The 115,343-nt window shown below is 49.9% G+C and carries 103 protein-coding genes, 2 tRNA genes, 7 pseudogenes and 1 other annotated feature (1 of these 113 running past the window's edge); of the genes and pseudogenes, 51 read left to right on the top strand and 61 right to left on the bottom strand.

Translation table 11 applies throughout. The features are described 5' to 3' along the window. Both A1WG_RS09170 and yaaA read left to right on the top strand, forming a co-directional pair. Positions 1-769, top strand: partial view of an alanine/glycine:cation symporter family protein gene (locus A1WG_RS09170; protein ID WP_001517715.1) — the 3' portion only. 662 nt of this gene lie to the left of the window's left edge; only the last 769 of its 1,431 coding nucleotides appear in the window; its start codon lies beyond the left edge, outside the window; the stop codon is at positions 767-769. 69 nt (positions 770-838) lie between these two features. Beyond that, positions 839-1,618, top strand: a complete 780-nt coding sequence (gene yaaA / locus A1WG_RS09175) for a peroxide stress protein YaaA (protein ID WP_001517714.1) — start codon at positions 839-841, stop codon at positions 1,616-1,618. A 164-nt stretch (positions 1,619-1,782) separates the two neighbouring features. Here the strand turns inward: yaaA and A1WG_RS0121995 are convergent, their stop codons facing one another. The 7 genes from A1WG_RS0121995 to yjjY all read right to left on the bottom strand — a co-directional run bounded on the left by A1WG_RS0121995 (position 1,783) and on the right by yjjY (position 8,592). Beyond that, complete coding sequence (locus A1WG_RS0121995) at positions 1,783-2,109, bottom strand: DUF2502 domain-containing protein (protein WP_032159450.1); 327 nt, start codon at positions 2,107-2,109, stop codon at positions 1,783-1,785. A gap of 213 nt (positions 2,110-2,322) precedes the next feature. Next, complete coding sequence (thrC, locus tag A1WG_RS09180; RefSeq protein ID WP_000781035.1) at positions 2,323-3,609, bottom strand: threonine synthase; 1,287 nt, start codon at positions 3,607-3,609, stop codon at positions 2,323-2,325. Continuing rightward, the gene (gene thrB / locus A1WG_RS09185; RefSeq protein ID WP_001517712.1) at positions 3,610-4,542 is read right to left on the bottom strand and encodes a homoserine kinase; all 933 of its coding nucleotides are present in this window, start codon (positions 4,540-4,542) and stop codon (positions 3,610-3,612) included. Position 4,543: 1 nt separating this feature from the next. Beyond that, positions 4,544-7,006 carry a bifunctional aspartate kinase/homoserine dehydrogenase I gene (thrA, locus tag A1WG_RS09190; protein WP_001517711.1) on the bottom strand — a complete coding sequence of 821 codons (2,463 nt, stop codon included), beginning with the start codon at positions 7,004-7,006 and terminating at the stop codon, positions 4,544-4,546. Between the two features lie 25 nt (positions 7,007-7,031). After that, positions 7,032-7,151 (bottom strand) — a sequence feature (Thr leader region). Further along, positions 7,087-7,152, bottom strand: a complete 66-nt coding sequence (gene thrL, locus A1WG_RS0121985) for a thr operon leader peptide (protein ID WP_001386572.1) — start codon at positions 7,150-7,152, stop codon at positions 7,087-7,089. It overlaps the preceding feature by 65 nt. A 213-nt stretch (positions 7,153-7,365) precedes the next feature. Continuing rightward, on the bottom strand, positions 7,366-8,052 hold the full coding sequence (locus tag A1WG_RS09195) for a tRNA/rRNA methyltransferase (RefSeq protein WP_001517710.1): 687 nt from the start codon (positions 8,050-8,052) through the stop codon (positions 7,366-7,368). A gap of 399 nt (positions 8,053-8,451) precedes the next feature. After that, positions 8,452-8,592 carry a YjjY family protein gene (gene yjjY, locus A1WG_RS0121980; protein WP_001303782.1) on the bottom strand — a complete coding sequence of 47 codons (141 nt, stop codon included), beginning with the start codon at positions 8,590-8,592 and terminating at the stop codon, positions 8,452-8,454. Positions 8,593-8,687: 95 nt separating this feature from the next. Between yjjY and arcA the strand changes: the two genes are divergently transcribed. After that, positions 8,688-9,404 (top strand): two-component system response regulator ArcA, encoded by a 717-nt coding sequence (gene arcA / locus A1WG_RS09200; protein WP_001194358.1) that lies wholly within the window; start codon positions 8,688-8,690, stop codon positions 9,402-9,404. Positions 9,405-9,462: 58 nt separating this feature from the next. Here arcA and creD read toward each other — a convergent pair whose 3' ends face one another. The 4 genes from creD to creA are packed head-to-tail and all read right to left on the bottom strand — an operon-like array spanning position 9,463 to position 13,472. Continuing rightward, entirely contained in the window at positions 9,463-10,815 is a 1,353-nt protein-coding gene (gene creD, locus A1WG_RS09205; protein ID WP_000920292.1) for a cell envelope integrity protein CreD, read from the bottom strand. Positions 10,816-10,872: 57 nt separating this feature from the next. Continuing rightward, positions 10,873-12,297, bottom strand: a complete 1,425-nt coding sequence (gene creC, locus A1WG_RS09210) for a two-component system sensor histidine kinase CreC (protein ID WP_016242575.1) — start codon at positions 12,295-12,297, stop codon at positions 10,873-10,875. Then, a complete protein-coding gene (creB, locus tag A1WG_RS09215) occupies positions 12,297-12,986 on the bottom strand; it encodes a two-component system response regulator CreB (RefSeq protein ID WP_001188652.1) in 690 nt (229 codons plus the stop codon). Before creB ends, creC begins: the two co-directional genes overlap by 1 nt. A gap of 12 nt (positions 12,987-12,998) precedes the next feature. Continuing rightward, complete coding sequence (gene creA, locus A1WG_RS09220) at positions 12,999-13,472, bottom strand: protein CreA (RefSeq protein WP_001517708.1); 474 nt, start codon at positions 13,470-13,472, stop codon at positions 12,999-13,001. Positions 13,473-13,683: 211 nt separating this feature from the next. Between creA and robA the strand changes: the two genes are divergently transcribed. After that, a complete protein-coding gene (gene robA / locus A1WG_RS09225; protein WP_000371670.1) occupies positions 13,684-14,553 on the top strand; it encodes an MDR efflux pump AcrAB transcriptional activator RobA in 870 nt (289 codons plus the stop codon). On the opposite strand, the gene gpmB is transcribed toward robA, so the two are convergent. Beyond that, on the bottom strand, positions 14,550-15,197 hold the full coding sequence (gpmB, locus tag A1WG_RS09230) for a 2,3-diphosphoglycerate-dependent phosphoglycerate mutase GpmB (protein WP_000942336.1): 648 nt from the start codon (positions 15,195-15,197) through the stop codon (positions 14,550-14,552). The two genes, robA and gpmB, sit on opposite strands and share 4 nt — an antisense overlap. 51 nt (positions 15,198-15,248) lie before the next feature. Between gpmB and yjjX the strand changes: the two genes are divergently transcribed. Continuing rightward, positions 15,249-15,779, top strand: coding sequence for an inosine/xanthosine triphosphatase (gene yjjX, locus A1WG_RS09235; RefSeq protein ID WP_000546619.1), 531 nt, complete (start codon positions 15,249-15,251; stop codon positions 15,777-15,779). Between the two features lie 75 nt (positions 15,780-15,854). On the opposite strand, the gene trpR is transcribed toward yjjX, so the two are convergent. After that, the gene (trpR, locus tag A1WG_RS09240; protein ID WP_000068671.1) at positions 15,855-16,181 is read right to left on the bottom strand and encodes a trp operon repressor; all 327 of its coding nucleotides are present in this window, start codon (positions 16,179-16,181) and stop codon (positions 15,855-15,857) included. A gap of 94 nt (positions 16,182-16,275) precedes the next feature. Continuing rightward, on the bottom strand, positions 16,276-18,213 hold the full coding sequence (sltY, locus tag A1WG_RS09245; RefSeq protein ID WP_000409422.1) for a murein transglycosylase: 1,938 nt from the start codon (positions 18,211-18,213) through the stop codon (positions 16,276-16,278). Between the two features lie 210 nt (positions 18,214-18,423). Here sltY and ettA point away from each other — a divergent pair, with 210 nt between their 5' ends. Then, positions 18,424-20,091 carry an energy-dependent translational throttle protein EttA gene (gene ettA / locus A1WG_RS09250; protein ID WP_000046765.1) on the top strand — a complete coding sequence of 556 codons (1,668 nt, stop codon included), beginning with the start codon at positions 18,424-18,426 and terminating at the stop codon, positions 20,089-20,091. A 120-nt stretch (positions 20,092-20,211) separates the two neighbouring features. On the opposite strand, the gene nadR is transcribed toward ettA, so the two are convergent. Genes nadR through serB form a run of 3 tightly spaced genes read right to left on the bottom strand, consistent with a single transcriptional unit; the run spans position 20,212 to position 23,864 of the window. Beyond that, the gene (gene nadR / locus A1WG_RS09255; protein ID WP_000093824.1) at positions 20,212-21,444 is read right to left on the bottom strand and encodes a multifunctional transcriptional regulator/nicotinamide-nucleotide adenylyltransferase/ribosylnicotinamide kinase NadR; all 1,233 of its coding nucleotides are present in this window, start codon (positions 21,442-21,444) and stop codon (positions 20,212-20,214) included. A 20-nt stretch (positions 21,445-21,464) separates the two neighbouring features. Beyond that, a complete protein-coding gene (radA, locus tag A1WG_RS09260) occupies positions 21,465-22,847 on the bottom strand; it encodes a DNA repair protein RadA (protein ID WP_001029699.1) in 1,383 nt (460 codons plus the stop codon). 48 nt (positions 22,848-22,895) lie between these two features. Continuing rightward, positions 22,896-23,864: a phosphoserine phosphatase gene (gene serB / locus A1WG_RS09265; protein ID WP_001132950.1), complete on the bottom strand. Its 969-nt coding sequence runs from the start codon at positions 23,862-23,864 to the stop codon at positions 22,896-22,898. 105 nt (positions 23,865-23,969) lie between these two features. Here serB and A1WG_RS24575 point away from each other — a divergent pair, with 105 nt between their 5' ends. Genes A1WG_RS24575 through A1WG_RS09280 form a run of 3 tightly spaced genes read left to right on the top strand, consistent with a single transcriptional unit; the run spans position 23,970 to position 25,953 of the window. Continuing rightward, positions 23,970-24,614: a YtjB family periplasmic protein gene (locus A1WG_RS24575; RefSeq protein ID WP_000124620.1), complete on the top strand. Its 645-nt coding sequence runs from the start codon at positions 23,970-23,972 to the stop codon at positions 24,612-24,614. Positions 24,615-24,641: 27 nt separating this feature from the next. Beyond that, positions 24,642-25,658 carry a lipoate--protein ligase gene (gene lplA, locus A1WG_RS24570; RefSeq protein WP_001094692.1) on the top strand — a complete coding sequence of 339 codons (1,017 nt, stop codon included), beginning with the start codon at positions 24,642-24,644 and terminating at the stop codon, positions 25,656-25,658. A gap of 31 nt (positions 25,659-25,689) precedes the next feature. After that, entirely contained in the window at positions 25,690-25,953 is a 264-nt protein-coding gene (locus A1WG_RS09280) for a helix-turn-helix domain-containing protein (RefSeq protein WP_000566145.1), read from the top strand. 161 nt (positions 25,954-26,114) lie between these two features. On the opposite strand, the gene deoD is transcribed toward A1WG_RS09280, so the two are convergent. From deoD to deoC, 4 genes are all read right to left on the bottom strand, one after another. Further along, entirely contained in the window at positions 26,115-26,834 is a 720-nt protein-coding gene (gene deoD, locus A1WG_RS09285) for a purine-nucleoside phosphorylase (protein ID WP_000224873.1), read from the bottom strand. Between the two features lie 57 nt (positions 26,835-26,891). Then, entirely contained in the window at positions 26,892-28,115 is a 1,224-nt protein-coding gene (deoB, locus tag A1WG_RS09290; protein WP_000816460.1) for a phosphopentomutase, read from the bottom strand. Between the two features lie 51 nt (positions 28,116-28,166). Continuing rightward, the gene (gene deoA, locus A1WG_RS09295) at positions 28,167-29,489 is read right to left on the bottom strand and encodes a thymidine phosphorylase (RefSeq protein WP_000477830.1); all 1,323 of its coding nucleotides are present in this window, start codon (positions 29,487-29,489) and stop codon (positions 28,167-28,169) included. Positions 29,490-29,714: 225 nt separating this feature from the next. Beyond that, a complete protein-coding gene (gene deoC, locus A1WG_RS09300) occupies positions 29,715-30,494 on the bottom strand; it encodes a deoxyribose-phosphate aldolase (protein WP_001295412.1) in 780 nt (259 codons plus the stop codon). Between the two features lie 257 nt (positions 30,495-30,751). On the opposite strand from deoC, the gene A1WG_RS09305 reads away from it, so the two are divergent. Continuing rightward, positions 30,752-32,302 (top strand): YjjI family glycine radical enzyme, encoded by a 1,551-nt coding sequence (locus tag A1WG_RS09305; protein ID WP_001517706.1) that lies wholly within the window; start codon positions 30,752-30,754, stop codon positions 32,300-32,302. Beyond that, the gene (locus tag A1WG_RS09310; protein ID WP_001517705.1) at positions 32,274-33,137 is read left to right on the top strand and encodes a YjjW family glycine radical enzyme activase; all 864 of its coding nucleotides are present in this window, start codon (positions 32,274-32,276) and stop codon (positions 33,135-33,137) included. The genes A1WG_RS09305 and A1WG_RS09310 overlap by 29 nt, the downstream gene beginning before the upstream one ends. Before the next feature lie 100 nt (positions 33,138-33,237). On the opposite strand, the gene A1WG_RS09315 is transcribed toward A1WG_RS09310, so the two are convergent. The 8 genes from A1WG_RS09315 to holD form a co-directional block, all read right to left on the bottom strand. Then, a complete protein-coding gene (locus A1WG_RS09315) occupies positions 33,238-34,017 on the bottom strand; it encodes a metal-dependent hydrolase (RefSeq protein ID WP_000563020.1) in 780 nt (259 codons plus the stop codon). Next, positions 34,014-35,087 carry a patatin-like phospholipase family protein gene (locus A1WG_RS09320; RefSeq protein ID WP_000531526.1) on the bottom strand — a complete coding sequence of 358 codons (1,074 nt, stop codon included), beginning with the start codon at positions 35,085-35,087 and terminating at the stop codon, positions 34,014-34,016. Before A1WG_RS09320 ends, A1WG_RS09315 begins: the two co-directional genes overlap by 4 nt. 123 nt (positions 35,088-35,210) lie before the next feature. Beyond that, positions 35,211-35,372, bottom strand: a complete 162-nt coding sequence (locus tag A1WG_RS09325) for a DUF1328 domain-containing protein (RefSeq protein ID WP_000490275.1) — start codon at positions 35,370-35,372, stop codon at positions 35,211-35,213. Between the two features lie 126 nt (positions 35,373-35,498). After that, on the bottom strand, positions 35,499-36,104 hold the full coding sequence (gene osmY / locus A1WG_RS09330) for a molecular chaperone OsmY (RefSeq protein WP_000178899.1): 606 nt from the start codon (positions 36,102-36,104) through the stop codon (positions 35,499-35,501). A gap of 401 nt (positions 36,105-36,505) precedes the next feature. After that, positions 36,506-38,095 carry a peptide chain release factor 3 gene (gene prfC / locus A1WG_RS09335; RefSeq protein ID WP_000175960.1) on the bottom strand — a complete coding sequence of 530 codons (1,590 nt, stop codon included), beginning with the start codon at positions 38,093-38,095 and terminating at the stop codon, positions 36,506-36,508. A 90-nt stretch (positions 38,096-38,185) separates the two neighbouring features. Then, the gene (gene yjjG / locus A1WG_RS09340) at positions 38,186-38,863 is read right to left on the bottom strand and encodes a pyrimidine 5'-nucleotidase (protein ID WP_001517704.1); all 678 of its coding nucleotides are present in this window, start codon (positions 38,861-38,863) and stop codon (positions 38,186-38,188) included. 14 nt (positions 38,864-38,877) lie between these two features. After that, positions 38,878-39,324 carry a ribosomal protein S18-alanine N-acetyltransferase gene (rimI, locus tag A1WG_RS09345; protein WP_001092453.1) on the bottom strand — a complete coding sequence of 149 codons (447 nt, stop codon included), beginning with the start codon at positions 39,322-39,324 and terminating at the stop codon, positions 38,878-38,880. Continuing rightward, complete coding sequence (gene holD / locus A1WG_RS09350) at positions 39,293-39,706, bottom strand: DNA polymerase III subunit psi (protein ID WP_001517703.1); 414 nt, start codon at positions 39,704-39,706, stop codon at positions 39,293-39,295. The genes rimI and holD overlap by 32 nt, the downstream gene beginning before the upstream one ends. Positions 39,707-39,808: 102 nt before the next feature. On the opposite strand from holD, the gene rsmC reads away from it, so the two are divergent. Further along, positions 39,809-40,840, top strand: a complete 1,032-nt coding sequence (rsmC, locus tag A1WG_RS09355; protein ID WP_001272304.1) for a 16S rRNA (guanine(1207)-N(2))-methyltransferase RsmC — start codon at positions 39,809-39,811, stop codon at positions 40,838-40,840. Between the two features lie 311 nt (positions 40,841-41,151). Beyond that, a tRNA-Leu gene (locus tag A1WG_RS09360) sits at positions 41,152-41,238 on the top strand. Between the two features lie 38 nt (positions 41,239-41,276). On the opposite strand, the gene A1WG_RS09365 is transcribed toward A1WG_RS09360, so the two are convergent. After that, positions 41,277-41,513 (bottom strand): DUF1435 domain-containing protein, encoded by a 237-nt coding sequence (locus tag A1WG_RS09365; protein WP_001468488.1) that lies wholly within the window; start codon positions 41,511-41,513, stop codon positions 41,277-41,279. Positions 41,514-41,653: 140 nt separating this feature from the next. Between A1WG_RS09365 and fhuF the strand changes: the two genes are divergently transcribed. Then, positions 41,654-42,439, top strand: a complete 786-nt coding sequence (gene fhuF / locus A1WG_RS09370) for a siderophore-iron reductase FhuF (RefSeq protein WP_000331548.1) — start codon at positions 41,654-41,656, stop codon at positions 42,437-42,439. A 36-nt stretch (positions 42,440-42,475) separates the two neighbouring features. Here fhuF and bglJ read toward each other — a convergent pair whose 3' ends face one another. Together bglJ and A1WG_RS09380 are read right to left on the bottom strand one after the other, a co-directional pair. Beyond that, a complete protein-coding gene (gene bglJ / locus A1WG_RS09375; protein ID WP_001517702.1) occupies positions 42,476-43,153 on the bottom strand; it encodes a DNA-binding transcriptional activator BglJ in 678 nt (225 codons plus the stop codon). Then, positions 43,111-43,836 carry a helix-turn-helix domain-containing protein gene (locus A1WG_RS09380; protein ID WP_000936620.1) on the bottom strand — a complete coding sequence of 242 codons (726 nt, stop codon included), beginning with the start codon at positions 43,834-43,836 and terminating at the stop codon, positions 43,111-43,113. Before A1WG_RS09380 ends, bglJ begins: the two co-directional genes overlap by 43 nt. 627 nt (positions 43,837-44,463) lie before the next feature. On the opposite strand from A1WG_RS09380, the gene A1WG_RS09385 reads away from it, so the two are divergent. The 6 genes from A1WG_RS09385 to opgB all read left to right on the top strand — a co-directional run bounded on the left by A1WG_RS09385 (position 44,464) and on the right by opgB (position 50,178). After that, on the top strand, positions 44,464-45,234 hold the full coding sequence (locus A1WG_RS09385) for a threonine/serine exporter family protein (RefSeq protein WP_001468486.1): 771 nt from the start codon (positions 44,464-44,466) through the stop codon (positions 45,232-45,234). Beyond that, the gene (locus tag A1WG_RS09390; protein ID WP_000538195.1) at positions 45,225-45,698 is read left to right on the top strand and encodes a threonine/serine exporter; all 474 of its coding nucleotides are present in this window, start codon (positions 45,225-45,227) and stop codon (positions 45,696-45,698) included. Before A1WG_RS09385 ends, A1WG_RS09390 begins: the two co-directional genes overlap by 10 nt. A gap of 106 nt (positions 45,699-45,804) precedes the next feature. After that, entirely contained in the window at positions 45,805-46,344 is a 540-nt protein-coding gene (dnaT, locus tag A1WG_RS09395; RefSeq protein WP_001468485.1) for a primosomal protein DnaT, read from the top strand. 2 nt (positions 46,345-46,346) lie between these two features. Continuing rightward, positions 46,347-47,084, top strand: coding sequence for a replicative helicase loader DnaC (gene dnaC / locus A1WG_RS09400; RefSeq protein WP_001468484.1), 738 nt, complete (start codon positions 46,347-46,349; stop codon positions 47,082-47,084). A gap of 48 nt (positions 47,085-47,132) precedes the next feature. Beyond that, positions 47,133-47,627, top strand: coding sequence for a DUF2501 domain-containing protein YjjA (gene yjjA / locus A1WG_RS09405; protein ID WP_001517700.1), 495 nt, complete (start codon positions 47,133-47,135; stop codon positions 47,625-47,627). 259 nt (positions 47,628-47,886) lie between these two features. After that, complete coding sequence (opgB, locus tag A1WG_RS09410; protein ID WP_024191939.1) at positions 47,887-50,178, top strand: phosphatidylglycerol--membrane-oligosaccharide glycerophosphotransferase; 2,292 nt, start codon at positions 47,887-47,889, stop codon at positions 50,176-50,178. Between the two features lie 178 nt (positions 50,179-50,356). Here opgB and A1WG_RS09415 read toward each other — a convergent pair whose 3' ends face one another. Then, positions 50,357-51,379: a zinc-binding alcohol dehydrogenase family protein gene (locus A1WG_RS09415; protein ID WP_000106014.1), complete on the bottom strand. Its 1,023-nt coding sequence runs from the start codon at positions 51,377-51,379 to the stop codon at positions 50,357-50,359. Positions 51,380-51,517: 138 nt separating this feature from the next. On the opposite strand from A1WG_RS09415, the gene A1WG_RS09420 reads away from it, so the two are divergent. Beyond that, positions 51,518-52,423, top strand: a complete 906-nt coding sequence (locus A1WG_RS09420; RefSeq protein WP_000091590.1) for a GntR family transcriptional regulator — start codon at positions 51,518-51,520, stop codon at positions 52,421-52,423. Between the two features lie 122 nt (positions 52,424-52,545). On the opposite strand, the gene A1WG_RS09425 is transcribed toward A1WG_RS09420, so the two are convergent. Next, positions 52,546-54,198, bottom strand: a complete 1,653-nt coding sequence (locus A1WG_RS09425) for a Na+/H+ antiporter (protein WP_001517697.1) — start codon at positions 54,196-54,198, stop codon at positions 52,546-52,548. Between the two features lie 730 nt (positions 54,199-54,928). On the opposite strand from A1WG_RS09425, the gene A1WG_RS09430 reads away from it, so the two are divergent. The 3 genes from A1WG_RS09430 to A1WG_RS09440 all read left to right on the top strand — a co-directional run bounded on the left by A1WG_RS09430 (position 54,929) and on the right by A1WG_RS09440 (position 57,704). Continuing rightward, a complete protein-coding gene (locus A1WG_RS09430) occupies positions 54,929-55,900 on the top strand; it encodes a C4-dicarboxylate TRAP transporter substrate-binding protein (protein WP_001468480.1) in 972 nt (323 codons plus the stop codon). 62 nt (positions 55,901-55,962) lie between these two features. Then, positions 55,963-56,436 (top strand): TRAP transporter small permease, encoded by a 474-nt coding sequence (locus A1WG_RS09435; protein WP_001210260.1) that lies wholly within the window; start codon positions 55,963-55,965, stop codon positions 56,434-56,436. Further along, on the top strand, positions 56,433-57,704 hold the full coding sequence (locus A1WG_RS09440; protein WP_000118645.1) for a TRAP transporter large permease: 1,272 nt from the start codon (positions 56,433-56,435) through the stop codon (positions 57,702-57,704). Before A1WG_RS09435 ends, A1WG_RS09440 begins: the two co-directional genes overlap by 4 nt. A gap of 42 nt (positions 57,705-57,746) precedes the next feature. Here the strand turns inward: A1WG_RS09440 and tsr are convergent, their stop codons facing one another. Further along, the gene (gene tsr, locus A1WG_RS09445) at positions 57,747-59,408 is read right to left on the bottom strand and encodes a methyl-accepting chemotaxis protein (RefSeq protein WP_001468479.1); all 1,662 of its coding nucleotides are present in this window, start codon (positions 59,406-59,408) and stop codon (positions 57,747-57,749) included. 560 nt (positions 59,409-59,968) lie between these two features. Here tsr and btsT point away from each other — a divergent pair. From btsT to yjiA, 3 genes are all read left to right on the top strand, one after another. Next, on the top strand, positions 59,969-62,119 hold the full coding sequence (gene btsT, locus A1WG_RS09450) for a pyruvate/proton symporter BtsT (RefSeq protein ID WP_001517696.1): 2,151 nt from the start codon (positions 59,969-59,971) through the stop codon (positions 62,117-62,119). A 131-nt stretch (positions 62,120-62,250) separates the two neighbouring features. After that, entirely contained in the window at positions 62,251-62,454 is a 204-nt protein-coding gene (locus tag A1WG_RS09455) for a YbdD/YjiX family protein (RefSeq protein ID WP_000467859.1), read from the top strand. 10 nt (positions 62,455-62,464) lie between these two features. Continuing rightward, the gene (gene yjiA / locus A1WG_RS09460) at positions 62,465-63,421 is read left to right on the top strand and encodes a GTPase (RefSeq protein WP_001297640.1); all 957 of its coding nucleotides are present in this window, start codon (positions 62,465-62,467) and stop codon (positions 63,419-63,421) included. Between the two features lie 43 nt (positions 63,422-63,464). Here the strand turns inward: yjiA and mrr are convergent, their stop codons facing one another. Continuing rightward, entirely contained in the window at positions 63,465-64,379 is a 915-nt protein-coding gene (gene mrr, locus A1WG_RS09465; protein WP_001517695.1) for an adenine/cytosine-specific restriction endonuclease Mrr, read from the bottom strand. A gap of 187 nt (positions 64,380-64,566) precedes the next feature. Here mrr and hsdR point away from each other — a divergent pair, with 187 nt between their 5' ends. The 4 genes from hsdR to symE all read left to right on the top strand — a co-directional run bounded on the left by hsdR (position 64,567) and on the right by symE (position 71,808). Further along, entirely contained in the window at positions 64,567-68,079 is a 3,513-nt protein-coding gene (hsdR, locus tag A1WG_RS09470; protein ID WP_001517694.1) for a type I restriction-modification system endonuclease, read from the top strand. Positions 68,080-68,279: 200 nt separating this feature from the next. Beyond that, a complete protein-coding gene (hsdM, locus tag A1WG_RS09475) occupies positions 68,280-69,869 on the top strand; it encodes a type I restriction-modification system methyltransferase (protein ID WP_001517693.1) in 1,590 nt (529 codons plus the stop codon). Beyond that, entirely contained in the window at positions 69,866-71,239 is a 1,374-nt protein-coding gene (locus A1WG_RS09480) for a restriction endonuclease subunit S (RefSeq protein ID WP_001517692.1), read from the top strand. Before hsdM ends, A1WG_RS09480 begins: the two co-directional genes overlap by 4 nt. 227 nt (positions 71,240-71,466) lie before the next feature. After that, positions 71,467-71,808, top strand: coding sequence for an endoribonuclease SymE (symE, locus tag A1WG_RS09485; protein ID WP_001517691.1), 342 nt, complete (start codon positions 71,467-71,469; stop codon positions 71,806-71,808). A gap of 46 nt (positions 71,809-71,854) precedes the next feature. Here symE and A1WG_RS24240 read toward each other — a convergent pair whose 3' ends face one another. From A1WG_RS24240 to A1WG_RS09495, 4 genes and pseudogenes are all read right to left on the bottom strand, one after another. Continuing rightward, on the bottom strand, positions 71,855-73,018 hold the full coding sequence (locus A1WG_RS24240; RefSeq protein WP_077633377.1) for a GmrSD restriction endonuclease domain-containing protein: 1,164 nt from the start codon (positions 73,016-73,018) through the stop codon (positions 71,855-71,857). A 276-nt stretch (positions 73,019-73,294) separates the two neighbouring features. Further along, a pseudogene (locus A1WG_RS24235) lies at positions 73,295-73,948 on the bottom strand (DUF262 domain-containing protein); the annotation flags it as partial. A 95-nt stretch (positions 73,949-74,043) separates the two neighbouring features. Further along, on the bottom strand, positions 74,044-74,172 hold the full coding sequence (locus A1WG_RS0121955) for a DUF1127 domain-containing protein (protein ID WP_228995449.1): 129 nt from the start codon (positions 74,170-74,172) through the stop codon (positions 74,044-74,046). A 235-nt stretch (positions 74,173-74,407) separates the two neighbouring features. Continuing rightward, the gene (locus tag A1WG_RS09495; protein ID WP_001517688.1) at positions 74,408-75,352 is read right to left on the bottom strand and encodes an Rpn family recombination-promoting nuclease/putative transposase; all 945 of its coding nucleotides are present in this window, start codon (positions 75,350-75,352) and stop codon (positions 74,408-74,410) included. A gap of 184 nt (positions 75,353-75,536) precedes the next feature. Here A1WG_RS09495 and A1WG_RS09500 point away from each other — a divergent pair, with 184 nt between their 5' ends. The 6 genes from A1WG_RS09500 (at position 75,537) to A1WG_RS09525 (ending at position 81,290) form a co-directional block, all read left to right on the top strand. Continuing rightward, positions 75,537-76,817: a DUF445 domain-containing protein gene (locus A1WG_RS09500; protein ID WP_010378299.1), complete on the top strand. Its 1,281-nt coding sequence runs from the start codon at positions 75,537-75,539 to the stop codon at positions 76,815-76,817. Positions 76,818-76,935: 118 nt separating this feature from the next. Beyond that, positions 76,936-78,087 (top strand): double-cubane-cluster-containing anaerobic reductase, encoded by a 1,152-nt coding sequence (locus A1WG_RS09505; protein WP_001517687.1) that lies wholly within the window; start codon positions 76,936-76,938, stop codon positions 78,085-78,087. A 9-nt stretch (positions 78,088-78,096) separates the two neighbouring features. Continuing rightward, positions 78,097-78,864 carry a putative 2-hydroxyacyl-CoA dehydratase activator YjiL gene (yjiL, locus tag A1WG_RS09510; protein WP_001517686.1) on the top strand — a complete coding sequence of 256 codons (768 nt, stop codon included), beginning with the start codon at positions 78,097-78,099 and terminating at the stop codon, positions 78,862-78,864. Next, positions 78,861-79,118 carry a putative Se/S carrier protein gene (locus A1WG_RS09515; protein ID WP_001517685.1) on the top strand — a complete coding sequence of 86 codons (258 nt, stop codon included), beginning with the start codon at positions 78,861-78,863 and terminating at the stop codon, positions 79,116-79,118. Before yjiL ends, A1WG_RS09515 begins: the two co-directional genes overlap by 4 nt. Before the next feature lie 64 nt (positions 79,119-79,182). Then, positions 79,183-80,043, top strand: coding sequence for an SdiA-regulated domain-containing protein (locus A1WG_RS09520; protein WP_001517684.1), 861 nt, complete (start codon positions 79,183-79,185; stop codon positions 80,041-80,043). A gap of 68 nt (positions 80,044-80,111) precedes the next feature. Continuing rightward, positions 80,112-81,290 (top strand): MFS transporter, encoded by a 1,179-nt coding sequence (locus A1WG_RS09525; RefSeq protein ID WP_001517683.1) that lies wholly within the window; start codon positions 80,112-80,114, stop codon positions 81,288-81,290. Here A1WG_RS09525 and kptA read toward each other — a convergent pair. Continuing rightward, positions 81,285-81,857 (bottom strand): RNA 2'-phosphotransferase, encoded by a 573-nt coding sequence (kptA, locus tag A1WG_RS09530; RefSeq protein WP_001151954.1) that lies wholly within the window; start codon positions 81,855-81,857, stop codon positions 81,285-81,287. The two genes, A1WG_RS09525 and kptA, sit on opposite strands and share 6 nt — an antisense overlap. Positions 81,858-81,994: 137 nt before the next feature. Between kptA and A1WG_RS24230 the strand changes: the two are divergent. Continuing rightward, a pseudogene (locus A1WG_RS24230) lies at positions 81,995-82,269 on the top strand (hypothetical protein); the annotation flags it as partial. Between the two features lie 12 nt (positions 82,270-82,281). After that, complete coding sequence (gene iadA / locus A1WG_RS09535) at positions 82,282-83,454, top strand: beta-aspartyl-peptidase (RefSeq protein ID WP_001517681.1); 1,173 nt, start codon at positions 82,282-82,284, stop codon at positions 83,452-83,454. A gap of 75 nt (positions 83,455-83,529) precedes the next feature. Here iadA and iraD read toward each other — a convergent pair whose 3' ends face one another. The 4 genes from iraD to uxuA all read right to left on the bottom strand — a co-directional run bounded on the left by iraD (position 83,530) and on the right by uxuA (position 88,045). Beyond that, the gene (gene iraD / locus A1WG_RS09540; protein ID WP_001517680.1) at positions 83,530-83,922 is read right to left on the bottom strand and encodes an anti-adapter protein IraD; all 393 of its coding nucleotides are present in this window, start codon (positions 83,920-83,922) and stop codon (positions 83,530-83,532) included. A 409-nt stretch (positions 83,923-84,331) separates the two neighbouring features. Then, complete coding sequence (gene uxuR / locus A1WG_RS09545) at positions 84,332-85,105, bottom strand: Uxu operon transcriptional regulator (RefSeq protein WP_000833695.1); 774 nt, start codon at positions 85,103-85,105, stop codon at positions 84,332-84,334. Positions 85,106-85,319: 214 nt separating this feature from the next. Further along, on the bottom strand, positions 85,320-86,780 hold the full coding sequence (locus A1WG_RS09550) for a fructuronate reductase (protein ID WP_001517677.1): 1,461 nt from the start codon (positions 86,778-86,780) through the stop codon (positions 85,320-85,322). Positions 86,781-86,860: 80 nt separating this feature from the next. Next, positions 86,861-88,045 carry a mannonate dehydratase gene (uxuA, locus tag A1WG_RS09555; protein ID WP_001517676.1) on the bottom strand — a complete coding sequence of 395 codons (1,185 nt, stop codon included), beginning with the start codon at positions 88,043-88,045 and terminating at the stop codon, positions 86,861-86,863. Between the two features lie 339 nt (positions 88,046-88,384). Between uxuA and gntP the strand changes: the two genes are divergently transcribed. Then, on the top strand, positions 88,385-89,728 hold the full coding sequence (gene gntP / locus A1WG_RS09560; RefSeq protein ID WP_001517675.1) for a gluconate permease GntP: 1,344 nt from the start codon (positions 88,385-88,387) through the stop codon (positions 89,726-89,728). 184 nt (positions 89,729-89,912) lie between these two features. On the opposite strand, the gene fimH is transcribed toward gntP, so the two are convergent. From fimH to fimB, 9 genes are all read right to left on the bottom strand, one after another. Beyond that, positions 89,913-90,815: a type 1 fimbria D-mannose specific adhesin FimH gene (fimH, locus tag A1WG_RS09565; protein WP_001517674.1), complete on the bottom strand. Its 903-nt coding sequence runs from the start codon at positions 90,813-90,815 to the stop codon at positions 89,913-89,915. Between the two features lie 18 nt (positions 90,816-90,833). Continuing rightward, positions 90,834-91,337, bottom strand: coding sequence for a type 1 fimbria minor subunit FimG (fimG, locus tag A1WG_RS09570; protein WP_000872022.1), 504 nt, complete (start codon positions 91,335-91,337; stop codon positions 90,834-90,836). Between the two features lie 12 nt (positions 91,338-91,349). After that, the gene (gene fimF, locus A1WG_RS09575) at positions 91,350-91,880 is read right to left on the bottom strand and encodes a type 1 fimbria minor subunit FimF (RefSeq protein ID WP_000837649.1); all 531 of its coding nucleotides are present in this window, start codon (positions 91,878-91,880) and stop codon (positions 91,350-91,352) included. A gap of 9 nt (positions 91,881-91,889) precedes the next feature. Continuing rightward, positions 91,890-94,526: a fimbrial usher FimD gene (gene fimD, locus A1WG_RS09580; RefSeq protein ID WP_000120906.1), complete on the bottom strand. Its 2,637-nt coding sequence runs from the start codon at positions 94,524-94,526 to the stop codon at positions 91,890-91,892. Positions 94,527-94,592: 66 nt separating this feature from the next. Then, positions 94,593-95,318: a type 1 fimbria chaperone FimC gene (gene fimC / locus A1WG_RS09585; RefSeq protein ID WP_001517673.1), complete on the bottom strand. Its 726-nt coding sequence runs from the start codon at positions 95,316-95,318 to the stop codon at positions 94,593-94,595. A gap of 36 nt (positions 95,319-95,354) precedes the next feature. Further along, a complete protein-coding gene (locus A1WG_RS09590) occupies positions 95,355-95,894 on the bottom strand; it encodes a type 1 fimbrial minor subunit FimI (RefSeq protein ID WP_000831509.1) in 540 nt (179 codons plus the stop codon). 66 nt (positions 95,895-95,960) lie between these two features. After that, positions 95,961-96,515: a type 1 fimbrial major subunit FimA gene (gene fimA, locus A1WG_RS09595; RefSeq protein ID WP_001517669.1), complete on the bottom strand. Its 555-nt coding sequence runs from the start codon at positions 96,513-96,515 to the stop codon at positions 95,961-95,963. 471 nt (positions 96,516-96,986) lie between these two features. Further along, positions 96,987-97,583, bottom strand: a complete 597-nt coding sequence (gene fimE / locus A1WG_RS09600) for a type 1 fimbria switch DNA invertase FimE (RefSeq protein ID WP_000044701.1) — start codon at positions 97,581-97,583, stop codon at positions 96,987-96,989. A 479-nt stretch (positions 97,584-98,062) separates the two neighbouring features. Next, positions 98,063-98,665, bottom strand: a complete 603-nt coding sequence (gene fimB / locus A1WG_RS09605) for a type 1 fimbria switch DNA invertase FimB (protein WP_000790567.1) — start codon at positions 98,663-98,665, stop codon at positions 98,063-98,065. Between the two features lie 1,466 nt (positions 98,666-100,131). Between fimB and nanC the strand changes: the two genes are divergently transcribed. The 7 genes and pseudogenes from nanC to A1WG_RS0121915 all read left to right on the top strand — a co-directional run bounded on the left by nanC (position 100,132) and on the right by A1WG_RS0121915 (position 105,431). Further along, complete coding sequence (gene nanC, locus A1WG_RS09610; protein ID WP_000709387.1) at positions 100,132-100,848, top strand: N-acetylneuraminic acid outer membrane channel NanC; 717 nt, start codon at positions 100,132-100,134, stop codon at positions 100,846-100,848. A gap of 19 nt (positions 100,849-100,867) precedes the next feature. After that, the gene (locus A1WG_RS09615) at positions 100,868-101,974 is read left to right on the top strand and encodes an N-acetylneuraminate epimerase (protein ID WP_001517668.1); all 1,107 of its coding nucleotides are present in this window, start codon (positions 100,868-100,870) and stop codon (positions 101,972-101,974) included. A 64-nt stretch (positions 101,975-102,038) separates the two neighbouring features. Further along, positions 102,039-103,025: a sialate O-acetylesterase gene (locus A1WG_RS09620; RefSeq protein WP_001517667.1), complete on the top strand. Its 987-nt coding sequence runs from the start codon at positions 102,039-102,041 to the stop codon at positions 103,023-103,025. Then, a pseudogene (locus A1WG_RS09625) lies at positions 103,009-103,335 on the top strand (HNH endonuclease); the annotation flags it as partial. The gene A1WG_RS09620 and the pseudogene A1WG_RS09625, both read left to right, overlap by 17 nt. A gap of 65 nt (positions 103,336-103,400) precedes the next feature. Next, positions 103,401-103,694 (top strand): annotated as a pseudogene (locus A1WG_RS09630) (autotransporter outer membrane beta-barrel domain-containing protein); the annotation flags it as partial. Positions 103,695-103,800: 106 nt separating this feature from the next. Further along, positions 103,801-104,394, top strand: coding sequence for a hypothetical protein (locus A1WG_RS09635; RefSeq protein ID WP_001517666.1), 594 nt, complete (start codon positions 103,801-103,803; stop codon positions 104,392-104,394). 464 nt (positions 104,395-104,858) lie between these two features. Continuing rightward, positions 104,859-105,431, top strand: a pseudogene (locus tag A1WG_RS0121915) (phage polarity suppression protein). Positions 105,432-105,641: 210 nt separating this feature from the next. On the opposite strand, the gene A1WG_RS09640 reads toward A1WG_RS0121915, so the two are convergent. Continuing rightward, the gene (locus tag A1WG_RS09640; protein ID WP_001517663.1) at positions 105,642-106,205 is read right to left on the bottom strand and encodes a PDDEXK family nuclease; all 564 of its coding nucleotides are present in this window, start codon (positions 106,203-106,205) and stop codon (positions 105,642-105,644) included. Beyond that, on the bottom strand, positions 106,202-106,438 hold the full coding sequence (locus A1WG_RS23405) for a helix-turn-helix domain-containing protein (protein WP_010376679.1): 237 nt from the start codon (positions 106,436-106,438) through the stop codon (positions 106,202-106,204). The genes A1WG_RS09640 and A1WG_RS23405 overlap by 4 nt, the downstream gene beginning before the upstream one ends. Before the next feature lie 55 nt (positions 106,439-106,493). Here A1WG_RS23405 and A1WG_RS09645 point away from each other — a divergent pair, with 55 nt between their 5' ends. Beyond that, positions 106,494-107,468, top strand: a complete 975-nt coding sequence (locus A1WG_RS09645; RefSeq protein WP_000141850.1) for a DNA-methyltransferase — start codon at positions 106,494-106,496, stop codon at positions 107,466-107,468. Positions 107,469-107,543: 75 nt separating this feature from the next. On the opposite strand, the pseudogene A1WG_RS0121905 reads toward A1WG_RS09645, so the two are convergent. Continuing rightward, a pseudogene (locus A1WG_RS0121905) lies at positions 107,544-108,802 on the bottom strand (tyrosine-type recombinase/integrase). 152 nt (positions 108,803-108,954) lie between these two features. Continuing rightward, positions 108,955-109,039: transfer RNA gene (locus A1WG_RS09650), tRNA-Leu, on the bottom strand. A gap of 195 nt (positions 109,040-109,234) precedes the next feature. On the opposite strand from A1WG_RS09650, the pseudogene A1WG_RS09655 reads away from it, so the two are divergent. Continuing rightward, positions 109,235-109,462 (top strand): annotated as a pseudogene (locus tag A1WG_RS09655) (alcohol dehydrogenase catalytic domain-containing protein); the annotation flags it as partial. A gap of 157 nt (positions 109,463-109,619) precedes the next feature. Next, positions 109,620-111,122: a helicase HerA-like C-terminal domain-containing protein gene (locus A1WG_RS09660; RefSeq protein ID WP_001294846.1), complete on the top strand. Its 1,503-nt coding sequence runs from the start codon at positions 109,620-109,622 to the stop codon at positions 111,120-111,122. 150 nt (positions 111,123-111,272) lie between these two features. Here the strand turns inward: A1WG_RS09660 and lptG are convergent, their stop codons facing one another. From lptG to ytgA, 3 genes are all read right to left on the bottom strand, one after another. Further along, the gene (gene lptG / locus A1WG_RS09665; protein WP_001182249.1) at positions 111,273-112,355 is read right to left on the bottom strand and encodes an LPS export ABC transporter permease LptG; all 1,083 of its coding nucleotides are present in this window, start codon (positions 112,353-112,355) and stop codon (positions 111,273-111,275) included. Next, on the bottom strand, positions 112,355-113,455 hold the full coding sequence (gene lptF, locus A1WG_RS09670; RefSeq protein ID WP_000584138.1) for an LPS export ABC transporter permease LptF: 1,101 nt from the start codon (positions 113,453-113,455) through the stop codon (positions 112,355-112,357). The genes lptG and lptF overlap by 1 nt, the downstream gene beginning before the upstream one ends. Before the next feature lie 62 nt (positions 113,456-113,517). Further along, on the bottom strand, positions 113,518-113,568 hold the full coding sequence (ytgA, locus tag A1WG_RS24980) for a protein YtgA (protein ID WP_211180521.1): 51 nt from the start codon (positions 113,566-113,568) through the stop codon (positions 113,518-113,520). A 153-nt stretch (positions 113,569-113,721) separates the two neighbouring features. Between ytgA and pepA the strand changes: the two genes are divergently transcribed. After that, entirely contained in the window at positions 113,722-115,233 is a 1,512-nt protein-coding gene (pepA, locus tag A1WG_RS09675) for a leucyl aminopeptidase (protein WP_000397162.1), read from the top strand. Positions 115,234-115,343 lie beyond the last annotated feature (110 nt).

The raw sequence follows: 115,343 nt of genomic DNA, 5'->3' as shown, positions 1-115,343 counted from the left end.
CATTTGTGCGATGAATATCGAGCAACTTCCTCACATCATTTGGTCTATTTTTGACAGCGCCTTTGGCTGGCAGGAAGCGGCAGGCGGCACCGCGGGTTACACCCTGAGCCAGGCAGTTACGAACGGCTTTCAGCGCAGTATGTTTTCTAATGAGGCGGGAATGGGGTCGACACCAAATGCAGCGGCGGCGGCAGCATCCTGGCCGCCGCATCCGGCAGCACAAGGTATTGTTCAGATGATCGGCATTTTTATCGACACCCTGGTCATCTGCACGGCAAGCGCCATGCTAATATTGCTGGCCGGAAACGGTACAACCTATATGCCGCTGGAGGGTATTCAGCTTCTCCAGAAAGCGATGCGAGCACTAATGGGTTCCTGGGGGGCAGAGTTTGTCACAATAGTGGTGATTCTGTTTGCCTTCAGCTCTATCGTCGCCAATTACATTTATGCGGAAAATAACCTTTTCTTTTTACGTATGAACAACACTAAAGCGATCTGGTGTCTGCGTATCTGCATCTTTGCCACCGTGATTGGTGGCACGCTACTTAGCCTCCCCATGATGTGGCAACTGGCTGATATTATTATGGCGTGTATGGCGATCACTAATCTGACCGCTATTTTGCTGCTCTCTCCGGTAGTGCATACCATTGCCAGTGATTATCTGCGCCAGCGTAAACTCGGCATACGCCCGATGTTTGATCCGCTGCGCTACCCGGACATCGGCCAGCAACTCGCACCTGATACGTGGGATGATGTTTCGCAGGACTAATCACAACTATCGATCAATTCATCCGCATTTTTTGCTACAGTCGCTGTAAATTTCCTGCAAGGACTGGATATGCTGATTCTGATTTCACCTGCGAAAACGCTTGATTATCAAAGCCCGTTGGCTACCACGCGCTATACGTTGCCGGAGCTGTTAGATCACTCACAGCAGCTTATTCACGAAGCGCGGAAGCTGACCCCCCCGCAGATTAGCACGCTGATGCATATCAGCGACAAACTGGCGGGTATCAACGCCGCTCGCTTTCATGACTGGCAGCCAGATTTCACGCCGGAGAATGCCCGGCAGGCGATTCTGGCGTTCAAAGGCGATGTCTATACCGGTTTGCAGGCCGAAACCTTCAGCGAAGAAGATTTCGCTTTTGCCCAGCAGCATCTGCGTATGCTTTCCGGTTTGTATGGCGTACTGCGTCCACTCGATTTAATGCAGCCATACCGTCTGGAAATGGGGATCCGTCTTGAGAACGCCCGGGGCAAAGATCTGTACCAATTCTGGGGTGATGTGATCACCAACAAGCTGAACGAGGCGCTCGAAGCGCAAGGCGATCAGGTAGTAATTAACCTGGCGTCAGATGAGTATTTTAAATCAGTGAAACCGAAGAAACTGAATGCTGAGATTATCAAGCCGGTGTTCCTCGATGAGAAGAACGGCAAGTTTAAGGTTATTAGTTTCTACGCTAAGAAAGCGCGCGGCCTGATGAGTCGTTTTATTATTGAGAATCGCCTGACCAAACCAGAACAACTGACTGGCTTTAATCGTGAAGGTTACTTCTTTGATGAAGCCACCACCTCCAGCAATAGCGAACTGGTGTTTAAACGCTACGAGCTGCGTTAAGTTTGCGGTAAATGCCGGATACGGCGTAAACGCCTTATCCGGCCTACAAAAGCATGCAGATTCAATATATTGTAGAGATCACGTAGGCCTGATAAGTGTAGCGCATCAGGCAATTTTGCGTTTGCCATCAGGCTCAAATGCCGGAGGTCATCCGGCAGTTATGTTTACCGATGGTGTCTGTCCGGACCTGGACGATGATCGCCGCCGTGATCGTTTCGATGATCTCCGCGGTGATCATTTCGATGATCATTATACCAATTATGGTGCGGCTGCGATCCGTGTGGGTGCCAGCGATTATCTCGCCATTCGTAATTTCTATACCACCAGTTATGGTCACGCCAGTAACCGCCATCCCAGTAGTAACCGCGATGATCGCGATCGCCAATCTGTAATTTCACTGATGGTACTAGCATTATTTCCTCTGCCTGCGCTGCCATAGGAGCGACCAGAATCAGGGAAAGTGCGAGCAGGATAGATTGCATCTTTTTCACAGGTGACTCCTTTTATCATTGCCAGTTATGGGCCGATATCCGGAGCTTACGGTAAAAGAATCCCCGTTGTCATTCTCTACAATTAAAAGAGCTAAGTTACCGCATTTATTGAAAATTTCTCCTTTTTTTCTGTCGATTTTTCTCATATTTTCTCCACAAAAAAGCCGAACTGCATAAACGCAAGCCCGGCCATTTTCAGGAAATTAATGGATACTACTTATGATTCATCATCAGCTTGCGCAGCGCGGCAAAATCAGCGGGCAGATTATGAGAAAGCAGCGGTAAATCAGCACGTTCTGCCAGCTCTTTTGGCAGCTCCAGCGTTTCACCAAGAATTACCTCCACGCTCTCTTTAAATTTCGCCGGATGCGCGGTGCCGAGGAACAGACCATATTCGCCTGGGTGAAGCTGGTCACGCAGCGCACGGTAAGCCACGGCAGCATGCGGTTCTGAGGTATATCCCAGATCTTTTAATTCGCGCATCGTCTGCCGGGTCGATTCATCATCCACCGCCGCATAGCCCAACTCCTTCAATTGCCAAATTTTGCGGCGGAACAACTCTTCTACACGCGGCCAGTTATTCGGCTGGCTAACATCCATCGCATTGGATAATGTCGCCTGGGTGGCTTTTGGCGACCACTGCCCGTCGTGCAGGAAACGCGGCACTGTATCGTTAACGTTAGTGGCAGCGATAAAACGCTTCACCGGCAGACCGAGAGATTTTGCCAGCAGGCCTGCAGTTAAATCACCGAAGTTACCGCTTGGCACCGAGACAACCAACTGGTTCCGCGCCTCCTGCGGCAACTGCGCCACAGCCTCAAAGTAGTAGCAAATCTGCGCCAGCAACCGGCTGATATTAATGGAGTTAGCTGAGTTCAGCCCAAGCGCCACTTTCAGCTCTTCATCATCAAACGCCTGCTTCACCAGTGCCTGACAGGCATCGAAATCGCCGTCGATAGCGACAGTTTCAATGTTGCCGCCTAATGTACAGAACAGTTTTTCTTGCAGTGGACTGATTTTGCCGCGCGGATAGAGGATAACCACTTTTACATTCGGTAAACCATAGAACGCGTGAGCCACTGCCGCCCCGGTATCGCCGGAGGTCGCGGTCAGAATAGTCACCGGTTTATCGCCCGCAATATGAGTCAGCATTTGCGCCATAAAGCGGCCGCCGAAATCTTTAAATGCCAGCGTTGGCCCGTGGAACAGTTCCAGGCAACCGACATCGCTTGTAACTTTGGCAACCGGAGCCGGGAATGCAAACGCTGCACGCACGCGCTCTTCCAGTGCGTCCTGCGGGATCTCATCACCAATAAACGCTGAGAGGATCTTCGCGCTGCGGGTAACGAAATCCAGCTTCAGCATCTCATCAATTTCGGTCAGACTAAATTCCGGTAGATCGTGCGGAAAAAATAGCCCCTGATTTTTACCCAACCCCTGCGTTACGGCTTGCGCAAAGCTGACCTGTTCGTTGTGATCTTTCAGATTGTAGAGTTTCATTTAGTTTTCCAGTACTCGTGCGCCCGCCGTATCCAGCCGGCAAATATGAACAAAACCTTCCTGATTTTGCAGGTAGTTCTTACCCAACCAGTCAGCAACGCGTTGGGCGGTATCCAGCTTGTCACACAGAGCGAACAAGGTCGGGCCAGAGCCGGAGATACCGCTCGCTACTGCGCCGATTTCCGCTACCGCCTGCCGTGCCTGCCTGAAGCCCGGCAGTAAACGTTCACGGTAGGGTTCAGCGATAACATCTTTCATCAGCTTCGCGGCAAGCTCAGGCTGACGGGAATAGCAGGCGTGAATGAAGCCCGCCAGATGCCGCCCGTGAGCAATGCAATCCTGACGGCGGTACTGCGCCGGTAAAATAGCCCGAGCTTCTGCCGTCGAGACTTTAATCCCCGGATACGCCAGCACCCACAACCACTCATCAAACCCCGGCACCTGCTGGCTGATGATGCCGTTTTCTTCGATCATCAACTGCATACCGCCAAGAAAGCACGGAGCCACATTGTCGTAATGAATGCTGCCAGAAATACGCCCTTCCAGCTCGCCCATCAAGGCCAACAGGCGGGTATCGTTGAGCGGCTTGCCACAGTGCTCATTCATCGCGACCAGTGCCGCGACCACTGAACAGGCGCTGGAACCTAAGCCAGAACCGATCGGCATATTCTTTTCCAGGGTCATCGCCACTGGAATTTGCTTGCCCAGTTCCTGGCAAAAACGCTCCCAGCACTGATAAACGATATTTTCTCGCGGTTCTGACGGTAGTTTGTCGGCAAACTGTCCGAGGTTGTTGAGACTGAATGCCTCTGCCGCCTCAACCGTCACCACATCCCCAAGCAATTCGCCATCAACAGGCGTTACCGCCGCGCCGAGCACATCAAACCCGACGCTCATATTGGCACTGGAAGCCGGAGCATAAACTTTAACCATTTCAGACTCCTAACTTCCATGAGAGGGTGCGTAGCAGATCGGCAAAGACACCGGCAGCCGTAACATCATTGCCCGCGCCGTAACCGCGCAAAACCAGCGGCAGCGGCTGATAATAGTGGCTATAGAAGGCTAATGCGTTTTCGCCGTTTTTCACTTTGAACAGCGGATCGTTACCATCCACTTCAGCAATCTTCACGCGGCAGACACCATCTTCATCAATGTTGCCAACATAGCGCAAAACTTTGCCTTCATCACGAGCCTTCGCCACGCGTGCGGCAAAGAGATCGTCAAGCTGTGACAGGTTCGCCATAAAAGCCGCAACATCTCCCTCAGCCTTAAACCCGGCTGGCAGCACAGGTTCGATTTCAATATCCGCCAGTTCCAGTTCACGCCCGGTTTCACGGGCGAGAATCAACAGCTTACGCGCCACATCCATACCGGACAGGTCATCTCGCGGATCCGGTTCGGTATAACCCATTTCCCGCGCCAGCGTGGTCGCTTCAGAGAAGCTCATACCTTCATCTAACTTGCCGAAGATAAACGAGAGCGAGCCAGAAAGAATGCCGGAGAATTTCATCAATTCATCGCCAGCGCTGAGCAAGTTTTGCAGGTTCTCAATAACCGGCAATCCCGCACCGACATTGGTGTCGTAGAGGAATTTACGCCGTGATTTTTCCGCCGCGTAACGCAACTGATGGTAGTAATCCATCGACGAGGTGTTGGCCTTTTTATTCGGCGTCACCACGTGGAAACCTTCACGCAGGAAGTCGGCATATTGATCCGCCACCGCCTGGCTGGAGGTGCAGTCGACAATCACCGGGTTCAACAGATGATATTCTTTCACCAGGCGAATTAAACGCCCGAGATTAAACGGCTCTTTGGCTTGCGCCAGTTCTTCCTGCCAGTTTTCCAGGTTAAGGCCATGCACATTGGTCAGCAACGCCTTCGAGTTGGCAACGCCGCAGACACGTAAGTCGATATGTTTGTTCTTCAGCCAGCTTTGCTGACGCTTCAGTTGCTCCAGCAGCGCACCGCCAACGCCACCGACGCCAATCACAAAGACTTCGATAACCTGATCGGTATTGAACAGCATCTGGTGGGTTACACGCACACCCGTCGTCGCGTCATCGTTATTTACCACCACGGAGATTGAGCGTTCAGAAGACCCCTGGGCAATGGCGACAATATTGATATTGGCGCGAGCCAGCGCGGCAAAGAATTTCGCTGAGATCCCGCGCAAGGTGCGCATACCATCACCCACCACCGAAATTATTGCCAGTCGTTCAGTGACCGCCAGCGGCTCCAGTAAACCTTCTTTTAGTTCAAGGTAGAACTCTTCCTGCATCGCCCGTTCGGCGCGTGCACAGTCGCTTTGTGGAACGCAGAAACTGATACTGTATTCGGAAGACGATTGGGTAATCAGCACCACCGAAATTCTGGCACGTGACATTGCAGCAAACACACGCGCCGCCATGCCAACCATCCCCTTCATTCCTGGACCGGAAACGCTGAACATCGCCATATTATTCAGATTGGAAATCCCTTTTACCGGTAGTTCGTCTTCGTCACGGCTGGCGCCAATAAGCGTACCGGGCGCTTGTGGGTTTCCGGTGTTTTTAATCAGGCAAGGGATCTGGAACTGGGCGATAGGGGTAATGGTGCGAGGATGAAGAACTTTAGCGCCGAAGTAAGAAAGCTCCATCGCTTCCTGATAGGACATCGACTTCAACAACCTCGCATCGGGCACCTGACGCGGGTCGCAGGTATAAACACCGTCAACGTCCGTCCAGATCTCGCAGCAATCGGCGCGTAAACAAGCAGCCAGTACCGCAGCGGAGTAGTCGGAACCATTGCGCCCCAGCACCACCAGTTCGCCTTTTTCATTACCGGCGGTGAAACCAGCCATCAGCACCATGTGGTCAGCCGGAATGCGGCTTGCAGCAATACGGCGGGTAGATTCGGCAATATCGACGGTAGATTCGAGGTAATGACCGACTGCCAGCAGTTTTTCGACCGGATCGATAACGGTAACGTTGTGACCGCGCGCTTCCAGTACACCGGCCATAATAGCGATCGACATTTTTTCACCACGGCAGATAAGCGCAGCGTTGATGCTGTCCGGACATTGTCCCAGCAGGCTAATACCGTGCAGGACATGCTTAATTTGGGCAAATTCTTGATCGACAAACGTTTTCAGTTGCGCCAGCGGGAATCCCGGCTGGGCGGCGGCGAGTCCAGTCAGAAGTTCGGCAAAAATACGTTCGGCATCGCTGATATTGGGTAAAGCATCCTGGCCGCTAATGGTTTTTTCAATCATCGCCACCAGATGGTTGGTAATTTTGGCGGGGGCAGAGAGGACGGTAGCCACCTGCCCCTGCCTGGCATTGCTCTCCAGAATATCGGCAACCCGCAGAAAACGTTCTGCATTTGCCACTGATGTACCGCCGAACTTCAACACTCGCATGGTTGTTACCTCGTTACCTTTGGTCGAAAAAAAAGCCCGCACTGTCAGGTGCGGGCTTTTTTCTGTGTTTCCTGTACGCGTCAGCCCGCACCGTTACCTGTGGTAATGGTGATGGTGGTGGTAATGGTGGTGCTGATGCGTTTCATGGATGTTGTGTACTCTGTAATTTTTATCTGTCTGTGCGCTATGCCTATATTGGTTAAAGTATTTAGTGACCTAAGTCAATAAAATTTTAATTTACTCACGGAAGGCTACCCGTCCATAAGCTGCTGGCAAGTGCTCTTTTTTTAATCCACACTGAGACATATTTCCCGTTGCAGTCAGAATTAAAACCTAAAGATAACATTCCCTACAGTTTTTTATTTGGTGATATTTTTTTCAATATCATGCAGCAAACGGTGCAACATTGCGGTGTCTCGTTGCTCTAAAAGTCCCAGGCGTTGTTGTAACCAGTCGATCAGTTTTGTGTCATCTGCCACCGCTAACGTCGTTAACAACGACATGACTCGTTCGCGTAAAGCACGCAGTTGATGTTGGTCTGCCGTTGCGTCACTTTTCGTCGGTTGTTGTATTAATGTTGCTAATTGATAGCAATAAACCATCACCGCCTGCCCCAGATTAAGCGAAGGGTAATCTGCCACCATCGGCACGCCAGTAAGAATATCAGCCAGCGCCAGTTCTTCGTTTGTCAGACCGGAATCTTCCCGGCCAAATACCAACGCCACATGATTCATCCACGTCGATTTTTCCTCCAACAACGGCACCAGTTCCACCGGCGTCGCATAGTAATGATATTTCGCCCGGCTACGCGCAGTGGTGGCGACAGTAAAGTCGACATCGTGTAAAGATTCAGCCAGTGTTGGAAAAACTTTAATATTATCAATAACATCACCGGAGCCATGTGCAACCCAGCGGGTGGCGGGCTCCAGATGGGCCTGGCTATCGACAATGCGCAGTTCGCTAAATCCCATTGTTTTCATTGCCCGCGCCGCTGCACCTATATTTTCTGCTCTGGCGGGTGCGACCAGAATAATCGTTATACGCATGTTGCTACTCTTCTTGACCAAATAACCGCGAACAGGGTGATGAATGTCAACTTACTGCGCGGAGAGAATTTACAAAATATTAACGCAAGTCGCAGAAAAAGCCCTTTACTTAGCTTAAAAAAAGCTAAACTATTTCCTGACTGTACTAACCGTTTAATTGTTAAAAAATGCTACATATCTTTCTGTTTACTTAGGATAATTTTATAAAAAATAAATCTCGACAATTGGATTCACCACGTTTATTAGTTGTATGATGCAACTAGTTGGATTATTAAAATAATGTGACGAAAGCTAGCATTTGGATACGATGATTTCATCAAACTGTTAACGTGCTACAATTGAACTTGATATATGTCAACGAAGCGTAGTTTTATTGGGTGTCCGGCACGTCTTAGCCTGTTATGTCGCTGTTAAAATGGTTAGGATGACAGCCGTTTTTGACACTGTCGGGTCCTGAGGGAAAGTACCCACGACCAAGCTAATGATGTTGTTGACGTTGATGGAAAGTGCATCAAGAACGCAATTACGTACTTTAGTCATGTTACGCCGATCATGTTAATTTGCAGCATGTATCAGGCAGGTCAGGGACTTTTGTACTTCCTGTTTCGATTTAGTTGGCAATTTAGGTAGCAAACATGCAGACCCCGCACATTCTTATCGTTGAAGACGAGTTGGTAACACGCAACACGTTGAAAAGTATTTTCGAAGCGGAAGGCTATGATGTTTTCGAAGCGACAGATGGCGCGGAAATGCATCAGATCCTCTCTGAATATGACATCAACCTGGTGATCATGGATATCAATCTGCCGGGTAAGAACGGTCTTCTGTTAGCGCGTGAACTGCGCGAGCAGGCGAATGTTGCGTTGATGTTCCTGACTGGCCGTGACAACGAAGTCGATAAAATTCTCGGCCTCGAAATCGGTGCAGATGACTACATCACCAAACCGTTTAACCCGCGTGAACTGACTATCCGTGCACGCAACCTGCTGTCTCGTACCATGAATCTGGGTACTGTCAGCGAAGAACGCCGTAGCGTTGAAAGCTACAAGTTCAATGGTTGGGAACTGGACATCAACAGCCGTTCGTTGATCGGCCCTGATGGCGAGCAGTACAAACTGCCGCGCAGCGAGTTCCGCGCCATGCTTCACTTCTGTGAAAACCCTGGCAAAATTCAGTCCCGTGCTGAACTGCTGAAGAAAATGACCGGCCGTGAGCTGAAACCACACGACCGTACTGTAGACGTGACGATCCGTCGTATTCGTAAACATTTCGAATCTACGCCGGATACGCCGGAAATCATCGCCACCATTCACGGTGAAGGTTATCGCTTCTGCGGTGATCTGGAAGATTAATCGGCTTTACCACCGTCAAAAAAACGGCGCTTTTTAGCGCCGTTTTTATTAGCCAACATTATTTCCAGATACGTAACTCATCGTCCGTTGTGACTTCTTTACTGATTTTCATTTTCGGCATTGAAAACGCATACCAGTCGATATTGCGAGTCACAAACATCATACCTGCCAGCGCCACCACCAGCACACTCGTCCCCAACAACAGCGCGCTATCGGCAGAATTCAGCAGTCCCCACATCACGCCATCCAGCAACAACAAAGCCAGGGTAAACAACATGCTGTTGCGCCAACCTTTTAATACCGCCTGCAAGTAAACACCGTTCATTAACGCCCCTATCAGGCTGGCGATTATCCAGGCCACGGTAAAACCGGTATGTTCAGAAAACGCCAGCAAGAGTAAATAAAACATCACCAATGACAACCCCACCAGCAAATATTGCATTGGGTGTAAACGTTGTGCGGTTAGCATTTCAAAAACAAAGAAGGCCATAAAAGTCAGCGCAATGAGCAAAATGGCGTATTTGGTCGCCCGGTCCGTTAATTGATACTGATCGGCTGGCGTAGTGACTGCGACGCTAAACGCCGGGAAATTGTCCCAACGGGTATTATTGCCTGAAGCAAAACGCTCACCGAGGTTATTGGCAAACCAACTACTTTGCCATTGCGCCTGAAAACCGGTCTCGCTGACCTCCCGTTTTGCGGGCAAAAAATCACCTAAAAAACTGGGGTGCGGCCAGTTACTGGTTAAGGTCAATTCGCTATTACGCCCCGTCGGCACCACGGAAAGGCTCCTTGTTCCGCTTAAATTCAGCGCCATATTCAGCTTCAGGTTCTGCTTCAGCCAGTTCCCTTCGGTTAAAGGAATATGCACGCCCTGCCCGCCTTGCTCTAACCCTGTTCCGGGTTCAATGGTCAGCGTCGTTCCGTTAAGTTCAGGTGCTTTCACCACCCCAATACCACGCGCATCACCTACACTAATCACAATAAACGGCTTGCCTAAGGTGATATTGGGCGCGTTGAGTTCGCTAAGACGCGAAACGTCAAAATCGGCTTTTAGCGTTAAATCACTGTGCCAGACCTGACCGGTATAAATGCCTATCTTCCGTTCTTCCACGTTCTGATTGCCATCAACCATCAACGACTCAGGTAACCAGAAATGGATAAAACTTCGTTTCCGCTCCACGGTTTTTTCTTCTTCCTGCACCGTATAAAGCTCAGTTACAGGGATAGCGATGAGCGGCCCGACCAACTTTTGCGACCCACTGGTGCTTTGACGAATTGCATCCTCAACATCACTACGGTAATCGGCACGTTCGACAATCACCTGCCGAATCAACATTAATGGAATTAACAGCAGCAACACGGCACCAAACAAAGTGGCCATTTTCCAGAACAGGGGGGATTTCAACATAGTCTTCTCCTTTGCGATGGCTGCAGTGTATGAAGACTATGTGGGAAGAATTTGAAGTTATGTGAAGTGACGGTGAAGTCGGAGCGAGGCCAGCACGCCGCCTTGCGGCACGTTGCGCAGTGTGACTTCACCATTAAGCAAACGGGCAACTTCGCTGACAAACGCCAGTCCCAACCCACTGCTTTTTTGTCCATTCTCGCGCGGCAAAGAGTAAAAGCGTTCAAAAATACGCGACAGCGCGTAGTCAGGAATGCCGCTACCGGTATCCTGCACGTTAAGCGTAACTTGCTCCTGATCCACCTCAGCACTAAGCGTTATACAGCCATGCTCGGGGGTAAAATCGATGGCGTTATCCAGTAAATTCCCCAGCGCCTGTTCCAGCAACGCCGGTTCAGCAACAACGTTAACCTCGATGGGCATAACATTCAGAGTGATATTTTTTTCTGCCAACTGTACGGTGCGCGCTTCGCTGACGCGGAGAAATAATGCCGCCACATCAACCGCAGAAAGAACGACCTCCTGACGATTTTCCAGTCTTGCCTGGCGTAGTAGCGTTTCAACCAGCGCCTGCATTCTCGCGTTTTGTGTCAAAATATTGTCGGTAAAACGGGCTACCACTTCCGGTGGCGGTCCTTCGCGTAAGATTTCCGCCGCGCCACGAATTGCTGCCAACGGACTTTTCAGCTCATGGGTTAACGCGTAGACATACTGCTCAATATAGTTTTTCCCTTCCAGCTTCACGCGCATACTTTCCAACGCCTGCGCTAACTTACGCAACTCGCTGCTGCCAAGATCAGGGAGCGGAACGGGTTTATTATCGGTAACGGAATCAGCATAACGGGTGAGTCGGGCAATGGAGCGGTTGATCCACCAAACCATTCCGGTACCAATCACCAGTGCAATTCCCAGCAAAATGCCGCTCGCCCATAATATTCGCCGCTCGCTGCGTTTAATCACCGGTGCCATCGCCGCGTTCGGTTTGCCTACGCTCAAAACACCAATAAGCCGCGAGCCGTCCATAATGGGGGCAGCAACATACATCACAGAACTTTCGGGATCGGCGGGATTTTGCAACGTACTGCGCGCGCCATACTGACCGCGCAACGTTAGCCAGACATCATTCCAGCGTGAGTAATCCTGCCCAACGGCTTTATTTGCCGAGTCGAACAAAACTTTGCCCTGTGCATCAGTCATATAAACATGGTATTCGTTGCGCACTTTGTGAATGCCGCCGATATTGGCGCGAAACGGGCGATTTTGTAGTTGGTCAAACGCCTGTGCCAATTGCCCATGCGCAGGATCGCCAGAGAGCAAATCAGGGCGCGCCAGCTCCGCCAGCAACGTTGCGGTGTCGATCAACGTCCCTTCCGTCGCCCTTCGCACGCCCGGTTTAACTTCTTTGACAAAAATAGCCAGCACGAACCAGGCAGCCACTGCTACCAGTAAAAAATAGCCCAGCAACAGTCGCATGCCGATGCGCATTACAGACTCCTCAGGCTGTATCCCATGCCGCGGTGGGTATTAATCGGTGAAAGCTCGGGATTGATGCAGCGCAGCTTGGCACGCAGCGTTTTAATGTGGGTATCGACGGTGCGATCGTAAGTGTCCTGCGCGTCTTCCCAGACACTATCCATCAATTGCTGGCGTGACCAGACGCGGCCTGGCGACTTGAGTAACGTTTTCAGCAATAAAAACTCGTATCGCGTCAGCGTTAATGGCGTGTCAAACCAGCTTATCTGCGCCGCAGGTTCATTCAGTTCAAAATGACCAATACGGATGACGGGAGGCGGCGTAGAAAATTTCTTCACCCGACGCAGCAAGGTGCGCACTCTGGCGCACACTTCGCGAGGTGAAAACGGTTTAGCCACGTAGTCGTCAGCACCAATTTCCAGCCCAAGCAGACGATCGACCTCTTCACTACGGGCCGTCAGGAACAGCACAGGCAACGCCGGATGGATCGCCAGCAACTGGCGGCATAATTCAAAGCCGCTGATATCAGGCAGACCAACATCGAGAATAATAACGTCGGGAACCCGCTGGCGCGCTTTATCGAGCACCGGCAAGCCCCGCTCAAAAACGTCGACGGCAAAACCTTCCTGCTGCAACATGTAGACCAGCGTGTCGGCTATCCCTTGCTCGTCTTCTACTAACCAGACCGTTTCCCGTTGCATAAATCGCCTCTGTTATTGTCGCCACGGCATGACAGGGACGGCGCTGATGGCATTTTTCGGTGAACCATCGACAACTTTGTCGGAGTAAGCCAGATAGGCGAGCGCATTGCGTTTGGCATCATAGAAGCGCACGACCTGTAACGACTTAAAGACCAGCGATGTACGTTTCTTGAATACCACTTCGCCCTGGGCTTTGCCGTTTTTAATGCGTTCTGACAGTTCAATCGGTCCGACTTGCTGGCAGGAAATAGCCGCGTCGGAAGTATCTTCCGCCAGCCCCAATCCGCCTTTAATACCGCCCGTTTTCGCCCGGCTCACATAGCAGGTGACATTTTTTACATCGGGATCGTCGAAGGCTTCTACGACAATTTTGTGATCCGGGCCGATCATTTTAAATACGGTATCAACCGAACCAATTTCTTCCGCATGTGCCAACGGCCCCAGCATTATCAGGCTTAAAGATAGGATCAAATACTTGTATTTCATATTGTTACCATTTTTATAAGTTACATTAAGCAATTAGTTCGTCACGGTAAATAACATATTGATTAAGAACAAAATCTCAATACTTTTATTCCCGTAAAGACCTGAAACATACTCTACTAAGAAAAAAACACTGAATGCTAAAACAACAAAAAATGCTATTATCCAATTACCTGATGTCAGGTGCTCGTTGTTGAAAGGATGAGGAAATTTTATGGATCAGGCCGGCATTATTCGCGACCTTTTAATCTGGCTGGAAGGTCATCTGGATCAGCCCCTGTCGCTCGACAATGTAGCGGCGAAAGCAGGTTATTCCAAGTGGCACTTACAGAGAATGTTTAAAGATGTCACTGGCCATGCTATTGGCGCGTATATTCGTGCTCGTCGTTTGTCGAAATCAGCGGTAGCACTACGCCTGACCGCGCGCCCGATTCTGGATATTGCGCTGCAGTACCGCTTCGACTCTCAACAGACATTTACCCGCGCATTTAAAAAGCAATTTGCTCAAACACCTGCGCTGTACCGTCGCTCCCCGGAATGGAGTGCTTTTGGCATTCGCCCACCGCTACGTCTGGGTGAATTCACTATGCCAGAACACAAATTTGTCACCCTGGAAGATACGCCGCTGATTGGTGTTACCCAGAGCTACTCCTGCTCGCTGGAGCAAATCTCTGATTTCCGCCACGAAATGCGCTACCAGTTCTGGCATGATTTTCTCGGCAACTCGCCTTCTATTCCGCCAGTACTTTACGGTCTGAATGAAACGCGCCCAAGCCAGGATAAAGACGACGAACAAGAGGTGTTCTACACCACTGCGTTAGCCCAGGATCAGGCTGACGGCTATGTATTAACCGGGCATCCAGTGATGTTGCAAGGCGGCGAATATGTGATGTTTACCTACGAAGGTCTGGGAACAGGCGTGCAGGAGTTTATCCTGACGGTATACGGAACATGCATGCCAATGCTCAACCTGACACGCCGTAAAGGTCAGGATATTGAGCGATACTACCCGGCAGAAGATGCCAAAGCGGGAGATCGCCCAATTAATCTGCGCTGCGAACTGCTGATTCCAGTGCGTCGTTAACGCTGTAACTCATCTAATGCAGGGGCGTCCAGATGCGAGATGTCCCCTGCAGTTTCAACAACCCAGCCAGACGCCAGCCACAGGCTTTCCTGATAATCCACGCGCGAAATAGAACAGTTACGCAGGCGTAAACGGCGTTCTGCCCACGCCGGTAAGCCCAGAATGGTACTCACCAGACACCCCAGCGCGATACCGTGACTCACCAGCAGCGGTCGACTTCCCTGCGGTAAATCCCGACAAGATTCCAATGCGGCATTGACGCGATCGCTCAGTTCCTGCATTGACTCGCCTTCAGGAATACGCCCGTCAACGGTGCCATTCACTAACTGGCGACGCCAGTTCTCTTCTTCTTCGGTCAGAGAATCAATATGTCTTTTTTCCAGCACCCCCATATTTAACTCACGCAGGCGGGGATCAAGGATGATGTCACAACCGCAAGCCTGGGCGATGATTTCCGCTGTACGCCGGGTGCGACCTAAATCGCTACTGATAATGTGGGTGATGCCAAGTTCTTTGGCACGGCTCGCCACCTGCATTGCCTGTTGCTCACCTTTTGCGGTTAGCGGGCTGTCAGACTGGCCCTGAATACGCCGCTCGGCGTTCCACTGCGTTTCGCCGTGGCGGACAAGGTATACCTGTAACATGCTTTTTTTCCGTATACTGCTTTAACGTTAATTTTTTGAGTAATCCTGATTATGCACCATGTTGTCTGTGCGACCACTAACCCCGCTAAGATTCAGGCCATTCTGCAGGCATTTCACGAGATCTTCGACGAAGGATCCTGCCATATTGAATCCGTTGTCGTCGAGAGCGGCGTACCGGAACAGCCTTTTGGTAGTGAGGAAACGCGCGCTGGCGCACGAAATCGGGTAGCAAATGCCCGCCGTTTACGTCCAGAGGCTGATTTTTGGGTGGCCATTGAAGCGGGTATAGATGGTGACAGCACCTTCAGTTGGGTGGTAATTGAAAACGCCAGCCAGCGTGGTGAAGCACGTTCGGCAACCTTGCCGTTGCCTGAGGTGATTCTGGAAAAAGTGCGTGAGGGCGAGGCGCTTGGGCCAGTAATGTCGCGCTATACCGGCATTGATGAGATTGGTCGTAAAGAAGGGGCGATCGGCGTGTTTACCGCCGGGAAACTCACCCGCGCCAGTGTCTATCACCAGGCGGTGATCCTGGCGCTAAGTCCGTTTCATAATGCCGTGTATCAGCCATTGCAGGACGGATAAGGCGTTCACGCCGCATCCGGCATTCGGTGCACGATGCCTGATGCGACGCTGATGCGTCTTATCAGGCCTACAAAATCAATCGCTTTTCAGCAACACGCCTTCCAGCCACTGACGTAGCTCGACGGGTGCCGCTTTCAGGCTGTTAGATCCACGCGTAATCGTCGCGATGCCCGCACCGAGTTCATTTTTTAACTCGCGCTGACTCATTTCACCGCGCAATAACTCTTCGACAATACGCACACGAGTCCCTAACGCTTCGCGCTCATCCGGCGTCAGCATCAGGTTTAACAACGGTAAATGGAGATCGTTTTCGTAGGCATTCTTAAGCAGGTCGACAAAACGTAACCACTCCTGGTGACGCTGTTCTGCCATCGCTGCTGAATAGGGTGATTGTTGGGCCATAGTGTGTCGCCATTGTTAGCGGGGGAAGCCTGATGCCTCCCCCGGTTGTACTCGCTAAAGAGTACGATAGCATATCATAAACGTGCAGATCAGTTCAGTAACGACGCCCCCATTCCGTGGCGCTCATCAACGTCGGTTTATCGCCCATGAAATAGCGATAGTACGCGTCATAAGCCAATACGTTCTTCACATAACCACGCGTCTCGGAGAATGGGATACTCTCGACAAATGCCACCGCATCGATACGCCCGGCGCTGTTACCAAGCCAGGTGCGCACCCGCCCCGGCCCGGCGTTGTATGCTGCGGATGAGAAAATACGGTTATTGCCGAACTGTTGATAAACATATTGCAGATAGCTGGTGCCAATGTTGATGTTCGTTTCCGGATCAAGCAATTGTGCCGGGCTGCTGTAACCAGGAATAGAGAACATCTTCACCGTATGAGTCGCCGTACCAGGCATAATCTGCATCAGCCCGCTGGCCCCTACCGGTGATTTCACTTTCGGATTCCAGGCGCTCTCCTGACGGGCAATCGCCATTGCATAGCTTTGCGGGATATCTTTGTCGTTAGTGTAACGTGCGAAGAGATCGTTATAGGCCAGTGGGAATCGTTCTTCCAGATGATCCCAAAGTTTCCCGGCAATCGTCGCCTGAACGCTGAGATCCCACCAGTGGTTGTTAAAAGCATAACGCGCCAGTTGCGCTTGCTCTGCTTTCGACTTGCTCTTCACCAGATTGGCCCACTCGCTACGGGCGGTATTATCGAGGTTCCAGTACATCAACTCGCGCACGCGCGCCATTTCCGCCCCCTGAGTCAGGGCGCTATCGACGTTCTGTGGTACTTTATCAATCTTCAGTTGATACTCTTCGCCTATGCGCTGCGCAGCAACCATTGGGTAGAAGCCACGCTGTTGCATGAGTTGATGCAAAATCTCTTTTGCTTCAGCTTCACGCCCACGTTCCAGCAGTAAATCCGCCTGCCAGTAGCGCCATTCATCTTTCTCTTTCGCTTCCATCGGCAAGCGCGCCAGCCATGTATTCAGCCCCGAACGGTCGCCGGTGCCAAGCGCCATCCTTATACGGCGTTCAATCAACGACGTGGATTGCGAACGCATAATTGCATCATCACGCCACTTCGCCTGTTCGTCGGTGACATCGTTGCCCATCAAACGCCAGGCAACGATATCACGTAGCTCCTGAATCTGATCTTCATTAAGCTGTTGTGCCTGGGCAAGTGAAGGGATCATCAGTCGTGCGTTTTCTACATCCTGCCGCGCCACACTGGCAAACGCCACCGCGGCCATCTGACGGGTAAAATCAGTCGCGCCGGTCGTTCGTGCAAAAGTCAGCACCGTATTGGGATTGTTTGCCAGTGAAATAATTGCCGTAGAAATAGTCTGGTAATCGGCGGGCATCTGCCCTGCCAGCACCGTCACCAGGCCGGTATTACCCGCCTTCATCGCCAGGCGGATACGCTCTAAATACGCCCGCGGATCTTGTTTGCCGGACGCGCGCCAGACGCTAAATAACTTGTCACAAGCGTTAGGCTGGCTCTTTCCTGTCAGCCACAGCTCTTTCGCCCCCTGCCAGGCTTCTTCGCTCTGCCCGGTATTCCATTTTGCATAGTAGTAATTACATTGCGCTTCGGTTGTGCCTGGCTTTTCCGGACTAAAAGCTAACAGGCCGCGCCAGTCTTCACGTCGCGCCAGTTCATTGACGAAACGAGATTGCAGCGTGCGAGCCGGAGGAAGCGTGGGGTTAGCGCGAACAAAGTTAGTGACCGTGACCGCCGGTTGATTCATCAGGTCATCGGTAATCTGGCGGTATTCCAGGTAGGGATAAAGAGGATAATCCTTCAGGGATGGCATCATCTGCTCAACCACATCCATTTGTCGATTATCCCAGGCCTGCTTGATTTGCGCGTAGCGGCTACGCTGCTCATCCAGTGAGTCGGCTCGCGCCACGCTGCTGACCGTCAGCAGACAGACACCGGCAGCCAACAGCCGCCAGGTAACGTGTTTGGCTTTTTCCACAAGCGCTTCCTCTAAGTGTAAATACATCAATGCAGCGTCATGCCGCGTAATAGATTTATGCTAACCAGTCATTGCCGTTTCCGCCACGTTATGGACACTTTTTTACTTTTACTGCGAGGGTGAGCGACCGGCTGGGATTAGGCAGGGAAACAGGCTACACTTCGCCTTTGAAAACTCATCATCACGATAAACATAGAGGCGAAGTCCAACGTGGCTCAATTCGTTTATACCATGCATCGTGTCGGCAAAGTTGTTCCGCCGAAACGTCATATTTTGAAAAACATCTCTCTGAGTTTCTTCCCCGGGGCAAAAATCGGCGTTCTGGGTCTGAACGGCGCGGGTAAGTCTACCCTGCTACGCATTATGGCGGGCATTGATAAAGACATCGAAGGTGAAGCGCGTCCACAACCAGATATCAAGATTGGCTATCTGCCGCAGGAACCGCAGCTAAACCCGGAACACACTGTACGTGAGTCCGTTGAAGAAGCGGTTTCCGAAGTAGTTAATGCCCTGAAACGTCTGGACGAAGTGTATGCGCTGTACGCCGATCCAGATGCAGACTTTGACAAGCTGGCCGCAGAGCAAGGCCGTCTGGAAGAGATCATCCAGGCTCACGACGGTCACAACCTGAATGTTCAGTTGGAGCGTGCGGCGGATGCGCTGCGTCTGCCGGACTGGGACGCGAAAATTGCTAACCTCTCCGGTGGTGAGCGTCGTCGCGTAGCGTTGTGCCGCCTGCTGCTGGAAAAACCAGACATGCTGCTGCTCGACGAACCGACCAACCACCTGGATGCGGAATCCGTAGCGTGGCTGGAACGCTTCCTGCATGACTTCGAAGGGACCGTTGTGGCGATTACCCACGACCGTTACTTCCTCGATAACGTCGCGGGCTGGATCCTCGAACTTGACCGCGGTGAAGGTATTCCGTGGGAAGGTAACTACTCCTCCTGGCTGGAGCAAAAAGATCAGCGTCTGGCGCAGGAAGCTTCGCAAGAAGCGGCGCGTCGTAAGTCGATTGAAAAAGAGCTGGAGTGGGTACGTCAGGGCACGAAAGGCCGTCAGTCGAAAGGTAAAGCACGTCTGGCACGCTTTGAAGAGCTGAACAGCACCGAATACCAGAAACGTAACGAAACCAACGAACTGTTTATTCCACCTGGACCACGTCTGGGCGATAAAGTGTTGGAAGTCAGCAATCTGCGTAAATCCTACGGCGATCGCCTGCTGATTGATGATCTGACCTTCTCGATCCCGAAAGGGGCGATCGTCGGGATCATCGGGCCGAACGGCGCGGGTAAATCGACCCTGTTCCGCATGATCTCCGGTCAGGAACAGCCGGACAGCGGCACCATCACTTTAGGTGAAACGGTGAAACTGGCGTCGGTTGATCAGTTCCGTGACTCAATGGATAACAGCAAAACCGTTTGGGAAGAAGTTTCCGGCGGGCTGGATATCATGAAGATCGGTAACACCGAGATGCCAAGCCGCGCCTACGTTGGCCGCTTTAACTTTAAAGGGGTTGATCAGGGTAAACGTGTTGGCGAACTCTCCGGCGGTGAGCGTGGTCGTCTGCATCTGGCGAAGCTGCTGCAGGTTGGCGGCAACATGTTGCTGCTCGACGAACCGACCAACGATCTGGATATCGAAACCCTGCGCGCGCTGGAAAACGCCCTGCTGGAGTTCCCTGGCTGCGCGATGGTTATCTCGCACGACCGTTGGTTCCTCGACCGTATTGCCACGCACATTCTGGATTACCAGGATGAAGGTAAGGTTGAGTTCTTCGAAGGTAACTTTACCGAGTACGAAGAGTACAAGAAACGCACGCTGGGCGCAGACGCGCTGGAGCCGAAGCGTATCAAGTACAAGCGTATTGCGAAGTAATGCGTAAAATGCCGGGTGCGGCGTGAACGCCTTATCCGGCCTACAAACACAGCTATTTCAATACGTTGTGAAACTCCAGGCCTGATAAGACGCGGTAAGCGTCTCATCAGGCATTGGGTCTTATCCCTGCTCCCCCATCATCTCCCGCACCAGCTCCACACAGCGCAGGAAACGGCTGTCGTAATCGTCCTCTTCGACCCGCACGAATTCGATATTGTTCTCTTCGAGCATCTCCACCAGCAGGTTCTGGAACTCTTTGCGATCCACCGAACTGCCAAGGCTACGTAAACCATCCGCCACCCACGGGGTGTTATTCTCAAGCAGGATCACCAGATCAAAACGGTATTCATCAATCAGCGCCTGCACGAACGGATGCTCACGCCCTTCGTACTTTTTGCAGAACGCCTGAGTAGTGACAAAATCGGTGTCGATAAACGCCACTTTATTGGCGTATTTTACTGCAAAATCAATATATTGTGCGTGTCCCAGCGCGATTTTATCGTAGTCAGAATACTGTAACGCAATCTCGTCACCGCCAAGATGCGAAAAAACATAATCACGACCAAACTCCCACGCACTGGTGGTGTTGAAAATGTTAGCGAGTTTATTTACCAGAGTGGATTTACCGCTCGACTCGCCACCGAGGATCGCTACAGTACGCACAAAGAACGGCTTCACTTCGGTAGGAATATATTCCCAGTAGCGGAACGGGTTTTCGCGGATCTGCGCACCACTGATACTCATAAAGGTGCGTTTCGGATCGATCAGCACCGTTTCGATCCCCAGATGTTCCATATACTGCGGCGCGTCGGCTTCTTCCGAGGTGTAGATCAGATCCGGCTGAATGCCCTTTTCGGCCATAAACTTTTTGATGCCGTTGCTCCACACATCCCATCCGTGCGGATACGGTTCCATGCCCTCTTCATTGAAGGAATGAATGCGGATATTTTTCTGATATTTAAAAGTCTGCAATAACCAGCGCAGACGATCCGGCACCGTTGGTTGCTGCGACATGGCGCTATCTTCAAACAACGCGCGGTCACGGGTGTCGTCAAACCCCATAATGATATGCAGCTCATCAACCTGACTACAGGCACGCTGGATAAGATAGATATGTCCGGTATGTAGCGGATAAAATTTACCGAATACGACACCGATGGTTTTCTTCTGCCGGGGAAATTCCAGCCCGAGGAAACGGTGCAACGCCTCCAGCTTTTGCGCGCTGGGGCTTTTAATTTTGGCATTCAGTAACTGGCTTAAATACCCTTTGGTCATACCGCTGGCATCAGCCACCTGCTGTAGCGTGCAGCCCTGTTGCTTGATGGCAGTTTTCAGGTAATCAAATGACGACATATCTCCCTCCGTATCTCTCATTATAAGTCGTCGAACACGCTAAGCGCGTCGGAGAGTTTTTTAACGCCAAAAATCTGCATCCCTTCCGGCACTTTTTTCGGTACGTTGGCCGCCGGTACAATCGCCCGCCGAAAGCCGTGTTTCGCCGCTTCTGAAATTCGCTCCTGACCGCTGGGCACCGGGCGGATCTCTCCTGCCAGCCCAACTTCACCAAACACAACCAGATCCTGCGGCAGCGGTCTGTCACGCAGGCTGGAAACCATCGCCAGCAGTAACGCTAAGTCGGCGCTGGTTTCAGTCACCTTCACGCCGCCGACCACGTTTACAAACACATCCTGATCGGCCATTTGCAGACCACCGTGACGGTGCAGCACCGCCAGCAGGATTGCCAGACGGTTTTGTTCCAGCCCCACCGCCACGCGGCGTGGATTCGCCATCATCGAGTGATCGACCAGCGCCTGAATCTCCACCAGCAGCGGACGCGTTCCTTCCCACACAACCATCACTGAACTGCCGGACGTCACTTCATCGCCACGACTTAAGAAGATTGCTGAAGGGTTGCTGACTTCGCGTAGCCCCTGTTCAGTCATCGCGAATACGCCCAGCTCATTTACCGCGCCAAAGCGGTTTTTATGGCTGCGTAAGGTGCGAAAACGGGAATCAGCATCGCCGTCCAGCAGCACCGAACAGTCAATACAGTGTTCCAGCACTTTAGGGCCAGCCAGCGAACCATCTTTGGTTACGTGACCAACCATGACGATTGCCACCCCGCGCGTTTTGGCGAAGCGCGTCAGGTAAGCTGCCGTTTCACGCACCTGCGCCACGCTGCCAGGCGATGACTGTACATCCGCCATATGCATCACCTGGATGGAGTCAATTACCATCAGCTTCGGTTGCTCTTCTTCGGCAATCAGGCAGATCTGCTCGATGCTGGTTTCCGACAACATATTGAGATTGTCAGTCGGCAGGCCAAGGCGATGAGCGCGCATTGCCACCTGTTGCAGCGACTCTTCGCCGGTGACATACAGCGTTTTCATCTGCTGGGCCAGTTTGCACAGCGTTTGCAGCAACAGCGTGGATTTCCCGGCACCTGGGTTACCGCCAATCAGAATGGCGCTTCCCGGCACCACGCCGCCGCCTAATACGCGGTCAAACTCTTTAAATCCGGTTGAAAAACGCGGCAGCTCTTCAAGGCTGATATCGGAGAGTTTCTGGACTTTTGCCACCCCGGCGCTACCGGCATAGCCACTGAGACGCTCGTTACGCGCCACCGTTGGCGACGCAGCAAGACGCACCTCGGTGATGGTGTTCCAGGCATGACAGGCACTGCACTGCCCCTGCCAGCGCGGATAATCGGCCCCGCATTCATTACAAACAAAGGCGCGTTTTGGAGCTTTTGCCACGGTGTACCTCGTTAATGCTGTGCCGCCCGCAGGATGACGGGCGGGCAATTACTTCTGATTCAGGCTGCCAGAGAGGATGCAGAACACTCCCATCAGATCAGCGTGACGGATGGTGACTTCCGTCTTTTCATTCACTTTTGGTTTGGCATGGTAGGCAATCCCCAGCCCTGCCGCTTTGATCATCGGCAGGTCGTTGGCACCATCGCCAATCGCCACGGTCTGCGCCAGTGGGATTTCATACTCCTGCGCCAGACGGGTCAGGGTTTTCGCTTTGTACTGTGCATCGACGATGTCACCGATCACATTGCCGGTAAATTTACCGTCCATGATCTCCAGTTCATTGGCTACCACGGCAGTGAGTCGCAGTTTGTCACGCAGATATTCGGCAAAGAAGGTAAAGCCACCGGAGGCAATTGCCACTTTCCAGCCCAGCGTTTCCAGCTTCAGCACCAGTTGCGTTAAGCCTGGCATCAACGGCAGATTTTCCCGTACCTGAAGCAAAATGTTCGCATCAGCGCCTTTCAGCGTCGCCACGCGGCTACGCAGGCTGGCGGTAAAATCGAGTTCTCCGCGCATCGCCCGTTCGGTCACTTCCGCCACCATCTCACCTGTCCCGGCCAGTTTGGCGATCTCATCAATACATTCAATCTGGATGGCTGTAGAGTCCATGTCCATTACCAGCAGCCCCGGCGTACGCAAATGTGGAATTTTCCCCAGTGGCGCGACATCCAGTTGTGCTTCATGGGCCAGGCGCGTAGCACGCGCGGTGAGCGAACCTGCCAGACGAATCACCTGATAATCTTCCACGCACCAGGCGGCAACAATCACCATCGCCGCGCCCAGTTTGCTCTGATACTGGGTCAGTCGTTGTTTATCCAGCCCACGACCATACAGCAGCCAGCCGCTACGACCTGCGTGGTAATCCAGTGGCATCACTTCATCACCACTTAATGAAAGAGGCAGACCTGGCCATAAAGAGACATCTTCAGGCAGGTCGCACCAGGTAATGTTAGGCATTAAGGCTCCTGTAAAATCGTTCGAAGCAGGGAAAATAACGCATGAGGCTACCTTGTATCCATTGCTTCTGGCAACATTAAGTCTCAAATTTTCAACGGGTGGAATATGGCTCGCACAAAACTAAAATTCCGGCTGCATCGGGCAGTGATTGTCCTGTTCTGTCTCGCTTTGTTGGTCGCGTTGATGCAAGGTGCTTCCTGGTTCAGTCAAAACCACCAGCGCCAGCGTAATCCGCAGCTTGAAGAGCTGGCCCGCACCCTGGCACGTCAGGTGACGCTGAACGTTGCGCCGCTGATGCGTACCGACTCGCCGGATGAAAAGCGCATTCAGTCAATACTCAACCAGTTAACAGATGAAAGCCGCATCCTTGACGCAGGCGTATATGACGAACAAGGCGATCTTATTGCCCGCGCAGGCGAAAGCGTAGAAGTACGCGACCGTCTGGCACTCGACGGTAAAAAAGCAGGTGGCTATTTTAACCAGCAAATTGTCGAACCCATTGCGGGGAAAAATGGTCCGCTCGGCTATCTGCGCCTGACGCTCGACACCCACACACTCGCCACCGAAGCCAAACAGGTGGATAACACCACCAACATTTTACGCCTGATGCTGCTGCTCTCGCTGGCAATCGGCGTGGTGCTGACCCGCACGCTATTACAGGGTAAACGCACCCGCTGGCAACAATCGCCCTTCCTGCTAACCGCCAGCAAACCGGTGCCGGAAGAGGAAGAAGGCGAGAAAAAAGAGTGACCCATTACAACAAGAAAGGAAATCGTTATGAATACATTACGCCTGCTTATCTCTGACTCTTACGACCCGTGGTTTAACCTGGCGGTGGAAGAGTGTATTTTTCGCCAGATGCCCGCCACGCAGCGCGTTCTGTTTCTCTGGCGTAACGCCGACACGGTAGTGATTGGCCGCGCACAAAACCCGTGGAAAGAGTGTAATACCCGGCGGATGGAAGAAGATAATGTCCGCCTGGCGCGGCGCAGTAGTGGCGGCGGCGCGGTGTTCCACGATCTCGGTAATACCTGCTTTACCTTTATGGCTGGCAAGCCGGAGTACGATAAAACCATCTCTACGTCAATTGTACTCAATGCACTGAACGCGCTCGGCGTCAGCGCCGAAGCCTCCGGACGTAACGATCTGGTGGTGAAAACAACCGAGGGAGACCGTAAAGTCTCTGGCTCGGCCTATCGCGAAACCAAAGATCGCGGCTTCCACCACGGCACTTTGCTGCTCAATGCCGACCTGAGTCGCCTGGCAAACTACCTCAACCCGGATAAAAAGAAACTGGCGGCGAAAGGCATCACATCGGTACGTTCCCGCGTGACCAATCTGACCGAATTGCTACCGGGAATTACCCATGAGCATGTTTGCGAGGCCATAACCGAGGCCTTTTTCGCCCATTATGGCGAGCGCGTAGCAGCGGAAATCATCTCCCCGGACAAAACGCCAGACTTGCCAAACTTCATCGAAACCTTTGCCCGCCAGAGTAGCTGGGAGTGGAACTTCGGTCAGGCTCCGGCATTCTCGCATCTGCTGGATGAACGCTTTACCTGGGGCGGCGTGGAACTGCATTTCGACGTTGAAAAAGGCCATATCACCCGCGCCCAGGTGTTTACCGACAGCCTCAACCCCGCGCCGCTGGAAGCCCTCGCCGGGCGACTGCAAGGCTGTCTGTACCGCGCGGATATGCTGCAACAGGAGTGCGAAGCGCTGCTGGTTGACTTCCCGGAACAGGAAAAAGAGCTACGGGAGTTGTCAGCGTGGATGGCAGGGGCGGTAAGGTAACTCGCTGATTAAAATATCCAGGGAAGGAAATATGATCGATCTGGAAAACCAGGAACGGGAGATTATCAATTTAATGTTCAGCCAGGGTATATCCTGGCTAACCGCCGTGCGTATCAGGCATAAACTATCACTTGCTGAAGTAAGTAAAATGTTAGGTATCTCCATTAATTCTCTAAAACAGATCGAAAAGACGGAACGGCTTAGTTCAAACATCAAAAGCAAAATGGCAGGAATTTATGGTTGTCCACCAGAGTTGCTGATATGCCCTTCCTGGATGACGGCTGAACATAAATGAATAGATTCGTGAATAGATACTTGAATGGATTTTATTTTCTATCCATATGAAAAATAATAGTAAATCTATAAATCAGTTGCTATTGATGAATAGATACTAAAAAACCGGAGCGGTCTCCCGTTCCGGCTTAACATGACAATCGCCTTTCAGGCGAAACACAATTACTCTTTATCGCCCAGAAGAACAGATTCCAGTGCGATTTTGATCATGTCGTTGAAGGTGGTCTGACGCTCTTCGGCAGTGGTCTGCTCGTGAGTGCGGATGTGGTCAGACACGGTGCAGATAGCCAGTGCTTTCGCACCAAATTCTGCAGCCACACCGTAGATACCTGCCGCTTCCATTTCCACGCCGAGGATGCCGTATTTTTCCATCACATCGAACATTTCGCCGTCCGGAGAGTAGAACAGGTCAGCGGAGAACAGGTTACCAACACGTGCATCAACGCCCAGTGCTTTAGCTGCGTCTACTGCGTTACGCACCATGTCGAAATCAGCGATAGCTGCAAAATCATGGTCTTTAAAACGGATGCGGTTAACTTTGGAATCGGTGCAGGCACCCATACCGATAACTACATCACGCAGTTTTACGTGCGGCAGAACTGCACCACAGGAACCTACGCGGATAATTTTCTTCACGCCGAAATCGGTGATCAGTTCTTTGGTGTAGATGGAGCAGGACGGGATACCCATACCATGACCCATTACGGAAATTTTGCGGCCTTTGTAAGTACCGGTGAAGCCCAGCATGCCGCGAACGTTGTTCACTTCACGGACATCTTCAAGGAAATTTTCAGCAATATACTTCGCACGCAGTGGGTCGCCTGGCATCAAAACTACGTCAGCGAAATCGCCCATTTCTGCATTAATGTGTGGGGTAGCCATTGTTTTATCCTTTTTGTGACAATATCAAGGGCGGAGCCGCTGCTCCGCCCAAATCCATCAGAACATGGCTTTGCCATATTCCATATCAGAAGTACCAAAATATTTTGCCAGAGTCTGACCGATATCTGCGAAGGTTTCGCGGTGCCCCAGCGAACCCGGTTTCACTTTCGGGCCGTAAACCAGTACCGGAATGTGTTCACGCGTGTGGTCAGTACCAGTCCAGGTCGGGTCACAACCGTGGTCGGCGGTGAGGATCAGGATGTCGTCGTCGCGCAGCAGAGACATCAGTTCCGGCAGACGGCGGTCGAACAGTTCCAGACCCGCGGCATAGCCTGCGACGTCGCGACGGTGGCCCCAGGAAGAGTCAAAGTCAACAAAGTTGGTGAAGACGATGGTGTTATCACCCGCTTCCTTCATCTCTTTGATGGTGGCGTCAAACAGCGCATCCAGGCCGGTCGCTTTCACTTTCTTGGTGATACCGCAGTTAGCGTAGATGTCAGCAATTTTACCCACAGAAACAACCTGGCCGTGTTTTTCATCAACCAGTTTTTGCAGCACGGTCGGTGCTGGCGGTTCAACTGCCAGGTCGTGGCGGTTGCCAGTACGCTGGAAGTTACCGGCTTTGTCACCGATAAACGGACGGGCAATAACGCGACCGATGTTGTAGCCGCCGTTGGTCAGCTCTTCACGGGCGATTTCGCACAGTTCGTAGAGTTTATCCAGACCAAACGTTTCTTCGTGGCAGGCAATCTGGAACACTGAGTCAGCGGAGGTATAGAAAATCGGCTTGCCGGTTTTCATGTGCTCTTCGCCCAGTTGATCCAGAATGACCGTACCAGAAGAGTGGCAGTTACCGAGGTAACCCGGCAGGTTAGCGCGTTCAACCAGTTTATCCAGCAGTTCTTGCGGGAAGCTGTTTTCGTGATCGGAGAAGTATCCCCACTCAAACAGAACCGGTACACCGGCGATTTCCCAGTGCCCCGACGGGGTATCTTTACCGGATGACATTTCGTGCGCCCATGCATACGCGCCAATAACTTCAGCGTTGCCGTCCATTCCTGCCGGAATGAAACCGGTAGAACCTTCGTGTGCTTTCGCCAGCCCCAGACGGGTCAGATTTGGCAGATTGAGCGGACCTTTACGACCGTGGTCAGCTTCGCCTTTGGCACAAGCTTCTGCGATATGACCCAGGGTGTCAGCCCCGACGTCACCAAAGCGTTCTGCATCTTCTGTAGCGCCGATGCCGAATGAGTCCAGCACCATAATAAATGCACGTTTCATATGTTCTCCGTACTCAGTGCTTCAAATTTAAATGATCAGATCAGTATACCGTTATTCACTGATACGACGATAGACAGTTGGGGTGCTTTCCGGGGCTTTATCGGCAAGTTTAATTGCCGCTTTCACCGCTTTCGCCGCTTCCTGCCAGGTGGTTTCGTCTTTCGCGTGGATCACCGCCAGTGGGCGCTGACCGTCAACCTGGTCGCCCAGACGCGCCATATCAGTAAAGCCGACGCTGTAATCAATGGTGTCAGATGCCTGACGGCGACCACCGCCCATCGCAACCACTGCCATCCCCAGCGCACGGGTATCCATTTCACTGACAAAACCTTCGGTATCAGCATAGACTGCTTTCGTCAGCATCGCTGTCGGCAGATACTTCGCGTAGTTCTCAACGAAGTCGGTCGGGCCTTTTTGTGCCGCTACCATACGTCCGAAGACTTCTGCCGCTTTACCGTTGTCCAGCACAGCCTGCAATTTCGCGCGCGCTTCGGCATCATCTTTCGCCAGTTTGCCGGAGGTAAGCATCTCCACGCACAGCGCCATTGTGACGTCAAACAGTCGCGGGTTACGGTATTCACCTGTCAGGAACTGTACCGCTTCACGCACTTCGACCGCGTTACCAGCGCTGGATGCCAGCACCTGGTTCATGTCGGTCAGCAGCGCGGTGGTGCGTACGCCTGCGCCATTTGCCACGCCAACAATCGCTTCGGCAAGGGCTTCAGAGAGTTCATAGGTCGGCATAAACGCGCCGCTACCCACTTTCACGTCCATCACCAGTGCGTCCAGACCTTCCGCCAGTTTCTTCGCCAGGATCGAGGCAGTGATCAGCGGGATTGAGTCAACAGTAGCGGTAATGTCGCGGGTCGCGTAGAAACGTTTATCCGCCGGAGCCAGTGAGCTGGTCTGGCCGATAATTGCTACGCCAACATCTTTAATGATTTCGCGGAAACGGTTGTCATCCGGGAAGATATCAAAGCCAGGGATTGACTCCAGTTTGTCGAGCGTGCCGCCAGTATGACCGAGGCCACGACCGGAGATCATCGGAATGTAGCCGCCGCAGGCAGCGACCATTGGCCCAAGCATCAGCGAAGTGACATCACCGACGCCACCGGTGGAGTGTTTATCAACAATCGGGCCATTCAGATGCAGGCTTTTCCAGTCGAGAACGGTTCCTGAATCTCGCATCGCCATGGTCAGCGAGACACGCTCCGGCATTGTCATATCGTGGAAGAAAATGGTCATCGCGAGGGCGGCAATCTGCCCTTCGGAGATAGTGTTGTCGCGAATGCCGTTGATAAAGAAACGAATTTCTTCATCGCTCAGCGCATGACCATCACGTTTTTTACGAATAATTTCTTGTGCGAGAAACAAGGTAACCTCCCGTGGAATAAGTTTGAAGGCGTTGTTGCCAGATGGCGGATGTTGTTATTGCCTGATGCTGGCAGCTTCTTATCAAGCCTGCATGGCACTCGCCCCGTAGGCCGGATAAGGCGCTCACGCCGCATCCGGCATCACTGCTGACAGCCTGATGCGACGCTGACGCGTCTTATCAGGCCTACAGGGGCATCCGGCATCCACCCTCTGGCACAAGGCAGCTTAGTAGCTGCTGGCGCTCTTACCGTCGCCGTGACCCAGCGCTTTCAGCAGGCTTGCCAGCAGGCTGGAAGCGCCAAAGCGATAGTGACGCGCATCTGCCCAGTCAGCACCGAACAGTTCATCGGCAATCGCGAGATATTTCTGCGCATCTTCCGCAGTACGCACGCCGCCCGCCGGTTTGAAACCAACGGTTTTCTCTACGCCCATATCACGGATCACTTCCATCATGATGCGCGCGCTTTCCGGCGTCGCGTTCACTGCCACTTTACCGGTAGAGGTTTTGATGAAGTCAGCACCCGCTTTAATGGAGATTTCAGACGCTTTGCGGATCAGCGCTTCGTCTTTCAGTTCACCGGTTTCGATGATCACTTTCAGCAGCACATTCGCCGCTGCGCAAGCCTCTTTACAGGCTTTCACCAGGTCAAAACCAACCTGCTCGTTACCCGCCATCAGCGCGCGGTACGGGAACACCACGTCAACTTCATCGGCACCGTAAGCAATTGCCGCACGGGTTTCTGCCAGTGCGATTTCGATGTCGTCGTTACCGTGTGGGAAGTTGGTTACCGTAGCAATACGGATTTCCGGGGTACCCTGCTCTTTCAGCGTTTTGCGAGCAATTGGGATAAAGCGAGGATAGATACAGATAGCGGCGGTATTGCCGACCGGAGTTTTGGCCTGATGACACAGGGCGATCACTTTCTCGTCGGTGTCGTCGTCATTCAGGGTAGTCAGGTCCATCAATTTCAGTGCACGCAGGCTGCTTGCTTTCAGATCAGTCATTTCATTCTCCTGGCTTGTCGCCAATAAAATTCACCTTGCGAGTTTGTTAGTATTCTAACATCGACTTCGCAACGCACTTCGATATACATCACAATTAAGAAAATCTACTTACAAATTTGCATTACGGTAATGCGACCTGGTTCAAATAATTCACTTTCAAATGAATGCGTCAGTGGCGGCAAACGCATCAGGATCAAAGTGAACATCACGAAACTTCTTACAATGGCGCATCACCTTCGGCATAAAAGGAAAAGAAGATGCCCACTTCTCATGAAATTGCACTGCAACAACGTTGCCAGCAAATTGTCACCAGCCCGGTACTTAGCCCGGAGCAGAAGCGCCATTTTCTGGCGCTGGAAGCAGAAAACAATCTGCCTTACCCGGAGCTGCCTGCCGAAGCCTGCCGTGCGCTGGATGAAGGTATAATCTGCGATATGTTTGAAGGTCATGCGCCGTACAAACCGCGCTATGTCTTACCCGATTACGCCCGTTTTCTGGCCAACGGTTCTGAATGGCTGGAGCTGGAAGGCGCCAAAGATCTTGATGATGCGCTCTCCCTGCTGACCATTCTTTATCACCATGTCCCGTCAGTCACATCGATGCCGGTCTACCTTGGGCAATTGGATGCGTTGTTGCAACCATATGTGAAAATTCTAACACAGGACGAGATTGATATTCGAATAAAACGTTTCTGGCGTTATCTCGACAGAACCCTGCCAGACGCCTTTATGCACGCCAATATCGGCCCGTTCGATTCCCCCATCACTCGTGCAATACTGCGCGCAGATGCCGAGTTGAAGCAGGTTTCACCGAATCTGACCTTTATCTACGATCCCGAAATCACTCCTGATGACCTGCTGCTGGAAGTGGCGAAGAACATCTGTGAATGTAGCAAACCGCACATCGCCAATGGTCCGGTACATGATAAAATTTTCACAAAAGGGGGCTACGGGATTGTGAGCTGCTACAACTCACTGCCGCTGGCCGGTGGTGGCAGCACGCTGGTGCGCCTTAACCTGAAGGCCATTGCTGAACGTAGTGAGTCGCTGGATGACTTTTTTACGCGCACTCTACCGCACTACTGCCAGCAGCAGATCGCCATCATCGATGCGCGGTGTGAATTCCTCTATCAACAATCACACTTCTTTGAGAATAGCTTCCTGGTGAAAGAAGGGTTGATTGATCCTGAACGTTTTGTGCCGATGTTTGGCATGTACGGGCTGGCAGAAGCGGTTAACTTGCTGTGCGAGAAAGAAGGGATTGCCGCGCGCTACGGTAAAGAAGCCGCCGCAAATGAAGTGGGTTATCGCATCAGCGCGCAACTGGCGGAGTTTGTCGCCAATACTCCCGTAAAATATGGCTGGCAAAAACGCGCCATGTTACACGCACAGTCGGGGATCAGTTCTGATGTTGGCACCACACCGGGGGCGCGCTTGCCGTATGGCGATGAGCCAGATCCGATCACCCATCTGCAAACCGTCGCTCCACATCATGCATATTACTACTCCGGGATCAGCGACATTCTGACGCTCGACGAAACCATCAAGCGTAATCCGCAGGCACTGGTGCAGCTTTGCCTCGGTGCCTTTAAAGCCGGAATGCGCGAATTTACTGCCAACGTCAGCGGTAACGATTTGGTTCGTGTTACCGGTTATATGGTGCGTTTGTCAGATTTAGAAAAATATCGCGCCGAAGGCTCACGTACCAACACCACATGGCTGGGCGAAGAAGCTGCACGTAACACTCGTATTCTGGAACGCCAACCGCGCGTGATAAGCCATGAACAGCAGATGCGCTTTAGTCAGTAAGATCATCCCCTTCTCCTGCGTTGACGGGCCAGGCAGTCGTCTGGCTCTGTTTTTACAGGGCTGTAATCTGCGCTGCAAAAATTGCCACAATCCGTGGACGATGGGGCGCTGTAATGATTGCGGGGAGTGCGTGCCGCAGTGTCCACATCAGGCGTTGCAGATTGTCGACAGCAAAGTGGTGTGGAGCGTTGCGGTCTGTGAGCAGTGCGATACCTGCCTGAAGATGTGCCCACAACACGCCACGCCGATGGCACAATCGATGAGTGTGGACGAAGTGCTTAGTCATATCCGCAAAGTGGTGCTGTTTATCGAAGGGATAACGGTGAGCGGCGGCGAAGCCACGACCCAGCTCCCGTTTATGGTGGCACTGTTTACTGCCATCAAAAGCGATCCACAACTGCACCACCTTACCTGTCTGGTGGACAGCAACGGCATGTTGAGCGAAACCGGCTGGGAAAAATTACTCCCGGTGTGCGACGGCGCGATGCTCGATCTTAAAGCGTGGGATAGCGCCTGCCATCAACAGTTAACCGGACGCGATAATCAACAGATTAAGCACAGCATCTGTTTGCTTGCAGAGCGCGGTAAGCTGGCGGAACTGCGTTTGCTGGTAATCCCCAATCAGGTGGATTATTTGCAGCATATTGATGAATTGGCAGCGTTTATCAGGCAACTTGGTGACGTTCCTGTACGGCTGAACGCGTTTCATGCGCACGGTGTGTATGGAGAAGCGCAAAACTGGCCGAGCGCCACGCCGGAAGATGTTGAGCAGTTGGCTGGCGCGTTAAAGGAGCGTGAGGTGAGTCGATTGATATTTCCGGCGCTGTATTTGTGACATGCCGGTGGCACAGGCCAGTAGGCATGACAAGACGCGTCAGCGTCGCATCCGGCATTGTGCGCCAACTGCCAGATACGGCGTGAACGCCTTACCCGTCCTACGGCACGTTAAACATCGCATATGTGTTATTACGCAACGCTTCAGCAATCTCATCTTCTGCTTCCGGACGTAACTCGCACAGCACGGCAAACACCCGGGCGGCCTGTTCCGGGCGGTTGGGCTGCCCCTGAAAACCGTTGAGCGGCATATCCGGCGCGTCGGTTTCCAGTAACAACGACGCCAGTGGCAGTTTCGCTATTACATCGCGAGTTTTACTGGCGCGTGGATAAGTGATGGTGCCGCCTACACCGATTTTGTAGTTCAATTGTACAAACCGTTCGGCCTGTTGCAGGCTGCCGGAAAAACCGTGGACTACGCCAGTGCGTGGCAAATCGTGGCGTTTAAGGTGCATCGCCAGTTTGTCATGAGTACGGCGCGAATGGAGGATCACCGGCAGATCATAGCGTTTCGCCAGTTTCAGTTGTTCGTCGAGCAACCACTGTTGGTGATCGAATTGTGGATCATCGCCAAAGAGATCCAGACCGATCTCCCCCACTGCCACCACCTTTGCGGGACGTCTTTCCAGCGCCTGCTGTAACTGTTCCAGCGACTCATCGGTGTGTTGATCCAACATCCCTGGGTGTAGCCCTAACGCGGCGTACAGCGGTTGATAATTTTCCGCCAGCGCCAACACGCGGGCAAAGTTTGCCGCCTCGGTTGCCGGAACAATGATCTTGCCTACACCCGCTTGTGCCGCGCGTTGCAGGCTAGACTCTTCATCGCCACGAAACGGCGGAAAATCAAAATGACAGTGGGTATCGATAAAACGGCAAATCAAGCCAGATCCTCATTATTAAATGTCGGGTCATTCGCCTGCGGCGCGTCACTCACCCCGGCAACCAGCGTATCGTTGGCGACTGGCGCAGGCGGAATGACGATCGATTCAGGCGTCGCCGCGGGCACCAGATGGCGGGTAAGCGGCGCTTTTTCGGTTAGCATTTTACCGACGGTTGCCAGAAAATAACGACCGCATAAACGCCCGAGTTTATAGTCATCGCGCAGCGCCGGAAGCCGACTTCCCAGGGCGATACTATGCAGCGGCTTCGGCGGATAAATTTCGAATATCCGCAGCTTGCCCGGTGGTTTTTCAATAAATTGCTGGATGTCACGATAACTGGTTTCATGGTGCTGCACCAAATTCACCAGCGGTTGCAGGCTACTGTCGCCCAGCCAGCGTTCCATGCGTTTAAACCACTGCGGTGTGTAATACATTTGCGACGGCACAGTGCGGATCACCACCAGCGTTTTCGCTCCTTGTCTTGCCGCTTCCTTAACCGGGATCGCATCGCTGACGCCACCATCAAAATAGTTAATTCCATCAAGTGAAACTCCGGTGCGATAAAAACCAGGAATCGCACTTGAGGCGCGAATCAAATCCAGCCAGTTTTGTTTGGTCGGCAAAAAGTAGTTCGGCGTGTAATCGTCCTGACGACAGGCACACATATAAAACGATTTGCCGCTCTCAAACAGCCGCGCGGCGGTATCCATCTGCAACGGCATCTGGCTGGCCGTCGCCTCTATCAGCCAGTCCAGATCGATAAGATTTCCGCCACGCACAAAACGCACTGGATCGAAAAATTCGCGTTTTGTGGTATAGCGCATGATGACTTTGCGGGCGTAACCAGGCTGGTTACAAATATACGCCGAAAGGTTCTGCGCCCCGGCAGACGTGCCAAAATAAAGATCGAAAGGATTAAACTGCGCGCGCATAAACTCATCCAGCACGCCAGCCGTGAAGATTCCGCGTTGCCCACCGCCTTCGCACACCAGCGCAATACGCCCGGGCTGGAACGGCCTTAGCGACAACGGCGCAATATTACCAAGCGTTACAGGTATTCGCTGCCCCACCTCTGCCTTCCTGTTTTTTTAATGTGAAAGACTGACAAAGTAACGCAATTTATTATTCGCTAAAACCGTAAAAGCCAGTCCGCTGGACTGGCTTTGTATAAAATTTTCTTAATGGTCTGAAATCTAGGGTCGTTTTCGGCCCATGAACAAACTCACCAGGAACAGAATAATCCCGACGACAAAGACAATTTTTGCTGCACCTGCAGCAGTACCGGCCAGACCACCAAACCCAAGTGCGGCGGCGATTAACGCGATAACCAGAAATATGATGCCCCAACGAAACATAAGCGTCTCCTTTACCATAGTTAATGTCACCGCTTGATATGAGCGTGCAAATCACTCAATGCGATATTTTTAGTGTGGTGCACATCGCGCCTCCCGACAAAGTTCGGGAGGACGAATTACGACGAATTACTTAGTTTTCAGATCATTTTTAACGCTTTTCACACCATCTACCGCTTTAGCGATACTTTCAGCACGGTCGCTTTGTGCCTGAGAATCAACAGTACCGGAGAGCTGAACCACGCCGTCGGTGGTTTCAACTTTCACATGACGGGAAGGGACGATATCGTCTGCCAGCAGTTTGGCTTTGATTTCACTGGTGGTGGCGGTATCACCTGCGTAACCCTTCACAGAGCCTTCTTTAGCGTCGCGAACGTGCAGTTTGTCGCTGACAGAGGTCACACCCTCAACCCCTTTAGCCACTTTCACGGCCTCTTCAGCCTGTGCCTGGCTTTCAACAAATCCGCTCAGAGTCACGACTTTTTGATCGGTTTTAACAGAGATATCGGTGCTTTTGATGTTGTCATGATCCACCAGAGCCGCCTTCACTTTCGCAGTGATGGCGCTGTCATCCATGAAATTACCGACTTTATTCATAGAGCTATCGACTTTTTGCCCTGCGGTTTCGTTGGTGGTCTGCGCGTTGTTTTCCGCAAAAGCAGAGCCTGTCGCCACGGCAGAGGTCAACATTACGGCCAGCAGCGTTTTCGAAATCTTCAGTTTTGTCATAGTCATCGATGTATTCCTGTATGTTTGCTCATAATTTGAGCCTGGCAACACGAGGTTGCATTGCTGAAAGGGAGAGACTTCACCCTGTACAGAAGTCAATGGTCGCCATCACAAAAGCGATGAGTGATGAATAACGACCATCACAGCCTCTGGATCAGTTATTAATATCAATCGAATGACATTTAACGGTTTTAAATACTGATATCCACGAATTGAACGGTATTTAAAGCCGTCACAAATGTCATCACTTTGTTAAATATAGATCACAATTTTGAAACCGCTCGCCGCATCGGCTAAAAAACGCGCAAACATAAGCAAAAGCGAATGTTTTAAGAACATTCCGCAAGCGGCTAATAAGGAAGGGAAAGTGACAGGGCGCAGCGGTTGCCGCGCCCTTGAGGCAAGAATTAATGTTCGCGAGTCTGGTGGAACTGAACATCCGGGTAACGCTCTTGCGCTAAGCGCAAGTTCACCATGCTGGTAGCGATGTAAGCGAGGTTGTCGCCGCCATCAAGCGCCAGTTGGCTTTCGTTCTTACGCTTGAACTCTTCGAATTTCTTCGCGTCCGCACATTCTACCCAACGGGCGGTGGCAACGTTGACCGACTCGTACACGGCTTCAACGTTGTATTCGCTCTTCAGGCGCGATACCACCACATCAAACTGCAGCACACCAACCGCACCTACGATCAGGTCGTTGTTGGAGAGCGGACGGAACACCTGTACCGCGCCCTCTTCGGAAAGCTGTACCAGCCCTTTGAGCAGTTGTTTTTGCTTCAGCGGATCTTTCAGGCGGATACGGCGGAACAGTTCTGGTGCGAAGTTCGGAATACCGGTGAACTTCATCATCTCGCCCTGGGTAAAGGTGTCGCCAATCTGAATAGTGCCGTGGTTGTGCAGACCAAGGATATCGCCCGGATAAGCTTCTTCAACGTGCGAACGGTCGCCCGCCATAAAGGTCAATGCGTCGGAAATCACCACGTCTTTCGCGGTACGCACCTGGCGCAGTTTCATGCCTTTTTCATATTTACCAGACACGACTCGCATAAATGCCACGCGGTCGCGGTGTTTCGGGTCCATGTTGGCCTGAATTTTAAATACGAAGCCGGTAAATTTGTCTTCGCTCGCCTCTACAGTGCGAGTATCTGTCTGACGCGACATCGGCGCAGGCGCCCACTCCACCAGCCCGTCCAGCATATGATCCACGCCGAAGTTACCCAGCGCAGTACCAAAAAATACTGGGGTGATTTCACCTGCAAGGAACAGCTCTTTGTCGAACTCGTTAGATGCGCCTTTCACCAGTTCCAGTTCATCACGCAGTTGTTGCGCCAGATCTTCACCAACAGCAGCATCGAGATCCGGGTTGTTCAGCCCTTTAACAATACGCACTTCCTGAATGGTGTGACCTTTACCGCTCTGATAGAGATACGTTTCATCTTTATAAAGATGGTAAACGCCTTTAAACAGCTTGCCGCAGCCAATCGGCCAGGTGATCGGCGCACAACCGATTTTCAGCTCGTTTTCAACTTCATCGAGCAATTCCATCGGGTCGCGGATATCACGGTCAAGTTTGTTCATAAAGGTGAGGATCGGCGTATCGCGCAGACGGGTAACTTCCATCAGCTTGCGGGTACGATCTTCTACACCTTTTGCGGCGTCGATCACCATCAGGCAGCAGTCCACTGCAGTCAGTGTACGATAGGTATCTTCCGAGAAGTCTTCGTGCCCCGGGGTGTCGAGCAGGTTAACCAGGCAATCCTTATAAGGGAACTGCATCACAGAAGTGGTAATAGAGATACCACGCTGCTTTTCCATCTCCATCCAGTCCGACTTCGCGTGCTGGTTAGAGCCACGGCCTTTTACTGTACCGGCGGTCTGAATGGCCTGTCCGAACAGCAACACCTTCTCGGTAATAGTGGTCTTACCTGCGTCCGGGTGAGAAATAATGGCAAAAGTGCGGCGCTTCGCCACCTCTTGCAAATAAGGAGACAACGTCATAATTCTTTCTTCTTGAGTAAGCGGCATCGCGCCGCGCTTGTTGAAAACGAAAAATTGCGGCTATTTTACCCATCAACGGGGGGGAGGCAATCAGTGTTTACACAGGAGTTGCTCCAGTTCATGCAACGATGAAACGGTCCAGGTGGGTGCGATACCTTCTGGTTGCTCACGGCTGTGCGCATTCAGCCAGCAGGTCGCAAGCCCGGCATTGATACCACCGAGAATATCGGACTCAGCAGTATCACCGACCATCAGCACTCGTGAACGGTCAGGATTACCCGCCTGTTCCAGGGCATAATCGAAAATTTTCTTATTCGGCTTGGCGACACCAACTTCTTCGGAAATCACTAGCAAATCGAAATAATCACGCAGGCCCGTGCGTTCCAGACGCACCTGCTGCAAGGCGCTAAAGCCGTTGGTGATGATGCCGATTTTGGCGTTGCCGCGAATGGCGTTAAGCAGGGAAACCGCGCCCGGCAGCGGCGTGCAGATTTCCGCCATCGCATTTATAAAGGCCTCGTTGAGTTTACCTGGCTCGACGTTCAGTCGTTCGGCCCAGCTTTCAAAACGCCCGTGCTGAAGCTGTAATGAAGTGATCGCGCCGTTTTGATAATCCACCCACAGTGGCTTGTTAACGGCCTGATAGTCCTGAAAATCTTCAGCGGTAAAGGTGACGCTGTAGTCAAGAAACATCCGCTGCAGGCCGGTGAACGAGTCAAAAGTAAACAGCGTTTCATCGGCATCAAAGAAAATCCAGTCCCACTTCATTATTCCACCTTGTCTTACATACTGATTGGCAACGCCATGATGATGGCGTCTTCGCGACCGTCCGTGGTGGGGTAGTAATTGCGGCGAATCGTCGCCTCGTTAAAACCTAAACTTTCATACAGGGCAATGGCGGCAGCGTTTGAGGCGCGGACCTCCAGCCATAGCGTTGCCACGCCGCGTTTTTCCAGTTCGTCGATCAGATGCTCCAGTAGCGCCCTTCCCAATCCCTGACGCTGATAGTCGGGATCGACAGCAATATTGAACAATGTAGCTTCATCCAGCACCACTTGCGTAATCGCAAACGCCGCCATTTTGCCGTTTTGCGTTAACTGAAAGTTGAGATAGCGTTCGCCCTGGTTGCTGGCAAAGGTTTTTTCGCTCCACGGAAAGGCGTGGGCGCGTTGTTCAATGTTAAAAGCCGCTGGTAAATCAGTCGTTTCGAGGGAAGAAATCGTATTCATATGTGCAAATTTGTTGCCATAACGCGGCGCGTGCCGTTGGGTTTGCCCGTAATTCAGTGAGCGTCGGGGATGCTATCTGGGCACCTTCCAGTGACAGCGGTTCATCAGTGCCCAGCCGCCAACTGTTGCAGCGACTACCTTGCGGTAGCATCGCGATCCTTTCGGGCGTCAATTGCAGTACCTGCTCGGGGCTAACGGTTAATGCGCGCAAAACGTCACTCACCAGCGGATCGGTCAGGGCGGGAATATCGTTTGCCACCATCACCAGACGAACGTGTGCCGGGATCGCAATGGCTACCTCTCCCTGCAACGCGCCAGGGCGACGCAGCGACCACTGGGTAATGCCCAGTTGCTGTAACTGCCAGTCTCGTCGGGATGTCATAGCGAATCGCTCCTGTTGTCAGGGGCGCAAATATAGCAAATTCGTCGATACCGCGCCAACATATGGCTATAATCGCCGCCAGTATCAATTGAGGAGCATTCCATGTCTGCATTTACCCCGGCAAGTGAAGTCTTGCTGCGCCACAGTGATGATTTCGAACAAAGCCGTATTCTGTTTGCCGGTGACTTACAGGATGACCTGCCCGCGCGTTTAGATACCGCGGCCAGTCGTGCTCATACCCAGCAATTCCACCATTGGCAGGTGTTAAGTCGCCAGATGGGTGATAACGCCCGTTTTAGCCTGATCGCTACGGCGGACGACGTCGCAGATTGCGATACGCTGATCTACTACTGGCCGAAGAACAAACCAGAAGCGCAATTCCAACTGATGAACCTACTGTCACTGCTGCCGGTAGGGACAGATATTTTCGTCGTGGGCGAAAACCGCAGCGGTGTGCGCAGCGCCGAGCAGATGTTGGCGGACTACGCACCACTGAATAAGGTAGACAGCGCCCGCCGCTGCGGCCTCTATTTTGGTCGTCTGGAAAAGCAGCCGGAGTTTGATGCTGATAAATTCTGGGGCGAATACAACGTTGATGGCCTGACGGTCAAAACGTTGCCGGGCGTGTTTAGTCGTGACGGCCTGGATGTCGGTAGCCAGTTGCTGCTTTCGACATTTACTCCGCACACGAAAGGCAAAGTGCTGGATGTCGGCTGCGGTGCAGGCGTGCTTTCGGTTGCTTTTGCGCACCATTCACCGAAAATTCGCCTCACCTTGTGCGATGTCTCCGCACCGGCAGTAGAAGCCAGTCGCGCGACACTTTCCGCTAACGGTGTTGAAGGTGAAGTCTTTGCCAGCAACGTCTTTTCCGAGGTGAAAGGTCGTTTTGACATGATTATCTCCAACCCACCGTTCCACGATGGAATGCAAACCAGCCTTGATGCTGCGCAAACGTTGATTCGCGGCGCGGTACGTCATCTTAATAGCGGCGGCGAGTTGCGGATTGTAGCGAATGCGTTCCTGCCTTATCCGGATCTGCTGGATGAAACATTTGGCTTCCATGAAGTCATCGCACAAACCGGGCGTTTCAAGGTGTATCGCGCCATTATGACCCGCCAGGCGAAGAAAGGTTAAGTCTCTGGCACCTGTCGCCGCATGCCGTGTCGGATGCGGCGTAAACGCCTTATCCAACCAACAAAACCTGTACGTTAGCCCTCCGTAGGCCAGATAAGACGCGTCAGCGTCGCATCTGGCATATACAGCCACAAGCCATGTCGGATGCGACGTGAACGCCTGATCTGACCGACAAACGAATTATCCACAATCCACTGATGGCCATTTTTCCAGCAATCACACATCAGGCGACAATTAACTATTGACGAAAAACTGAAAACCACTAGAATGCGCCTCCGTGGTAGCAATTCTTTTTTAAGAATTGATGGTATGCGAAGGTGGCGGAATTGGTAGACGCGCTAGCTTCAGGTGTTAGTGTCCTTACGGACGTGGGGGTTCAAGTCCCCCCCCTCGCACCAATTATCTTTACTTCCTTTCTTGTTTTTTCCCTGTTTTATCATCCTTGATCCCAGCTCGTTATCATCAGTATGACGCTCGCAATTAGCGCCAGGCACGATGGCAACAAAACATAATGCCGTAACTGTTTGTGATACAGCATCAGCGGTGTCACCAATAATCCCATCAGCATGACAATCCGCCACAGTTCCGGCGATAAATCCACATACGTCAGTCCTGCAATCAGCAATCCCGGCAGCAACACTCCCCAACCACTGCCCAGTGTACGTTGCAACATGGTTTCATCTCTTTTATTGATAATGATAAGCAATATCATATGATAATTTTTATCGTTTGCAAGCTAGCAAAATCCCTTGCTATCGTTTAAACCTATCGCTAGGATTAGCAATCATTATCATTTAGATTACTATCACGATTATGGCCTATCGTTCCGCACCGCTTCTTGAAGATGTTATCTGGCGAACGCATCTCCAGCCGCAAGATCCAACACTTGCGGAAACAGTACGTGCGACGATCGCAGAACATCGTGAACATTTGCTGGAGTTTATCCGTCTGGATGAACCCGCCCCACTTAGCGCCCTGACGCTGGCGCAATGGTCTTCTCCAACGGCCCTGCGTTCCCTGTTGGCTGTTTATTCCGATCATATCTACCGCAATCAACCATTGATGCTCCGCGAGAATAAGCCGCTGATCTCACTGTGGGCGCAATGGTATATCGGTCTGATGATGCCGCCATTAATGCTGGCGCTGTTAACACAGGAAAAAGCGTTAGATCTTTCCCCGGAACATTTTCACGTTGAGTTTCACGAAACCGGGCGTGCCGCCTGTTTCTGGATCGACGTGTGTGAGGACAAGAACGCTCCGCATTTGCCACAGCAGCGAATGGAAAAGTTAATCAGTCAGGCGATCGCCCCGGTTGTGCAGGCATTAGAAGCCACCGGCGAAATCAATGGCAAACTTATCTGGAGTAATACCGGCTATCTGATCAACTGGTATTTGACTGAGATGAAGCAGTTACTTGGTGATGCGACAGTTGAATCACTTCGCCGTGCTCTCTTTTTTGAGAAAACACTCTCCACGGGTGAAGATAATCCTCTTTGGCGTACGGTGGTGCTGCGCGACGGCCTGTTGGTGCGCCGTACCTGCTGCCAACGTTATCGCTTGCCGGATGTACAGCAATGCGGCGACTGTACGCTGAAATGAAAAACTCTGCCGGGGTGATAACCCGGCATTAGCGTATTAAAAGGAATGCAACACATTGCTTGTTTCTGAAACCCGCATACATAACAGAATGTCTGCAGCCTCCAACAACCCAGCATCGGAACTGACGCCCAGTTTCGACATCACATTAAATTTATGCGCGCGGATCGTTTTAATATTTCGTTTAAGCTGCTCGGCAATTTGTGTCATTGAGTAGCCACGCGACATAAAACGCAATATTTCTCTCTCCGTTGGGCTTAGCGTCCGGCTTTGATTAATGTACCACTGATTGTTCAGGCGATCGGTAGCCTGACGCACGCCATTTAATGACAGAAACAGCTCCTGATAAAAAATGTCCAGCGTCGATGCTTTACTTAATACACCGTCCAACGGTGATGGCGATAATGATCCGATTAATCGTGCTTCAATATCATCATCCGCAATAACTAAACGCCGGGTACGCGGAAATTTAATAGCCAGCTCAGTCAAATAAGATAATCCCTCTCTGCGCTCACTTCTCATGGCAGAAAAAGAAAAAATAACCGCCGCAAATGAGACCCGCGACATCGCATCCTGAAACGCCTCCTGGCTTCTATAGATATGGAGTGTATAAGGGTTACCCGCAAACTTTCTGAATAAGCTTTCAATACCGATACTACTCATGACGCACTTCTCTATGAGTGCGACATTTCTCTTCTTAATTCGGCTGTGTTCCATTCTGCGGCATCTCCATAAACCGAAGGCAAGTTAAGTTCTCTTGCCCCCTGCGCGCTATTTATCCATGCATACATCTCAGCGTTGCTGTGAATTGCCAGCCGACGCATCGCACTGTTTTTTTGTGCGCTGATGGTTTTATTGCTTTTCTTAAGCAATGAAGCTATCTGGTTGATGCCCCATCCTTTGCCTAACAACCGCAGTACCTTGCGCTCTGAAAGTGTCAGAATGACGGTGCGATAGCTAAAATCCTGAGTTTCAGTCATTGCCGGGGAGGTCAGCATGGCGCTGATACGCTCTGCATGCGCATTACCGGAACGAACCGTCTTAACCAGATTCTCAATGGGTTCGATATCGGACAGTAACGTCGCTGCCGGGCACATAAGCAGTTCTACCGCCTGAGAGTACCAGGCACGCGAAACCATGAAAACCCAATGAATTTCCCTGTATTGTGAGATCAATGAATAATAATGTTCACAAACGGAATGTGGATTGTCATTTTCGCCGGTTAAATCGGCAATGACTAATCCGGAGCGACGTAATTGTAATAAGGTAAGATCCTCCGCGGAGGCTCTGGATATTATTTCATATTCAGGGAAGTGAGTCCTCATGACCTCTTTTAACCCTGCTTGCATAACCGGTATTTTACTGATAACAATTCCATTTTTGCAGCATCCTGGCAACATATTTCCTCCACATCCACTGTCTAAAAATCATGATGGTTTATTCAGGATATTCATTCCTTAAATGCTTCCAGCAAATTAATAGATTAAGCGAATAAATTATCCTTAGCATTCACTTTCATATCAGCATACTCCTGCTGCACAATAACTCCACGGCATGTGTCAGAAGGTTAGCATCAAATGATAACCTGGTGAAATAGCCTGGAGACATTTAAAATAACTAAATTAACTTGTTAGAAATACTTAATGGAAACCCTGGAATTCCATTAGTTTAAGATATAATTAAAATACCGCCTTCCCATCGAACAAAAAACATCTCTTCAGCATTTATACAAAAAAAATCAGTAAAATCTGATGATTTTATCTGTTTAAAATTCAAAAGCACGAACGGCCATCCATTACTCTAATCCGTAAGAGACAAATTATAAATTCATTATAATTATAATATTCATATGATAATTTTTTTGCAGCGATAAAAAATTCGCTTTTCGCCACTGAACTTCACCCGTCAACCAGGACTAATCAGCGCAATTTTGATCTTAACCTACCCCAAAACAACCGCTCTTCATGATACAAATGGGGTCTTATTATTTGAACAATACGCAGCACGTCTATGACAAAGGACGAGTTATGCAGACTGAGCAACAGCGGGCCGTAACACGGCTTTGTATCCAGTGTGGATTATTTCTTTTGCAACATGGAGCGGAAAGCGCGTTAGTTGATGAGCTTTCCTCGCGACTGGGTCGGGCGTTGGGAATGGACTGCGTCGAAAGTTCTATCTCTTCGAACGCCATTGTGCTTACTACCATTAAAGATGGGCAATGCCTGACATCTACGCGCAAAAATCACGATCGCGGCATTAATATGCATGTAGTGACGGAAGTTCAGCATATTGTGATTCTGGCGGAGCATCACCTGCTGGATTACAAAGGCGTGGAGAAACGTTTTAGCCAGATTCAACCCTTACGTTACCCGAGATGGCTGGTCGCCTTGATGGTTGGTCTGTCATGCGCCTGTTTCTGTAAGCTCAATAAAGGTGGCTGGGATGGTGCCGTCATCACCTTCTTTGCCAGCACGGTCGCAATGTATATCCGTCAGCTACTGGCGCAACGTCATCTCCACCCTCAGATAAACTTTTGCATCACCGCATTTGCCGCCACCACGATTTCTGGTTTGCTTTTACAACTCCCTGCCTTCAGCAATACGCCAACAATCGCGATGGCTGCCAGCGTTCTGCTGCTGGTGCCGGGCTTTCCGTTGATTAATGCCGTCGCTGATATGTTTAAAGGGCACATCAATACCGGGCTGGCACGCTGGGCGATTGCCAGCCTATTGACGTTGGCTACCTGCGTTGGCGTGGTGATGGCACTCACGATTTGGGGACTACGCGGATGGGTGTGATCGAATTTCTCTTAGCACTAGTGCAGGATATGATCCTCGCGGCAATTCCTGCAGTCGGCTTTGCGATGGTATTCAATGTGCCGGTTCGGGCGTTACGCTGGTGTGCACTGCTTGGCGCGATTGGTCATGGCTCTCGAATGATCTTAATGAATACCGGGCTGAATATTGAATGGTCAACCTTTATGGCATCCATGCTGGTCGGCACCATTGGTATTCAATGGTCACGCTGGTATCTGGCGCATCCGAAAGTCTTTACCGTGGCAGCCGTTATCCCTATGTTTCCCGGTATCTCTGCTTATACAGCAATGATTTCAGCCGTAAAAATCAGCCAGTTAGGTTACAGCGAGCCGTTGATGATTACCCTGTTAACCAACTTTCTTACGGCATCATCAATTGTTGGCGCGTTATCCATCGGCCTTTCCATTCCTGGATTATGGTTGTACCGCAAGCGCCCTCGCGTATAAAATTGCCTCGCTTAAAGCACACGGATGAGAGACAGCCTCCTTTCATCCGTGTGTTACTATAAAAGTAATCTCCCTTCTCGTTCATCGTTCCATATTGAGAAACAGTATGTCTTCCAGAGTTTTGACCCCGGACGTCGTTGGTATTGACGCCCTGGTACACGATCACCAGACCGTTCTGGCAAAAGCTGAAGGCGGTATGGTTGCCGTATTTGCTAACAACGCTCCGGCGTTTTATGCCGTCACGCCCTCACGTCTTGCTGAACTGCTGGCGCTGGAAGAAAAGCTGACACGTCCAGGAAGCGATGTCGCTCTGGACGATCAACTCTATCAGGAACCGCAAACTCCCCCAGTTGCCGTACCGATGGGAAAATTCGCCATGTACCCGGACTGGCGGCCAGATGCTGATTTTACTCGCCTGGCCGCATTATGGGGCGTGGCGCTAAGAGAACCCGCCACCGCCGAAGAACTGGCCTCATTCATTGCCTACTGGCAGGCGGAAGGCAAAGTCTTTCATCATGTGCAATGGCAACAAAAACTGGCGCGCAGTCTGCAAATTGGTCGTGCCAGCAATGGCGGACTGCCGAAACGAGATGTGAACACAGTCAGCGAACCTGACAGCCAAATTCCACCGGGATTCAGAGGGTAACGATGAAAAACGTTGGCGACCTGATGCAACGTCTGCAAAAAATGATGCCTGCCCATATCAAACCCGCCTTCAAAACGGGTGAAGAGCTTCTGGCGTGGCAGAAAGAACAAGGAGCGCTCCGCGCCGCCGCTCTGGAGCGCGAGAACCGGGCAATGAAAATGCAGCGCACCTTTAACCGCTCCGGCATTCGTCCGCTGCATCAGAACTGCTCCTTTGAGAACTATCGTGTTGAATGCGAAGGGCAGATGAATGCGTTGAGCAAAGCGCGCCAGTATGTCGACGAGTTCGACGGCAACATCGCCAGCTTTATCTTTTCTGGCAAGCCTGGAACCGGTAAAAACCACCTGGCGGCAGCGATCTGCAACGAACTACTGCTACGCGGCAAATCGGTATTGATTATTACTGTTGCCGATATTATGTCAGCGATGAAAGATACTTTCAGAAATAGCGGCACCAGCGAAGAGCAACTGCTCAACGATCTGAGCAACGTTGATCTGCTGGTGATCGACGAGATCGGTGTACAGACCGAATCGAAATACGAAAAAGTGATCATCAACCAGATCGTCGATCGTCGTTCTTCTTCCAAACGCCCGACCGGGATGCTGACCAACAGCAATATGGAGGAGATGACGAAATTGCTGGGCGAACGCGTTATGGATCGTATGCGCCTGGGCAACAGCCTGTGGGTGATCTTCAACTGGGACAGTTATCGTAGTCGGGTAACGGGTAAAGAGTATTAATCCCCATTTCCGGCGTTATACTGCGACAAAATTCCATTATGAGTAATGATGATGAAAACTGTTAAACACCTTCTGTGCTGTGCAATTGTCACCACCGCATTCATTTCCGCCGGGACACATGCCGCTTCCTGGAAAGATGCGCTTTCCAGCGCCGCCAGCGAGTTAAGCAACCAGAGCAGCACCACACAGGAAGGTGGTTGGTCGCTCTCTTCATTAACGAGTCTGCTTAGCAGCGGCAACCAGGCGTTAAGCGCAGACAATATGAACAATGCCGCAGGTATTCTGCAATATTGCGCGAAACAAAAGCTGGCTTCAGTGACCGACGCGGAAAACATCAAAAATCAGGTACTGGAGAAGCTGGGCCTGAACAGCGAAGAACAGAAAGAAGACACCAACTATCTGGATGGCATTCAGGGTTTGCTGAAAACCAAAGATGGTCAGCAGCTTAATCTGGATAACATCGGCACCACTCCGCTGGCGGAGAAAGTGAAAACCAAAGCCTGCGATCTGGTATTAAAGCAAGGCCTGAACTTTATCTCCTGATCTGTTCTGTATAATGCCGCGTTTTAACTGTTAATCGGCTGGCGCGGCTCTCCCCTTCTCTTTTTCCCGCTTCTCACGCTTTCATCCCCCGCTATGCGGGACGCGACCTTGAATAAAAAAGCCTGTTTATAAACTAATTCCTAACAACATCGCATTTTTTTGACACTAGAATTGCAGCAATATGGCAGCGCCATTACATTGTGTTTCTCAAAAAATCTTAAACATCGGCTACACGGCCTGGTTTAGTGAGGATCGCCCGTTGTCAGAACTACTCTCTTTCGCCCTGTTTCTCGCCTCTGTGCTGATCTACGCATGGAAAGCGGGACGTAACACCTGGTGGTTTGCAGCCACGTTAACGGTGCTGGGGCTATTTGTCGTTTTAAATATTACCCTGTTTGCCAGCGACTATTTTACTGGCGATGGTATTAACGACGCGGTGCTCTATACCTTAACCAACAGCCTGACCGGTGCAGGCGTCAGCAAATATATCCTGCCAGGCATCGGCATTGTGCTGGCACTGACGGCGGTGTTCGGCGCGCTGGGATGGATCCTTCGCCGCCGCCGACATCATCCTCACCATTTTGGTTACAGCCTTTTGGCACTCTTGCTGGCGCTGGGTTCAGTGGATGCCAGCCCGGCATTTCGTCAGATAACAGAACTGGTGAAATCCCAATCGCGCGACGGCGATCCGGACTTTGCGGCTTATTATAAAGAGCCGTCAAAAACCATCCCCTCCCCCAAACTCAACCTGGTTTATATCTACGGAGAAAGCCTCGAACGAACTTATTTTGACAACGACGCTTTCCCGGATCTCACGCCAGAACTGGGGGCGCTAAAAAATGAAGGGCTGGATTTCAGCCATACGCAGCAACTGCCGGGAACCGATTACACAATTGCTGGCATGGTAGCCTCCCAGTGTGGCATTCCGCTGTTTGCCCCGTTTGAAGGCAACGCCTCTGCATCCGTTTCCAGCTTCTTCCCACAGAACATCTGTCTGGGCGATATCCTGAAAAATTCCGGTTATCAGAACTATTTCGTGCAGGGAGCCAACCTGCGTTTTGCGGGTAAAGATGTGTTCCTGAAATCACACGGCTTCGACCATTTGTACGGTTCGGAAGAACTGAAAAGCGTGGTGGCAGACCCGCATTATCGCAACGACTGGGGATTCTACGACGATACGGTGCTGGACGAAGCATGGAAAAAATTTGAAGAACTGTCTCGCTCCGGCCAACGGTTTTCGCTGTTTACTCTGACGGTCGATACCCATCACCCGGATGGTTTTATCTCACGTACCTGTAACCGCAAAAAATATGATTTTGACGGAAAACCGAACCAGTCATTCAGCGCGGTAAGTTGTAGCCAGGAGAACATCGCGGCGTTTATCAACAAAATCAAAGCCTCTCCGTGGTTTAAAGATACCGTTATAGTGGTCTCTTCCGACCATCTGGCGATGAACAACACCGCGTGGAAATACCTGAACAAACAGGATCGCAACAACCTGTTTTTTGTCATCCGTGGCGACAAACCGCAGCAAGAGACGCTGGCAGTGAAGCGTAACACGATGGATAACGGCGCTACCGTGCTGGATATTCTCGGAGGCGATAACTTCCTCGGTCTCGGACGCAGCAGCCTGTCTGGTCAGTCAATATCAGAAGTGTTCCTCAACATTAAAGAGAAAGTGCTGGCGTGGAAGCCGGATATCATCCGCTTGTGGAAATTCCCTACCGAGATGAAAACGTTCACCATTGATCAGAACAAAAACATGATCGCATTCTCAGGAAGCCACTTCCGCCTGCCACTGCTGTTACGCGTGTCAGATAAACGCGTGGAGCCTCTGCCAGAAAGTGAATACTCCGCACCTCTGCGTTTCCAGTTAGCTGATTTCGCCCCACGAGACAATTTCGTCTGGGTTGACCGCTGTTACAAGATGGCGCAACTGTGGGCACCGGAACTGGCGCTCTCCACCGACTGGTGCGTCTCACAAGGTCAACTTGGCGGACAACAAATTGTGCAGCATGTTGATAATCCTGAATGGAAAGGCAAAACAGCGTTTAAAGACACGGTCATCGACATGAAACGCTACAAAGAGAATGTTGATACGCTGAAAATTGTCGATAACGATATTCGCTACAAAGCAGACAGTTTCATCTTTAACGTCGCTGGTGCGCCGGAAGAGGTGAAACAGTTCAGTGGAATTTCCCGCCCGGAATCCTGGGGACGCTGGTCAAACGCGCAGTTAGGCGATGAAGTGAAAATCGAGTACAAACATCCGCTGCCGAAGAAATTTGACCTGGTGATCACCGCCAAAGCCTATGGTAATAACGCCGACCGCCCCATTCCGGTACGCGTAGGCAATGAAGAACAAACCATCGTGCTGGGTAATGAAGTGACCACCAATACGCTGCATTTCGATAACCCAACCGATGCCGATACGCTGGTGATTGTTCCACCGGAACCTGTCGCAACCAACGAAGGGAACATTCTCGGCCACTCGCCGCGTAAGCTCGGCATTGGTATGGTGGAAATCAAAGTGGTTGAGCGTGAAGGGTAATAATATTGCCTGGTTGTAGTTCGGATAAGACGCGCAAGCGTCGCATCAGGCATCGGCACACAACTGCCGGATGCGGCGTGAACGCCTTATCCGTCCTGCGGTATATTATTGAAACGTAAAAAAACAGCGCCCAACACGTCCCCGAGCGCTGCATGGCAACTTTACCAATATCCGATTATCAGAAAGTAATAACGCCCTTAATCAACTCAGGGTTGTTAATTACATCGCGCTCATAGATTTCCGCCAGCGTGGCGAACGGATAGCGATGGGTTAACATCATGTCAGCCGTGATTTTCCCTTCCGCCATCAATCTCCCGACTTTCGCGAAATCTTCCGGCGTGGCGTTGCGGCTACCCATCATTGTGGTTTCTTTTTTATGGAACTCCGGGTCAGAGAATTGCAACTCGCCTTTAAACAGGCCGACAAATACCACCGTGCCGCCGTGGCGAATCAGATTAACTGTGTTATTCATCGCATGTTGATTACCCGTCGCGTCGATCACTTTCTGCGCCAAAGAACCACCAAATTGCGCCCGCAACTGGTCATCAAAATCCTCTGCTGAAGGATCCAGCACCGGCAGTTCCAGACGCGTTGCTACATGCTCACGGCGAGTCGGACTGGTATCTGCCACTACCACCTGTGCACCATCAGCTTTAGCGATTGCCGCCGCGCCCAGACCGATTGGCCCCGCACCGACCACCAGCACCTGCTCGCCGGGCGCAACTGCCGCACGACGTACCGCATGAGCGCTAATGGCGAAAGGTTCAATCAACGCAGCCGCCTGCGGGTCAATGCCGTCTGCGGGTAGCAAATTAGCCGCAGGCACTGCCAGATACTCACTAAAACCACCATCCTGATGCACACCAATGACTGAAATTCTTTCACAGCAGTTGGTGCGACCACTTTTACACGCAGGACACTGCTGACAAGAGATATACGGAATTACTGCAACTTGCTGCCCAATATTAAAATTGTGAATATTTTTCCCTGCATCAATAATCTCCCCACATATTTCATGACCTAAAACACGTGGGTAGCTAAAAAATGGCTGATTACCCGCCCAGGCATGAATATCTGTACCACAAATTCCGACAGCTTTAATTTTAATTAGTGCTTCATCGTCGCCTGCCACCGGCCTTTCCCGGATTTTCCAGACTAAACTCTTTATTTTCTGACAAATTAAGACTTTCATTGTAGACATGATTCACTGCTCCTTTTATTTTATTACTCCCAGATATCGTCGAATTTATAAGAGCGACTGAATTTGCCCATGAAATATGCGGATGATCACGCATAAAAATGTTTTAAATCGGTTTTTAATGCCGTACTGGAGGGAACAATGAGTCGTTCACAGAATTTACGTCATAACGTCATAAACCAGGTGATTGAAGATATGGCGCGGGGAAATATTCCATCCCCACTCCCTTCACAAAGTGGGCTGGCAGAAATGTATAACATTAGCCGCACCACGGTACGCCACATACTCCAGCATTTAAGCGCATGCGGCGTGCTCACCCAGGTGGGGAAGGATTATGTTGTCGCCCGCAAACCCGAACAGAACGATGGTTTCGATTGCATCACAGTCTCGCTGACAGAGCAAAACTACATTTTCGAGCAGGCATTTTTCACCATGATTAACCAGCGTCAGCTACGCGCCGGAGAGAGTTTTTCCGAGCTGCAACTGGCGCGGACGGCAGGCGTCAGCCCGGTCGTAGTACGAGAATACCTTTTAAAATTTGGCCGCTATGGTCTGATTCAGAGCGAAAAACGCGGGCAGTGGAGCATGAAGCAGTTCGATCAGTCTTATGCCGAACAACTGTTTGAACTGCGGGAGATGCTGGAAACACACGCGTTACAGCACTTTCTGAATTTGCCAGATGATGATTCACGCTGGTTACAGGCAAAAACACTGCTCGAACGCCACCGGACACTGCGTGACAGCATTGGCAGTAATTTTCGTATGTTTTCGCAGTTAGACCGCGATTTTCATGCCATGCTGCTATCTGCGGCTGACAACATCTTTTTTAATCAAACACTTGAAATTATATCGGTGATTTTTCACTGTCATTATCAGTGGGATGAAAGCGATCTGAAACAACGTAATATTATTGCCATTGATGAGCATATGACGATTCTTAGCGCGCTAATTTGCCGCAGTGATTTAGATGCCGTACTCGCGCTGCGTAATCATCTCGATACCGCCAGGCAATCGATGATTCGCTCAGTCAAACAGCATCATCGTTAAATTAAGTACAGATTAAAAACTACTATTCCGAGTTTATATCACGGCATAAAAATCAAGCCAATAATAAACGATGCTGAGTTAACAACACTCAGCCATCATTTATTGATTAAACAACAATAAAATTATTGGCTGTCCATAATTAATGCTTCCAGTACATCTAATTCACTGACAATTTTAGCCAGTGTTTCATCACACACTTCTTGCCTTGCTCGCATTTGATAAATAGCTGCACGTTTGGCATTCAGCGCCGCCAGATTAAATGTTCTTTCCAGTTTTGTCCGTTGCATATGCAACGAATTATCGTTTGCCGACATATCATCATCATTACGCCGCATATAATCGATAATTCTGGCCCCGGTTTCCATAATTAATTCATTATCGAGGTTTTCCGTGCTGGCACCAAGCAAACGTTGCTGAGTTTTTTGCACGCTCAGGATAGCCATTTTAGACATAAACAAATCGGCGGCGATCTCTTCTTTCTGCCGGTTATCGCTAAACAGGCTAACATTTTTCCCCAATAACAGCGGCAGAATGATAATGCCGCACAGCAACGAAAAGAGGATCACCCCGGTAGCGAGAAACACCAGCAAATAGCGCCCAGGGAACGGTTCACCATCGGGCAGTAATAACGGTATAGAAAGCACCCCCGCAAGAGTTATAGCCCCACGAACGCCAGCAAAAGTCGCTAACAACAAGTGGCGTGTTTTGTATCCGGCAAACAGCATTGGATGATTACTTTTCCGCCTGCGGCTGTACAGACGCATCAACCATAGCCAACCAAAGCGCATAACCATCAATGCAAGGTAGATCCACACAATATCCAGCACCAGCGACCAGGTTTGCACTAAGGGATCGTGTTGTGCGCGGGTCAGTGATTCCGAAATGATGGCCGGAAGCTGCAAGCCCAGAATCAAAAATACCATGCCGTTGAAGACATATTCCAGCATTGACCAGGAGCTTTTCGCCTTAATTCTCAGTCGTATAGGCGCATGATGCACGACGCCAATACGGCTGGTCGTTAGCCCTGCGGCAACAGCGGCGAGGATGCCGGATAAACCAAAATGCTCCGCCACCAGATAAACAATAAACGGCAGCAGCAACATCAACACGATCTGGATTGAAGGCTCATCGTGAGCGTAACGGCTGATCAACAACAGTCCTTTACCATATAACCAGGTAACGGCGATCCCAACGGCAATACCGCCCACTGCCACGACAAAAAAGGCGATAGTCGCACCATACACGCTAAATTCCATCGTCCCCATAGTCACTGCGACAGCAAACTTCAACGCCACCAAACCGGAGGCATCATTCATTAATGCTTCGCCTTCAAGCACTTCCTGAATGCTTTTGTTGATTCGTCCTTTACCGACGATCCCCAACAATGCGACAGCATCCGTTGGCGACAACACCGCAGCCAATGCAAACGCCGCAATAAGCGGAACATTCGGTAACAGTAAATGAATAACGTAGCCGACGGCAAAAATAGTGATTAAGACCAGGATCAGCGCCAGACCTACGATTTCCCGACTGTGTTTGATCAACTCTTTAGGTTGTATTTTTGAACTTTCAGCAAACAACAACGGTGGAATAAACAATAACAGGAAAAGTTCAGGATTAAATTCCACATATAAACCAAAAATGGGCTGAGCCAGTAATGCACCGGCAGCAATCTGGATTAAAGGAAGTGGAATCTGGATGGGAGACAGACGTGTCAGCACACTGGTTAATGAAACAACCAGAGTAAGAATTAAAATCGTTAAAAGTATTTCCATATAATTACTCCGCATCCTCATGCATAAATAATGGATATAACTAACCTAACTTCATAAGAATAACATCCAATCTATTACTTACAATTAATCGTTAATCGCAACATTTACTCACGAGAGTATATTAAGAAATGCAACTTATTATTTTTCTTTTGTTTATTCATGGTGTGAATGGTTATGATCTACCCTCCTCATGCATACGCAACAGAAAAACTTTTTTACTCAAACATTTCAACCAGATATGAATAACCTCTCATTTTTAATACCCGGCGATAACATAACTGACAAAAATGAATCAATTCAGCATTTAACAAATTTAAAGGATATCGCTATACACCGTCAACCGAAAATTTATTCTGTTTATATTATCAATTTAAATAATTATCAGCAGATTATAAAATAAAAACAATCACTCCTTATGTGAAATAGCCTGTCGCCGCCTTATAAAATCGCAACAAATACGCTAACTACACGCATACTAAAAAAATGCTTATCTATCTGAAAACAGACCATTACTCATCAGACATTGCATAACTTAAGGATATACAATAAAAATCATATTAAAAACCGATTAAAAGCAGCAAAGTCATACCAGGAGCACGAATTCACGAAACATTTGCAGCAGTCAGTCTATTCGCTGATTATTTTCGCACAGACGACAACTTTTTCATGATGTTTCTCTCCAGATAGTAATGTTGGAGTTATTTATTCTATAACATGGAGTACGTGGAAGATGAGTAAAATAATAGCAATGCTAATTACTGTCAGCACCCTTTTTCTGCCGACAATAATTCAGGCAAAACCGATTTCGATAAAAGTTGCCTATGAAAATAACCCCGGCGAACCACTGGATGTTGTCATGCGCCACTGGGCGGATCTGTTGAATAAAAAAAGTGGTGGTGAAATAACACTGGCGCTTTACCCCAGTTCCCAATTGGGATCAAAACAGGATGTGACTGAACAAGCCATGATGGGGATGAATGTTATTACCCTGAGTGATGTCGCATTCCTCGCTGATTATGAACCAGATTTGGGCATTCTGTTTGGCCCCTATTTAACCGACGATCCGCAAAAACTGTTCAAAATATATGAAAGTGACTGGTTCAAGCAGAAAAATGAAAGCCTGAAGAAAAAAGGTATTCATGTGGTTATGAATAATTATCTTTATGGCACCCGGCAGATCATTTCTAAAAAACCTATCCGCACAGTTGAAGACCTCGCGGGATTAAAAATCCGTGTGCCTAATAATGTCATGCAGATAAAAGCTATTCAGGCGATGGGAGCAACCCCAACGCCAATGCCATTAGGTGAAGTTTATCCTGCGTTAACCCAGGGCGTTATTGACGGAGTGGAAAACCCGATTTCTGTTCTGCAAGGACAAAAACTCTATGAGCAGGCGAAATACCTGACGATGGTGAATTACCTTACCAACACCTCCGTCTGGATTGGTGGCGAAGCTTTCTTTAGCACCCTCTCCCCGGAACAACTGGAAATGATTCACCAGACTGGTTATGAAGCTGGGCTCTATAGCCAGAAGCTCACTCTTGAGCGCGATGCTGAAATGCTGAAAGCCATGCAAGCTGAAGGTGTAGAGGTTATCTATCCTGATACCGAACCATTCCGTAAGAAAGCCCGCGAAGTTTACTCACAGTTCCCGGAGTGGACACCTGGCCTCTATGAAACCATTCAACAACAACTGAAATAAGTATCGATGCTAATCGTCCTGCTTTTTTCACAAAAGCAGGACAAGCCCTTACAGGAGGTTTCATGCGTTTTTTCGGCAAACTGGCAGAGTTTAGCGCTGCCTTTGCGCTGTTTGTTCTGGTTGTGATGACAATTGGAGCAGTATTTATGCGCTATTTCATCGGCCAACCGATTCAGTGGACAGAAGAGATGTCCGGGATGCTGATGATTTGGGTGGTGATGCTAGGTGGTATCGTGGCAGAGCGCGACCGGGCACATCTGACCATCCCTTTTGTAATGGATATGCTGCCAGCCACCATCAGACGAGTGATTGCTGTTCTGGTCGCCCTTCTCTCCCTCTGCGTGTTGCTTTATATGGCCTGGCTGGGCTACCGGCTGGCGGAAATGGCGCAGTTTAAAGTGACACAAATACTGAAAGTTTCCTGGTTCTGGATCGATCTGGCGGTTCCCGTCGGCGCGCTGGCAACTGCTCTCTATACCCTTTACTGGTTAATCACCGATATAAAGCAACCCCATAGCGGAGACGAAAAACAATGAGTTGGTTATTGATTATCCCGCTAATGATCGTCTGTTTATTTCTTAACATTCGGGTCTATCTGGCGATGTTTATTGGCATCATCGCTTACTTTTTATTCTTCTCCAGCGTGCCGATCGAAATTGCCGTCCAGAGGCTAATCGCCCCGACGCAAAGTCCTTCACTACTGGCTATTCCGTTTTTTATTTTGCTGGGTACGCTAATGAGCTACACCGGCATTGCAGAACGCATTTTACAAATTGCCAACGTCCTGGTGGGGAAAATGCGCGGTGGTCTGGGCGTAGCGAATATTCTCGTCAGCACCATGATGGGCGGTGTCAGTGCCTCTAACCTTGCAGATGCAGCAATGTTATCGCGCATGATGGTGCCGGAAATGGAACGCAAAGGTTACAACCGTGCCTTTGCCGCCGCCATTACCGCTGGCGGTTCGTTAGTCACGCCAATCATACCGCCGGGAATTGCCCTGATTATTTACGGTCTGGTTGCGGATGTCTCTATCGGCAAAATGTTTATCGCCGGACTGGTGCCTGGTTTGCTGTGTGCGGTCGTGCTGATGTTTACCGTCTACCTCGTCGCCCGCAGAACAAACGCCAAACCCTCGCGTGAAAGCTGGCCAACGGGCAAAGAAGTGGTGTTCTCTCTCGGTCAGGCGTGGCCAGCGCTATTTCTGATTTTTGCCGTAGTCGGCGGCATTCGGGCGAATATCTTCACCCCGACGGAAGCAGGTGCCGCAGCGGTATTAATCGTTCTGGCGATTGGCTTTTTCATCTACCGTGAAATGAAAGTTTCCCACGTAGTTAAAGCTCTCGGTGAAACCGCACGCGCCACGGCGTCGGTGATGCTGGTGATTATGGCCAGCGCCGCCCTGGGTTGGATTTTCTCAATGGAACATGCTGGCGTCGCGGTGGCGAATTTCGTCACCTCGCTGACTGAAAACAAATATATGTTCCTTTTGATTATCAACGTATTGCTTTTGACGTTGGGGATGTTTCTGGAAGGAAACGCCATTCTGTTGATCCTGGTGCCGCTACTGAAACCGGTGGTCGAACACTTTGGTATCGATCCGGTACATTTCGGTATCATCATGATCTTCAACCTGTCGATTGGCGCGTTCACGCCGCCGGTGGGCACCGTGATGCTGCTGGTGTGTAATATCACGCAAGTTTCTGTAGGTAATTTCTTTAAGCAATCTCTGCCACTGCTGGTAGCCCTGCTGCTGATGCTGTTGCTGGTCACATATATCCCGGCAATTTCGCTGTTCCTGGTATAACGATAAAAACGCCGGATGAAGCACTCATCCGGCGTCATTGTGTTAAAACGTCTCCCAGTTATCCCCGCTATCGGCAACGGCAATTTTGCGCGGCGCAACCGGTGCCACACTGTTTACTGCCAACGCTTCGCGCTGACGTTGTTGCTCTTGCTGAATACGAAATACAGCCACAGCTTCAGTCAGGCGGCTGGCCTGCTCTTCCAGCGCGGCGGCAGCGGCGGCAGACTCTTCCACCAGCGCAGCGTTCTGTTGCGTTACCCGATCCATCTCGACAACCGCTAAACCAACCTGATCGATACCACGACTCTGCTCATCAGAAGCGGAGGCAATTTCACCCATAATATCGGTCACGCGGGTCACGGCGCTGACAATCTCCGCCATCGTTTCCCCGGCACTTTCGACCAGCGTAGAACCAACATCCACTTTGCCAACCGAGTCTTCAATCAGAGTCTTAATTTCACGCGCCGCCTGAGCGCTACGCTGAGCCAGATTACGCACTTCTCCCGCAACTACCGCAAAACCGCGACCTTGTTCACCCGCGCGTGCCGCTTCGACCGCCGCATTCAAGGCCAGAATATTAGTCTGGAAAGCAATGCCGTCGATAACACTGATAATGTCGGCAATTTTCTGCGAACTGGTAGAAATATCACGCATGGTCTGTACCACGCTATCCACCACATTTCCGCCGCGTTGTGCTGTTTCAGAAGCACTTAATGCCAGATGGCTGGCCTGCCGCGCGTTCTCGGCATTTTGTTTCACTGTCGCGGTCAGTTGCTCCATGCTGGCTGCCGTCTCTTCCAGCGAAGCAGCCTGTTGCTCGGTGCGCGAAGAGAGGTCATTGTTGCCGGTGGCGATTTCGCTGGCCCCGCTATAGATAGCATTCGCGCCGTTACGCACATCGCCTACGGTACGTACCAGCTCACTTTGCATATGACGCAAACTCTCTGCCAGTTGACCCACTTCATTGGAACCGTCCACCTCAATCGATTTCACCAGATCACCGCCAGCAATATGGCGAATGCTGTCGATCAGGCGATTCATCGGTGCCACCAGCGACGTTTTAATACCAAACCAGACGGCGAAAATCACCGCCAGTACGACGATCAGCACGCACGCCAGCACCCACATTGCCTGGTTATAGGAAGCATTATTATCGGTGACGGCGATGTCATAGAGACGATCGTTTTGCTGCATATACGCCATATACTGCTTTTCGAACCCGTCCTGATATCCCTGTGTAGGTTGGTCAAAAAACGCATTGATTTTGCCCGCACTTAACAACTGGATCAGCTCCGCCAGTGCATTGTGATAGATATCGTAATTGCGTTTGATCTCAGTAGCAGCCGCTGTGCTCTGACGCGAGTTACGCGGTAGTGCTTCGTAATCTGCCCAGTTTTTTTCCGCTTGTTTCAGTGAAAGAGTGGCACTCTGCATCAGCTCGGCAACAGTTGAACCACTGCCAATATTGTTCTGATCCATCATGTAGCGGATACCCGCGCGGTTGAGGGTGTTACGCGTCTGCAACAACTCAACCCAACTGCTATTCAGCGTAGATTGCTGCTGGCGAATGGTTTGTAAAACGGAGAAGTATTCTTTGTCCTTCTTTAAGGTATTAAAGAACAGACCGCCTGATGTTAGTTGTAAAAGGCCGAAAATGGCCAAAACCAGTAGTACACTGGTCACGATCCTGATACGTTTTAGCATGGTTTCTCTTTTCCTGTTGACCGATAGCAGGATTTTCGGCCTGGAATGAGAAAACTTTATAGGTAGCGGCTTTAAACTGGCTAAATTTACCTCACTTTTTTTATTTTTGTTCAAAAATACAATAGCCACGCATTGGTACATTTTCTTTTCTTATTTTTTTTACACTAATTGTATCTATTTTGAACATGAGAATATTTGCCAATAGTTTAATATTATTGGCCAAAACAATATTACCGGTTGGGAAGTGTGGTTTTATATTGTTATTTAATATATATAGAATAAATATAATTTTTATATGAGTAACACAACCGGGAGATAAAATTCGCCCTGGGTGTGATCATCATCACATAAATAACCTTCGTAAACCTCGCCCAATACCGCTCAACTGCAAAACTGACCGCTTACATCCCTAATATAACCGCTCAGTTATTTACCTTACTTTACGCGCGCGTAACTCTGGCAACATCACTGCAGGATAGCGGTCAATTTACCTCCTCAAACGCAACGCAAACCTAGAACGGCTTCGGCCAACTATTAATCAATACATGCCAGGTTTTACTATGGATACTAAAAAGATATTCAAGCACATACCCTGGGTGATTCTCGGAATCATCGGTGCATTCTGCCTCGCGGTAGTTGCATTACGTCGGGGGGAGCACGTCAGTGCCCTGTGGATCGTGGTCGCCTCTGTGTCGGTGTATCTGGTGGCGTATCGCTACTACAGTCTGTACATCGCCCAGAAGGTGATGAAACTCGACCCCACGCGCGCGACGCCTGCGGTTATTAACAACGACGGTCTGAACTATGTTCCGACCAACCGTTACGTGTTGTTTGGTCACCACTTCGCCGCTATCGCCGGTGCTGGTCCGCTGGTGGGGCCGGTTCTCGCCGCGCAAATGGGCTACCTGCCGGGCACGCTGTGGCTGCTGGCAGGCGTGGTGCTGGCCGGTGCGGTTCAGGACTTTATGGTGCTGTTTATCTCTTCTCGCCGTAACGGCGCATCTCTCGGTGAGATGATCAAAGAAGAGATGGGGCCAGTACCTGGGACTATCGCGCTGTTTGGCTGTTTCTTAATCATGATCATCATCCTGGCGGTACTGGCGCTGATCGTGGTTAAAGCCCTGGCCGAAAGTCCGTGGGGTGTCTTCACCGTTTGCTCAACCGTACCGATTGCGCTGTTTATGGGTATCTACATGCGCTTTATTCGTCCGGGGCGTGTAGGTGAAGTCTCTGTCATTGGTATTGTGCTGCTGGTTGCCTCTATCTACTTCGGCGGCGTGATTGCTCACGACCCTTACTGGGGTCCGGCACTGACCTTTAAAGACACCACCATTACCTTCGCGCTGATTGGCTATGCGTTTGTTTCCGCGCTGCTGCCGGTGTGGTTGATCCTCGCACCGCGCGACTATCTGGCAACCTTCCTGAAAATCGGCGTTATCGTCGGCCTGGCGCTGGGTATCGTGGTGCTGAACCCGGAACTGAAAATGCCTGCGATGACTCAGTACATTGATGGTACTGGCCCGCTGTGGAAAGGCGCTCTGTTCCCGTTCCTGTTCATCACCATCGCCTGTGGTGCGGTATCTGGCTTCCACGCGCTGATCTCTTCCGGTACGACGCCGAAACTGCTGGCTAACGAAACCGACGCGCGTTTCATTGGCTACGGCGCAATGCTGATGGAGTCCTTCGTGGCGATTATGGCGCTGGTTGCTGCGTCCATCATCGAACCGGGTCTTTACTTCGCAATGAACACCCCGCCAGCGGGTCTCGGCATCACCATGCCTAACCTGCATGAAATGGGTGGCGAGAACGTGCCTGTCATCATGGCACAACTGAAAGATGTTACCGCACACGCGGCGGCAACTGTCAGTTCCTGGGGCTTCGTGATTTCGCCGGAACAGATCCTGCAAACTGCGAAAGACATTGGTGAACCTTCTGTCCTGAACCGTGCGGGTGGCGCGCCGACGCTGGCGGTAGGTATCGCTCACGTGTTCCACAAAGTGCTGCCGATGGCTGACATGGGCTTCTGGTATCACTTCGGTATTCTGTTCGAAGCACTGTTCATCCTGACCGCGCTGGATGCCGGTACGCGTTCTGGCCGCTTTATGCTGCAAGACCTGCTGGGCAACTTCATCCCGTTCCTGAAAAAAACCGACTCTCTGGTTGCCGGTATCATCGGTACTGCGGGCTGTGTGGGTCTGTGGGGCTACCTGCTGTATCAGGGTGTGGTCGATCCGCTGGGCGGCGTTAAGAGCCTGTGGCCGCTGTTCGGTATCTCTAACCAGATGCTGGCAGCCGTGGCGCTGGTACTGAGCACTGTGGTGCTGATTAAGATGAAGCGCACTAAATACATCTGGGTTACCGTTATCCCGGCAGTATGGCTGCTTATCTGCACTACCTGGGCGCTGGGTCTGAAGCTGTTCAGCAACAACCCGCAGATGGAAGGCTTCTTCTACATGGCAAACCAGTACAAAGAGAAGATTGCTAACGGTACTGACCTGACGGCACAGCAGATTGCCAACATGAACCACATCGTTGTGAACAACTACACCAACGCAGGCCTGAGTATTCTGTTCCTGATTGTGGTGTACAGCATCATCTTCTACGGTTTCAAAACCTGGCTGAAGGTGCGTAACAGTGACAAACGTACTGACAAAGAAACGCCGTACGTTCCAATCCCGGAAGGCGGCGTGAAGATCTCTTCGCATCACTAACCGGTTGCCGGATGCGCTGCGCGTATCCGGCCTACAAAGTGTCTATCGTAGGCCGGATAAGGCGTTTTACGCCGCATCCGGCAAATCCCCGGCCCGGCTCTTCCGGGCTTTACGCATATCTGGAAGGCAAAATGTTTGGTAACTTAGGACAGGCAAAAAAATATCTCGGCCAGGCGGCGAAGATGTTGATTGGCATTCCAGACTACGACAACTACGTCGAGCATATGAAGACCAACCATCCCGACAAGCCGTACATGAGCTATGAAGAATTCTTCCGCGAACGCCAGAACGCGCGCTACGGCGGCGATGGTAAAGGCGGTATGCGCTGTTGTTAATGGAGAGAGCATGAACCCGATTGCAGTCACCCTACTCACCGGTTTTTTAGGCGCGGGCAAAACCACCCTGCTACGCCATATTCTTAACGAACAGCACGGCTATAAGATTGCCGTAATTGAAAACGAATTTGGCGAAGTCTCCGTCGATGATCAACTGATTGGCGACCGCGCCACGCAGATCAAAACGCTGACCAACGGCTGCATCTGCTGTTCCCGCTCCAACGAACTGGAAGATGCGCTGCTCGACCTGCTGGATAATCTCGACAAGGGCAATATTCAGTTCGACCGTCTGGTGATTGAATGCACCGGCATGGCCGATCCCGGCCCGATTATTCAGACCTTTTTCTCCCATGAGATTTTATGCCAACGTTACCTGCTGGACGGCGTGATTGCGCTGGTGGATGCGGTACATGCCGATGAGCAGATGAACCAGTTCACTATCGCCCAGTCACAGGTTGGCTACGCCGACCGTATTCTGCTGACCAAAACCGACGTCGCAGGCGAAGCAGAAAAACTGCGTGAACGTCTGGCGCGAATCAACGCCCGTGCACCGGTCTACACCGTCACTCACGGCGACATCGACCTGGGTCTGCTGTTCAACACCAACGGTTTTATGCTGGAAGAGAACGTTGTCAGCACCAAACCGCGTTTCCACTTTATCGCGGATAAACAAAACGATATTTCGTCGATTGTGGTGGAACTGGATTACCCGGTAGATATCAGCGAAGTTTCCCGGGTGATGGAAAACCTGCTGCTGGAATCGGCAGATAAGCTGCTGCGTTACAAAGGGATGCTGTGGATTGACGGCGAACCTAACCGCCTGCTGTTCCAGGGCGTCCAGCGCCTCTACAGCGCCGACTGGGACCGCCCGTGGGGCGATGAAAAACCGCATAGCACGATGGTGTTTATTGGGATCCAGTTGCCGGAGGAAGAGATAAGGGCAGCGTTTGCGGGGTTGAGGAAGTAAGGGCTGGTAGGCCGGATAAGCACAGCGCATCCGGCCAGGTTTTTCACTCAAAATAGTCCATATCCAGTTTCGGCACCTTCAACAAACGTGAAGAAACCCCTACTTCGTTTTCGATCATTAAGTGCACCAGGCGTTCCCCATCAACCAACACCATCCCCTCGACGGATTGGGCAAAGTCACGCGCCTGAGACGTAAATCCAGAAGTGGTAATAAAAACTCCACGTTTCGCTTTTTGCCCGGCCAGTGCGCCATAAAACGCCTGTAATTCTGGCCTGCCTACAGTGTTCTGCCAACGTTTTGCCTGAACATAAACTTTCTCCAGGCCCAGTTTATCAAGCGAGATTACGCCATCAATACCACCATCTCCAGTACCGCCAACACGCTGCAAATCATCACGGTGGCCGCCATACCCCAGGCGATGCAAAACATCCAGAACAATGACTTCAAAGCGCGAAGGAGAAACCTGCAATAAGTTTTCCAGAACCTCATCAGCCACCGCATCACGAAGTTCCTTTAGCGCCTGATCTAACCGATCGTCCGGGCTGCTCTTTGCCAGTTCTTCATGATCGGGAGTGTCGGCTTTTGGCTCTAAATCGACGGCATCCGGCTGTGACTTGAGTTTGACATTCGTAAAATCGAAGGCCAGATGGTTCGTCTCCTGCTCCGTCATTGGCTGGGGATGAGACGCAACCCAGTCAAAACCAGCGGGGGTTAGGCACCATTTGCCACGCGACAAACTCTGCGATAACCCGGCACGTTTTAAACGGTCATGCGCCCAGCCTGCACGATTTTTATAAACAAGTTGTCCGCTGGTAATGACTTTCGCTCGCTGGCTGTCATCCAGCCCTAATGCATCCGCGGCAGCCTCATGGACATCACGCGCGGCTGCACCTTCCGGTTTTGTCGCCAGATAACGCAGAACAGGTTCAATAAATTTGTCATAGGTAGGAACCGTCATAGTACATCCTTGCAGAATCAGGTAGATGTTTTTCGGCTACTATAGCACTACAAAAATAGACGAACACGTTAGAAATGAGTCAGTTGCTGTGACCGCGGTCATTGCCCGGAAAGGTACAGAAAGCTAAGATGAGATGTTATGGGCCTTAAATATTTGGACAGGCCCACACAGCAATGGATTAATAACAATGATGAATAAATCCAATTTTGAATTCCTGAAAGGCGTCAACGACTTCACTTATGCCATCGCCTGTGCGGCGGAAAATAACTACCCGGATGATCCCAACACGACGCTGATAAAAATGCGTATGTTTGGCGAAGCCACAGCGAAACATCTTGGTCTGTTACTCAACATCCCCCCTTGTGAGAATCAACACGACCTCCTGCGAGAACTCGGCAAAATCGCCTTCGTTGATGACAACATCCTCTCTGTATTCCACAAGTTACGCCGCATTGGTAACCAGGCGGTGCACGAATATCATAACGATCTCGACGATGCCCAGATGTGTCTGCGACTCGGGTTCCGCCTGGCTGTCTGGTACTACCGTCTGGTCACCAAAGATTATGACTTCCCGGTGCCGGTGTTTGTGTTGCCGGAACGTGGTGAAAACCTCTATCACCAGGAAGTGCTGACGCTAAAACAACAGCTTGAACAGCAGGCGCGAGAAAAAGCGCAGACTCAGGCAGAAGTCGAAGCGCAACAGCAGAAGCTGGTTGCCCTGAACGGCTATATCGCCATTCTGGAAGGTAAACAGCAGGAAACCGAAGCGCAAACCCGGGCTCGCCTTGCTGCACTGGAAGCGCAGCTCGCCGAGAAGAACGCGGAGCTGGCCAAACAGACTGAACAGGAACGTAAGGCTTACCACAAAGAAATTACCGATCAGGCTATCAAGCGCACGCTCAACCTTAGCGAAGAAGAGAGCCGTTTTCTTATTGATGCCCAACTGCGTAAAGCAGGCTGGCAGGCCGACAGTAAAACCCTGCGCTTCTCCAAAGGCGCACGCCCTGAACCCGGCGTCAATAAAGCCATTGCTGAATGGCCGACCGGGAAAGATGAAACGGGTAAACAGGGCTTTGCGGATTATGTGCTGTTTGTCGGCCTCAAACCCATCGCGGTGGTAGAGGCGAAACGTAAAAATATCGACGTTCCCGCAAAGCTCAATGAGTCGTATCGCTACAGTAAATGCTTCGATAATGGCTTCCTACGGGAAACCTTGCTTGAGCATTACTCACCGGATGAAGTGCATGAAGCGGTGCCGGAGTATGAAACCAGTTGGCAGGACACCTGCGGCCAACAACGGTTTAAAATCCCCTTCTGCTACTCGACCAACGGGCGCGAATACCGCGCAGCGATGAAGACTAAAAGCGGCATCTGGTATCGCGACGTGCGTGATACCCGCAATATGTCGAAAGCCTTACCTGAGTGGCATCGCCCGGAAGAGCTGCTGGAAATGCTCGGCAGTGAACCGCAAAAACAGAATCAGTGGTTTGCCAATAACCCTGGCATGAGCGAGCTGGGCCTGCGTTATTATCAGGAAGATGCTGTCCGCGCGGTTGAAAAGGCAATCGTCAACGGTCAACAAGAGATCCTGCTGGCAATGGCGACCGGTACAGGTAAAACCCGTACGGCGATTGCCATGATGTTCCGCCTGATCCAGTCCCAGCGTTTTAAACGCATTCTCTTCCTCGTTGACCGCCGTTCTCTTGGCGAGCAGGCGCTGGGCGCGTTTGAAGATACGCGTATTAACGGCGACACCTTCAACAGCATTTTCGACATTAAAGGGCTGACGGATAAATTCCCGGAAGACAGTACCAAAATTCACGTTGCCACCGTACAGTCGCTGGTGAAACGCACCCTGCAATCAGATGAACCAATGCCGGTGGCCCGTTACGACTGTATCGTCGTTGACGAAGCGCATCGCGGCTACATTCTCGATAAAGAGCAGACCGAAGGCGAACTGCAGTTCCGCAGCCAACTGGATTACGTTTCTGCCTATCGTCGCGTTCTCGATCACTTCGATGCGGTAAAAATCGCCCTCACCGCCACCCCGGCGCTGCATACGGTGCAGATTTTCGGCGAGCCGGTTTACCGTTACACCTACCGTACCGCGGTTATCGACGGTTTTCTGATCGACCAGGATCCGCCGATTCAGATCACCACCCGCAACGCACAGGAGGGAGTTTATCTCTCCAAAGGCGAACAGGTTGAACGCATCAGCCCGCAGGGGGAAGTGATCAACGACACCCTGGAAGACGATCAGGATTTTGAGGTCGCCGACTTTAACCGTGGTCTGGTGATCCCGGCGTTTAACCGCGCCGTCTGTAACGAACTCACCAACTACCTTGACCCGACCGGGTCACAAAAAACGCTGGTCTTCTGCGTCACCAATGCCCATGCCGATATGGTGGTGGAAGAGCTGCGTACCGCGTTTAAGAAAAAGTATCCGCAACTGGAGCACGACGCGATCATCAAGATCACCGGTGATGCCGATAAAGACGCGCGCAAAGTGCAGACCATGATCACCCGTTTCAATAAAGAGCGGCTGCCTAATATCGTGGTAACCGTCGACCTGCTGACCACCGGCGTCGATATTCCGTCGATATGTAACATCGTGTTCCTGCGTAAAGTACGCAGCCGTATTCTGTACGAGCAGATGAAAGGCCGCGCCACGCGCTTATGCCCGGACGTGAATAAAACCAGCTTTAAGATTTTCGACTGCGTCGATATCTACAGCACGCTGGAGAGCGTCGACACCATGCGTCCGGTGGTGGTGCGTCCGAAGGTGGAACTGCAAACCCTGGTCAACGAAATTACCGATTCAGGAACCTATAAAATCACCGAAGCGGACGGCCGTAGCTTTGCCGAGCACAGCCATGAACAACTGGTGGCGAAGCTCCAGCGCATCATCGGCCTGGCCACGTTTAACCGTGACCGCAGCGAAACGATAGACAAACAGGTGCGTCGTCTGGATGAGCTATGCCAGGACGCGGCGGGCGTGAACTTTAACGGCTTCGCCTCGCGCCTGCGGGAAAAAGGGCCGCACTGGAGCGCCGAAATCTTTAACAAACTGCCTGGCTTTATCGCCCGTCTGGAAAAGCTGAAAACCGACATCAACAACCTGAATGATGCGCCGATCTTCCTCGATATTGACGATGAAGTGGTGAGCGTAAAATCGCTGTACGGTGATTACGACACGCCGCAGGATTTCCTCGAAGCCTTTGACTCGCTGGTGCAACGTTCCCCGAACGCGCAACCGGCACTGCAGGCGGTGATCAATCGCCCGCGCGATCTCACCCGTAAAGGACTGGTCGAGCTACAGGAGTGGTTTGACCGCCAGCACTTTGAGGAATCTTCCCTGCGCAAAGCGTGGAAAGAGACGCGCAATGAAGATATCGCCGCCCGGCTGATTGGACATATTCGCCGCGCGGCGGTGGGCGATGCGCTGAAACCGTTTGAGGAACGTGTCGATCACGCGCTGACGCGCATTAAGGGCGAAAACGACTGGAGCAGCGAGCAATTAAGCTGGCTCGATCGTTTAGCGCAGGCGCTGAAAGAGAAAGTGGTGCTCGACGACGATGTGTTCAAAACCGGCAACTTCCACCGTCGCGGCGGGAAGGCGATGCTGCAAAGAACCTTTGACGATAATCTCGACAGCCTGCTCGATAAATTCAGCGATTATATTTGGGATGAACTCGCCTGACACGTATACACTTCATCCTTCAGGCTGCCTCTCCGTTGGCTGCGCTCGTTCACCCCGGTCACGTACTTCTGTACGCTCCCGGGGATTCACTCGCTTGCCACCTTGATGCAACCTGAATGATTTTGTGTATATTACCCCCGGCAATTTCTTTTTCTGCGGCCCCGAACATGCGGGCCGCTGCTTAATTTACGGAACTCACAATGAACAATAACGATCTGGTCGCGAAGCTGTGGAAGCTGTGCGACAACCTGCGCGATGGCGGCGTTTCCTATCAAAACTACGTCAATGAACTCGCCTCGCTGCTGTTTTTGAAAATGTGTAAAGAGACCGGACAGGAAGCCGATTACCTGCCGGAAGGCTACCGCTGGGATGACCTGAAATCGCGCATCGGCCAGGAGCAGTTGCAGTTCTACCGTAACCTGCTGGTACATCTGGGCGCCGACAATCAAAAGCTGGTGCAGGCGGTATTCCAGAACGTCAACACAACCATTACCCAGCCGAAACAGTTGACCGAGCTGGTCAGCAATATGGATTCGCTGGACTGGTACAACGGTGCGCACGGTAAGTCGCGCGATGACTTCGGCGATATGTACGAAGGGCTGTTGCAGAAGAACGCGAATGAAACCAAGTCTGGCGCAGGCCAGTACTTCACCCCGCGTCCGCTGATTAAAACCATTATCCATCTGCTGAAACCGCAGCCGCGTGAAGTGGTACAGGACCCGGCAGCAGGTACGGCGGGCTTTTTGATTGAAGCCGACCGCTACGTTAAGTCGCAAACCAATGATCTGGACGACCTTGATGGCGACACGCAGGATTTCCAGATCCACCGCGCGTTTATCGGCCTCGAACTGGTGCCCGGCACCCGTCGTCTGGCACTGATGAACTGCCTGCTGCACGATATTGAAGGCAACCTCGACCACGGCGGCGCAATCCGTCTGGGCAACACTCTGGGTAGCGACGGTGAAAACCTGCCGAAGGCGCATATTGTCGCCACTAACCCGCCGTTTGGCAGCGCCGCAGGCACCAACATTACCCGCACCTTTGTTCACCCGACCAGTAACAAACAGTTGTGCTTTATGCAGCATATTATCGAAACGCTGCACCCCGGCGGTCGTGCGGCGGTGGTGGTGCCGGATAACGTGCTGTTTGAAGGCGGCAAAGGCACCGACATTCGTCGTGACCTGATGGACAAGTGCCATCTGCACACCATTCTGCGTCTGCCGACCGGTATTTTTTACGCTCAGGGCGTGAAAACCAACGTGCTGTTCTTTACCAAAGGTACAGTGGCGAACCCGAATCAGGATAAGAACTGCACCGATGATGTGTGGGTGTACGACCTGCGTACCAATATGCCGAGCTTCGGCAAGCGCACGCCGTTTACCGACGAGCATCTGCAGCCGTTTGAGCGCGTGTATGGCGAAGACCCGCACGGCTTAAGCCCGCGTACTGAAGGGGAATGGAGTTTTAACGCCGAAGAGACGGAAGTTGCCGACAGCGAAGAGAACAAAAATACCGATCAGCATCTGGCCACCAGCCGCTGGCGCAAGTTCAGCCGCGAGTGGATCCGCACCGCGAAATCCGATTCACTGGATATCTCCTGGCTGAAAGATAAAGACAGCATTGATGCCGACAGCCTGCCGGAGCCGGATGTATTAGCGGCAGAAGCGATGGGCGAACTGGTGCAGGCACTGGGTGAACTGGATGCGCTGATGCGTGAACTGGGAGCGAGCGATGAGGCGGACGCGCAGCGTCAGTTACTGGAAGAAGCGTTTGGTGAGGTAAAGGAATGAGTGCAGAGAAATTGCCGGAGGGGTGGGTTGAAACTCAATTAGAAAATATCGTTGATATTTTAGACTCAATGCGTGTCCCGGTTAATAATTCTGAGAGACAATCACGCATTGCAGGAAAAAAAGAAAATGAACTTTATCCCTATTTTGGTGCTACCGGTGAAGTCGGTAAAATTGATGATTATATTTTTGATGAAGAACTTGTTGCATTAGGTGAAGATGGTGTTCCTTTTTTTGATGGGCACAAAAATAAGGCTTATATGCTGTATGGTAAAACGTGGGTGAATAATCATGCTCATGTAATAAGAGCTATCTCTGGACTAAGCCATAACAAGTATTTATGCCATTATCTTAACCAATTCGACTATCATGATTATGTAAACGGCGGGACCAGGCTTAAACTTACACAAGCGAATATGAGAAAACTACCTGTTAGTTTAGCGCCTCTCGCCGAACAAAAAATCATCGCTGAAAAACTCGATACGCTGCTGGCGCAAGTAGACAGCACCAAAGCACGTCTTGAGAAAATTCCACAAATCCTGAAACGTTTTCGTCAGGCAGTGCTGGGGGCTGCGATGAACGGAACATTGATGGGACTTAAAGAAAGTAGACCCCACCCATTATGCAAACAATGGCAATGGCCCGAAGTGCCATCAACATGGTCTGTACTAACATACTCCGAACTTGTTGATAGCAGGCTTGGTAAAATGCTGGATAAAGTTAAAAATATTGGAAGTCCAATAAAATATCTAGGGAACGTTAATGTCCGTTGGTTTAGTTTCAATTTGGAAAATCTACAGGAGATTTTAATTTCAGAAAGTGAACGTAGTGAACTCATTCTCAAATATGGAGATATCTTAATATGTGAAGGTGGTGAACCTGGTCGTTGCGCTATCTGGACTGAAAGTGATAAAACTCCAATTGTTTTTCAGAAAGCACTACACCGTGCCAGAGTTCGTGAAAAAATAATTCCCGAATGGTTAGTATTGAATTTAAAAAACGATTCCAATAATCTAACGTTATCTCAACTTTTTACTGGAACAACAATTAAACACCTTACAGGAAAAGCTCTTGCAAAGTATCCTTTAAGGGTCCCCCCTGTGTATGAACAACGCGAAATCGTTCGCCGCGTCGAGCAACTCTTCGCCTACGCCGATGCCATAGAAAAACAGGTCAACAACGCCTTAGCCCGCGTCAACAACCTGACGCAATCCATCCTGGCAAAAGCGTTCCGTGGTGAGCTTACCGCCCAGTGGCGAGCCGAAAACCCGGATTTAATCAGCGGTGAAAACAGCGCCGCCGCGTTGCTGGAAAAAATCAAAGCTGAACGCGCAGCCAGCGGGGGTAAAAAAGCCTCGCGTAAAAAATCCTGATCATTATTTTCTGGCGCACCTTTCCGGTGCGCTTTTTATTATTTCACGCCAATTATAACTCACACAAATATATTTAAATTATTCCAGAAACCGCCCATTTTATTCTATTTTTAGCTGGACTTTCCCTGTATTTACTGATGATATATCCAGGTATTTAGCGCGGTGCGGGTGTGCGCCAACACACCCGCACCGCTCATCACAATCCCTATTTCACGAGAATAGTAATCATGACTGACACGCATTCTATTTCAGAATCATTCGAACCAGAAGTCTCTCCGGCAAATAACCGTCATGTCACCGTCGGTTATGCGAGCCGCTACCCGGATCACGCGCATATTCCCGCTCTCACGCTGAAAGGTCAGTGGCTGGAAGCCGCCGGTTTTGCGACCGGCACGGCGGTAGATGTCAAAGTGATGGAAGGCTGTATTGTCCTCACCGCCCAACCTCCCGCCGCCGAAGAGAGCGAACTGATGCAGTCGCTGCGCCAGGTGTGCAAGCTGTCGGTACGTAAACAAAAGCAGGTGCAGGAGTTTATTGGGGTGATTGCGGGTAAACAGAAAGTCGCCTGATACATTGACCCGGTAGCGCCAGTGCTACCGGGTATTATTCGCCGCGTTACACCAACGCGCTCTCCATCTGCTTTTCAAATGCCTGACGAATTAATCCCATAATGTAAGGAAGTTGTGTTAGGTCGCTGAAACCAATTTCCACATCGCCATTGCCACTACGTGCCATACCGGTTACATCTCTTGCCATCCGTTGAGGATCAATCAGTTCGGGAAATGGCATATTCAGTGTCAAATGCAGTTGTTTTTTCTGTGGCACCACATCGACAAAGTTCGTTTCAGCTTTAAAGGCGATATACCGTTTCAATACTTCCTGCGTAATCCCGGCATCTATATGCATCACTGCATCGCAAAAATAATCAAACAAGATTCGGCTATGCTCACCTTTTTGTAAGAACGGATAATCATTCAAATTGTACCGGGGCAAGCGGGCCGGTTGCGCACGCCAGACCGCCAATACCTCTTCCGGAAGATACGGCGTCCCCCAGACCTGGACCGCAAGCTCCGCCAGACGATCGGCTCGGGCATGAATGGCAGCTTCATCCCATTTTTCGCACTGTCCAAGACCGATATTCAAATAGAGCGGGCTATGTTTAAAGCCCTCTTCAATATCGCGTTTTTCCGCAAAAGATCTGTCACTGTAGCGGGAGTTATAGCGCGTTAAAGTGAGATTCCCCAACGTATGTAAAAGTTCTTTATGCACACGCTGCCAGTCACTTCCCAGCTCTTCGCGCCATTTAGCCGACAGGTTCTCGTTCTGTGGCATAATGTGTTCAATCGTAAACTCTTCCACGCGCTCTCTGCGTTTATCGTTTTCCAGTCGTCGTAACCAGTAGCTGCGGCTGCGGAAGTTATAGAGATCGCGAATTTTTAATTCCCGTTTAAACTCCTCATCGTTGGGAAAACGACGATATGAAGGTAGTTCTAATAAATGCGCCTGAACGCTTTCCAGATATTTTTCTTTATTAATGACCTTATAAAAAGTCGCAAACGTCTTATTCAGAGAATTTGTCGGAATCGCACATACTGCACGGCGGAAAACATAAGATTCAATTAAACGAATTATGCGCAGGAAATCTTCGTGAGACAAAACGCTATTTTTATAGTCATGATAAAGCACCAGTAAAAAAGGATACGCCACATCGACTTTTAACTCACGCAAGTCATGAAAAGCCGTGGCAAGCGATTTGTCACTTTCTTTACCCAATGCCATCGCACAGTAATACTCCGCATAGATGTGAATATCTTCAACCAGCCGATCCACGCCTTTTTCAGCAACACTCTGGCTGCGGGCATGCAGTTTAAATGCCTCATAGACTTCATCTGTCCGAGGGATCTCCCCCGTTTTTACCGTCAGATAATGACGCATAAAACTGTCAAAATATTCGCTGTAACCATGCTGACCAAAAGCGACTTCCATTGGTCGCCAGTGATCTTCATACAACCGGGTTTGATGCTCTGGTTCGAGGCCCATCAGAATAAAATTGCGCACCAGATCGGCCTGACTTAATGCCTTACCGGTGGAATTCATACTTTCAAAAATCAGTTGCGGATTATCCTGACCACGATTAAGCGCCACATCGACAATTAATAACTTTGCTAACCCACGACATAAGGGGCTCAAGTCATCACCGAGTTTGGCAATTTGCTCATCAAAGAAAGTAAAGTTTTCCATTATTCGATGGGAATAGTTTTCTGGCATTGGTCTTTGTTTTATTAACGCCAGCAAACTGTCTTTATCAGTCTCAGTCAGCAGTAATTTAAATCCTTTCTCGCCGGACTCATAAGGATTGAGTAAATAATAATTACGCAATTTCATTGCCGAAAAGCCCTCAAAAACTTCGTCTTCGCCAAGATGGCGCGATAAAGCCTCAATCAGCAACATTGCGGTCGTCAGCCGCTGCTGACCATCAATGACCAGCAACGGAGAAATACCAGAAACCTGATACAACCCCTGCTCTATATAAACAACAGAACCGATAAAATGCGCTGATATATCGTCACGCTTTCCGGCACGAATGATGTCGTCCCAAAGTTGCCGACATTGTTGCCCGGTCCATGAATAGGTGCGTTGATAAATGGGAATAACAAACTGCTGCGAACGTTTTAAAAAATCGAGTAGGCGAGCCTCTGTGGCTTTCATCCTGGCGTCCTTCCGTGAAGCAATAATGGCGCAATAATAACCACTTCCTTGTGGAGGTTATAGAGAAATCCTGTTTATCCGCGACGAACTGTCCTTCACTCCACATCCTCCCTGCGCAACCCAATATCCTTCAACCGCTCATCACTCATCTGCTGTAACACGCGCCGGGTCTGCTTTTTCAGCCACCAGCTTCTCACCGCCTGCCAGAGTTGCACAAGGCCGATAAACGGCGCTTTGGCTTTGTTTTCGTGAAATTACATCTGCTGCCTCCTCATCTTTCAGAGGCTTCATCATCCGCCTTCTGGCAGCTCACAATGCAGATACAACTATTACTTTTATTTAACATACAGACAGGTTAAAACAGCCTACAAATATCGTAAATTCAATATATTGCAGATAAAATGTAGGTCTGATAAGCGTAGCGCATCAGGCAGTTTTTCGTATGCCATCAGTCTCTGATTAGTACTCGATCCATGGATCGCGCTTGCTTTCAGGCAAGGGCTGCTCTAATGCCTGCATTTGATCTGCCGAAAGTCCGGTGATTTTTTGTATCCATTCAGGATCTGCCCCATTCTGCAACAACAATCGGAGGAGGCGCTGTTCCCCTTCTTCTTTCCCTTTCTCCCTCCCCAACAGCCATCCATCATGATGAATTCGCTCTGCAATCGTCATTATTCGCTCCCTTTGTTGTGGCATTCGACGGGTAAGTTCGCTGATAAACTTCTTAAAACGCGCTTCATCACCAGTTAGTAAAATGTAATTTAACAGCGCAGTTATCTGGCTGTCATTAGCACACTCTGTAACCAGTAATACTACCAGTTGATCGATAAGCCCCATCAGATCGCGCTGGCGAATATGCTTTTGGATCAACTCCAACAGGGCGACTCTGCGATGCTGCACAATCTCGTCGTCCGGCACCACGGTGACATCCACCAGCGGGAACGCGGCGGTATAAAGTTTCCGTGCGGTAGCCGGGTCGGCAAATTCATCCAGCCAGCACAAAGACCAGGGATAAGGACTACGGCTACCGTGATAAAACAGCATAGGGATGACCAGCGGTAGCGGTTGGCGTTTATCATGCTCTATATGGCGCTGCATCACCGCCATGGAATATCGCATCAGACGAAAGGCCATATGAATATCCTCGCGGCTCTGATGTTCAATCACCACATAGATATAGCCATCACCTTCGCGGGTCTTTACCGACCACAGAATATCGGAGTGTAGCGCCCGCAATTTTTCATCGACAAAGCGGGCTGATTCCAGTTTTAAGGTGTCGAGATCGCACAGTTCACGTAAATCTTTGGGTAAGTGGATCTCCATAAAATCCCGCGCGGTGTCAGGGTGGGTGAGAAAGGATTTAAATAATGCGTCATGCGGCGTGCTGGTCGTGAAGTTTGTCATGGCGAGCCATCACCTATAAAAGAGATGGCCTGACTTTAGCGATTAATAAACCGACTCTCACCCGGTAATTTCCCATTCCCCGAGGCGCTTTCCAGGCTATTTTGGTTCTCCTGCAAGCGATACATTTTTCTGGAAGGCATCTCGATTTTTGCGTGAATCTACCGCCAGGCTCTATCCTTACGATATGAATAAAATCATTGAACTCCGACGCGCCAAAATGCTGGCGCTCTCTTTGCTGCTCGTCGCCGCTGCGACCTTTGTTGTTACGCTTTTTCTACCCGCCAATTTTTGGGTGAGTGGTGTTAAGGCTATCGCAGAGGCGGCAATGGTCGGCGCGCTGGCAGACTGGTTTGCGGTGGTGGCGTTGTTTCGCCGCGTGCCGATTCCGATTATTTCTCGCCATACGGCGATTATTCCGCGAAATAAAGACCGGATTGGCGAAAATCTCGGCCAGTTCGTGCAGGAAAAATTTCTTGATACCCAATCGCTGGTCGCGCTGATTCGTCGTCATGAACCGGCATTATTGATTGGCAACTGGTTCAGCCAGCCGGAAAACGCCCGCCGTGTCGGTCAGCATCTGTTGCAGATCATGAGTGGTTTTCTCGAACTGACCGATGATGCACGTATTCAGCGTCTGCTTAAGCGCGCGGTGCATCGGGCGATTGATAAAGTGGATCTTTCCGGCACCAGTGCATTGATGCTGGAGAGCATGACCAAAAACGATCGTCATCAGGTGCTGCTCGATACGCTGATCGCACAGTTGATTGCCCTGCTCCAGCGTGATAAATCGCGCAAGTTTATCGCCCAGCAGATTGTCCGCTGGCTGGAGAGTGAACACCCGCTAAAAGCCAAAATTTTGCCTACCGAATGGCTGGGTGAACATAGCGCAGAGTTGGTTTCTGATGCCGTGAATTCTTTGCTTGATGATATCAGCCGCGATCGCGCTCATCAGATCCGCCATGCGTTTGATCGCGCCACCTTTGCGTTGATCGATAAGCTAAAAAACGATCCCGAAATGGCGGCGCGCGCCGACAATATCAAAGCGTATCTGAAAGAAGATGAAGCCTTTAACCGCTATCTCAGTGAATTGTGGGGGGATTTACGGCAGTGGCTGAAAGCGGATATCAACAGCGAAGACTCTCGCGTGAAGGAGCGTATCGCGCGGGCAGGTCAGTGGTTTGGGGAGACGTTAATTGCCGATGACGCCTTGCGGGCGTCGTTAAATGGTCATCTCGAACAGGCCGCGCACCGCGTCGCGCCTGAGTTTTCGGCATTCCTGACGCGACACATTACTGACACGGTAAAAAGCTGGGATGCGCGCGATATGTCACGGCAAATCGAGTTAAATATCGGCAAAGATCTCCAGTTTATCCGCGTTAATGGCACGCTGGTTGGGGGTTGTATCGGGTTGATACTGTATCTTTTATCGCAAATCCCGACCTTGTTATCCATCGGCAATTTTTAGAGATCAATGAAAATACGCTAAGAGGCTAACCGCGAGAGAGATCAAATAAACCACACTAAAAACATGGTAATAATGTGGCCTCTTTTCATCATCTCCCGTGTTACGGGGAAGGAAAATCATGTCACTTGTCACCGATCTACCCACCATTTTCGATCAGTTCTCCGAAGCTCGCCAAAAAGGCTTTCTCACCGTCATGGATCTCAAAGAGCGCGGCATTCCGCTGGTTGGCACCTACTGCACGTTTATGCCGCAGGAGATCCCAATGTCCGCCGGGGCGGTTGTTGTCTCGCTCTGTTCCACCTCTGATGAAACCATTGAAGAAGCGGAGAAAGATCTGCCGCGCAACCTCTGTCCGCTGATTAAAAGTAGCTACGGCTTCGGCAAAACTGATAAATGCCCTTACTTTTACTTTTCTGATCTGGTGGTCGGTGAAACTACCTGCGACGGCAAAAAGAAAATGTACGAGTACATGGCGGAGTTTAAACCCGTGCATGTGATGCAACTGCCGAACAGTGTGCAGGACGAGGCTTCGCGCGCGTTGTGGAAAGCTGAAATGCTGCGCTTGCAAAAGGTAGTGGAAGAACGTTTCGGGCAAGAGATCACAGAAGACGCGTTGCGCGATGCCATTACACTGAAAAATCGCGAACGCCGTGCACTGGCGAACTTCTATCATCTGGGGCAGTTAAATCCCCCGGCGCTTAGCGGCAGCGACATTCTGAAAGTCGTTTACGGCGCAACCTTCCGTTTCGATAAAGACGCATTGATCAATGAACTGGATACAATGACCGCCCGCGTTCGTCAGCAATGGGAAGAAGGTCAGCGGCTGGAGCCGCGTCCACGCATTTTAATTACCGGCTGCCCAATTGGCGGCGCAGCAGAGAAAGTGGTGCGCGCGATTGAAGAGAACGGCGGCTGGGTGGTCGGTTATGAAAACTGCACGGGGGCAAAAGCGACTGAGCAATGTGTGGCGGAAACGGGCGATGTCTATGATGCGCTGGCCGACAAGTATCTGGCGATTGGCTGCTCCTGTGTTTCTCCGAATGATCAACGTCTGAAAATGCTCAGCCAGATGGTGGAGGAGTATCAGGTCGATGGCGTGGTAGACGTGATTTTGCAGGCGTGCCATACCTACGCGGTGGAATCGTTGGCGATTAAACGTCACGTGCGCCAGCAGCACAACATTCCTTATATCGCCATTGAAACGGACTACTCCACTTCGGATATCGGGCAGCTCAGTACCCGCGTCGCGGCCTTTATTGAGATGCTGTAAGAGGTGGCTGTGAGGTATTCGATAGGCATTGATTCCGGTTCTACCGCCACCAAAGGGATCTTACTGGCAGACGGCGTGATTATGCGCCGTTTCCTCGTTCCAACGCCATTTCGCCCGGCAATAGCAATTACAGAAGCCTGGGAAACTCTGCGCGAAGGGTTAGAGACAACGCCGTTTCTGACGCTCACCGGTTACGGGCGGCAACTGGTGGATTTTGCCGATAAACAGGTGACGGAAATCTCCTGCCACGGGCTGGGAGCGCGGTTTCTTGCGCCAGCAACGCGCGCGGTGATCGACATCGGCGGCCAGGACAGCAAAGTGATTCAACTTGATGGTGACGGTAATCTGTGTGACTTCCTGATGAATGACAAATGTGCGGCAGGAACCGGACGTTTTCTGGAAGTGATTTCGCGTACGCTGGGCACCAGCATCGAGGAACTCGACTGTATTACCGAAAATGTGCCACCGCACGCCATCAGCAGTATGTGTACGGTGTTTGCCGAATCAGAAGTGATCAGTCTGCGTTCTGCCGGGGTAGCGCCGGAAGCGATTCTCGCCGGAGTGATTAACGCTATGGCGCGCCGCAGCGCCAATTTCATTGCTCGTCTCTCCTGTGAAGCGCCGATTCTGTTTACTGGCGGTGTCAGCCATTGCCAGGTCTTTTCCCGGATGCTGGAAACTCACCTGGGAATGCCAGTACATACCCATCCTGATGCACAATTCGCTGGCGCAATTGGCGCAGCGGTGATTGGTCAGCGGCAGAGAAAACGGGCATGACGGAATTCTTATTTTTATTTCATTCAACGGTCGGCGTCGTGCAAACGCGCAAGGCGCTGCAAGCAGCGGGCATGGCTTTTCGCGTCTCGGATATTCCCCGTGAGTTACGTGGAGGCTGTGGGCTATGCATCTGGTTGAGGTGTCCTGCTGGTGAGGAAACACAATGGGTTATCCCAGGTCAAACAGAGTCAATTTATTATCAGCAGGATGGGAGCTGGCTGTGTATTGCAGATTACGATTCAACTCCGCGTTAAGGATTCATTAAGATCGCTACGTATACTTCTCGATATCTTATTGATTTGCCTTAAAGGGAATGCCATGACAAAAAGTTTTTCGTTACATAAACGCATCACGGGTATTGCTATTCTTTTTGCCATCGTAGTCGTGAGTTTTTTCTTTGTGCAATCTTGCGCCCGTAAAAGCAATCATGCGACATCATTTCAGAATTACCACGCCACCATTGACGGCAAAGAAATTGAAGGTGTAACGAATAATATCTCCTCGCTGACCTGGTCGGCACAGAGCAATACCCTGTTTAGCACTATCAACAAGCCCGCGGCAATTGTTGAAATGACCACCAATGGCGACTTGATCCGCACTATTCCTCTGGATTTTGTAAAAGATCTCGAGACGATCGAATACATTGGCGATAATCAGTTTGTCATTAGCGATGAGCGCGATTATGCCATTTATGTCATTTCTCTTAATGAAAACTCAGAGGTGAAAATCCTCAAAAAAATAAAAATCCCGCTGCAGGAAACGCCGACCAATAGTGGTTTTGAAGGACTGGCTTATTCTCGCCAGGACCACACTTTTTGGTTTTTTAAAGAGAAAAACCCGATTGAGATCTATAAAGTTACCGGACTATTACGTAGTGACGAGTTGCACATTAGCAAGGATAAATCATTACAACGGCAATTTACTTTAGACGACGTGTCTGGCGCGGAATTTAACCCACAAAAAAATACACTTCTGGTGCTGTCTCATGAGTCTCGCGCACTCCAGGAAGTCACCCAAACAGGCGAGGTCATCGGTGAGATGTCGCTTACCAAAGGTAGCCGGGGTTTGTCACATAACATCAAACAGGCCGAAGGGATAGCGATGGACGCCACTGGCAATATCTATATCGTTGGCGAACCCAATCTTTTTTATCGCTTTACCCCTACATCATCACATTAACAGGCTGGCATGTTTTCCTTTTTTGTTATTAACTTGTTAATAACAAAAAAATACAAATAAGGTAAAACATGTCCCCTTCATTGCATCCCGTAGAACGCTTCTCTTTCAGCACCGCGTTTTTTGGGATGCTGGTTCTGACCTTAGGGATGGGGTTAGGCCGCTTTCTGTATACGCCAATGCTACCTGTCATGCTGGCGGAAGGAACGTTTTCATTTAGCGAACTGTCGTGGATTGCCAGCGGCAACTACGCAGGGTATCTGGCAGGCAGCATGCTGTTTTCATTCGGCGCGTTTCATCTGCCGTCGCGTCTGCGCCCGTTTTTATTGGCTTGCGCCCTGGCAACCGGATTATTGATCCTCGCGATGGCATGGTTGCCGACTTTTATTCTGGTGTTGTTGATTCGCTTTCTGGCGGGCGTCGCCAGCGCCGGAATGCTGATATTCGGCTCGACGCTGATTATGCAACATACCCGCCATCCCTTTGTGCTTGCGGCGCTGTTTTCTGGCGTTGGCGTCGGTATCGCGCTGGGCAATGAATATGTGCTGGCGGGACTGCATTTTACCCTCTCCTCGCAAACATTGTGGCAAGGTGCCGGAGCGCTTTCTGCCATTATATTGATTGTTCTGGCACTATTGATCCCGTCGAAAAAACACCTCATCGCGCCTGCGCCGTTGGCGAAAAACGATCAACAGATGATGAGTTGGTGGTTGCTGGCAATTCTGTATGGTCTGGCAGGTTTTGGTTATATCATCGTCGCCACTTATCTGCCGCTGATGGCGAAAGATGCAGGCTCGCCATTGTTAACCGCCCATCTCTGGACGCTGGTTGGCTTGTCGATTGTCCCGGGTTGCTTTAGCTGGCTGTGGGCGGCAAAACGCTGGGGAGCGTTACCTTGCCTGACAGCGAACTTACTGGTGCAGGCGATCTGCGTACTGTTAACCCTCGCCAGCAGCTCGCCTTTATTACTCATCATCAGTAGTGTTGGGTTTGGCGGCACCTTTATGGGCACCACCTCGCTGGTGATGACCATCGCCCGCCAGCTTAGTGTGCCGGGAAACCTCAACCTGTTAGGCTTTGTGACGCTTATTTACGGCATTGGGCAAATTCTTGGCCCGGCGCTGACCAGTTTGCTCGGCAACGGAACATCGGCTCTCGCCAGTGCCACTCTCTGTGGCGCAGCGGCGTTGTTTATTGCGGCGCTGATCTGCACAGTGCAATTGTTTAAGCTGCAAGTGGTGATTTCATAAGGGCTGTTTCCCTTGCCAGTCAAGAAACTCAACCGCAACGGTTGATGTCAGCCAGACCCCGTTTTCCGCTTGCCAGAAAGGTATTCCTCGTTTCGCCATTTCCTGTGCTTTGACGGTTAAGATAACCGGCGCTCCGTGTCTTTCTCCTACTTTGCGAGCTGTCGCTTCATCAGCAGAGAGATGCACATAGTGACGCTCCCCTGCAATTAATCCCTGACTTTTTATCGCCTCAAGGAAACGACTTGCCGTACCGTGGTAGAGAAATTGTGGCGGTGTTTTTTCGGTGAAGGCAATAGCGACCTGCGAAGTCGAATGCCCCTGAACAGCACGAATACACCTACCATCACTGGAATAACTAAAGCGCTTCTTATCACTGGTGGCGACCACGGAATCCAGTAATGCACGCGTTAACCGCTTGCCCGCTTTTTGTGCACAGAGTATGAGCTTATCGATATTCGCCCACCCTTCACGATCCAGCACGATGCCAATCGCCTCTGGTTTATGTCGGAGGACAAAACTTAAAAACTTACTCGTATCCGCCAGATCTTTTTCACTGTACTTTGCCATTTTGCATTCATCCTTGTATTTTCTGCCTTTACTTACTCATCGTTATTGTCACTGTGTTTATGAATTTTCTGCAACTCAATCCTATTTTTCCACTCTGCAAAAAACACGTAGCAACACACGGTCACAAAAACGTTGTGGGAATGCCCGGTGAAGCGGCAACTGTCTTTTAGCCACGTTGATGAGTATGGACGACGCGGTCGGCGTTGCTGCCAGCCAGGCGACCGCGGGCGCATTAACCGATCATGATGTCACCGTTTTACTGCTCGCGATGTATTTAATGGGCAACCCGGTGCAAAATGTCGGTCGCTGCCTGGAGACAGCCGAAGTGAATGCCAAATATTACCCGCATATCATTACGGTCTGCGTGATTAACGCATTGCTGTCGATTTGGGTTATGCAGCTTATTGTTTAACAAGGAGTTACCATGATTGATTATTCCGCAGCCGGTTTTACCCTGTTGCAGGGAGCGCATTTGTATGCGCCGGAGGATCGGGGTATTTGCGATGTGTTAATCGCTAACGGCAAGATTATCGCCGTTGCCAGCAATATCCCTTCTGACATCGTACCGGATTGCACGGTTGTCGATCTCAGCGGGCAGATCCTCTGTCCGGGTTTTATTGATCAACACGTCCATTTGATTGGCGGCGGCGGTGAAGCTGGCCCCACAACACGCACGCCGGAAGTAGCATTAAGCCGCCTGACGGAAGCGGGCGTCACGTCGGTAGTTGGCCTGCTGGGCACTGACTCTATCTCTCGCCATCCGGAATCCCTACTCGCCAAGACCCGAGCACTCAATGAAGAAGGCATCAGCGCCTGGATGCTGACCGGTGCTTATCATGTACCTTCCCGCACCATTACGGGTTCTGTGGAAAAGGATGTGGCGATTATCGATCGCGTGATTGGCGTGAAATGTGCCATCTCTGATCACCGCTCTGCCGCGCCGGATGTTTACCATCTGGCCAATATGGCAGCAGAATCCCGCGTTGGTGGCTTGCTCGGCGGTAAGCCTGGCGTCACCGTGTTCCACATGGGCGACAGCAAAAAGGCGTTACAGCCCATCTATGACCTCCTGGAAAACTGCGATGTGCCAATCAGTAAGTTGCTGCCGACGCATGTTAACCGCAACGTGCCTTTGTTTGAGCAGGCGCTGGAGTTCGCGCGCCAGGGTGGCACCATCGACATTACCAGCAGCATTGACGAACCGGTCGCCCCTGCCGAAGGTATTGCCCGCGCCGTTCAGGCGGGTATTCCGCTGGCACGCGTCACCCTTAGCTCTGACGGCAACGGCAGCCAACCCTTCTTCGACGACGAAGGGAATTTAACCCATATCGGCGTTGCGGGTTTTGAGACGTTGCTGGAAACCGTGCAGGTGCTGGTTAAAGACTACGGTTTCAGTATCAGCGATGCCCTGCGCCCGCTCACCAGTAGCGTAGCCGGTTTCCTTAACCTGACCGGGAAAGGTGAAATCCTGCCAGGTAATGACGCGGATTTGCTGGTATTGACACCGAAGCTGCACATTGCGCAGGTATACGCTCGCGGCAAACTGATGGTCAAAGACGGCAAGGCGTGTGTGAAAGGAACGTTTGAAACTGCATAAGCGGTTGTCAGCCGCCCGAATAGACGTAGAATGCCCGCACGGGTGGCTGACTGAGTAAAACGCAGGAGATTGTATTTAGCTGACTTTCCCCAACATCGCACTGCACCAACCGCCATGCTGCCAGATCAATTCCAATGTTAGCGGTTCATCGTCGTGGTACAGCATCATCTCCAGACTGATTGCCAGATCGTGGCAATATACTTCTTTCAGACTCACCTGCAATGCTGCAATACGTGGTTCATGAAATAAAAGAGCGGAACGCAACTGGCGGCAATACCAACTCTGGAGACGTTTGTCGCACTTATTATGCCCTTGCCACTCAGGCATGCCAGAAACAAGTAATGTTGGTAGCGGTGAATGAGGAGAATTAAAAAGTTGAAAGAGATCCTGGCATACGGAATCACGCAGCAATGATGTATTGCTTCCTGTTTTTTCAGGTAATACGGTCTGAAGTAATTGGCGCATCATTTTGCGCACTCCTGACGTTTAGCGGCATCGATATCTTGCCCTGACGGCAGGATACCACTGAGTTGATGCTCATTTTCCATAGTCATTCCTTTTTGCTCATTACGTCCGTAACTGATACAGGCCTAATTCTTGCCCGCGAAGTATAAGACCCTGAACAGAAATGAAGATCCACTTACTTTTTATTTAAAAAGATATAATTTGATAAAAATCACTAAATCAGATAGAAACAAATCAATATATTTTGATTATTCCGAATGATTACTCAGATTTAAATAGAGATATAATATTTATAAAAGATATGTAATAAGTAATTATTAAATTACTCATAGTTTATTATTAATAATATATGTTATTACATGGCTACAAGACCCGGTGCAAAGCAGCTCAACTTTGCACCAGAAATAAGGGTTCAGGCGTCAACTTTATCCAATGGCCAGGAGTCAAAGAGATAACCATCAAAATAGATATCATCGACGTTGGAAAATTCCAGCAAACGCTGTTTCACATTTTCCAGATGCTGCCACATTGCCAGCTTCGCCGCACGGGCGTCTTTTTTGATTAACGCCGCGAGGATCTGTTTGTGATCGCCCAGCCACTCTTTGCGGTATAAGCTGTCATCCAGATGGCTGTGCAACTGGATCCACATCGGATTGTTTTCCCGCCACTGCCAGGACTGACGGAACAACTCCACCAGCATACTGTTATGGGTTGCTTCGGCAATGGCGAGGTGAAACTGCATGTCACCGCTTTCGCTGCTGCCCGGCGCACTGGAAGCCAGTTCGCGTTCTTCAAGCTGCAATGCCTGGCGCATTTTCACAATATCTTCCCGTGTTGCCTGCAAGGCGGCAAACTCGGCTATGTTGCTCTCCAGCAACTGGCGCGCCTGTAACAGCTCAAAAGGACCAGCGTCGTTGCAGGCGTTAACATCTGCGCTGTCCGCACTCTTACTGGTGGAACTGTCAAGAACATAGATACCGGCACCACGGCGTACTTCTACCAGCCCTTTGATCTCCAGCATGATCAATGCTTCACGTACCACAGTACGCGTGACGTCGAGCATTTCTGCGATCTCACGCTCCGGCGGCAGCCGTTCGCCAGGATTGTACGGCGTCTTAATGATCAGATCGCGGATCATTGCCCCGACTTCCTGGTAAGGTCTTTGCGCAGAGGTGGCAGATTTCATGGTGTTGTGTCCGTTAGGTGCGGTTAATCAAATTTTTGCCGGATGCGGCGTGAACGCCTTATCCGGCCTACAACGGGCAATTTTACGGCACCCGTTAATCTCAAACTATACCATTTGCACTGGAAGTTGGCACGTACAGGTGGGCAAAAAAACGAAAACTGGTCAACCAAATATAAATTTGATTGACCAGTCAGTCTGTAGGGTAATCAGTCAGTTACAGAGCAGCCACGCACTCACGCGCACCACGTTCGCACAGTTGCTGATATGCAGTCGTCACCGCGCCAACAAAGTCCGCGTTCTGCGGCAGATCATCAGCAAAAATACCGCTCAGACCCAGCAGAGCTTTCACACGTTCCGCCCCCTGATATTGCGCGTTGATCTTCTGGAACTCCGCCAGCATCGGGTCGACCACGTCGATAGCGTTGCCTTGCTCATCAATCCCTTGGGTGTAACGCATCCAGCCCGCGACGCCGAGTGCCAGATGACGCCAGCTACCGCCGTTTTGCAAATGCAAGCGAACCGGATCCAGCAGACGCTGCGGCAACTTCTGGCTGCCGTCCATCGCAATCTGCCAGGTGCGATGACGCAGAGACGGGTTGCTGAAACGCTCGATCAGCAGCGTCGCATACGCGTTCAGGTCTGTACCTTCCGGCATCGACAGCGTCGGCGCTTGTTCCTGCATCATCAGAGCAAAGGCCGCTTTGCGATAATCCGCGTTGGTCATGGTATCAGCGATGGTTTCATAACCACCGAGGTAACCGAGGTACGCCAGGAAAGAGTGACTGCCGTTAAGCATACGCAGTTTCATCATTTCGAACGGAACAACGTCCGCAACGAACTGTGCGCCGACTTTATCCCAGTCCGGGCGACCATTGACGAAGTTATCTTCAATCACCCACTGACGGAACGGCTCGCAGGCAATGGCACACGGATCGTAAACGCCCAACTGGTCAGCAATTTCCTGCAATGTTTCAGGAGTAGCCGCCGGAACAATGCGGTCAACCATTGTGCACGGGAAAGTCACGTTCTCTTCAATCCATGCCGCCAGTTGTGGATCACGAGCCTGAGCCAGTCCCAGTACTGCGACTTTCGCCACATGACCGTTTTCACGCACGTTGTCGCAAGACATCACCGTAAAAGCTTTCAGCCCTTTTTCACGACGCAGACGCAGGGCTTCTACGATGTAACCAATTGCAGACTTCGGCGCGGTCGGGTTTTCCAGATCGTGCTTAATCAGCGGGTTATTGAGATCCAACTGACCGCTTGCCGCGTCGGCACAGTAGCCTTTTTCCGTGACCGTCAGGGAAACAATTGCCGTCTGCGGACGCGCCATCGCGTTCAGAATGCCTTCGCAACCGTCGATTTCAGGGTGCAGCGCTTCTTTCATCGAACCGATAATTTTCAGCTCGGTGCTTTCTGCGCCTTTTTCCGCCACGGTATACAACAGTTGCTGTTTTTTCAGGTTTTCGATCAGCACGCGGTCGTTACCTGGCATCAGGTTAACTTCGCAGATCCCCCAGTCGCTGTCGGTGCTTTCCAGCAAATGGTGGGTATACAGCGCCTGGTGCGCGCGGTGGAACGCCCCGCAACCGAGATGCACAATGCGTGATTCCAGACGAGAATGATCCCATGACGGGCGGGCAACCGGCAGATTGCTGTCAACAATAGTAGTCATCGTAAACTCCAGAATCCGTCTTCAGAGAGTGACGGCAAGGAAGAAGGAACCGGCACGGCGCAAAGCCATGCCGGTGAGTATTAACGGCTAAAGAAAGCGCGCTGGATCGCCAGTTCGACACCGCGAACTTCGGCCAGGCCTTTCAGACGACCAATAGCGGAGTAACCAGGGTTGGTTTTCTTCTTCAGGTCGTCCAGCATCTGGTGACCGTGGTCCGGACGCATCGGGATCAGGTCTTCTTTGCCTTCCGCTTTACGACGGTGCTCTTCTTCAACGATCGCTTTCACCACTTCGTACATATCAACGTCACCGTTCAGGTGCGCCGCTTCGTGGAAGGTTTTCGGGTTTTCTTCACGCATGGTGGAACGCAGATGGGTGAAGTAAATACGCGGACCGAACTGCTTGATCATATCAACCAGATCGTTGTCAGCACGCACGCCGTAAGAACCGGTACACATGGTGAAACCGTTCGCCATGCTGTTTACGGTGTCAACCATCCACTGCATATCTTCAATGGTGGAAACGATGCGCGGCAGGCCGAGGATCGGGCGCGGCGGATCGTCCGGGTGAACAGCCATGCGCACGCCAACTTCTTCCGCAACCGGAATGATCGCCTTCAGGAAGACAGCAAAGTTTTCGCGCAGTTTGGCTTTGTCGATATCTTTGTACAGTTCCAGGTGCTTACGGAACTGATCGAGGGTGTAGCCTTCTTCCGCGCCCGGCAGACCCGCAATGATGTTACGAGTCAGACGCGCTTTGTCTTCATCGCTCATGGTGGCGAAGCGTTCTGCTGCCTGAGCAATTTCTTCTTCGGTGTAATCCGCTTCTGCGCCTGGACGTTTCAGGATGTGCATTTCGAATGCAGCAAATTCGATCTGGTCGAAGCGCAGTGCTTTGGAGCCGTCCGGTAGCACATATTCGAGGTCAGTACGGGTCCAGTCGAGAACCGGCATGAAGTTGTAGCACACGGTGCGAATGCCGCACTGCGCCAGGTTGCGCAGGGTCTGCTGATAGTTAGCAATCCACTGCTCATAGTTGCCAGTGTGAGTTTTGATATCTTCGTGAATTGGCACGCTTTCCACGACAGACCACACCAGGCCCGCGTCTTCAATGATAGCCTTGCGTTTGAGGATTTCTTCAACGGACCATACTTCGCCGTTCGGGATATGGTGCAACGCGGTAACCACGCCAGTTGCGCCCGCCTGACGGACATCAGCTAAAGAAACCGGATCGTTAGGGCCGTACCAGCGCCAGGTCTGTTCCATGATATTTCCTCTTTCACATAGCGGGTTCCACAGCGAAGAGACGCGGAACCCCGGAGTTGTTTAGGTATCCGGATGAACAACCAGACCGCAGCCGTGGCGTTGCATCGGATGAGATGGCGTATAAGTTCTACCTTTTGGTAAGACATGTCAACCCGAATTCTAAAATTGGTTAACCACATCACAAGAAATCCACTCTCACACAGGTTGATGCAAATTACAGCAAAGGGTATTCAGCGGTTATTGATCGGGGGATGTGATATTCATCGCAACAATGGTTGACCAATTTACATAACATGTCGCCCAAAATAGCAATGGTTCAACCAGGTAAGGTAAAACGTTATGCATGTGATTAACATTCTTTGGGTGGTATTCGGCATCGGCCTGATGCTGGTACTGAATTTGAAGTTCAAGATCAACTCGATGGTGGCTTTGCTGGTGGCAGCGTTGTCCGTTGGGATGCTGGCGGGTATGGATCTGATGTCGCTGCTGCACACCATGAAAGCGGGCTTTGGCAACACGCTGGGGGAACTGGCGATCATCGTGGTGTTCGGTGCGGTCATCGGTAAGCTGATGGTTGACTCTGGTGCGGCTCACCAGATAGCGCACACGCTGCTGGCGCGTCTCGGCCTGCGCTATGTTCAGATATCGGTGATCATCATCGGCCTGATTTTCGGTCTGGCGATGTTCTATGAAGTGGCCTTTATCATGCTGGCACCGCTGGTGATCGTGATTGCCGCCGAAGCTAAAATTCCCTTCCTGAAACTGGCTATCCCGGCAGTAGCGGCTGCAACCACCGCACATTCACTGTTCCCACCGCAGCCGGGTCCGGTGGCGCTGGTCAATGCTTACGGCGCAGATATGGGGATGGTTTACATCTATGGCGTGCTGGTGACTATTCCCAGCGTTATCTGTGCGGGGCTGATCCTGCCGAAGTTTCTCGGTAATCTTGAGCGCCCAACGCCGTCATTCCTGAAAGCAGATCAACCGGTAGATATGAATAACCTGCCCTCTTTCGGCATTTCCATTCTTGTGCCGTTGATCCCGGCGATCATTATGATCTCCACCACCATCGCTAATATTTGGTTAGTAAAAGACACACCGGCATGGGAAGTGGTTAACTTTATTGGTTCCTCCCCAATTGCGATGTTTATCGCGATGGTGGTTGCGTTCGTACTCTTTGGCACCGCACGCGGCCACGACATGCAGTGGGTGATGAACGCCTTTGAAAGCGCGGTAAAAAGTATTGCGATGGTGATTCTGATCATCGGTGCAGGCGGCGTGCTGAAGCAAACCATTATCGACACAGGCATTGGTGACACCATCGGCATGCTGATGTCGCACGGCAACATTTCTCCATACATCATGGCGTGGCTGATCACCGTGCTGATTCGTCTGGCGACTGGTCAGGGTGTCGTTTCAGCGATGACCGCCGCCGGGATTATCAGTGCCGCAATTCTTGATCCGGCAACCGGTCAATTGGTTGGTGTAAATCCGGCGCTGCTGGTTCTGGCAACTGCCGCGGGTTCCAACACCCTCACCCACATTAACGATGCCTCTTTCTGGCTGTTCAAAGGTTATTTTGATCTGTCAGTAAAAGACACCCTGAAAACCTGGGGTCTGCTGGAGCTGGTCAACTCCGTGGTTGGGCTGATTATTGTGTTGATTATCAGTATGGTGGCGTAAAGGAATATCAGAGCCTGCCATTGGCAGGCTCAGTTCGGATGGTTGGCAACGTGCGCCTTGTTTATGCCAGATGCGGCGCTGGCGCGTCTTATCTGGCCTACAAAAAGCTAACATACAGGTTTTGTAAGCCTGATAGCCATCAGGCAAATATTGCGTACTCGCATTGGCAACCCCTGTGATTTCTTTATTGATAAACAAAAGTCACACCAATAATTGACTGCACATTACCTGCAGTCACCTGCCCTCCAGTACGTGCGTAATTTGCCGTTAACCCAAGACTTACCGCTGAAGTCCCTACTGCCCCTAATGACACGGTGCTATTCGCTGGAATAATCGTACCGTTGCGCGTCAACTGCACGCCGACGCCCTGTGCTGGCGAAAACGACGCCGTGTTGGTGAAAATCGAGTTGTCCGCATCTGCGGTTGTACCTGAAAGGTAATACCCCAGGTTTTGGCTTTTCGCACAATAAACAGTAAGAGGAATCGGCACCGAGCCGGGGTAGTCCGGCAGAGTGACGGTGACATCTCGCGCAGAAACATCACAACCACCGGTAGGCACCACCACATCGTTATTGGCATAAATATTCCAGACAAACTGGAAATCATCGCCGTTATAGTTGTTGGTCTGGCGCAAAATGAGCACGGCTATTAATGAACCAGCCTTAATCGCCACTCCGCCCGCACTGCTGACAGGCGTCAGATAAAGCGCCACTGGCCAGGGCTTATCCGTTCTCGAATTATAAACAACGCGTGGCGTTTCGCTGGTGGTAGGAAAAGGATAGCTACTGCCATTATATTTTACGGTTCCGGAAAAATTAGATAACACGCCGCCATAAGCTGAACCTCGTTGCAGTGTTACATAGTCTGTAATGGTTTCCGGGTAATCGTTATGGCAAAAGATCTGCGTCGAAAGATCCACAACCAGGTTTTGCCCCACATTCACTGCGGGCGCAAGGTTAACATAGACATTGGCGCTGCCGCCGCCAATAGGGATAGCCGTACCATTAGCGGTTTTACAGGCGAATGACCAGGCATTTACCGACCAGCCCATCAGCAGTACAGTAAATAAGGTAATAACGCGTTTCATTACAATCATCTCTTCGGGTTAGCTGTAGGTATAGGTGATGCTAATCACTGCCTGAATGGTTCCCTGGGTGGCACCACCATTTACCGTCAATGCTCTGACCTGCAACGGAAAGTGCGCAGATTGAGAGGAATCATCCACCTGAACAGTTTTGGTTGCGCCGGTGTTCAATGTGTTGCCGTTGTCATCCTGTAGCTCTAACTGGATGTTTTGCGCGGTTCCCTGGTTTTTATAATATCCGGTGCTGTCAGCCGCCCCGCTGAAACTGGCGGTGACTCTGGACGTTCCCACCGGACAATTCGTCAACTCAAGCGCAACATCATGCCAGGACGATGCCGCTCCGGCAGACATCAGGCTGAAAGAATAAAGATCGCCGAGATCAACCGTGGCATTGGTGGTGGAAACTGTGCACGGTTTGGCGACGACCTTACCATTCACCGTAATGGTGACATCGGCTGCCCGTACCGTCGCGCTTGCGAGCGCCAACATTGCCGCCAATAAATACCCACGTTTGCGCCATTTCATGAGCATCTCCAGTTACTGATATTCAAGAGTGAAGGTTGCCGTGGCATTGATATGCCCCGCAGTGACAGGCACCTGTGTCGCCATTAGCCGGGCGTAAAAATTCAGCGTATTTGGTTTACCCGGCGTCAGGGTCGTCCACGAAATCGCGGACGATGGGGCATTAAGTGGTATCTGATTTTGTTGCTCATTCAGAAGCTGTATTCCCAGTCCCGCAGCCGCTGACACAGTCTTTTCAAGTGCAAGCAGGTTGGAATTATGGCTATCTGCAACACCGGTAAATCCGATCTTTACAGCAGAGACGGCATTACCACAGGGTGACAGCAAAATACGAAAAGGAACGACCGGAGTCGTCGCCCCAATGTTGTTAAATTGCTTCGCCGCATTTTCCAGCAAATCAACGGTAAAATTGGTTGATTCAACTGCCACACTACAGCCGTTATCCCTGACATAGCCGCGGATAGTAATCGTGCTATCCGCAGCCAAAGCGTGACTGACAACCAGCCACAAAAAAGCGCACAGAAGATAAAAAGGTTTGCTTTTCATCACGCCCCCTTAACGACATTCAACTGATAGCTGGGTTAATAACTGCTGCTGACTCTCAGGTGGCAGTTTGTAATCTGCGACACAGTGAGCATTCTCCCCTTCTCCCCATTTCACCTGAACTTTTCCCGCTAAAGGCATCCCGCTGAGGTAAACCTGGCCATTATCCGCAACAATGCCGCTACTCTGGCTACTCTCTGATGTGACCATCGCACCAAACGGCAGCGGCTTATTATTGTGGGTCAGCGTCATGAGCAGTTTTATCCCAACGCGCGCTTTAAACTCTGCTCGCACGATTGCCCCACGGGTGGGAACAACGTTAGCGACCGCGTTATCTAAATCGACGTTATCAGCCAGGGTATTGGTATCCAGTGCCACTCTATTTTCCCGATATTCAGTGGCATAAGGCAGCACGGCATAACCGCGCCAGTCGGTACGAACACCTGTCTGGTTTTCGACTTTTACATCTTTTGCTCCAGGCGCTTTAATCAGCACAACCGTATCGTTTAACGGCTGCCCCAGCGTTACTCCATTGGCATGGGCCAATACCCCACCGCTGACTCCGTAATAGACCTGCTTAATATCATCGCTATGGCTGTAACCTATATTGGCATTGCCATAACCGCCGCGATAATTCAGCGCTGCGTAGCCTGTACTTCCGCTATTCCCATCGCCACCTCCGGCATATCCGGTTTGTACGCTGTAGCTTAGGTTGTTGTCTTCCAGCAACGTACCGTATACACCGGCCAGGTTGGTCATCCGACCATTGAGATCGTGTGACATGCTGTAGCTGGCACTGGCATGTCGCCACTGAGATTTACTGTCAGAACGCAGCCAGTGGCTGAAAGGAATATTGACGTTAAGAGCCAACATCTGATCTCGTCCTTTTTGCCAGGCGTTTTTCGTCAGGCTATAGCTGAGCGTCCAGTTGATATCCTCGAATGCGGTATTTAATCCGGCCTGGAATTGCTCATCGACATTACTCGTTCCCCAATAAGTCTGATGGCTACCACTCAAATAAAGTGTTGATGTGCGCCCAACTTGCTGAGTGACAGTAAGTTGTAATTTTCCGCGTTTGTTATAAGCGAGGTTGTAATAGTCGGTGAATTTCGGCTTAACCTGAATAACACCATCCTGCGTTTCAATGTTGTAGCCATTCATTCGGCGGTATGTTGTATCAGCGAAATTGAAATATCCGCTGGTCGAATAGCGGTAACCCACTAACTGAATATTCGTGCCTGACTCATTGAGCGATTTGTTATAAAGAAAACGCACTGATTGTCCGTCATGCTGACTTTCATCGGGAAGTGTGGCATTAGCCTGCGTCATATCCACGGACAGAGCCCCCAATGTCCCCATGTTTTTCCCGACACCGAAATTAAAAGCACGATAACGATCCGCCAGTTGAGTACCGCCGTATATTGTCCAGCCAGCCGGGAGGCCGTGGAGTAACGTACTCTGGAAAAAGCGGGGGTTTTCCTGTTGCGCATTACCACTGCGGTACTCTCCAGCCGTAATGGAATAACGTGTATGTCCCTCACGCTGCAGGAGCGGTACTGACGAATAGGGTACGGTAAAGATCTGTGTGCTGCCGTCGGCCTCTTTAATCGTTACCTGCAAGTCACCACTATTACCTGCGGCATAGAGATCATTAATAGTAAAAGGCCCCGGTGGCACCGTACTATTATAAATGTCATACCCGTTCTGTTTAATAGATACTTGTGCAGTACCACGTGCAATACCGTGGATCACCGGGGCAAATCCTCTCTGGCTATCGGGTAACATATTGTCATCTGAGGCCAACTGTGCGCCGCGAAAGTTAATACCATCGAAAATATCGCCTTGGGTATAACCATCGCCCAACGTCAGGCGAGAACGTAACGGAATTATGTCTCGCTCAAGCCAGGTATTGATATGTTGCCATTTATTTTTGCTACCTGATGAACTGCCGCTACTGTTATAACTCCAGGTAGTATTGTCGCGTAAACGCCACGCACCAATATTTAACCCACTCTGCAGGTTTAAATATGCATAATGGCTGTTACCCCCAATCCGATTCTGCACACTATTTCCACTGAAGTTATAATTGAGTAATCCGGCATTAATACCTGAATCCCACAACTCTGGTGGAATATAGCCACGCGCACGCTGATTCATAAATGCCTGCGGGATCGTGAGGTTAAGCCGCTGCAGGCCAACATCTAAATGCGCAGTGGCTTCATTGATCATCGAAGTTAATGGTACGCAGGCATCAGCCGCCAGCAGATTCATACCGGAAACAGAGGCCGTATTCAGCCCCATACTGGCGAGTTGTGCGCGTGTCAGACAAGGGACAATCCCTTGTTCACTCTCCCCCGTATTAAACGTGACATCTCGTGTTGCCATATAACCATTATTCATATAGATATCGACACGATACGTTCCCGGCGGTAATTCTTGTCCATTTTCAAAACTCGATAAATCGGCAACAGCCTGAGGATCATCCGCTAAAAAGCGCGGGTTAAAATAGAGTTCGGCAGATGAAAAAGGTGCCTGTGCAGCAAATGCACAGGCAACAGAGAGCCGGATAAAAAAACCAGCCAGACAAGGCTTACGATTATGCAAGCATTGCGTGTTTCGCTGGTAAAATCTTAAATTCAGATATGACATTATTCCTCCGGTTTAAAATCACCCGGCAGTCAATTCTTTTTATTCAGGCGAAAAATTCCCCCTGCGTTATTCCATTACGCCCTTCATTTTTGGGGTAAGTGCACCATAATCATTTATTGTTCGATAAGTTATGCTGCTTCCGGCATCAGAAGGCAATTTAACCGTGCTTTCGCCCATTGGAGGCACCAATGCATTATCAAGAATCCGAGTTCCGGCATTAAGCTCTGTTACCGTCAGGTAATAGGGTGTCGGGTTAATCAGCGTCAGAGAATTTGTGCCGCGACGGAATCTTAATTTTTCTGCGGCCTGATCGGGTGGCAACGCTAATTTAGCCGGGCGGTAATAGAGTTTAATGCGGCTGATTATCGCGAGCTGTAACGTATTCTCGTTCAATTTTGATTTATCCATTGACGGAATCGCTTTTACATTCATCCAGAACAAACTTTCCCGATCCTGCGGCAATTGATTATTTGTGGCATCAAGAATACGCAGAGTATTCTCTTTTTTTCCCTTCATCGCAAACAGAGGTGGCGTCACGATAAAACGACCATCCTTTACACCATCAGCATTTTCTACCCATGATTGAATTAAATAAGTGCTATTTTCATCATTATTTGTCACGGCAAGTTGAACTTGTTTCTGCCCTGCCGGATAAATTACGCGAGTCGCACCTAATGCCACTCCCGCTTCAGCGCGTCCGGCAAGCATCATTGCAACGATCATCAGGATACCTGCCAGTAAGCAGAATGTTATTTCCTGCGATTTTCTTACATTGACGTTTTTATTACTCACTGTCCTGTTCCTGTTATCACAATATCTGCTGAACAATTACTGATAGGTTAAGGAGAACCAGGCCTGAGCATTAGCCATGCCGCCAGTAACCCAACGCCCTGTTGCGCGATATTTAGCAATGAAATGTAGCGAAGTCGCGCCTGAGTAAAGCCGTTTCCAGTGTATTGGTGGACGATTAATCGGTACGAGGTTTCCCTCGTCATCAAACAAGGCAATACCAACATTGGTTGCAATTCCCGGCCCCTCACCCACAGAAAGCACATCCGGATTTTTGCCATCAGCGACACCGTGAAACGCCACGCCCACACGTTCACTCACCACCGTGCTACATTCCCGTAAATGAATAACAAACGGCACCGGGGCGCTATCTTCCCCTACCGCATGAAACCGGTTACTACTGATTTGCCCCATATTGACCGTCATTTGTTTGTCACCTGCTTCAATCCGGCAAGCTTCCGCAATAATGACGCCCTGAAATTGCATATTTCCACCGGGCAACGTGGTGTTCCATTTATTTCCGGCCAGTGCAAACATCGGCAGTAACGACGCTACTAGAAATAATTTCGTCCTTTTCATCGTTATTTTTATCGCGCAGGGGGCGGGCATCCTTGCCCATAATTATTTCCCTAAAACCTGAGTGGATTATTGATACTGAACCTTGAAGGTTGCATCCGCATTAGCAGCACCCGGGGTTGCGACACCCGTTGCATAATAACGCGCCTGGAACGGAATGGTGTTGGTGCCATTATTCAGAGTCGTTTGCTCACTAAATGTCGCACCGTCCAGCGTCAGCGCAGTGCCTGTTCTGTCAAGGATCTGCACACCAACGTTTGTTGCGCTACCTGCAGCAGAACTCTGCAGAGCCAGTACTGTAGGATTGTTGCTGTTAATCGCTGTGCCCAAGAAGGCAACAGCGGCTGTGCTTGCAACAGAAGTATCGCAATCATTCAGTTGAATGTTAAAACCGACAGCAGAGCTGGTTGCTCCAGCCTGCTTCAGAGTAGCAGTACGAACCTGGCCCAACTGAACGGTTTGATCAACAGAACCAGCATCAACCGCACAAGCAGCATTAACGATTTCCCCTTTAAAGTGAACGGTCCCACCATTTACCGTCGTGGGAGTAGTATCGGCCAAAGCCGCTGTAGAACTGAGGGACAGCGCCGACAGAACAACAATTGCCAGAGTTTTAATTTTCATACTGCTTTCCTTTTTAAATCTACGTATAAATCGACATGGGCAGTCGTTCTGTACACTTTGTTCAGATAGATAGTTTGACTGCCAACACTGCACAGTTTTCCCCCAAAAAATGAAACATTTGGGGCCATTTTGACTCATAGAGGAAAGCATCGCTCGCTTACTTATTTAGTTTATTTGTTGGATTAATGAACTTTATTTAATTGATTTTATAGATTTTTATGCTATCTGAGGTGATTTTTGAAGAGAAGAATGAGGAAGTTGCTTCGAGAGTCAGAAACGCTATCTTTACGTAACGCGGAGGCAATGTGAAATTAATTTACAAGAGAAATAATTTACATATCAAATGGTTAGCTGGTTTTCGTCGATTTTTTATATTTTTATGCTTGAGAAAAAACACAAAACTTTTTTATGATATGGACAGTTTGGCCCCAATTGTCTTGTATTAATCTAATTTTTTATCAATAGGTTACATTAAGCCTCTTCTCTTTTTAAATTTTCATTTATTAGATTATTTCTTTCCCATAATCCGGCAAAACGTGCGGCATTACTGGCGGTATAACGCACAGTATGGCGAATATTTCGATGCCCCAGATAATCCTGAATTAAACGAGTATCTGCACCGCGCTCGGCCAGTTCATAACCGCAAGCATGTCTTAACATATGAGGGTGAGTCTGCGTCACGGTTCCAGCTTCAACACCCGCATCACGAATGATGCGATAGGCCTGCTGGCGAGAAAGTCGGCTTCCACGACGAGAAATAAATATGGCATCGGTCTGGTCAGCACCTTTCCAGTTAGAACGTTCAAGGGTCCAGCGTTCTACAGCCTCACGCTCGTCGAAACGTAGTGGATGGACAGTAGAAAATCCGTTCTTCAGCCGACGAATATTTATCCGGCCTTCATTGAGATCAAGATCCTGATAATGAAGATCAAGTAGCTCACTAATACGCATCCCGTGCCGATATGCCAACAGAATAAGACAATAATCTCTGGCTCCCGTTGCCCCATAGCAAACCGCTTGCATCATTGCCTGAACTTCTTTACCGGTAAGATAGCGACGTTTACTCACAATAGTAGTACTCCTGAACTGGGTTATATTTGAATGAATACCTATAGGAAAACCTCAATCGGTTAAAATTAGCCCAATAGATAAAAAGATAATCACACACGACATTGAGCGATTATCAGACGTTCACATTAAATATCATACAAAAATAAAATATCACTGATGTGACAAAATCTATTTTCATTGATTTAATTCAATATAACAATAGAGTAAACAGAATTAACTTCCAGTTGCTTAAAAAATAAAGAAAAAAACACAATGAGGTAAGAACTTAGGTGATGTGTAAATTTATGAATGATTTTGTTTGTTTATTTTAAAAAAATAAAACCATTGTGGTTTGTATGGCTGTGGTTAAACCAATGTTTATTCTGATAATTAATGATTATACTTACAATAACATCAATTAATAAATGGTTAATTATTATTGATACATCGTAAGAATAATGTAGTTTTTAACACCATCCATGGTATCTCATCCGTTTTTATAAAACAGCATGGCGTTGCCGACCTCTGGGGCTATCCCAGATACCGTAAAAACGCCCTGCATTACTAGCGGTATACCAGACAGTATGACGAATATTACGATGGCCAAGATAATCCTGGATAAGCCGTGTATCTACTCCCATATTCGCCAAAGCAAAACCACATGAATGACGTAACATGTGAGGATGAATCTCTAGTGATAATCCAGCATTATCACCTGAAGTAGAGATGATTTGATAAAACTGTTGACGAGAAAGAGGATTCCCCTTGCGTGACAAAAACACCCACTCGCTCTCAGCATGTGGATAAGAAGTACGCATACTCAACCAGTTTTTTAAAGCCTGAACTTCTTTGTTTAAGAGCGGGTGTGTCGTTGAAAAGCCTTTTTTTAATCGATGGATATATATACACTTTGCCTTAAGATCAATATCTGAAATTCTCAATCGACAAATTTCACTCGCCCGGAAGCCATGAATAAAACAAAGTAAAGTCAGACAATAATTACGTGCAGCATGAGGCCCGGTATTTGCTGCTTTAAGGAGTAACTCGATTTCACTGTGGGTCAGGAAGTTCCTTTTTTTGTTATCAGCCTTATTCTTCATCGTTTTCCCTTATAATTGCAGACACGCACTAGCTGTACTGGGTTATTATCAGCCCAACATTTAGCCCTGATTATGTTTATAAAAGCGAACGTTTGTGTAATGACTAACGCAAGTGGATCAGCTCTTTTGAATGAACTAAAATGGAGTGGCGATAGTTACTTATAATAACTTTGCCATACAAACGCTATATGCTCTTGTATGCTATGTTCATTAATATATTTATCAGCGTAAGACGAAATCCAATAATAAACCTCATGATCAATATAACTATTCTTATCTATATATCATGTGATATCTTCTGTAACAAGCAAATCATCATAAAAATTTAATATTGCTTCTGTCAGCCATCTCACACATAACATTATTAGTCAACTCTGTTTTTCCGCATAATTGCTATTTCATAGAAACCGGTAATTTTCAGGTGGCTATTATCATGCTAATGCTTAGTTTCCTAGCCATTATTATCCTTTGGTTCGTAAACTCATGCTGTGAGGTTGTTACATCCCTTTTTCATACTGTGTATTTCCCGGAGATATGAGGAAAGCCAGGACACGCTTTTTCCATCTGCATTCGTTGCTAAAGATAGCTTTGGTCACTACGACTTAAACCTTCCTGACTCACAGCTATTCGCCGGGTGATACGGCAACAAACGGATTGAAACATCATCCTGAAAATACCGATGCGTGCTGAACATCAACAAGCCTGCCCGGAACAACTCCGGGAGTTCCCAGCTACGTGCCACAAAGCAGGAAACATATTTCATGATGAGAATTATGCCCAGTCTGATGGCGGATAGACACTTATCTTTACCATGCCCGCTGAGTTATCTTGCAAATCGCCTCCTGTTTGAACTAAAAATAAATAACATATAAAACAAATAATTAAAGAAAAACCTTTGGTTTATGAAGAGCTCCGCAAGTGGTCATCTGGCTTCACATAGCATCTTCTTCTTAGAAAAATATCGACATATTTTGTGACACGAATTGCAAATCTGGTTTTGTTGTATGGATTGTGTGATTTTTGATCTGGTATAACAGGTATAAAGGTTCACCAAGACAGTAAATGAAGCTGGGCATCTCGCAATCTATGACAAACATCACTTCAGTTCTTTCTCATCGGGTGATGAAAACGCACTTCAGTCTGAAAGGAGTATGAAAATGAGATCAACAAACAATCTATTTTATGACTCTGGGTAAAATGGATTGAGTAAGTGATATAGCTTACGAACATTCAAATCAATTAAACATCAGAAGAGATTTTATACTCAGGTATTTAATCTGGTCCTCTGTATATTTAAATAATGTGGAAAGTGAATTTTCACAGGAGACCTTATACAAAAAATATAAAATACAGCTATCCGCTGCCAAAGACACTATAAGCCTGGCAAAAAATATTACACGACATAAATGCTAATTGTTTATGCGGGCTTTGTATTACTTTCTGTATCCTACAAATGAGTGAAATTTATGAAAAAGGCTAAAATACTTTCTGGCGTATTATTACTCTGCTTTTCGTCGCCATTAATTTCTCAGGCTGCAACACTGGACGTCCGTGGTGGATATCGTAGTGGGAGCCATGCTTATGAAACTCGACTCAAAGTCAGTGAGGGATGGCAAAATGGATGGTGGGCAAGTCTTGAAAGTAATACCTGGAACACTATTCATGATAATAAAAAAGAAAATGCCGCACTCAATGATGTTCAGGTCGAAGTTAATTACGCAATAAAACTTGATGATCAATGGACTGTGCGCCCGGGAATGTTAACCCATTTTAGCAGCAACGGTACACGCTACGGACCTTACGTAAAACTGTCCTGGGATGCGACAAAAGATCTCAATTTTGGCATTCGCTATCGTTACGACTGGAAAGCCTACCGACAGCAAGACTTATCCGGCGATATGTCTCGTGATAACGTTCATCGTTGGGATGGATATGTCACTTACCATATTAATAGTGATTTCACCTTCGCCTGGCAAACAACGCTATACAGCAAACAAAACGATTATCGCTATGCAAACCATAAGAAATGGGCGACGGAAAATGCATTTGTTCTACAATACCATATGACGCCAGATATTACGCCATACATAGAATATGACTACCTTGACCGTCAGGGTGTTTACAACGGTAGAGATAATTTATCTGAAAACAGTTATCGCATTGGTGTGTCATTTAAACTGTAGTAGACAGGAGACAGTCACAATGAATAAAAAAATAATGGCACTTGCTATCATAATGGCTTCATTTGCCGCAAACGCGTCTGTATTACCAGAAACCCCTGTGCCTTTTAAAAGCGGTACTGGAGTGATTGATAACAACACAGTCTACATTGGTTTAGGTAGCGCAGGAGCAGCATGGTACAAGCTGGATACGCAAGCCAAAGATAAGAAATGGATAGCCCTGGCGGAATTCCCGGCTGGCCCGAGAGATCAAGCAACCTCTGCATTTATTGATGGTAATTTGTATGTATTTGGCGGTGTTGGTAAAAACAGAGATGGGTTAACTCAGGTGTTCAACGACGTACACAAATATAATCCCGAAACCAATACCTGGGTTAAATTGATGTCACACGCACCGATGGGCATGGCGGGTCATGTGACTTTTGTACACAACGGCAAGGCTTATGTTACTGGCGGTGTTAACCAGAATATCTTCAATGGCTATTTTGAAGATCTCAATGAGGCTGGAAAAGATTCAAAGACTATAGATAAAATCAACGCCAACTATTTTGACAAAAAAGCAGAAGATTATTTCTTCAATAAGTTTCTGTTGTCTTTTGAGCCCTCTACACAGCAATGGAGTTATGCTGGTGAATCTCCCTGGTACGGTACGGCTGGAGCGGCGGTAGCAAATAAAGGTGATAAAACCTGGCTTATTAATGGCGAGGCAAAACCAGGATTGCGAACTGATGCTGTATTTGAGCTTGATTTCACCAGCAATAACATAAAATGGAATAAACTTTCTCCCGTCGCCTCACCGGATGGCGTAGCTGGCGGTTTTGCTGGTATTAGCAATGACTCTCTTATATTTGCCGGAGGAGCCGGATTTAAAGGTTCACGGGAAAATTACCAGAACGGTAAGAACTATGCGCATGAAGGCCTGAAAAAATCGTATAGCGCTGATATTCATCTTTGGCATAACGGGAAATGGGAGAAATCTGGCGAACTGTCGCAAGGTAGGGCCTACGGAGTATCATTACCCTGGAATAATAGCTTATTGATTATTGGCGGTGAAACTACGGGCGGCAAAGCTGTGGCGGATTCAGTGTTACTCTCTGTGAAAGATAATAAAGTGACTGTGCAAAACTAACTTTTCAGGGCTCCAGTAAAGGAGCCCTGATATCAATTCATCATTTTAATTACGCGACATTTATATGAACGCAATAATATCGCCCGATTATTACTATGTTCTTACCGTTGCCGGTCAGTCTAATGCTATGGCGTATGGCGAAGGACTCCCGTTACCAGACAGTGAAGATGCGCCTCATCCCAGAATAAAACAACTGGCGAGATTCACTCAGACGCATCCCGGTGGCCCGTTATGTCAATTTAATGACATTATTCCACTGACTCACTGCCCACACGATGTCCAGGATATGCAGGGTTATCACCATCCTCTGGCAACGAATTATCAAACACAGTACGGCACCGTTGGCCAGGCACTACATATTGCGCGGAAATTACTGCCCTTCATTCCTGATAATGCAGGCGTTCTTATCGTTCCCTGTTGCCGTGGTGGATCGGCTTTTACCACGGGCAGCGAAGGGACATATTCAGAACAGCACGGAGCCAGCCATGATTCATGTCGTTGGGGAGCGGATACTCCGCTGTATCAGGATTTAGTCAACAGAACACGAATGGCACTGTCAAAGAATCCGCAGAATAAATTCCTCGGCGTATGCTGGATGCAGGGCGAATTTGACTTAATGACCAGTGACTACGCGTTACATCCTCAATACTTTAATCATATGGTTGAAGCCTTCCGTGAGGATTTGAAACAGTATCGTTCTCAGCTTAATAATATTGCTGCCGCTCCGTGGTTTTGCGGCGATACCACCTGGTACTGGAAAGAAAATTACCCTCATGCGTATGAAACGATTTATGGCAATTATAAAAATAATGCCTTAGCCAATATTATTTTCGTCGGCTTCCAGCAACAAGGTGAAAGAGGGCTGACGAACGAGCCAGATGAAGATCCGGACGATTTTAGCACGGGATATTACGGTTCAGCGTACCGAACACCAGAAAACTGGACGACGGTGCTACGCAGCAGTCATTTCAGCTCAGCAGCCCGTCGGGGGATTATTTCTGACAAATTTGTTGAAGCTATTTTACGGTATTGGTGCGAAAGGTGGCTTTAATATGCGCCACGATGACACCACCGTCGCGCTGGAAGCGGCGCATATAAAATGGAAACAGCACGGCGGCCCTTGTGAAATCCCCAATGGTCTGGCGCTTTGCGCAATTCACCATAAAGCCTTTGATAAAGGATCGATTGGCCTGGATGAAAATATGCGGGTACTGGTCTCGGATGCGGTAAACGGCGGAGGGATCGTTGAGAAACTATTCTGGGATTTTGACGGGAAAACTATTGCGTTGCCGCAGGTGCGTAAAAATTACCCTTTTGAGGGGTTTGTGGAGTGGCATCGGAAAGAGGTTTTTAGGGGGTGAGGTTTGCTGTAAATAGACCCGTTTTAGTTCCATGCATTTTTTGAGCTCCCGGCACTGCTAAATCCGCGCTGGGGCAAGTTGGGTTTAGGTTGCGCCAGAAGATGGCAACTCATCATGGTATGCAGTTCGTTCCATGGCTGAGAGTCACACTGGAGCAAGAGTTTGTACATAACAATCCGGCCAAAGTTAATGATGATAATTTCAATAACGATATTGCCGGAACAAGAGGAAGTTGCCAGGCTGGCATCAGCGCGGCTACCACGCCGCACACACATATTTACGCCAGCATAAATTATGAGAAAGGTGATGGGGTGGAATCGCCATGGACTGGAAACATTGGCTTTAATTATAGTTTCTAATATGGCATTTCATGTTTATATCAATTCCTATATATCCATTGCTTTTACAATCAAATGAGAACACCATTCATTATCTTAACAATAGAGATGAAGTCAGGAGACAGCCATGTCATTGCTAGAGTCATTTGGGAAAGTATTAATTATATTGCTTGAAGCATTTTTAGGGAAACGCAAAGGTCAGGAGGAAGCACATATTAATTTTTTAAATGAATATACGAAAGAAAACTGCAACCATCGTTTGGTAGAATATTGGTTTTGTCAGCTCACAGGATGGCGTTACGCAAAGTACCAGGATATTGTTTTTATAATGATCTCATCCGACCCATCAAAAATATTGTATATGGCTAAAGGCATTAATTACATTGCCCGTACAGTGGAATTTATTGATAGTGGAGAATGCAAACTATCCTATAGATATAAAGAAACGAAAAAGAATACATTCCTCTTTTTGTTCATATCATTCATGATCATTTTCTTCATATTAATTGCCTGGATGGTATCCTCTGTAATATCTCTGATAACACATCATCATGATGTCATATTAATGGCTATAAATATTTCATCGATAATAGCAGGTGCGATTTTTATCATGTGCTTTGCATTCTTCATTCATGCAATAACAATGGAGTTTTTTGCCTTTGAAAAGGCAGAGCATTTTGTAAAATCTTACAATGCAGAAAGAGCATCATCAGGTCGTTAATGTTTGCCTCTATATTAATGCTACTGCTATCGCCACCTATTAATATCTGCCAATCAATAGGCAAAAAGGTGATACCAGTGGCATCAAAATTTCAGCCAAACAATCTTTGTAAGACGAAGATCTCTGATTTAGCACTGCACTGATTTTGGGCCAGAGTCAATTTGGCCGGGATCTCAAAAAATGCATGGAACTAAAACGGGTCTATTTACAACCGGACTGTCAGCGGCAACACTCCCGCACATGGATTATGAGGTGGCAGGCACACCGGCACAGCGCAAGGTGTGGCAGGACAAAATAGACCAGCAGGCAGCAGAGCTTAAGGCCAGAGGACTGCTGTCATGATGCGCTGCCATTTCTGTCGTCATTCTGCGCATACCCGCACCGGCAAGCACAGCACCGGCTGTTGTCCGAAAAGTTAAAGGCTGTTACAGCTCACCATTCAACCATTAATCAGGAGACGGGGTATGACTACAATGTCATTACAGCAGGCTTTTGAGGTCTGCCAGAATAATAAAGCGGCATGGCTTCAGCGCAAAAATGAACTAGCGGCAGCCGAACAGGAATATCTGCGGCTTCTGTCCGGGGAAGGCAGGAATGTCAGCCGGCTGGACGAATTACGCAATATTATCGAAGTCAGAAAATGGCTGGTGAATCAGGCCGCCGGTCGTTATATTCGTTCGCATGAAGCCGTTCAGCACATCAGCATCTGCGACCGGCTGAATGATTTTATGCAGCAGCACGGCACAGCACTGGCGGCCGCACTGGCACCGGAGCTGATGGGCTACAGTGAGCTGACGGCCGTTGCCCGAAACTGAGCCATACAGCGTGCCACAGATGCCCTGCGTGAAGCCCTCCTGTCCTGGCTTGCGAAGGGTGAAAAAATTAATTATTCCGCACAGGATAGCGACATTTTAACGGCTATCGGATTCAGGCCTGACGAGGCTTCGGTGGATGACAGCCGTGAAAAATTCACTCCTGCGCAGAACATAATTTTTTCCCGTAAAAGTGCAGAACTGGCATCACGTCAGTCTGTGTAAAATTCCCCGAAAATCCGCCTGTTTTTACTGAAAAAAGCCATGCTTCGATAAGGTGCATGGCTTTGCATGCGTTTTCCCGCCTCATTTCCTGCAGATCACGCCGCACCCGGCGCGGCCTGAGCGTGTCAGTGCAACTGCATTAAAACCGCTCCGCAAAGCGGGCGGGCGAGGCGGGGAAAGCACTGCGCGCTGCAAATTAATACTAGCTTATTAAGCATCCGCTTCAAATCCGCCAAGATCGATTTGCTCTTCGATTTCAGGAGTCCAAAGTAATTCTTCTGGCGTAGCGTTTGACCAAAGCAATTTACCATTCTCGATAACATACTTAACCGGTATTTTAGGATTGTTTATGTCTTTACCATCTCTTTCATGCCATTGTCTCTCCCATTTATCATAGAAGACTTCCAAATCACCGGGCATGAGTAAATAAACTGAACGGATAGTGATATTACTATAAATTGCGAACACCCATGGAACCTGCCTATATTTCGCAATTATTGTTGGATTCATATGATGGTGAGTTGAAAAACTTTTAGTTAACTCAACATTAACTGATTTTAATTCAAACTCAGTACCAGTAACATCTACTGCATCATTACCTTCTCGCCCAGGAAGAACTTTAAGACTGAGAAGTAAAAGAACTTGCAGGAGTTTCCCTCCGTTATCTTGGAATATATCATTGATTCCGTGCTTATTAGCTAACCGTTGATATTCTTCAACCTGAGGCCAAAGCGCAATTAAATTTGACCAATCTTGATGCAACTCAAATTTCATACCTGATTATTCTCCAACAGGGAACTGGGAGAGACGCCAAGGGCTGAAGCAATTCGGTCGATATTATCAATGGAAATATTTCTTTCACATCGCTCTACTGATCCGATGTAAGTTCTATGCAAGCCTGCTAAGTCAGCCAAGGCTTCTTGAGACAACCCTTGTCTCTCCCTTAACTTTCTGATGTTATGGGCAAAAATCACTCTTGCTCTTGAGGGGTTTATCTTTCGTTCCATTCGCGAGACAATGCAGCCTTGATGACAATAGATCTACAGACTATGAGTAGCAGTTATGACATTTGACAATAAAAAACCTGCGTACAAAACAGATTTGGGTGCAATGTACATTGCTGACTCGCTTGAAATGCTTAAATCGATGCCAGACAACAGCTTAAATTTAGTGATGACAAGCCCACCTTTCGCATTACAGCGTAAGAAAGAATATGGTAATCACGATCAAGAACAGTACATCGATTGGTTTTTAAAATTCGGCGAGCTGATTTTTAAAAAGCTAAAAGATGATGGTAGCTTTGTCGTCGATTTTGGTGGTGCTTACATGAAAGGAGTGCCTGTTAGAAGTGTCTACAACTTCCGGGTTTTGATCAGGATGATTGATGAGGTTGGGTTCCATCTGGCTGAGGACTTCTATTGGTTTAACCCTTCAAAACTACCAAGTCCTATTGAGTGGGTTAACAAAAGAAAGCTGCGTGTTAAAGATTCTGTTAACACAATTTGGTGGTTTAGCAAAACCGAATGGCCAAAGTCAGATATAACTAAAGTTCTTGTTCCCTATAGTGATAGGATGAAAAAACTTATTGAAGACCCTAATAAATATTATTCCCCCAAAATGCGTCCATCAGGACATGATATAAGCAGCAGCTTTGGCAAAGATAATGGCGGTGCTATACCTCCAAATTTATTGCAAATTCCCAACTCCGAATCTAACGGTGGATATTTATCGAGTTGTAAAAAAATTGGCGTTAAGGGGCATCCAGCACGATTCCCATCTAAATTGCCGGAGTTTTTCATTACAATGTTAACAGAACCGGGTGATCTTGTTGTAGATATTTTTGGCGGTTCAAATACAACTGGAAGTGTTGCTGAACGATTAAAACGCAAATGGCTTTCATTTGAAATATTACCTGAATATGTAGCCGCATCTGTATTTAGATTTACAGATAAAAATACAAGTCAAGATATACTTCAAGAGATGTATGACACTATATTAAATGGAAATACACTCGATTTATGCGCCAAAGAGAAATAAGGTCAAATCGTAGTTAGCTAATTCGTAAAGAAAGCCAGTCATAGAGTCAGATTGGCTTTCTATCAGCATAAATAATTAAGCATGAAGTTTTGCGTAGTCAAATGGACTAATAGGTTTAATCTTGTTTGCATCAAGATAATCAGCCCACCATTGAACCATTAATCGCCTTTCATCCAAATGTTCAGGGGTATGAATATAAGCTGCCCTAACACTATTACGCTCAGAATGACTCAACTGACGTTCTATCGCGTCATCACTCCATAGCCCCGACTCCCCCAACGCACCACGTGCCATATTCCTAAAACCATGACCACAGACTTCCGTTTTTGTGTCATATCCCATCGCACGCAATGCATTGTTTACCGTATTTTCACTCATAACCTTAGCTGCGTCATGATCTCCCGGGAAAAGAAGCTCTTTATCACCACTAATCTGCTCAAGCTGTACTAACAACATCATCGCCTGCTGGCTAAGTGGAACTATATGCTCCTCTTTCATTTTCATGCCGCGATACGAGTAACGCACACCTTTAATTTCTTCACGTTTTGCCGGAATACGCCAAATAGCGTTATCAAAATCAAATTCTTTCCAACGAGCAAAACGCAATTCGCTTGAACGAACAAAAGTTAGTAAAGAAAGCTCAACCGCAATTTTCGTCATCATACGACCACGATATGCAGCAAGACGCGCCAAGAACTCAGGGAAACGATGTGAGGGTAGCGCCGGATAGTGCCGCATTTTAGATGTCGATAACGCTCCAGCCATATCACTTGCAGGATTCGAGTCTATATAATCGTTCTGTACGGCATAGCGCATAATAGTAGTGACACGTTGCTGAAGACGCTGCGCTACATCATGCTTACCACTGGCATCAACTTTTTTATCGGAGCTAGAAGATGACTAGTTTTAAGCTGTCGGATATCAGACGAGCCAATATAAGGGAAGATATAAAGCTCTAGATAGCGAAGAACGCGCCCCCGATGATCCTCGCTCCAACGTTTGTTGCTGGCATGCCATTCACGGGTAATAGTTTCAAAATTATAAGTACCAGCATTCTCTGCTTGGGCCTCTTTTCGTACTGCTTTTGGATCTATGCCGTGTGCCAGCAACTTTTTCGCTTCATCCCTTCTCGTTCTAGCTTCAGCAAGCGTCACGGTCGGCCAAACACCAAAAGCAAGACGATCCTCTTTTTTGTCGGAGGGGCGTCTGTATTTCATACGCCAATATTTAGAGCCTTTGATAGAAACCTCAAGATACAAACCGCCACCATCAGCCATTTTGTAGGTTTTGTCTTTTAGCTTTGCGGTCTCGACTTGTCTGGCGTTGAGCTTCATTTTGGGGGCACATTTCTAATCGAAGTTAAGATGCCCCCAATGATATCCGGATTTCAACGGACTACCTCGGAAGAGGTAGGACGTAAAAATCGCTGCAAGCATTGATTTTAAAGGGATATTTGGACTTTCTCGGATGGTCTTGGAAGTACTAATGGTGCCGAAGGCCGGACTCGAACCGGCACGTATTTCTACGGTTGATTTTGAATCAACTGCGTCTACCGATTTCGCCACTTCGGCACTGAAGAGGTATGCGGAAAACGTTGTGGATTATACCTGTCACGCGCCGCCATGCAAGCGTCAGCTTGCACCCACTTTGCTAAGTGCTGAAAATTTCAGCACCATTCTCAGTAATGTGTAACCTTTGTCACACTCCAGGCCTCCCGCCCGACCATACTCTACACTTCCCGGGCAATACCAGAGAAGGGCAAAAGCATGTCGATGATAAAAAGCTATGCTGCAAAAGAGGCTGGCGGGGAACTGGAGCTCTATGAGTACGATCCCGGTGAACTGAAGCCACAAGACGGCGAAGTACAGGTGGATTACTGCGGGATTTGCCATTCTGGCCTGTCGATGCTCGACAACAAGTGGGGATTCTCACAGTACCCACTGGTTGCCTGTCATGAAGTGATTGGTCGCGTGGTTGCGCTGGGTAGCGCCGCGTAAGATAAAGGTTTGCAAATCAGTCAGCGTGTCGACCTCTGATCGCTCTGCCGGGTCACTTCTACCGGCCTTTAAGATATCTCGCAATCGGCTGAATTTAGTGGTGAAAAGCGCTCAACCGTGTCTATACTCCAGGCAGGGAACTGGAGGAAATCTCATGAGCGAACCGCGTTTAATTGCCCGCACGCCGGACACAGAACTGTTTTTACTACCCGCTATGGCTAACCGTCACGGACTGATTACTGGCGCAACAGGGACAGGTAAAACTGTCACGCTGCAAAAACTGGCGGAATCTCTGTCAGAAATCGGCGTTCCGGTATTTATGGCCGATGTAAAAGGTGATTTGACCGGGGTTGCGGCAGAAGGTACTACCTCGGAAAAACTGCTCGCTCGGTTGAAAAATATCGGCGTCAACGACTGGCAGCCACATGCGAATCCAGTAGTTGTGTGGGATATTTTTGGTGAGAAAGGTCATCCAGTACGGGCAACGGTCTCGGATCTGGGACCGCTGTTGCTTGCACGGCTGTTAAATCTCAACGACGTGCAATCCGGCGTGCTGAATATCATCTTCCGTATTGCCGACGATCAGGGACTATTGTTACTCGACTTTAAAGATCTCCGGGCGATTACCCAATATATCGGTGATAACGCCAAATCATTCCAGAATCAGTACGGTAATATCAGTAGCGCATCGGTTGGCGCCATCCAGCGCGGATTACTGACGCTGGAACAGCAAGGGGCGACGCATTTCTTTGGTGAGCCGATGCTGGATATCAAAGACTGGATGCGTACCGATGCTAACGGTAAAGGTGTTATCAATATTCTTAGCGCCGAAAAGCTCTACCAGATGCCAAAACTGTACGCCGCCAGCCTGCTGTGGATGCTTTCTGAGTTGTATGAGCAACTGCCAGAAGCAGGCGATTTGGATAAACCGAAACTGGTATTTTTCTTCGACGAAGCGCATCTGCTGTTCAACGATGCACCGCAGGTGTTGCTGGATAAGATTGAACAGGTAATAAGACTTATCCGCTCGAAAGGTGTGGGCGTCTGGTTTGTTTCGCAAAACCCGTCTGATATCCCTGACAACGTGCTTGGGCAGTTGGGAAATCGCGTTCAGCACGCTCTGCGCGCCTTCACGCCGAAAGACCAGAAAGCGGTGAAGACGGCGGCGCAAACCATGCGTCCCAATCCGGCATTTGATACGGAAAAGGCGATTCAGGAACTAGGAACCGGCGAAGCGTTGATCTCTTTTCTGGATGCGAAAGGAAGTCCTTCTGTGGTAGAGCGTGCGATGGTGATCGCGCCTTGTTCACGGATGGGGCCGGTAACGGAAGATGAGCGTAACGGCCTGATTAATCACTCTCCGGTGTATGGCAAGTATGAAGATGACGTAGACCGGGAATCCGCCTATGAGATGCTGCAAAAAGGTGTGCAGGCCAGTACCGAACAGCAAAATAACCCTCCTGCCAAAGGGAAAGAGATAAGTGAAGATGACGGTATTCTGGGTGGGTTGAAGGATATTTTGTTTGGCACTACCGGACCGCGCGGCGGGAAGAAAGATGGCGTGGTACAGACTATGGCGAAAAGCGCCGCCCGTCAGGTGACGAACCAGATTATACGCGGGGTGCTGGGGAGTTTGCTGGGGGGAAGAAGAAGGTAAGTCAGGTGCGATTTATCTTCGCCTGATGCGGCGCTGGCGCGTCTTATCAGGCCTACACCACTGCAATATATTGATTTTTCAGGCATGAACGAAACACACTTTGCTGACAATAATAAAGGGAGCTTATGCTCCCTTTATTCGTTCATCAAGTTACGATTTTCTCATTAACAGCCACAGGCTGATTAAGAAGAAGCTGGCGCTTGGCAACAGTGCGCCGATGATCGGCGGGATACCGTAAACCAGCGTCAGTGGGCCGAAGATCTGATCCAGCACGTAGAACACAAAGCCGAAGCTGATACCGGTGACCACCCGTACCCCCATCGGCACGCTGCGCAGTGGACCGAAGATGAACGACAGCGCCATCAACATCATCACCGCGACAGAAAGCGGCTGGAAGATTTTGCTCCACATATTGAGCTGATAACGTCCGGCGTCCTGGCCACTCGACTTCAGATACTTCACGTAGTTGTGTAAACCACTAATGGAGAGAGCATCCGGATCCAGCGCTACAACGCCCAGTTTGTCCGGCGTGAGGTTGGTTTTCCAGGTACCGCTCACGGTCTGCGAACCGGTTATCTGTTTGGGATTGGTCAGGTCAGATTCATCAACCTGCGAGAGACGCCAGACTTTATGTTCCGGGTCAAACTTCGCGGAAGCAGCATAGCGAACGGATTGCAGACGACGATTCTCGTTGAAGGCATAAATACTGATGCCACCTAACTCTTCATCGCCTTTTACTCGTTCAATATAGACAAAGTTGTCGCCATCTTTCGCCCATAAACCTTGCTGGGTAGAGAGCAACGAGCCGCCGTACATCGCCTGCGCACGGTAGTTACGCGCCATCTGTTCGCCCTGCGGCGCGACCCACTCGCCAATCGCCATGGTCAACAAGACCAGTGGAATGGCGGTTTTCATCACTGACAGCGCCACCTGCATACGGGTAAAACCAGAAGCCTGCATCACCACCAGTTCGCTGCGTTGTGCCAGCATCCCCAGTCCGAGCAACGCGCCCAGCAAGGCCGCCATCGGGAAGAAGATTTGCACATCTTTCGGCACGCTCAGCAGGGTATACATCCCCGCGCCTAACGCGTCGTAGCTCCCCTGCCCGGCTTTTTTCAACTGATCGACAAACTTGATAATGCCGGAAAGCGACACCAGCATGAACAGCGTCATCATGATGGTGGTGAAAATAGTTTTACCGATATAGCGGTCAAGTACACCAAAGGGTTGCATTATACCGCTCCTTTACGCGTAAAACTGGCGCGCAGACGGCGGACCGGCACCGTATCCCAAAGGTTGAGAACAATCGCCAAAGCCAGATAAATCAGGTTTACGGTCCACATCCACAGCGTCGGATCCAACTTACCTTTACCGCCGTTCGATTTCAGCGAGGTCTGGATCAGGAAGAAAAGCAGATACAGCAACATGGCCGGTAGCATCGACAGGACACGCCCCTGACGCGGGTTAACCACGCTCAGAGGCACAACCATGAGCGCCATCATAAACACGGTGAATACCAAAGTGATACGCCAGTTCAGTTCCGCGCGGGCACGATCGGTGTCAGTGTTCCACAGTGTGCGCATGTCCATCTGGTCAGTATCGTTCGGGTCCAGCGCTACCGCCTGATGACCGATGATCGCCTGATAATCCTGGAAGTCCGTAATGCGGAAATCACGCAGCAGTGCAGTGCCTTCGAAGCGCGTTCCCTGATTGAGGGTCACGACCTGAGAGCCATCTCGCAACTGAGTTAAATGTCCGGAATCGGCCACCACCACGGAAGGACGCGCATTACCTTTTGGTCGAATTTGCGCGAGGAACACATCTTTGAAATCGCTACCGTCAACACTTTCGATGAACAGCACCGAGCTGCCATTCGTCGCTTGCTGGAACTGACCTTGCGCCAGCGCCGCCATGCCGGGGTTAGCTTTCGCTTCCGCTAACACTTCATCCTGATGGCGCGATGACCACGGTCCTGCCCACATAACGTTAACCGCCGCGACAATCGCCGTGAATACCGCGAGAACCATCGCCGCTTTGACCAGAACCGCTTTGCTCAGGCCACAGGCATGCATTACCGTAATTTCACTTTCGGTATACAGTTTACCCAACGTCATCAGCAGCCCGAGGAACAGGCTTAATGGCAGGATAAGCTGCGCCATTTCCGGCACGCCCAACCCAAGAAGGGAGAGCACCAGGTTCGCCGGAATGTCGCCGTCAACCGCCGCGCCGAGGATCCTCACTAACTTTTGACAGAAGAAGATCAAAAGCAAGATGAAGAGTATCGCCAACTGGCTTTTGAGCGTCTCCCGAACCAGATATCTTATGATTATCACTTTAAATACGCCCGTAAAAACTCGTCTTTTGCAGGATTTTAGCTTGTTTCATGGCTTAAACGTCATTTATTCTCTTGAGTCGTCGAAATCGTCGCTAAGATAATTATACTCAACGGATTCGCCCCTCAGATTTTGTTCTGACGTGCCAATGCCGTAATAACGTTAAGATTAACACGAAGTCATCGCAACAGCGGACATGAGTTACGAAAGCTTGCAATTCTATCTGTAGCCACCGCCGTTGTCTTTAAGATTCAGGAGCGTAGTGCATGGAGTTTAGTGTAAAAAGCGGTAGCCCGGAGAAACAGCGGAGTGCCTGCATCGTCGTGGGCGTCTTCGAACCACGTCGCCTTTCTCCGATTGCAGAACAGCTCGATAAGATCAGTGATGGGTACATCAGCGCCCTGCTACGCCGGGGCGAACTGGAAGGAAAACCGGGGCAGACCCTGTTGCTGCACCATGTGCCAAATGTGCTCTCCGAGCGCATCCTCCTTATTGGTTGTGGCAAAGAACGTGAGCTGGATGAGCGCCAGTATAAGCAGGTTATTCAGAAAACCATTAATACACTGAATGATACTGGCTCAATGGAAGCGGTCTGCTTCCTGACTGAACTGCACGTCAAAGGCCGCAATAACTACTGGAAAGTGCGTCAGGCTGTCGAGACGGCAAAAGAGACGCTATACAGTTTTGATCAACTAAAAACGAATAAGACCGAGCCGCGTCGTCCGCTGCGTAAAATGGTGTTCAACGTACCGACTCGCCGTGAACTTACCAGTGGTGAGCGTGCGATCCAGCACGGTCTGGCGATTGCCGCAGGGATCAAAGCGGCGAAAGATCTCGGCAATATGCCGCCAAATATCTGTAACGCCGCCTACCTCGCCTCCCAGGCACGCCAGTTGGCTGACAGCTACAGCAAAAATGTCATCACCCGCGTTATCGGTGAACAGCAGATGAAAGAGCTGGGGATGCACTCCTATCTGGCGGTTGGTCAGGGTTCGCAGAACGAATCGCTGATGTCGGTGATTGAGTACAAAGGCAACGCGTCGGAAGATGCGCGCCCAATCGTGCTGGTCGGTAAAGGCTTAACCTTCGACTCCGGCGGTATCTCGATCAAGCCTTCCGAAGGCATGGATGAGATGAAGTACGATATGTGCGGCGCGGCGGCAGTTTACGGCGTGATGCGTATGGTCGCGGAGCTGCAACTGCCGATTAATGTTATCGGCGTGCTGGCAGGCTGCGAAAACATGCCTGGCGGTCGTGCCTATCGTCCGGGCGATGTGTTAACCACCATGTCCGGTCAAACCGTTGAAGTGCTGAATACCGACGCTGAAGGCCGTCTGGTGCTGTGCGATGTGTTAACTTATGTTGAGCGTTTTGAGCCAGAGGCGGTGATTGACGTGGCGACGTTGACGGGTGCTTGTGTGATCGCGCTGGGCCATCATATCACTGGCCTGATGGCGAACCACAACCCGCTGGCTCATGAGCTGATTGCCGCGTCTGAACAGTCTGGCGACCGCGCATGGCGTTTACCGCTGGGTGACGAGTACCAGGAACAGTTGGAGTCCAATTTTGCCGATATGGCGAACATTGGCGGGCGTCCTGGCGGGGCGATTACCGCAGGCTGTTTCCTGTCGCGCTTTACGCGTAAGTACAACTGGGCACACCTGGATATCGCGGGTACTGCGTGGCGTTCTGGTAAAGCAAAAGGCGCAACCGGCCGTCCGGTGGCGTTGCTGGCACAGTTCCTGTTGAACCGCGCCGGGTTTAACGGCGAAGAGTGATTGCATCAAGAATTATTGTTCTTGCCGGATGCGGCGTGAACGCCTTATCCGGCCTACACGCAGCACTGAACTCGTAGGCCTGATAAGACGCGACAGCGGCGCATCAGGCA

Source organism: Escherichia sp. KTE96 (assembly GCF_000408525.1).
Classification (GTDB): domain Bacteria; phylum Pseudomonadota; class Gammaproteobacteria; order Enterobacterales; family Enterobacteriaceae; genus Escherichia; species Escherichia marmotae.
The sequence above is the reverse complement of the archived record's forward strand: the minus strand, read 5'-3'. Positions and strand labels throughout refer to the sequence as shown.

Excerpts from the sequence above, each read along its gene's own strand:
- symE (WP_001517691.1), top strand. The coding sequence starts at position 71,467 with ATGACTGACACGCATTCTATTTCAGAATCATTCGAACCAGAAGTCTCT.
- prfC (WP_000175960.1), bottom strand. The coding sequence starts at position 38,095 with ATGACGTTGTCTCCTTATTTGCAAGAGGTGGCGAAGCGCCGCACTTTT.
- fimG (WP_000872022.1), bottom strand. The coding sequence starts at position 91,337 with ATGAAATGGCGCAAACGTGGGTATTTATTGGCGGCAATGTTGGCGCTC.
- fimF (WP_000837649.1), bottom strand. The coding sequence starts at position 91,880 with ATGAAAAGCAAACCTTTTTATCTTCTGTGCGCTTTTTTGTGGCTGGTT.
- A1WG_RS09280 (WP_000566145.1), top strand. The coding sequence starts at position 25,690 with ATGATCGATCTGGAAAACCAGGAACGGGAGATTATCAATTTAATGTTC.
- A1WG_RS23405 (WP_010376679.1), bottom strand. The coding sequence starts at position 106,438 with ATGGAACGAAAGATAAACCCCTCAAGAGCAAGAGTGATTTTTGCCCAT.
- thrC (WP_000781035.1), bottom strand. The coding sequence starts at position 3,609 with ATGAAACTCTACAATCTGAAAGATCACAACGAACAGGTCAGCTTTGCG.
- A1WG_RS09520 (WP_001517684.1), top strand. The coding sequence starts at position 79,183 with ATGACAAAAAGTTTTTCGTTACATAAACGCATCACGGGTATTGCTATT.
- yjjG (WP_001517704.1), bottom strand. The coding sequence starts at position 38,863 with ATGAAGTGGGACTGGATTTTCTTTGATGCCGATGAAACGCTGTTTACT.
- A1WG_RS09590 (WP_000831509.1), bottom strand. The coding sequence starts at position 95,894 with ATGAAAAGGACGAAATTATTTCTAGTAGCGTCGTTACTGCCGATGTTT.
- A1WG_RS09415 (WP_000106014.1), bottom strand. The coding sequence starts at position 51,379 with ATGTCTACAATGAAAGTCTTAATTTGTCAGAAAATAAAGAGTTTAGTC.
- robA (WP_000371670.1), top strand. The coding sequence starts at position 13,684 with ATGGATCAGGCCGGCATTATTCGCGACCTTTTAATCTGGCTGGAAGGT.
- dnaC (WP_001468484.1), top strand. The coding sequence starts at position 46,347 with ATGAAAAACGTTGGCGACCTGATGCAACGTCTGCAAAAAATGATGCCT.
- nadR (WP_000093824.1), bottom strand. The coding sequence starts at position 21,444 with ATGTCGTCATTTGATTACCTGAAAACTGCCATCAAGCAACAGGGCTGC.
- fimA (WP_001517669.1), bottom strand. The coding sequence starts at position 96,515 with ATGAAAATTAAAACTCTGGCAATTGTTGTTCTGTCGGCGCTGTCCCTC.
- dnaT (WP_001468485.1), top strand. The coding sequence starts at position 45,805 with ATGTCTTCCAGAGTTTTGACCCCGGACGTCGTTGGTATTGACGCCCTG.
- yjjY (WP_001303782.1), bottom strand. The coding sequence starts at position 8,592 with ATGACTAAAGTACGTAATTGCGTTCTTGATGCACTTTCCATCAACGTC.
- deoD (WP_000224873.1), bottom strand. The coding sequence starts at position 26,834 with ATGGCTACCCCACACATTAATGCAGAAATGGGCGATTTCGCTGACGTA.
- creA (WP_001517708.1), bottom strand. The coding sequence starts at position 13,472 with ATGAAATACAAGTATTTGATCCTATCTTTAAGCCTGATAATGCTGGGG.
- fimH (WP_001517674.1), bottom strand. The coding sequence starts at position 90,815 with ATGAAACGCGTTATTACCTTATTTACTGTACTGCTGATGGGCTGGTCG.
- gpmB (WP_000942336.1), bottom strand. The coding sequence starts at position 15,197 with ATGTTACAGGTATACCTTGTCCGCCACGGCGAAACGCAGTGGAACGCC.
- uxuA (WP_001517676.1), bottom strand. The coding sequence starts at position 88,045 with ATGGAACAGACCTGGCGCTGGTACGGCCCTAACGATCCGGTTTCTTTA.
- fimB (WP_000790567.1), bottom strand. The coding sequence starts at position 98,665 with ATGAAGAATAAGGCTGATAACAAAAAAAGGAACTTCCTGACCCACAGT.
- A1WG_RS09310 (WP_001517705.1), top strand. The coding sequence starts at position 32,274 with ATGAACAGCAGATGCGCTTTAGTCAGTAAGATCATCCCCTTCTCCTGC.
- A1WG_RS09550 (WP_001517677.1), bottom strand. The coding sequence starts at position 86,780 with ATGACTACTATTGTTGACAGCAATCTGCCGGTTGCCCGCCCGTCATGG.
- yjjA (WP_001517700.1), top strand. The coding sequence starts at position 47,133 with ATGATGAAAACTGTTAAACACCTTCTGTGCTGTGCAATTGTCACCACC.
- A1WG_RS09660 (WP_001294846.1), top strand. The coding sequence starts at position 109,620 with ATGAGCGAACCGCGTTTAATTGCCCGCACGCCGGACACAGAACTGTTT.
- A1WG_RS09615 (WP_001517668.1), top strand. The coding sequence starts at position 100,868 with ATGAATAAAAAAATAATGGCACTTGCTATCATAATGGCTTCATTTGCC.
- thrA (WP_001517711.1), bottom strand. The coding sequence starts at position 7,006 with ATGCGAGTGTTGAAGTTCGGCGGTACATCAGTGGCAAATGCAGAACGT.
- serB (WP_001132950.1), bottom strand. The coding sequence starts at position 23,864 with ATGCCTAACATTACCTGGTGCGACCTGCCTGAAGATGTCTCTTTATGG.
- iadA (WP_001517681.1), top strand. The coding sequence starts at position 82,282 with ATGATTGATTATTCCGCAGCCGGTTTTACCCTGTTGCAGGGAGCGCAT.
- A1WG_RS09500 (WP_010378299.1), top strand. The coding sequence starts at position 75,537 with ATGAATAAAATCATTGAACTCCGACGCGCCAAAATGCTGGCGCTCTCT.
- fimD (WP_000120906.1), bottom strand. The coding sequence starts at position 94,526 with ATGTCATATCTGAATTTAAGATTTTACCAGCGAAACACGCAATGCTTG.
- A1WG_RS09420 (WP_000091590.1), top strand. The coding sequence starts at position 51,518 with ATGAGTCGTTCACAGAATTTACGTCATAACGTCATAAACCAGGTGATT.
- A1WG_RS09195 (WP_001517710.1), bottom strand. The coding sequence starts at position 8,052 with ATGCGTATAACGATTATTCTGGTCGCACCCGCCAGAGCAGAAAATATA.
- A1WG_RS09620 (WP_001517667.1), top strand. The coding sequence starts at position 102,039 with ATGAACGCAATAATATCGCCCGATTATTACTATGTTCTTACCGTTGCC.
- trpR (WP_000068671.1), bottom strand. The coding sequence starts at position 16,181 with ATGGCCCAACAATCACCCTATTCAGCAGCGATGGCAGAACAGCGTCAC.
- creC (WP_016242575.1), bottom strand. The coding sequence starts at position 12,297 with ATGCGCATCGGCATGCGACTGTTGCTGGGCTATTTTTTACTGGTAGCA.
- thrB (WP_001517712.1), bottom strand. The coding sequence starts at position 4,542 with ATGGTTAAAGTTTATGCTCCGGCTTCCAGTGCCAATATGAGCGTCGGG.
- A1WG_RS09390 (WP_000538195.1), top strand. The coding sequence starts at position 45,225 with ATGGGTGTGATCGAATTTCTCTTAGCACTAGTGCAGGATATGATCCTC.
- creD (WP_000920292.1), bottom strand. The coding sequence starts at position 10,815 with ATGTTGAAATCCCCCCTGTTCTGGAAAATGGCCACTTTGTTTGGTGCC.
- lplA (WP_001094692.1), top strand. The coding sequence starts at position 24,642 with ATGAATACATTACGCCTGCTTATCTCTGACTCTTACGACCCGTGGTTT.
- kptA (WP_001151954.1), bottom strand. The coding sequence starts at position 81,857 with ATGGCAAAGTACAGTGAAAAAGATCTGGCGGATACGAGTAAGTTTTTA.
- rsmC (WP_001272304.1), top strand. The coding sequence starts at position 39,809 with ATGTCTGCATTTACCCCGGCAAGTGAAGTCTTGCTGCGCCACAGTGAT.
- A1WG_RS09525 (WP_001517683.1), top strand. The coding sequence starts at position 80,112 with ATGTCCCCTTCATTGCATCCCGTAGAACGCTTCTCTTTCAGCACCGCG.
- osmY (WP_000178899.1), bottom strand. The coding sequence starts at position 36,104 with ATGACTATGACAAAACTGAAGATTTCGAAAACGCTGCTGGCCGTAATG.
- A1WG_RS09430 (WP_001468480.1), top strand. The coding sequence starts at position 54,929 with ATGAGTAAAATAATAGCAATGCTAATTACTGTCAGCACCCTTTTTCTG.
- A1WG_RS24240 (WP_077633377.1), bottom strand. The coding sequence starts at position 73,018 with ATGGCATTGGGTAAAGAAAGTGACAAATCGCTTGCCACGGCTTTTCAT.
- uxuR (WP_000833695.1), bottom strand. The coding sequence starts at position 85,105 with ATGAAATCTGCCACCTCTGCGCAAAGACCTTACCAGGAAGTCGGGGCA.
- mrr (WP_001517695.1), bottom strand. The coding sequence starts at position 64,379 with ATGACGGTTCCTACCTATGACAAATTTATTGAACCTGTTCTGCGTTAT.
- A1WG_RS09505 (WP_001517687.1), top strand. The coding sequence starts at position 76,936 with ATGTCACTTGTCACCGATCTACCCACCATTTTCGATCAGTTCTCCGAA.
- A1WG_RS09365 (WP_001468488.1), bottom strand. The coding sequence starts at position 41,513 with ATGTTGCAACGTACACTGGGCAGTGGTTGGGGAGTGTTGCTGCCGGGA.
- A1WG_RS09440 (WP_000118645.1), top strand. The coding sequence starts at position 56,433 with ATGAGTTGGTTATTGATTATCCCGCTAATGATCGTCTGTTTATTTCTT.
- tsr (WP_001468479.1), bottom strand. The coding sequence starts at position 59,408 with ATGCTAAAACGTATCAGGATCGTGACCAGTGTACTACTGGTTTTGGCC.
- nanC (WP_000709387.1), top strand. The coding sequence starts at position 100,132 with ATGAAAAAGGCTAAAATACTTTCTGGCGTATTATTACTCTGCTTTTCG.
- yjiA (WP_001297640.1), top strand. The coding sequence starts at position 62,465 with ATGAACCCGATTGCAGTCACCCTACTCACCGGTTTTTTAGGCGCGGGC.
- A1WG_RS09495 (WP_001517688.1), bottom strand. The coding sequence starts at position 75,352 with ATGACAAACTTCACGACCAGCACGCCGCATGACGCATTATTTAAATCC.
- creB (WP_001188652.1), bottom strand. The coding sequence starts at position 12,986 with ATGCAACGGGAAACGGTCTGGTTAGTAGAAGACGAGCAAGGGATAGCC.
- A1WG_RS09455 (WP_000467859.1), top strand. The coding sequence starts at position 62,251 with ATGTTTGGTAACTTAGGACAGGCAAAAAAATATCTCGGCCAGGCGGCG.
- gntP (WP_001517675.1), top strand. The coding sequence starts at position 88,385 with ATGCATGTGATTAACATTCTTTGGGTGGTATTCGGCATCGGCCTGATG.
- A1WG_RS09325 (WP_000490275.1), bottom strand. The coding sequence starts at position 35,372 with ATGTTTCGTTGGGGCATCATATTTCTGGTTATCGCGTTAATCGCCGCC.
- iraD (WP_001517680.1), bottom strand. The coding sequence starts at position 83,922 with ATGATGCGCCAATTACTTCAGACCGTATTACCTGAAAAAACAGGAAGC.
- deoB (WP_000816460.1), bottom strand. The coding sequence starts at position 28,115 with ATGAAACGTGCATTTATTATGGTGCTGGACTCATTCGGCATCGGCGCT.
- hsdM (WP_001517693.1), top strand. The coding sequence starts at position 68,280 with ATGAACAATAACGATCTGGTCGCGAAGCTGTGGAAGCTGTGCGACAAC.
- A1WG_RS09480 (WP_001517692.1), top strand. The coding sequence starts at position 69,866 with ATGAGTGCAGAGAAATTGCCGGAGGGGTGGGTTGAAACTCAATTAGAA.
- A1WG_RS09385 (WP_001468486.1), top strand. The coding sequence starts at position 44,464 with ATGCAGACTGAGCAACAGCGGGCCGTAACACGGCTTTGTATCCAGTGT.
- A1WG_RS24575 (WP_000124620.1), top strand. The coding sequence starts at position 23,970 with ATGGCTCGCACAAAACTAAAATTCCGGCTGCATCGGGCAGTGATTGTC.
- bglJ (WP_001517702.1), bottom strand. The coding sequence starts at position 43,153 with ATGGAACACAGCCGAATTAAGAAGAGAAATGTCGCACTCATAGAGAAG.
- A1WG_RS09635 (WP_001517666.1), top strand. The coding sequence starts at position 103,801 with ATGTCATTGCTAGAGTCATTTGGGAAAGTATTAATTATATTGCTTGAA.
- A1WG_RS09305 (WP_001517706.1), top strand. The coding sequence starts at position 30,752 with ATGCCCACTTCTCATGAAATTGCACTGCAACAACGTTGCCAGCAAATT.
- hsdR (WP_001517694.1), top strand. The coding sequence starts at position 64,567 with ATGATGAATAAATCCAATTTTGAATTCCTGAAAGGCGTCAACGACTTC.
- deoC (WP_001295412.1), bottom strand. The coding sequence starts at position 30,494 with ATGACTGATCTGAAAGCAAGCAGCCTGCGTGCACTGAAATTGATGGAC.
- lptG (WP_001182249.1), bottom strand. The coding sequence starts at position 112,355 with ATGCAACCCTTTGGTGTACTTGACCGCTATATCGGTAAAACTATTTTC.
- A1WG_RS09515 (WP_001517685.1), top strand. The coding sequence starts at position 78,861 with ATGACGGAATTCTTATTTTTATTTCATTCAACGGTCGGCGTCGTGCAA.
- A1WG_RS09645 (WP_000141850.1), top strand. The coding sequence starts at position 106,494 with ATGACATTTGACAATAAAAAACCTGCGTACAAAACAGATTTGGGTGCA.
- holD (WP_001517703.1), bottom strand. The coding sequence starts at position 39,706 with ATGACATCCCGACGAGACTGGCAGTTACAGCAACTGGGCATTACCCAG.
- A1WG_RS09435 (WP_001210260.1), top strand. The coding sequence starts at position 55,963 with ATGCGTTTTTTCGGCAAACTGGCAGAGTTTAGCGCTGCCTTTGCGCTG.
- rimI (WP_001092453.1), bottom strand. The coding sequence starts at position 39,324 with ATGAATACGATTTCTTCCCTCGAAACGACTGATTTACCAGCGGCTTTT.
- fhuF (WP_000331548.1), top strand. The coding sequence starts at position 41,654 with ATGGCCTATCGTTCCGCACCGCTTCTTGAAGATGTTATCTGGCGAACG.
- A1WG_RS09380 (WP_000936620.1), bottom strand. The coding sequence starts at position 43,836 with ATGTTGCCAGGATGCTGCAAAAATGGAATTGTTATCAGTAAAATACCG.
- btsT (WP_001517696.1), top strand. The coding sequence starts at position 59,969 with ATGGATACTAAAAAGATATTCAAGCACATACCCTGGGTGATTCTCGGA.
- A1WG_RS09640 (WP_001517663.1), bottom strand. The coding sequence starts at position 106,205 with ATGAAATTTGAGTTGCATCAAGATTGGTCAAATTTAATTGCGCTTTGG.
- yaaA (WP_001517714.1), top strand. The coding sequence starts at position 839 with ATGCTGATTCTGATTTCACCTGCGAAAACGCTTGATTATCAAAGCCCG.
- yjjX (WP_000546619.1), top strand. The coding sequence starts at position 15,249 with ATGCACCATGTTGTCTGTGCGACCACTAACCCCGCTAAGATTCAGGCC.
- A1WG_RS09425 (WP_001517697.1), bottom strand. The coding sequence starts at position 54,198 with ATGGAAATACTTTTAACGATTTTAATTCTTACTCTGGTTGTTTCATTA.
- arcA (WP_001194358.1), top strand. The coding sequence starts at position 8,688 with ATGCAGACCCCGCACATTCTTATCGTTGAAGACGAGTTGGTAACACGC.
- pepA (WP_000397162.1), top strand. The coding sequence starts at position 113,722 with ATGGAGTTTAGTGTAAAAAGCGGTAGCCCGGAGAAACAGCGGAGTGCC.